We start from the raw sequence: 115343 nt of genomic DNA on the forward strand, positions 1-115343 counted from the left end.
CCGCCGTCATGCCGCAGTTCGCCGAGTACCAGAGCAAGACCAGCCGGGTCATCCCCGTGTTCGAGCTGGAGCGGGTGTAGTCAGGGGAGCGGTGCGGCGGACCGTGGTGGGGCTCGTGAGTGGTAAAGACGGTTAGAGCCGTCCTTACCACTCACGAGGCTCGCCACCAGGACCAGCGCGAGGCGGCGGTTTTGTCGGGCCCCGGTGGTAGAACCGATCCGTGACCCTCAAGATCGACATCCGGCAGCGCCGTGCCCGCCTCGCGACGCGTCATCGCCTCACCGAGTCCGCCGAGTCGGTGCACGCCGCCGCGGACGCGGTCGTCGCGCTGCACGCCACGGATCCGGCGTCGGTGCACCTGTCGGCGTGGGCGCGCGTCAAGGGGGACGGCGTCGCGGAAGTGGAGAACGCGCTCTACGAGGAGCGCACGCTGATCCGGATGCTCGGCATGCGCCGCACGGTCTTCGTCCTCGGGCACGAGAACGCGGCGCTCGTGCAGGCCGCGTGTTCCGCCGACATCGCCGAGAAACAGCGCCGCCTGCTCGAACAGCATCTCGGCACGCAGGGACATCCGGAGAACGTGCCGGAGCCGGGACGCTGGCTCGCCGAGGTCGAGGACGCGACAGAGCGTGCGCTGAAGGCCCGAGGTTCCGCCACGGCACAGCAGCTGTCCGAGGACGAGCCGCGTCTCAGGCAGCAGCTCGTGATGTCGAAGGGGAAGCCGTACGAGGCGATCGCCAACGTCACCAGCCGCGTCCTGTTCCAGCTCGCGGTCGACGGCCGCATCGTGCGCGGCCGCCCACGCGGCAGCTGGATCAGCAGCCAGTACTACTGGGCGCCGATGGCGGACTGGCTGCCACAGGGCCTCGCCGAATGGGACGCCGACGCCGCCAGGGCCGAGCTCGCCCGAAGGTGGCTCTACGCCTACGGACCCGCGCCGATCGCGGACCTCCGCTGGTGGACGGGCTGGACGGCCGGCCAGACGAAGAAGGCGCTCGGCGCGATTCAGCCGGTCGAGGTCGACCTCGACGGCGTTCCCGGCGTGGTGCTCGCCGACGATCTGGAGCCGGTCGCGGAACCCGGGCCCTGGGTCGCGCTACTCCCGTCCCTCGACCCGACATCGATGGGCTGGATCGAGCGCGACTGGTACCTCGGCCCGCACAAGGCGCCGCTGTTCGACGGCACCGGCAACATCGGGCCCACCGTCTGGGCCGACGGCCGGATCGTCGGCGGCTGGGCGCAGCGTCCGGACGGCGAGGTCGTCCATCACCTCCTGGAGGACGTCGGCTCGGATGTGGAACGGGCCGTCGAGACGGAGGCGAACCACCTGGCCGGGTGGTTCGGAGAGGTGCGAGTCACGCCACGGATGCGGACACCACTGGAGCGACGGCTAGCACAGCGAAGCTGAGAGTTTTCCCAAGACGTCCTGGTAGCGATGGTCTTAATCGATTCTTGACCTGACCCACCGAGTGGTGGAAGTCTCGTCAGGGCAAAGAGGGTCGCCCGAGCACGCACGCTAGGGTTGCGCCCGAGTAAAGGACGTCTTACCGGGGCGATCCCGGACGAGTCTCAAGGGAGTGGCAGCAGTGACGGTTCGCGTAGGTGTCAACGGCTTCGGCCGCATCGGCCGCAACTTCTTCCGGGCCGTGCAGGCCGCCGGTCACGACATCGAGGTGGTCGCGTTCAACGACCTCGGCGACGTCGCCACCATGGCCCACCTGCTGAAGTACGACTCCATCCTGGGCCGCTTCCCGGGCGAGGTCAGCGTCAGCGACGAAGGCATCGTCGTCGACGGCAAGACGATCAAGGCCCTCGCCGAGCGCGACCCGGCCAACCTGCCCTGGGGCGACCTGGGCGTGGACGTCGTCGTCGAGTCGACCGGTTTCTTCACCAACGGCGACGCCGCCAAGGCGCACATCGCCGGTGGCGCCAAGAAGGTCATCATCTCCGCGCCCGCCAAGGGCGAGGACCTGACCGTGGTGCTGGGCGTCAACGACGACAAGTACGACGGTTCGCAGAACATCATCTCGAACGCGTCCTGCACCACCAACTGCCTCGGCCCGCTGGCCAAGGTCCTGAACGACGCGTTCGGCATCGAGCAGGGCTTGATGACCACCATCCACGCGTACACGCAGGACCAGAACCTGCAGGACGCGCCGCACAAGGACCTGCGCCGCGCCCGCGCCGCCGCGCTGAGCATGGTCCCGACCTCGACCGGTGCCGCCAAGGCCATCGGCCTGGTGCTGCCGGAGCTCAACGGCAAGCTCGACGGCTACGCGGTCCGCGTCCCGGTCCCGACCGGTTCGGCCACCGACCTCACCGTCACGCTGACCAAGAGCGCGACCATCGACGAGATCAACGCCGCGTACAAGGCCGCCGCCGAGGGCCCCCTGGCCGGCATCCTGCGCTACAGCGACGACCCGATCGTCTCGGCCGACATCGTCACCGACCCGGCGTCCTGCATCTACGACGCGCCGCTGACCAAGGTCATCGGCAACCAGGTCAAGGTCGTCGGCTGGTACGACAACGAGTGGGGCTACTCCAACCGCCTCGCCGACCTCGTCAAGCTCGTCGGCAACAAGCTCTCCTGAGTCATGGCGCTGAAGAATCTCGAAGACCTGCTGAGCGGGGACGTTTCGGGCCGGTACGTACTCGTGCGTTCCGACCTGAACGTCCCCCTCGACGGGGAGACCATCACCGACGACGGCCGCGTCCGCGCGGCCCTGCCGACCCTCAAGCGGCTCGCCGAGGCGGGCGCGAAGGTGGTCGTCACGGCGCACCTCGGCCGTCCCAAGGGCGAGCCGGACCCGAAGTTCTCGCTCGCGCCCGTCGCCGCGAAGCTCACCGAGCTGCTCGGCGTCGACGTCCCGCTGGCGGGTGACCTGGTCGGCGAGTCCGCCAAGGCCACCGTCGCGGGCTTGACCGACGGCCAGGTGGCCCTGCTGGAGAACGTGCGCTTCGACGCGCGCGAGACCAGCAAGGTCGAGGCCGAGCGGCAGGAACTGGCCGCCGAGCTGGCCGCGCTCGTCCCGGGCGGCGCGTTCGTCTCCGACGGTTTCGGCGTGGTGCACCGCAAGCAGGCGTCGGTCTACGAGATCGCGCGGGCGCTTCCGGCGTATGCGGGCGGTCTGGTGCTGGCGGAGGTCGATGTCCTCAAGAAGCTCACCGAGGACCTCGCGCGGCCGTACGTCGTCGTGCTCGGTGGCGCGAAGGTGTCGGACAAGCTGGGTGTCATCGCGAACCTGCTGACCAAGGTCGACAGGCTGCTCATCGGCGGCGGCATGGCGTACACCTTCCTCAAGGCCCAGGGCCACGAGGTCGGGAACTCGCTGCTCCAGGAGGACCAGCTGGAGCAGGTCCGCGGCTTCCTCGCCGAGGCGGAGAAGCGCGGCGTCGAGCTGATCCTGCCGGTGGACGTGCTCGCCGCGACGGGCTTCGCGGCCGACGCGGAGTTCGACGTCGTCGACGCGACGGCCATCCCGGCCGGCCGCATGGGGCTCGACATCGGCCCGAAGTCTCGTGAGCTGTTCGCGGGCAAGCTGGCCGACGCCGCGACCGTGTTCTGGAACGGCCCGATGGGCGTGTTCGAGTTCGAGTCCTTCGCCGGCGGCACCCGTGCCGTGGCCGAAGCGCTGGTCAAGAGCGACGCCTTCACCGTGGTCGGCGGCGGTGACTCCGCCGCGGCCGTACGGCGGCTCGGCCTGCCGGAGGACGGCTTCTCGCACATCTCGACCGGCGGCGGCGCGTCGCTGGAGTACCTGGAGGGCAAGGAACTGCCCGGAGTCGCTGTGCTGGGAGAGAACGACTAGTGGCGCGCAAACCGCTCATCGCCGGCAACTGGAAGATGAACCAGAACCACCTCGAAGCCATCGCGCTGGTTCAGAAGATCGCCTTCGCCCTGCCGGAGAAGTACTACGCGAAGGTCGACGTCGCGGTCCTGCCGCCGTTCACCGATATCCGCAGCGTCCAGACGCTGACCGACGGCGACAAGCTGTCGCTCACCTACGGCGCCCAGGACCTGTCGCCGCACGACTCCGGTGCCTACACCGGTGACGTGTCGGGCCCGATGCTGGCGAAGCTGGGCTGCAGCTTCGTCACCGTCGGGCACTCGGAGCGGCGTGAGTACCACGGCGAGTCCGACGAACTGGTGAACAAGAAGGTCAAGGCCGCGCTCAAGCACGGCATCAAGCCGATCCTGTGCGTGGGAGAGAAGCTCGAGGTCCGCGAGGCCGGCGAGCACATCGCCCACACCACGACCCAGCTGGTCGAGGGCCTCAAGGGGCTCAAGGCCGAGCAGGTCAAGGACGTCGTCGTCGCCTACGAGCCGGTCTGGGCCATCGGGACCGGCAAGGTCGCGACCCCGTCCGACGCCGAGGAGGTGTGCGGAGCCCTCCGCGCCACCCTCGCCGAGAAGTACGGTGCCGAGGTCGCGTCCTCGGTCCGCGTGCTCTACGGGGGCTCGGCCAAGGCCAATAACATCAGTGACCTCGTCGCCTGCGAGAACATCGATGGTGCGCTCGTGGGTGGTGCCAGCCTGGATGGTGACGAGTTCACCAAACTCTGCGCACTCGCCGCGGGCGGGCCCCTGCCCTGATCGGGGCACCTACCGGGTAACCTGGGTATCCGGTCCGTCACACAGCAGTGGACGAGTCCAGGAGTACGGTGTGTTCTGGCGGTCAACAGCCGTCAGCGGCACACCGTTTTCCTGCATTCTCCAAGAGCGCAGAGGATGACATGAAGCTGTTCCTGCAAATCCTGTTGATCGCCTCCAGCGTGCTGCTGGTGGTCGCCGTGTTGCTGCACCGCGGCCGTGGTGGCGGTCTGTCTTCGCTGTTCGGTGGCGGTATGCAGTCGAGCCTGTCCGGCTCGAGCGTGGCCGAGAAGAACCTCGACCGGATCACGCTGGGTCTGGGCGCGGTGTGGCTGATCAGCATCATCGGCCTCGGGCTCCTGCTCAAGGTCTGATCGATCCAGGTGTTTCGGCGTGCCTATGGGGGGCGCGCCGCCGATCCCTATAGGTGTGAGGATTCATGGTTGGCGGTAACGCGATTCGGGGCACCCGTGTGGGTGCCGGGCCTTCGGGCGAATCGGAGCGGGGTGAGTCGGCGCCGCGGCGTCGTATTTCCTACTGGTGCGCCAACGGGCACGAGGCACAGCCTTCGTTCTCGATGGACGCCGAGATTCCCGACGAGTGGGACTGCCCGCGCTGCGGGCTTCCCGGTGGGCAGGACGAGAAGAACCCGCCTGCCGCGCCGCGGACCGAGCCTTACAAGACCCACCTCGCTTACGTGAAGGAACGGCGTTCCGACGCCGACGGCGAGGCCATTCTCGCCGAGGCGCTGGAGCGGTTGCGCCAGCGCCGGGAGATCTAACCTTCGCTCACCGGTCGAGCGGGTACCGGGCACGCACCCGGAACCCGCCGTCCTCGGTGTCGGCGGTCTCGAAGCTCCCACCCAGCAGTCGAGCGCGTTCGGCCAGCCCGGTCAGCCCATGTCCTCCCGAGGGCAGGGCCGCACCGGGGGTCCGAGCGCGCTCGTTGCGTATTTCGACCTTGAGCGAGCCGTGCTCGCCCTGGATCCGGATGGTCGCGGTGGCGCCCGGTGCGTGCTTGTGCACGTTGGTCAGGCATTCCTGCACGGTCCGATAGGCCGCCGCCGAAACCTGGCTGGGCAGGAGGTCGGGGATCCGCTCGACGGTGAGGTGCACCGGGACGTCCGAGCCGCGGATCAGCCGGTCGAGTTCGTTGATCCCCGGCAGAGGTCCGTCGTCTTCGGAGCCGGAACGGAGCACGCTCACCAGTGAGCGCAGTTCTTCGAGCGTCTTGGTGCTCAGCTTCCGGATGACCTGCGCGGTTTCGAGCGACCGGGCGTCGGTGGTCTGCGCCTGGAGCGCGCCGGCCTGCATCGCGATCAGCGTGATCTGGTGCGAGACGACGTCGTGCATCTCCCGCGCGAGGCGGGCGCGTTCCTCCGCGCGGACGGCGTCGGCGTGGAAGCGGCGTTCGCGGTCGCGGCTGGCGGCGAGTTCGGAAAGCTTCTGTGAGATCTCGGTCCGCGCCCCGATGAGCAGGCCGATCGCCACCGGCATCCCGGCGACGATGACGCCGTAGATCCCGTCCAGGACGTGTTCGCGCCAGCTGAGCTCGACGAAGTCGGCCAGCGGCCACTGGACGAACCGGCAGGTGAAGACGAGCGCGAACCCGGTCCAGGTCTGCCAGTGCATCTGCTTGCGGGTGGCGAGGAAGCCGAGCGCGATCATCGCGGCCAGCTGGGACCATCCCGCCAAGAACCCGGGGACGGTGACGATCACCGCGAGGAACGGCAGCTTGCGGCGGAAGGCGAGGCCGAGGCACGCGGCGCCGGACAGATAGATGGAGTACGGCTGGGCCTTCTCGGGGATCACCAGCCAGACGTCGAGCGCGGCCAGGAAGATCGCGAGCGTGTCGATGCCCAGCGCGACCAGCGCCGGACGTTTGATCTTGGCGAACGACATGACCCCGGCGGCACGGCGCATCCGGTCGGCGGCGTCCGCTCCGGAGCCGCCCACCGAGATACCTGGCATCGAGAGACCCTCTGTGCTCATCGCTGGCGACCTCACTCGTCTTGTGGACTTGGATGGTGAGACGTGTTCTTCGCCCGATCGGGACGCGCAGGAACGAACAAATGTGCGGATGCTAACGGGTGGATGTACAAAGGCGGTAAGTTTCCCCCAGTCGGGCTAGCGACTGTCCGGTCACTGTCCGCCCTCCGGACAAGTGCATGAACGTTCGGTCGGTCGAATCCACACCGGACCACCCGGGCTCGGTGGTCCGCTGATCATTTCGACGGGTGAATAAGCCGGTTCTGACGACGGAACCAGCGAGAGTTGTCTAGATCACTTTTCGCGTTCGGACGGTCATGTTCGGTGAAGGCCCCCATCGCTACCTTCAGGGTAGGGAAGGAGGCCTTCACGGACTTCCGCCATGGGGGTGTCAGGAATAGGCCGGATGCGCGCAAGGCAGTCGGCGGCGTGCTCGGCCGGAAAGTACATGAAGGCCCCCTTCCTTGCGCCAGGCGCAAGGAAGGGGGCCTTCATGTACTAGAGACGTCAGGCTGTCGGAGTCTGGTAGACCTTCGTCAGCTTCGAGGCGGAACCCCGGTCCAGCAGCCAGAGCGTGCGACGGGTGCCGCGTGCTCCCGCCACCGGGATCTGGACCTCGCCCGCACCGGCCAGCGCCTGCGCGACGGCGTCGGCCTTGGCGTCGCCGCCGGTGACCAGCCAGATGTCCTGCGCGCGACGGATCGCGGGCAGGGTCAGCGAGATCCGGGTCGGCGGCGGCTTCGGGCAGTCGCGCACCGCGACGACCGAGCGTTCCTTCTCGTACACCGCCGGGCTCTCGGGGAAGATCGAGGCGGTGTGCCCCTCCCCGCCGAGGCCCAGCAGCATGATGTCGAACGCCGGGACGTCGCCGTGGTCCCCGCTGAGGACCTCGGCGTAGGCCGCGGCCGCCGCGTCGACGTCGTCGCCGAACTCGCCGTCGGAAGGTGCCATGGCGTGCACCCGCCGCGGGTCGAGCGGGACGTGGTCGAGCAGCGCCTCGCGGGCCTGCTTCTCGTTGCGCTCGTCCGAGTCCGCCGGGACGAAGCGCTCGTCACCCCAGTAGACGTCCAGCCGCGACCAGTCGATCGCGTCGCGGGCACTGGAGTCGCGCAGTTCCTGCAGGATCGCGATCCCCGTGCCGCCGCCGGTGAGTACCACCGAAGCGGAGCCCTTGGCGGCCTGGACGTCGACGATCCGGGTGACCAGCCTGGCCGCCGCGGCGGCGGCCAGGAGGTCCGGGTTCTCGTAGACGACGACCTCGGTTTTGCTCATGAAGCGCCCTTCGCAGCCGGGGCCTTCTTGGCAGCCGGGGCCTTCTTCGCCGCCGGAGCCGACTTCTTCGCCGGAGCGGCCTTCGCGGTGCCGGACGAGATCTTGCCGAGCCCGTTCAGAGAAGCCTCGTAGACCTCGTCCGGGTCGAGCCGCCGCAGCTCCTCGATCAGGCAGTCCTTGTTGTCCCGCCGCTGCAGGGAGATCCGGCGCGTCGGCTGGCCCGGCTGGGTCAGCATGCCGACCCGCCCGTCCGGCCGGTGTAGTTCCACCGGTCCGGAACGCCTGTCCAGCGTCACCGAGATGATGCCCGCGGCACCGCTGCTCTTGACCCGCTTCACCGGCACCTTGAGGTACTCGGCCAGCCAGCCGGCGAGCAGTTCGGTCGACGGTGAGTCGGCCTCGCCGGTCACGGTCGCACCGGTGACCTTCTCGTACGGCGGGAGGTCCAAAGCGGACACCAGCTGCGCGCGCCACCGGGTCAGCCGGGTCCACGCCAGGTCGGTGTCACCCTCCACATAGGACTTCGCCCGCGTGGTGAGTGCTCTTATGGGCGCCTTTTCCGCCGCCGAGTCGGTGATCCGGCGTTGCGCCAGTTCGCCGAGCGGGTCCTTGGCCGGGGCCTTCGGGCCGGTGCCGGGCCACCAGGTGACGATCGGCGCGTCCGGCAGCAGCAGCGGCACGACCGCGCTCTGCCCCTGCGAGGCCAGCGGACCGTAGAGCCGCAGGACGATGACCTCGCTCGCGCCGGCGTCGCCGCCGACCCGGATCTGGCCGTCGATCCGCGGTGCCGCGGTCCGCGCGCCCTTGGCCACCACGATCACCCGCGAGGGGTGCTCCCGGCTGGCTTCGTTGGCCGCCTCGATCGCCTCTTCGAGCCGGTCGTCGTCGTCGGCCACTATGACCAGCGTCAGCACCCTGCCGAGCGCCACCTGCCCGCCCTGTTCGCGGATCTCGACGAGTTTCTTGTTCAGCTGCGACGTCGTGGTCGACGGCAGGTCGATGATCACGGACGCCTCCAGTTCCGGCCGGTACGCTCCAGCATTTCGTCCGCGGACGGCGGTCCCCACGAACCGGGCGGGTACGCCTCGGGCGCCCCCTTCTTGGCCCAGTGGTCGAGGATCGGGTCCAGGATCTCCCAGGACAGTTCGACCTCCTCGTTCACCGGGAACAGCGACGGTTCGCCGAGCAGCACGTCCAGGATGAGCCGCTCGTAGGCCTCCGGGGACGATTCGGTGAAGGCGTGCCCGTAGCCGAAGTCCATGGTGACGTCGCGGACCTCCATCGTGGTCCCCGGCACCTTCGACCCGAACCGCAGCGTGATGCCCTCGTCCGGCTGCACCCGGATCACCAGCGCGTTCTGGCCCAGCTCCTCGGTCGAGGTGGAGTCGAACGGCAGATGCGGCGCCCGTTTGAACACCACGGCGATCTCGGTGACCCGGCGGCCCAGCCGCTTGCCGGTGCGCAGGTAGAACGGCACCCCCGCCCAGCGGCGGTTCTGCACCTCCAGCGTCACCGCGGCGTAGGTCTCGGTCGTCGAGTCCTTCGCGAAACCGCCTTCCTGCAGCAGGCCCGGCACCTTCATGCCGCCCTGCCAGCCGCCCGCGTACTGCCCGCGCGCGGTGGTCTCGTCGAACGGCGCCAGCGGCTTGGTCGCCGAAAGCACCTTGACCTTCTCCGCGCGGAGAGCGCGCGGAGCGAACGAGACCGGCTCCTCCATCGCGGTCAGCGCCAGGAGCTGCAGCAGGTGGTTCTGGATGACATCGCGTGCGGCGCCGATGCCGTCGTAGTACCCCGCGCGACCGCCGAGGCCGATGTCCTCGGCCATGGTGATCTGCACGTGGTCGACGTAGTTGGCGTTCCAGATCGGCTCGAACAGCTGGTTCGCGAACCGCAGCGCCAGCAGGTTCTGCACCGTCTCCTTGCCGAGGTAGTGGTCGATGCGGAACACCGACTCCTCGGGGAAGACGTCGTTCACGATCTCATTGAGCTCCTTGGCGCTCTTGAGGTCGCGGCCGAAGGGTTTCTCGATGACGACGCGGCGCCAGGTGTCTTCGCTCGCGTCGGCGAGGCCGGAGCGGGCGAGCTGCTTGGTCACCACCGGGAACGCGCTCGGCGGGATCGACAGGTAGAACGCGGTGTTGCCACCGGTGCCACGCTCGGCGTCGAGGTCCTTGACCGTCTGCGCGAGCCTGTCGAAGGCGTCATCGTCGTCGAAGGTTCCCTGGACGAACCGGATGCCTTCGGCGAGGCGGTTCCACACCGACTCCTTGAACGGCGTCCGCGCGTGCTCCTTGACCGAGTCGTGCACGAGCTCGCCGAAGTCCTGGTGCTCCCAGTCCCGGCGGGCGAAACCGACGAGCGAGAACCCGGCGGGCAGCAGCCCGCGGTGGGCGAGGTCGTAGATCGCCGGCATCAGCTTCTTGCGGGCGAGGTCTCCGGTCACCCCGAAGATCACCAGGCTGGATGGCCCGGCGATCCGCGGCAGCCGCTTGTCGCGCGGATCGCGCAGCGGGTTGTTCCAGGCTCGTGTCACTCGCCGGCCTCCTGTACCGCGCGGACCAGTCCGGCCAGGCCGGCGGCCCGGTCGGTGAGGTGCAGGCGCAGCACCGGACGACCGTGCTCGGCGAGCACCTGGCCGTCGCCGAGTGCCTGCGCGTGCTGGAGCACGCCGAGGGTGTACGGCCGGTCCGGAACGTCAATGTCGCCCGAGTCGTCCTCGACGGCGCCGGTGATCTGCAGGAAGACACCGTTCTGGTGCCCGCCCTTGTGGTACTGCCCGGTCGAGTGCAGGAACCGCGGTCCCCAGCCGAACGTGGTCTGGCGGCCGGTCCGCTTGGCGATCTCGCCGCGCAGGATCGCCGTCGACGCGTCGTCGAGACGGTCGAGGTACGCCTGCACCGCGATGTAGCCGGTTTCCGGGGCGGAATCGAAGAAAGCCCGCAGGATGTCCGCGAGCTTCCCTTCCGTCACCACGCCTTCCGAGCCGAACACCTCGACCGCGCCGTCCACAGTGGACGGCTCTTCGCCGCCCTTCAGCTTGTCCGGATTGTCGAGCAGCGACCGCGCGGCCTTCTTGGCGGCCTCGACGTCGGGCTGGTCGAACGGGTTGATCCCGAGCAGCCGTCCGGCGAGCGCGGTGGCGAACTCCCACAGCAGGAACTGCGCGCCGAGCGAGCCGGTCACGGAGATCTTCGCGGCACCTTCCGCCTGGCCGACGGCCACCGGGGTGGCGTCGTCCTTGGCGTCGGCGAAACCGGGGGAGTCCGGGCCCTCGACGGCGACCGGCAGGAGACCGGTGCCCTGCTTGCCGGTGGACTCGGCGATCAGCTGCTCCGCCCAGTCGGCGAAACCCTTGATGCCGGATCCGGTATCGGCGATGACGACTTTCTCAGCGCCCTTTTCGTGCGCCGCGCCCCACGCCGCCGCGAGTTTGACCGCGGGGTTGTCCACGGAGTCGGCGGCCAGCTCGTCCGCCACCGAAGCGGCCTGGTCGAGCAGGCGGGCGACGTCCGCGCCGGCGAGCCCGGCCGGGACGAGCCCGAACGCGGTCAGCGCCGAGTAGCGGCCGCCGACGTTCGGGTCGGCGAGGAAGACCTTGCGGTAACCCTCCTTTTCGGACAGTTCCGCGAACGGCGAGCCGGGGTCGGTGACGACCACGATCCGCCGCGCCGCGTCGATGCCCGCGTCGGCGAAGGCCTTCGCGAAGATCCGCCGGTGGCTGTCGGTCTCGACGGTGCCGCCGGACTTCGACGACACGACGATGACCGTGCGCTCCAGGTCACCCGCGAGCGCGTCGGCGACCTGGCCGGGGTCGGTGGTGTCGAGGACCGTCAGCGGGACGCCGTCGGTCGCGGTGATGACCTCGGGGGCCAGCGACGAACCGCCCATGCCCGCGAGGACGACGCGGTCGACGCCCTCGGAACGCAGGTCGGTCCGCAGTGCCTCGATCTCGCCGATCAACGGCCGCGAGGACTTGTGCAGCGTCGTCCACGAGAGACGGATCGACGCTTCGGACTCGGCTTCGGGACCCCACAGTGTGGCGTCCTGGGACGCCAGTTTCGATGCGACCTGGTCGGCGACGAGCCGCTCCGCGAACGGAGCGGCTTCGCCGGCCAGGGCGGCGTCGACGATTTCGACGCCGGTCGTTTCCCCTGCCATGGTCCAGATCAGTCCTTCGCCTTTTCCAGCTGCCCGGTGACGGTCTCGAGAAGCTCGGTCCACGACTTCTCGAACTTTTCGACGCCCTCGTCTTCGAGGACCTTGAACACGTCGTCGATGTCGATGCCGACCACACGCAGCTTATCGAAGACGACCTGCGCGTCCGGGCCCTTGCCGGTCACCGTGTCACCGGTGATCTCGGCGTGGTCGCCCGCGGCGTCGAGGGTCTTCTCCGGCATCGTGTTGACCGTGTCCTTGACGACGAGCTGGTCCACGTAGCGGGTGTCGGAGTACTGCGGGTCCTTCACGCCGGTGGAGGCCCACAGCGGACGCTGCGCGTTCGCGCCCGCCTCGGCGAGTGCCTTCCAGCGGTCCGAAGCGAACAGCTCCTCGAACGCCGCGTACGCGAGACGCGCGTTGGCGATGGCGGCCTCACCGCGCAGGGCGGTGGCCGCGTCGGTGCCGATCGCGTCGAGGCGCTTGTCGATCTCTGTGTCCACACGGGACACGAAGAACGACGCGACCGAGTGGATGCCCTTGAGGTCGTGGCCGTTGGCCTTCGCCTGCTCCAGGCCGGCGAAGTAGGCCTCGATGACCGCCCGGTATCGCTCGACCGAGAAGATCAGCGTGACGTTGACGCTGATGCCTTCGGCCAGGGTCTTGGTGATCGCCGGGAGACCCTCTTCGGTGGCCGGGATCTTGATCAGCACGTTCGGCCGGTCCACGGTCTTCCACAGGTCCTGCGCCTCGGCCACCGTCTTGTCGGAGTCCTTGGCCAGCCGCGGGTCCACCTCGATGGACACCCGGCCGTCGACCCCGTTCGTGGCGGTGTAGACGTCGCGGAACAGGTCCGCGGCGTTGCGCACGTCGGTGGTGGTCAGCTCACGGATGGTGGCCTCGACGTCGGCGCCGCGGGCGGCGAGCTCCTTGGTCTGCTCGTCGTACGCCTCGCCCTTCGACATCGCGTTGGCGAAGATCGTCGGGTTGGTCGTCACGCCCACGACGTGCTTGTCGCGGATCAGGTCGGCGAGGTTGCCCGTGTTCAGGCGCTCACGGGACAGGTCGTCGAGCCAGATCGAAACCCCGGCCTCGGACAGCTGCGCGAGCTTGTCGTTGCTCATGCTTCCCCTTCAGTTCTTGGTGTTGGCGATCGAGCGACGGGCGGCTTCGACGACGGCCTCCGCGGTGAAACCGAACTCACGGAACAGCGTGGCGGCGTCGGCCGACGCACCGAAGTGCTCGATCGAGACGTTCTCCCCTGCGTCACCGGTGAAGCGGTGCCACGACTGGGCGATACCGGCTTCGACGGAGACGCGTGCCTTGACCGACGGCGGGAGGACGGAGTCCTTGTAGGACTGCTCCTGCGCGTCGAACCACTCGACACACGGCATCGAGACGACGCTCGCCGGGATGCCGTCGGCCTCGAGGGTCTTGCGGGCCTCGACGGCCAGCTGGACCTCGGAGCCGGTCGCGATCAGCACGACCTCGGGGCTGCCGTTGGACGCCTCGGCGAGGACGTAACCGCCCCGCTTGACGCCCTCGGCGCTGGTGCCCTCCAGCACCGGCACGTTCTGCCGGGTCAGCGCGAGGCCCGACGGGTGGTGGACGTCCTCCAGGACGGCCTTCCACGCGTACGCGGTCTCGTTGGCGTCCGCCGGGCGGACGACGTTGAGGCCTGGGATCGCGCGCAGCGAGGAGAGCTGCTCGATCGGCTGGTGGGTGGGGCCGTCCTCGCCAAGGCCGATCGAGTCGTGCGTCCACACGTAGGTGACCGGCGCCTTCATCAGCGCGGCGAGCCGCACCGGCGGGCGCATGTAGTCGGAGAAGATCAGGAACGTCGCGCCGTAGGGGCGGGTGCCGCCGTGCAGCGCGATACCGTTGAGGATCGAGCCCATCGCGTGTTCGCGGATGCCGAAGTGCAGCGTCCGGCCGTACGGGCTGGTCTTCCACATGTCGGTGGAAGCCTTCTCCGGGCCGAACGAGTCGGCCCCCTTCATGGTGGTGTTGTTGCTCTCCGCGAGGTCCGCGGAACCGCCCCACAGCTCGGGGAGCGGGTCGGCGAGGGCGTTGAGCACCTCACCGGAGGCCTTGCGGGTCGCGATGCCCTTGGCGTCCGGCTCCCACTTCGGCAGGTTGTCCGCGAAGCCCTCGGGCAGCGAGCGGGTGGCCATCCGGTCCGCGATCTTCTTGCGCTCCGGGTTGGCGGCACCCCACGCCTCGAACTTCTCCTGCCATTCGGCGCGGGCGGTCTTGCCACGTTCGACAGCCCGGCGCGTGTGCGCGATGACCTCGTCGTCGACCTGGAAGTCCCGCTCCGGGTCGAAACCGAGGATCTCCTTCACCGCGGCGACCTCTTCGGCGCCGAGCGCGGCGCCGTGCGCCTTGCCGGTGCCCATCTTCTTCGGCGCCGGGTACCCGATGACGGTCTTGAGCGCGATGAACGACGGCCGCTCGGTCTCGGCCTTGGCGGCCTTGATGGCCTCTTCGATCGCGACGACGTCCTCGCCACCCTCGACGACCTGGGTGTGCCACCCGTAGGCCTCGTAGCGCTTCACGACGTCCTCGGACAGCGCGATCTTGGTGTCGTCCTCGATCGAGATCTCGTTGTCGTCCCAGAAGACGATGAGGTTGCCCAGCTCCTGGCGGCCGGCGATCGAGGAGGCCTCGGCGGTGACGCCCTCTTCGATGTCACCGTCGGAGGCGACGACGTAGACGTAGTGATCGAAGATGCTCTCGCCCTGCGGGGCGTCCGGGTCCAGCAGGCCGCGCTCGCGGCGGGCCGCCATCGCCATGCCGACCGCGTTGGCCAGGCCCTGGCCGAGCGGGCCGGTGGTGGTCTCGACGCCCTTGGTGTGGCGGTACTCCGGGTGGCCCGGGGTCTTCGAGTCCCACTTGCGCAGCTGCTTCAGGTCTTCCAGCTCCAGGCCGAACCCGGCGAGGTACAGCTGGATGTAGAGGGTGAGGCTCGAGTGACCGGCGGAGAGGATGAAGCGGTCACGGGCGGGCCACTCGGGGTCCGCCGGGTCATGACGCAGCGTCCGCTGGAAGAGCGTGTAGGCGAGCGGCGCCAGGCTCATCGCGGTGCCGGGGTGCCCGCTGCCGCAGTTCTCGACCGCGTCCGCGGCGAGCACCCGCACGGTGTCGACGGCCCGCGTGTCGAGGTCGGTCCAGTCGGCGGGCACGTTGCGCTCCAGGAGTGGGTTCTTCTCGCTGGTAGAGGCGGTTTCGGACACTGAACTCGAACTCCCCGTCATCAGGTAGTGGCTTCTCTTCCCTCGTGGGTAACCCACGTGTACCGCTACTAATCTCAATCGATCCGGAAGGGACGATATTCCTGGTCCGGGCCGTTCGCAGTGGCACGCCGTGAGCTACCGCGGCCAGCCTAATGGTTCGGCCGGTCGAGGACCCGCGATCACCCTCTGGAAACAGCACGTCTAACATCGGGGAAGGGTTCAGAACACTCCGGATCCGGGGCCGCCACATCACCCGGAAGCCTGGTGGACCCCGCCCCGAAAACTGACGCAGGGAGTGAAATGTCGTTGGTGAACGCTGCGCACGGACGCAGTGACAGCACCAGCGCCGTACATCCGACCGGTAAACGACCGCACGGTGGCCGGCGAACAATCCGCCAGGTCGTCGGCGCGTACGCCGCCCTCGCGAAGCCCAGGGTGATCGAGCTCCTCCTCGTCACCACGATTCCCGCGATGTTCCTGGCGGGCCGGGAAATCCCGTCGCCGTGGCTGGTACTCGCGACGCTCGTGGGCGGAACCATGGCCGCGGGCAGCGCCAACGCCTTGAACTGCGTCATCGACGCGGACATCGACAAGGTGATGAACCGCACCAAGCGCCGCCCGCTGGTGAAGGATTCGGTACCCCGGCGCGGCGCGCTGATCTTCGGTCTCGTGCTCGGTGTCCTGTCGTTCGCCGTGCTCTATTTCACGGTGAACCTGCTCTCGGCGATCCTCGCGGTCGCGACGATCCTCTTCTACATCTTCGTCTACACGCTGCTGCTGAAGCGGCGTACGTCACAGAACGTGGTCTGGGGCGGTGCGGCGGGCTGTATGCCGGTCGTCATCGGCTGGGCCGCCGTCACCGGCACCGTCGAGTGGCCCGCGTTCGTGATGTTCGGCGTCATCTTCTTCTGGACGCCGCCGCACACCTGGGCGCTGGGCATGAAGTACCGCGACGACTACGAGCGCGCCGGCGTGCCGATGCTGCCGGTGGTCGCCACCCCGCAGCACGTGGCGCGGCAGATCGTCATCTACTCGTGGGTGATGGTCGCGTGGACCCTGCTGCTGGTCCCGGTGACGAGCTGGATCTACACGACGTTCGCGATCCTGGCGGGTGGCTGGTTCCTCTTCTACGCGCACAGCCTGAACGCGGCGGTGCGGCGCGGCGAGGAGACCAAGCCGATGTCGCTGTTCCACCGGTCGAACACGTACCTGATGATCGTGTTCGTCGCGCTGGCCGTCGACTCGGCGATCGGTCTGCCCGCCATCGGGCTGCCCTTCTAGTTCACGCGTGTCAGGGAGGGGCGCTGCGGGTGTCCCCAGCGCCACGCTCGGGACGTCGAATGTCTCGTACGTGACGCTCGGGACGCCGGAAACCTGGGCGGTCCACGGGGGAATGAGATGATGACGGGCGCCGTTGTAGTTCATTCGGCCCCTGTCCCACCTCTCGAAAGCAGGCTGCTTTGTCCGTGTCCCCGGACCGGGAACTCGACGCGCTCGAGCAGGACGTCGCGCTCGAGCAGCAGTACGTCACCACCCTCTACCGCAAGCTCGACACCGAACGCGTCGACGCGCAGCGCAGGCTCGACGAGACGCTGCGCCAGACCGGCGGCACCCCGCAGGCGCGCACCGAACGCGACGTCGCCACGACGCTGTACACCGACAGGCTGTCCCAGCTGAGCTCCGTCGAGCAGGGCCTGTGCTTCGGCCGTCTCGACTTCCTGCCGGACCACGCCGAGGAGACCACCTACATCGGGCGGCTCGGGCTGTTCGACGAGGACGACGACTACCGTCCGCTGCTCGTCGACTGGCGCGCGCCGGTCGCGCGGCCCTTCTACCTCGCCACCGCCGCTTCACCCGAAGGTGTCCGGCGGCGTCGCCACATCCGGTCGCTGAGCCGGAAGGTCGTCGGCGTCGACGACGAGATCCTCGACCTCTCCGCCGCCGACCAGGGCCAGGACCTCGGTCTCGCGGGGGAGGCGGCGCTGCTGGCCGCGCTGGAACGCCGCCGCACCGGCGAGATGAGCGACATCGTCGCCACCATCCAGGCCGAGCAGGACCGCATCATCCGCGCGTCGCCGAACGGTGTCCTGGTGGTCCAGGGCGGGCCGGGCACCGGCAAGACCGCCGTCGCGCTGCACCGCGCGGCGTACCTGCTCTATACCCACCGCCAGCAGCTCACCACGCGTGGCGTGCTGGTGGTCGGGCCGAACAGCACGTTCCTCCGCTACATCGGGCAGGTCCTGCCGTCGCTGGGCGAGACCGGGGTGCTGCTGGCCACGATCGGGCAGCTGTACCCGGGTCTGGACGCGGACGGGCCGGTCACCCGCGAGGCCGCCGAGATCAAGGGCCGTCCGGTGATGACCGACGTGCTCGCCAACGCGGTCCGCGATCGCCAGCGGGTACCGGAGCCGGTGCTGGAGATCGAGTTCGAACGCGAGATCCTCATGCTCGACCGCAAGACCTGCACCGAGGCGCGGACGCGCGCCCGCCGGTCACGCCGTCCGCACAACCTCGCCCGGCGGATCTTCGTCTCCGACCTTCTCGACGCGCTGACCCGGCAAGCCGCCCGCAAACTGGGGGAGGACCTGCTCGACGCGCGGGACGTCCAGGACATCCGGGCCGAGGTCGCCGCGGACAAGAACGTGGCCGCCGCGATCAACGGGCTCTGGCCCAAACTCACTCCGGAGATCGTCCTCGACGAGCTGTTCGCCGACCGCGAACGGTTGCGCAGCGCGGCCGGGAAAGCCTTGTCGGACACCGATCGTGAGCATCTCCACAGCCCGACGGACGCGAAGTGGAGCCCGTCGGACGTCCCGTTGCTCGACGAACTCGCCGAGCTGCTCGGCGAGGACGACACCGAAGCCCGAGCCGAGGCCGCTCGCCGCGAGCGGGAAGACCGCGCCTACGCGGAAGGCGTGCTCGACATCCTCGAACAGGACGAGGAGATCGTCGACGAGGAACTGCTGCGGGTGGGCGACGTCCTCGACGCCGAACTGTTCGCCGAACGTCAGCAGCGCCGCAGCGAGATGACCGCGGCGCAGCGGGCCGCCCAGGACCGGACCTGGACCTTCGGGCACGTGATCGTCGACGAGGCGCAGGAACTGACCGCGATGGACTGGCGGCTGCTGATGCGCCGGTCGCCGAACCGGTCGATGACGCTGGTCGGCGACGTCGCCCAGACCGGGGCGGCAGGCGGGGCGCGGTCGTGGGGAGAGGCGCTCTCGCCGTACGTCGCAGACCGCTGGCGGCTCGAAGAACTGACCGTGAACTACCGGACCCCGGCGGAGATCATGGCCGTCGCGTCCCGGGTGCTCGCCGACGTCAATCCGGAGCTGGAGGCGCCGGTTTCGGTGCGGGAGACGGGTTTCGAGCCTTGGCTGCGCGCGGTGGACCCGGCTGATCTCACCGCGGAGCTGCCGGGTCTCGTCGATGCTGAACTGTCCGCCGTGGACGGTGGGACGGTCGCGGTGCTGTGCCCGTCGTCTCTGGTCGCGTCCCTCTCGGAGGCACTCGGCGAGGCGGGGGACCGGGTATCGGTGATGCCGGTCGAGCGGGCGAAGGGCCTGGAGTTCGATTCGGTGCTGCTGGTCGCCCCCGACGAGGTCGTCGCCGAGTCGCCGCGCGGGCTCAACGATCTTTATGTGGCCCTGACCAGGGCGACCCGTCGGATGGGCGTAGTGCAGACCGGTGACCTTGTTCCGGCGCTGAGCCTAATGGACTAAAGCAATCGATAGTGATCTAGATCACCACCTTTTGGTGGATTCGTGCAGGCCTTTGCGTAGTGAATCATGTTCTACGTATCAGCGGTTGACCTGGGGACTTTCACATCTGAGCGCGACGGGATGTAACTCGCCTGAGTGCCGATGTTAAATTATGGGGAAGGTTGGCTATGCGAAATAAGGTTTTCGCTGCAGTTGGAGCAGTGCTGATCGCGGCTGGTTTCACTACTGTTTCGCCGACTGTTGCCACGGCGGACTCGCTGCTGGCGCCGTGTCAGGTGGGCAAGTATGACAACGATGCTGGTGGTTTCTCTGTTTGTCAGGGGTCTGGCTATCAGCGGGTGAAGTTGTCCTGCCATGGAGGATCAACGGTTTATGGCCCGACTGTTCGCGCCGACGGGACTCAATCCGGCGCATGGTGCCCGATTCCGTTCCTCGTTAATATTGTCGATGTTGTCTACTTTCCTTGATGGTTGAGGTCAATTTGTGCGGCTATTGTTCATAGTCGGAATTTTTGGTCGACGTTCAGTAATCATGCTTGCATGAGGTGAAATCCGGCTTGTGCTTTACCGTGGGAAGCGAAATCCGTTGCGGTAAAGCACAAGCCAGACCAATGTCACGGGATCAGCCTGGCGTTCGATTCGGTGGTGCTGGTCGCCCCCGATCGGGTCGTCGCCGGGTCCCGCGTGGTCTCAACGATCTTTATGTGGCCCTGACCAGGGCGACCCGTCGGATGGGCGTAGTGCAGACCGGTGACCTTGTTCCCGCGCTGGAGGGTCTTGGCTAAGGTCGGCCGCATGCGCACATTCGGCAAGATCGTGGTCATAGGCGCGGGCGTGCTCGCCCTGGCTGCCTGTGGCGAGAAGCAGAACACCGCGGGCTCCGTCCAGTCGTCCACCGGTGCGGCCCCCGCCTCGGCGTCGACGTCGGCTCCGGCCGCCCCGAAGGGCAAGGAGTGCACGGCGGAGGACGTGAAGACCACCGGGAAGTTCGGCGAAGCGCCGACCATCACCATCCCGGACGACTGCGACCCGCCGAAGAAGCTCATCACCAAGGACCTCGAGCCCGGCACCGGTGAGGGCGCCAAGGCGGGCGCGAAGCTGAAGATGAACTATTCGCTGGTCACCTGGTCCAACAAGCAGAAGCTGGACAGCTCGTTCGACCGCGGTGAGCCGTTCGAGCTGACACTCGGCGCCGGCAAGGTCATCCAGGGCTGGGACCAGGGGCTGGAAGGGATCAAGCAGGGCGCGCGGCGGCTGCTGATCATCCCGCCGGACCTCGGTTACGGCAAGGGTGACCGCGGCATCGAGCCGAACGAGACCCTCGTGTTCGTGACCGACGCAGTGAGTGTCCCGACCGACAAGGGCTGAGTTCTCGTGAGTGGTAAGGACGGTTCTAACCGTCCTTACCACTCACGAGTCAGCCGGTGTACTCCCAGGTGAGCAGGGTGATCTCCAGTCCCTTCTCGACCTTCGTCTCCGGCGGAGTGTCCGTCAGGGCGTAGCCGACGCGGCGGGCGACGGCCTCGCTGGCCGCGTTGTCGGCGTCGATCTGCAGCTGGAGCGGTTCGAGCCCGAGCTCCAGCGCGTGGGCGGTGAGGACCCGCAGCGATCGCGCCGCCAGATCCCGGCCGCGGTGGGCGGGACCGACGGCGTACCCGAGTTCGGCCGGGCCCGAGGGCCCGCCCTTCAGGAACAGCACCACTTCGCCGAGCGGCTCGCCGCCGTCATCCGTGATGGCGAGCCGCAACCCCGTGCCCTCCGCACGGCGTGTGACGTACTTCGCGTAGTGCGCCTTCGCCGCCACCTCGTCGAACGGCGAGGGCAGGGGTGTGAACCGCGCGACGGCGGGATTGTCGAACAGGCCGGGCATGAACGCGATGTCGTCTTCGGCCCACTCCCGCAGGACGAGCCCTTCACCGGTGAGCCGGACCCGCTCCGGCCAGAGCGTCGTCACGGGATCAGCAGGAGTTTGCCGGTGGTGCGGCGGCCCTGGAGGTCTTCGTGCGCCTGACGGGCGTCGGCCAGCGGGTAGCGGCCGCCGATCCGGATGTTCAGCGAGCCGTCTCCGACGGCGGCGAAGAGTTCGTTCACCCGCCACTCCAGTTCCTCGCGGGTGAGCACGTAGTGCGCGGAGGTCGGGCGGGTGAGGTACACCGAGCCGCTGCGGTTGAGCAGCTGCGGGTCGATCGGCGGCACCGGGCCGCTGGCCGCGCCGTAGAGGGCGAGCAGGCCGCGGATCTTCAGGCTCGCCAGGCTGCCGTCCACAGTGGACTTGCCGACGCCGTCGTAGACCACCTCGACCCCCTTGCCGCCCGTGAGGTCGCGGGTGGCCTTGGCGAAATCGACCTGGTCGTAGCGGATGACGTCGTCCGCGCCCGCCTGCTTGGCGAGTTCGGCCTTCTCGTCGGTGGAGACGGTGCCGATCACCCTGGCGCCGCGGGCCTTGGCCAGCTGGACCAGCAGCAGGCCCATCCCGCCCGCCGCGGCGTGGATCAGCACGTCGTCACCGGCCTTGACCTCGTAGGTCGAGGCGATCAGCGCGTGCGCGGTGACACCCTGGAGCATCGTGGCGGCGGCGGTCTCCTCGGTCACGCCGTCCGGGATCTTCACCGCGATCGCGGCGGGGAGCAGACGGCGCTGGGCGTAGCTGCCCAGCGAACCTTGCCAGGCGACCCGGTCGCCGACGGCGAAACCGGTCACGTCCGCGCCGACCGCGGCCACCGTGCCCGCGCCTTCCATACCCAGGATGAACGGCGTGCCGACCGGGTAGATGCCCTCGCGGTGGTAGGTGTCGATGTAGTTGACGCCCGCCGCCGCGACGTCCACGAGCAGTTCCCCGGAACCGGGTTCGCCGACCTCGACTTCGGACAGCTCAAGGACTTCGGGTCCACCGGTTCGCCGGATCTGCACTGCCGTGGGCATACATCCTCCTCGTTCAAGGTCGTTCCGACCGGGACAACTATGGCCGACGCCACGGTTATTCCGCGTCCCGGGCGTTTCGCGGTTAAGCTCGGCCCGTGGCTGAGACCGAAGAGAAGACCGAGACCGCCGCTCCCACGTCGCGCCAGGTCGCGGCCGCCCGCGATTTCGTGAAGCGGCACGGGAAGCCGTCGCGCGCGGTGGTGGAGAACATCGGCCGGATCGGCGCCAGGGTCGTGCTCGTGGGCGCCGACGGCGCGCTCGGCGACGTCGTCGTCGCCTCCACGGAGGCGGGCGAGGCGCTGGTCGAGGCCGTCGAAGACCTCGAGCCCGCCGAATGGGACAACGAGACCGTGAAGGCCACGAAGATCGGCGCCGAGCACCGCCGCCGGATGGCCGGGAAGTGAGCGGATCCGCGATCTTCGTCGCCTGCTCCGCGCTTCCGGAAGGCGACGGTGACGAGCACGCCGTTCCCGAGGCGCTGGCCGACCTCGGTTTCAAGACCCGCTGGGCCGCCTGGGACGACACGACCGTCGACTTCGGCACCGCGGACATCGTCGTGCTGCGCGCCACCTGGGACTACGCCGAGCGCCGCGACGAGTTCCTGTCCTGGGCCGAGTCCGTGCCGGCGCTGTCCAATTCGGCCGAAGTCGCGCGGTGGAACACCGACAAGTCCTATCTGGCCGAACTCGGCGACGCCGGGGTCGCGGTCGTGCCGACGACCCTGATCGCGCCGGGTGACGAGACCCCGCGCTGGCCCAAGGGCGAGTTCGTGCTGAAGCCCGCGATCGGTGCGGGCTCCCGCGGTGTCGGCAAGTTCGCACCCGCCGGCGCCGACTACGCCGCGTCGCATCTGAAAAGCCTCCACGACGCCGGCCACACCGTGGTGATGCAGCCGTATCAGTCCAGTGTGGACAGTGCGGGCGAGATCGCGCTGGTGTACTTCGGCGGCGTGTACTCGCACGCGTTCTCGAAGGCCGCGATGCTGGGCCGGGAACTCGACGAATCCGGTCTGTACGTGACGGAAAAGCTCGCGCCCGTGCAGCCGGCGGCGGGATTCCGCGCGCTGGCCGAAGACGCTTTGGACGCGACGGCGGCGCTGCTCGGAATCCTGCGCGCGGAACTGCTCTACGCCCGCGTCGACCTCGTCGCCGGGCCGGACGGCAGGCCGCTGCTGCTGGAACTGGAGCTCGTCGAACCTTCGCTCGGGTTCCGGCAGGCCGATGCCGCCGCCGCTTGGCGCTTCGCCTCCGCCGTGCGGCAGCAACTCGCTTGACCTCGTGAGTGGTAAGGACGGTTAGAACCGTCCTTACCACTCACGAGGACGTCAGGCGGGTTTGACGAGTTTGGCGGCCAGCCGCTCCGGCTTCGGCCACCGCACGTCCCGCGCCCACCCGAACTTCTCGAACAGCCAGATCACCCGCGCCGACACGTCGACCTGTCCGCGCAGGACACCGTGCCGCGCGCAGGTCGGGTCGGCGTGGTGGGAGTTGTGCCATGACTCGCCCATGGACAGGATCGCCAGCGGCCAGAAGTTCGCCGCCTTGTCACGGCTGGCGAACGGGCGCTCGCCGACCAGGTGGCAGATCGAGTTCACCGACCAGGTGACGTGGTGCAGGAACGCGATCCGGACCAGCCCCGCCCAGAAGAACCCGGTCACCACACCCCACCACGACCAGCTGATCAGGCCGCCGAGCACCGCGGGCAGCGCGAGGCTGAGCGTGATCCACAGCCAGAAGTAGCGGTTCACCACGCGAAGATCCTTGTCAGCCACCAGGTCCGGCGCGAAGCGCTCGTAGTTGGTCACCTCGCGGCTGAACATCCAGCCCATGTGCGCGTGCCAGAAGCCGCGCAGGAGCGCCGCGGGCGACGTCCCGAACAGCCAGGGGGAGTGCGGGTCGCCTTCGCGATCGGCGAAGGCGTGGTGACGGCGGTGGCTGGCCACCCAGAAGATGACCGAACCCTGCACCGCGAAGCTGCCGGCGATGGCGAGCGCGACCCGCAGCGGGCGCCCGGCCTTGAAGGCGCCGTGGGTGAAGTAGCGGTGGTAGCCGACCGTCACCCCGAGCGTCCCGAGGGTGTAGAACACGGCCGCCAGCACGAGATCGACCCAGGTCATGCCCCAGCCCCACACGATCGGCACGGCGGCGAGCAGTGCGACGAACGGGACCAGCAGGAAGGTCTTGAGTATCAGCATCTCGCCGGAGCCCCGGCGGTGCGAGATCAGCGGTTTCGACTGGGTTGCCCCAGGAGCGGGATCGGTGCTGGCGGTCATGCGACACCTCGTGTGCCTAGGACTCGGCGGTCACTCCCGGACGGGGGACCGAGGCGCAGCGTAAGGGCACCGTCTGGCGAGCACGCCGCCTGGGGGTTACGTCCGGTTTGCCGCGGGGTCAGTTCGAGGTGGCGAGTTCGCGTTCCGGAGCCGTGGCCGAGGGCACGGGACCGCGGTCGCGCGAACCGCACCACAGCGCCGCCGTGGAGATGATCACCAGCGCGGAGCCGAGGACGTGGAACGAGACCAGCGCCTCCGGCACGCCGAGGGCGTATTGCACCGAGCCCAGAACGCCCTGAGAAAGCGCGACGACCCAGACGACGGTGTACCGCCGCCACAACTGCTTCGGCGTCTCGCCACGCATCAACTGGAGCCCGAAGACGGCCAGCACGATCAGGTAGACCACCAACAGTCCACCGTGGACCTGGGTGAGCGTCTCGATCGGGGCCTGGAGGCGGTGGGTGCCGGGGTCGCCGCCGTGCGGACCCGCGCCGGTCACGGTGGTCCCCGCCACGAGGACGGCCCACATGGACACGGCGAGCGCGATCAGCGTCTTGCGGCCCGCGTCCGGGATCAGCCAGCGGGCGGGCTCGTCTCCTTCGGAGAACGCGCGCAGCAGCAGGACCGCGAGCCAGACCAGGGGAGTGGAGGCCAGGAAGTGGAGCGCGACGGTCCACCATTCGAGCTTCGCGAGCACGGTGATCCCGCCGACGACGGCCTGCAGAATCACGCCGGCGGGCATCGTCCAGGCCAGCTTCACCAGACGGCGGCGGCTCGGGTGCTCGATCTGCACGCGCCACGCGGTGATCACGCACAGCGCGGCGACGGCGATGACGACGCCGGTCAGCAGCCGGTTGCCGAACTCGATCCACTGGTTGAGCGCGTCGAATTCGGGGTGCGGCTCGGGCACGATGCTGCCTTCGACGCACTGCGGCCAGGTCGGGCAGCCGAGGCCCGAACCCGTGACCCGGACGACCGATCCGGTGACACCGATTCCGGCCTGCGCGACCACCGCCGCTATCGCGACCGCTCGCTGGACCGCGAACGAGGGATACGGCAGACGCGCTACAAGGCTCTGGAACGGCACGCCTCCGATGCTAGAACGCCCTTCCTGAGAGCGTTCCACCGGCCGCACCGGCTGTGTCGGGGGCCTCAGGTGAGCCGGGTGGTCTTGCTCGCCAGCGCGCCCGCGACGACGCCCCAGCCGATCAGGACGGCGAACGGGCCCCAGCCGAACGAACCGTCCAGCAGCACCGACCGCAGGCCTTCGGCGAGCGCGCCCGAGGGCAGCAGTTCGACGATCGTCGCGACGCCGGACGGCATCGTCGACGGCGCCAGCAGGATGCCGCCCGCGAGCAGCAGCACGAACCAGACGATGTTCGCCAGCGCCAGCACGGCCTCCGCGCGCAGCGCCCCGCCGAGCAGCAGGCCCAGCGCGCCGAACGCGAGCGTGCCGACGATCAAAAACGGGATCGCGCCGAGGATCCCGCCCGGTGACGGCGACCAGCCGAGCAGCGCGGCCACGACACCGAGGATCACCGCCTGCAGCGCGACCACCACCAGTGCGGCGGCCACCCGGCCCGCGACGAGCAGCCAGCGGGGCAGCGCGGTGGCGGAAAGCCGTTTGAGGACGCCGTAGCGGCGGTCGAAGCCCAGCGCGATGGCCTGCCCGGTGAACGCGGACGACATCACCGCGAGCGCCAGGATCCTCGGCGTCATCCAGTCCACTTTGGACGCCGAACCGAGCTGGGACGACGGCAGGATGTCCAGCAGCGAGAGGCCGATCAGCAGCGCGAGCGGGATGAGCAGGGTCAGCAGGATCTGCTCGCCGTGGCGCAGGGTCAGGCTCACCTCGACCTTCGCGTGCGTGCGGAGCATCTTGCCGAGCGAACCGCGGCCGGGAGCCGGGGTGAACGTGCCCGCGGCGAACCGCGGCGTGGGCGTCGTGGTCATGCGCGCAGTTCCCGTCCGGTCAGCTCCAGGAAGACCTCTTCCAGCGTTCGCCTGCCGACCTGCAGTTCTTCGGGCATGACGCCCTGCTGCGCGCACCAAGCCGTCACCGTGGACACCACCTGCGGGTCGATCGCGCCTTCGACGAGGTACGTCCCCGGCGACGACTCGTGGACGAGGTGCCCCTCGGGCAGCGCCGCGGTCAGCAGAGCGGTGTCGAGCCGGGTACGGGCCTTGAAGCGCAGCTGCGCCGCCTCACCGGCGTCGACCGTCAGCGACTGCGGAGAGCCTTCTACGACGACCTTGCCGTGATCCACGATCACCACGGTGTCGGCCAGCGTTTCGGCCTCTTCCATCAGATGCGTGGTGAGCAGCACGCTGACCCCGTCGCCGCGCAGTGCTTCGAGCAGATCCCAGACCAGGCGGCGGGCCTGCGGGTCCATCCCCGCCGTCGGCTCGTCGAGGAAGAGCAGTTCCGGCCGTCCGACCAGCGCGCAGGCGAGGGAGAGCCGTTGCTGCTGCCCGCCGGAAAGCCGTTTGAACGGCGTCTTGCGCGCACCCGCGAGACCGAGGACGTCCAGCAGCCAGGCCGGGTCGAGTGGGTTCGCCGCACACGCGGCGACCAGTCCGAGCATCTCGTCGGCGCGGACGCCGGGATACGCGCCGCCACCCTGGGGCATCACACCGATCCGCGGCCGCAGCGCCGCGCCGTCGCGCGCCGGGTCCAGGCCCAGCACACGGACTTCGCCGTCGTCAGGCCGCAGGAAGCCTTCGCAGATCTCGACGGTGGTGGTCTTGCCGGCCCCGTTCGGGCCGAGCAGAGCGAGCAGTGCGCCACGTTCCATCCGCAGGTCGAGTCCATCGACGGCGGTGGTGGATCCGTAGCGTTTCACCAGCCCGGTGATCTCGACGGCGGGGGCGTTCACGACAGGTCACGATACGGCCTCACGCCGGGACCGAATGCTCCGGGGACGGTCTGGACAGCAGCAGAGGTGAGAGGCGGTGGACGACGAACAGCCCCAGTAGCGTGACGACCCCGGCGGCGGCCCACGCGAACGGCAGGACGAAACCGCGGCCCTCGAAGGTGCTTCCCGTCGTCGGCAGCAGGAACGGCAGGACGGCGGTGACGATCGTCGCGGCGATGCGGAACCGCGAGGTCCCCGCCGCCGCGGCGAGCGGGATGATCGCCCACAGCAGGTACCAGGGCTGCAGCGCGACGTGCAGCACCATCACCGCGCCCAGCGAGACACCGAGGCCGATGATCGGCCGGTATCGCCATTTGAAGCTGTCCCAGAGGAACTTGATCGTCACCGCGCCCGCGACGAGATAGCCGAGCGTGCCGAGGATCGGCACCATCGCGTTGGTGTGGTTGCCGAGGCCGAGCGCGATGCCGAGGACGCCGCCGAGCGCGGCGAGTTCCGACGTCGGCGAGATCCACGAGCGGACCAGTCCCGGCGTCCCGAGCGCGCCGACCCAGCCGAAGCCGAGCCCGGTGCCGTAGCAGACCGCCACCAGCACCACGCCGAACAGCAGCGCCATCGGCACCGCCGCGGTGACCAGGTCCTTGATCCGGCCGTGCCAGCGTCTGGCCACCATCACCGTGAAGAACGGCAGCGCCAGGATCGCGTTCAGTTTCACCGCGACGCCGAGGGTGATGAGCACCACGCCGAGCCCGATGAACAGCAGTTCGCCCTTGGCCGGCGGTGGAGGCGCGTCGTTCTTGAAGCGCACCGGCATCCGCTGGAGTCCGATCTCCAGTCCGGCCACCATGAGCCCGATCGCGAGCGCGTCGTTGTGGGCACCCGCGACGAAGTGGAAGATCAGCAGCGGGTTGGCCGCGCCGAGCCACAGCGCGGTGGCGGGCTGCACGCCGAACCGCCGGGCCAGCCGGGGCAGGGCCCAGATGATCAGGATGACGCCGATCAGCGCGAGCCCGCGTTGCAGCAGCACCCCGGTGACGATGTTGCCGCTGCTGAGCGGGGCGAGCCAGCCGCCGAGGCGCAGCAGCAGCGGGCCGTAGGGTGCCGGGGTCTCACGCCACATGTTGGAGACGCCCGAGGTCAGCGGGTCGGAGACGCCGAGCGCCTCGGCGGGGCCGAGGGAGTACGGGTCCATCCCGCGCGCGACGATCTCGCTCTGCGCGAGATAGCTGTAGACGTCACGGGAGAACAGCGGCGGGATGAACAGCAGCGGCGCGCACCAGAGCGCGATGGTGCGGGCGAGCTGGCCCTGGGTGGCGAGGCGGCGGCGCGCGGGCTGTGCGAACCGGCCGAGCAGCAGCCAGCTGAGCACGATGATCGCCATCCCCGCCAAGCCCATCGCGAGGGAGACCATGGGGATGCGGGTGAACAGCCGCAGGACCGGGATCTCCTGCACCGGGTTGATCACCGGGGCGGCGCCCGCGCCGAGCGAGCCGAGGGCGAGGAACAGGGAACCGACCGCGCCGAACCGGCGGACCACGTTCAGCCCGCGCAGTTCCTTGTCGTCCAGCGGCTCCGGATCGTGCGGGCGTCCGGGGACGAGCGTCGCCACCGGCCCCGCCGCCCGGTCTTCCGGCTCCGCCCCGTCCGTGTCCCGCTGTGCCGGGTGATCGCCCACTGCCACGCACGAAGGGTAGCGATCCCGGGAACAACGCAACTCGGCACCTGGTTGCGGTAGTTGCGCGCGCAAGGATCGCAACCCGGCATCTACTTGCGTCAGAGAGGGCGTGAAGTGACCCATGCCACTCCGTGAGGCACCCCTCTTTGCCGTCTCTCCGGAAATACGTCACACTTGTGTTGTGAAAAAGGCGGGGACGCGGATCGAGGCCGGTGGCGACATGCCCCGCGCCGGGGTCCAGCCTGTCCCAGCGCAGGTCGGCCCCGAGGGCCGGACCAGGCACGAAGTAGCCCGCTTGCTGCTGGAACAGGGGCCGATGACCGCCGTCGTGGTGGCCGAGCAGCTGGGTATCAGCGCCGCCGCCGTCCGCCGTCATCTCGACGCACTGCTCGCCGACGGCGAGGCCGAAACGCGGGACGCGCCCCGCCGCGGCCCCCGCGGACGAGGCCGTCCCGCCAAGAACTTCCTGCTCACCGAAGCCGGCCGGGCCCGGTTCGGGCACGCCTACGACGACCTCGCGTCCTCGGCCATCCGCTTCCTCGCCGAACACGCCGGGGAAGACGCTGTGAAGGCCTTCGCGGAGGCTCGGGTCGCTTCGCTGGTCGGCCCGCATCAGGACGCGATCACCAAGCACACGGACCCGGCCGCCCGTGCCGAGGCTCTCGCTGCGGCGCTGACCAGGGAGGGCTACGCTGCGTCGACCCGTCAGGTCGGTGTCGGCGAACAGCTTTGCCAGCACCATTGCCCGGTCGCCCACGTCGCCGCCGAGTTCCCTCAGTTGTGTGAAGCCGAAACAGAGGCTTTCGCGGAACTTCTGGGTACTCACGTCCAGCGGCTGGCGACCATCGCACGCGGTGACAACGCGTGCACCACACACGTACCCGTCGTTTCGGCGGGTCACCCGGCCACACCCGTGCCGGGAAGCACGGCGCCCTCCCCTGGGCGCACAGCACGGATCCCGAATGGAGGGAAACCCGCATGACTGCCGCTGCCGAGCAGCGCACTCCCACCACCGCGCCCATGAGCCAGGAAGAGACCATCGAGTCCCTTGGCAAGTACGCGTTCGGCTGGGCGGACTCCGACGAGGCGGGCGCCAGCGCCCGTCGCGGACTGAACGAGGACGTCGTCACCGACATCTCCTCGAAGAAGTCCGAGCCGGAGTGGATGCGCGAAGCGCGACTGAAGGCGCTCAAGCTCTTCGACTTGAAGCCGATGCCCAACTGGGGTGCGGACCTCTCCGGGATCGACTTCGACAACATCAAGTACTTCGTGCGGTCCACGGAGAAGCAGGCCACTTCCTGGGAAGACCTGCCCGAGGACATCAAGAACACGTACGACAAGCTGGGCATCCCCGAGGCGGAGAAGCAGCGCCTCGTCGCCGGTGTCGCCGCGCAGTACGAGTCCGAGGTCGTCTACCACCAGATCCGCGAGGACCTGGAGGCGCAGGGTGTCCTGTTCCTGGACACCGACACCGCGCTCAAGGAGCACCCGGAGATCTTCAAGGAGTACTTCGGCTCCGTGATCCCGGCCGGGGACAACAAGTTCTCCGCGCTGAACACCGCGGTGTGGTCCGGCGGTTCGTTCATCTACGTGCCCAAGGGCGTCAAGGTGGACATCCCGCTGCAGGCGTACTTCCGGATCAACACCGAGAACATGGGCCAGTTCGAGCGGACCCTGATCATCGTCGACGAAGACGCCTACGTGCACTACGTCGAGGGTTGCACCGCGCCGATCTACCAGTCCGACTCGCTGCACTCGGCGGTCGTGGAGATCATCGTGAAGAAGGGCGCCCGCTGCCGCTACACGACCATCCAGAACTGGTCGAACAACGTCTACAACCTGGTCACCAAGCGCGCCAAGTGCGAAGAGGGCGCGACCATGGAGTGGATCGACGGCAACATCGGTTCCAAGGTCACGATGAAGTACCCGTCGGTCTTCCTCATGGGCGAGCACGCCAAGGGCGAGGTCCTCTCGGTCGCGTTCGCGGGCGAAGGCCAGCACCAGGACGCCGGCGCGAAGATGGAGCACCTGGCGCCGCACACCTCCTCGACCATCGTGTCGAAGTCGGTGGCGCGCGGCGGTGGCCGCACCTCGTACCGCGGCCTGGTCAAGGTCGCGAAGCGGGCGCATCACTCGCGGTCCAGCGTCGTCTGTGACGCGCTGCTGGTCGACACGATCTCGCGGTCGGACACGTACCCGTACGTCGACATCCGCAACGACGAGGTCTCCATGGGCCACGAGGCGACCGTCTCGAAGGTCAGCGAAGACCAGATGTTCTACCTCATGTCGCGCGGTCTCGACGAGGCCGAGGCCATGGCGATGATCGTGCGCGGGTTCGTCGAGCCCATCGCGCGTGAGCTACCGATGGAGTACGCGCTCGAGCTGAACCGCCTGATCGAGCTTCAGATGGAAGGGTCCGTCGGCTAGTCATGTCGGTTACCGAGAACAACGTTTCCGAAGCGATGCGCGAAGGGGTGGTCATTCCGGCCACCTCTCGCGCGGAGCGCTTCACCTCCTACGACGTCGAGGCCTTCGAGGTCCCCGGCGGCCGTGAGGAGAACTGGCGTTTCACGCCGATGAAGCGGCTGCGCGGCCTGCACGACGGGTCCGCCGCCGCCTCGGGTTCGGCCACCGTGGACGCCGACGCCGCCCCTGAGCTGAAGATCGAGCAGGTCGGCCGGGACGACGAGCGCCTCGGCGCCGCGGGTGTCCCGAGCGACCGGATCGCCGCGCAGGCCTACTCCTCGTTCACCGAGGCCACCGTCATCACGGTGCCCAAGGAGACGAAGACGTCGAAGCCGTCGACGGTGAAGATCACCGGCCCCGGCGAGGGCAAGGTCGCCTACGGGCACGTGCAGGTCCGCGCCGAGCAGTTCTCCGAGGCCGTCATCGTCCTCGACCACGTCGGTTCCGGCACCTACGCCGACAACGTCGAGTTCGTCATCGGCGATTCGGCGAACGTGACCGTGGTCAGCGTCCAGGACTGGGCCGACGACGCGGTGCACGTCTCCGAGCAGCACCTCAAGCTCGGCCGCGACGCCAGCCTCAAGCACATCGTCATCACCCTGGGCGGTGACCTGGTCCGCGTCTCGCCGACGGCGACCTTCGCCGACAAGGGCGGCGACGTCGAGATGCTCGGCCTGTACTTCGCGGACGCGGGCCAGCACCAGGAGCACCGGCTCTTCGTCGACCACGCGGTCCCGAACTGCAAGTCGAACGTGATGTACAAGGGCGCGCTGCAGGGCGACGACGCGCACACCGTGTGGGTCGGCGACGTGCTGATCCGGGCGGCCGCCGAGGCCACCGACACCTACGAGCTCAACCGCAACCTGGTGCTGACGCCGGGCGCGCGGGCGGACTCGATCCCGAACCTGGAGATCGAGACCGGCGAGATCGAAGGCGCCGGCCACGCGAGCGCGACGGGAAGGTTCGACGACGAGCAGTTGTTCTACCTCCAGTCGCGTGGAATCGGCGAAGAAGCCGCGCGTCGCCTGGTCGTACGCGGGTTCTTCCACGAGATCCTGGTCAAGATCGGCGTTCCCGAGGTGCGCGAGCGTCTCGAGGCCGCGATCGAAGCCGAACTCGAAGCAGTGGGCGCCTGAGCCCTCGTCCGTCCACATCAGACTTTTAGGAAAGAAATGCCTACGCTGGAAATCAAGGATCTGCACGCCTCGGTCACGACCGAGGAGGGCCCCAAGGAGATCCTCAAGGGCGTCAACCTGACCATCAAGTCGGGCGAGACCCACGCGATCATGGGCCCCAACGGTTCGGGCAAGTCCACGCTGTCCTACGCCATCGCCGGTCACCCCAAGTACGAAGTCACCTCCGGGCAGGTCCTGCTCGACGGTGAGGACGTGCTGGAGATGAGTGTCGACGAGCGCGCCCGCGCGGGCCTGTTCCTCGCCATGCAGTACCCGGTCGAGGTTCCGGGTGTGTCCATGTCCAACTTCCTCCGCACCGCGGCCACCGCTGTCCGTGGCGAGGCCCCCAAGCTGCGCCACTGGGTCAAGGAGGTCAAGGAGGAGATGGGCAAGCTGGAGATCTCGTCCGAGTTCGCCGAGCGTTCGGTGAACGAGGGCTTCTCCGGCGGCGAGAAGAAGCGCCACGAGATCCTGCAGCTGGCGCTGCTCAAGCCGAAGATCGCCATCCTCGACGAGACCGACTCCGGTCTCGACGTCGACGCGCTGCGCGTCGTGTCCGAGGGCGTCAACGAGTTCAAGGCCAACAACGACGCCGGCGTCATGCTGATCACGCACTACACGCGGATCCTGCGGCACATCACGCCCGACTTCGTGCACGTCTTCGCCGGCGGCAAGATCGTCGAGTCCGGAGGCCGTGAACTCGCGGACGAGCTGGAGGAGAACGGGTACGTCAAGTACACCGGCTCCGCCGAGACCGCCGCCGTCTGATCACTGAACTTCACGACTACACCGAGAGGAGTTGGCCCGATGACCACCACCACGGCTAACTCTGTACCGCTGGACGTAGCGGCCATCAGGGCCGACTTCCCGATCCTGACCCGCACCGTGCGGGATGGGAAACCCTTGGTGTATCTGGATTCCGGTGCGACGTCCCAGAAACCGGTGCAGGTGCTCGAAGCCGAGCGCCGGTTCCTGGAGACCTCGAACGCCGCGGTGCACCGCGGCGCGCACCAGCTCGCCGAGGAGGCGACCGACGCCTACGAATCCGCCCGCGTGCGGATCGCGGAGTTCGTCGGCGCCTCCCCGCACGAGCTGGTGTTCACCAAGAACGCCACCGAGGGCATCAACCTCGTCGCCTATGCGATGAGCAACGCCGCCACGGCCGGTCCCGGGGCCGAGCGGTTCAAGGTCGGCCCCGGCGACGAGATCGTCATCACCGAGATGGAGCACCACGCGAACCTGGTGCCGTGGCAGCAGCTCTGCCAGCGCACCGGCGCGACGCTGAAGTGGTTCTCCGTCACCGCGGACGGACGGCTCGACCTGTCCAATGTGGACGAGCTGATCACCGAGCGGACCAAGGTGCTCGCGTTCACGCACCAGTCCAACGTGCTCGGCACGATCAACCCGGTCGAGTTCCTGGTGAAGAAGGCCCGCAAGGTCGGCGCGCTGGTCGTGCTGGACGCCTGCCAGTCGGTGCCGCACTTCCCGGTGGATCTCCACGCGCTGGACGTCGACTTCGCCGCTTTCGCCGGGCACAAGATGGTCGGCCCGTACGGCATCGGTGTCCTTTACGGCCGCCGCGAGCTGCTCGAAGCGATGCCGCCGTTCCTGACCGGCGGCTCGATGATCGAGCTGGTCCGCATGGAGCAGACCACGTTCGCCGCGCCGCCGCAGCGGTTCGAGGCGGGTACCCCGATGACGTCGCAGGCCGTCGGCCTCGGCGCGGCCGCCGACTACCTGTCGGCGATCGGCATGGACCGGGTCGCCGCGCACGAGCACGTCCTCACCGAGGCGGCGCTCGCCGGGCTCGGCGAGATCCCCGGCGTGCGGATCATCGGCCCCACCGACATGGCCGACCGTGGCGGACTGGTGTCGTTCGTCATCGACGGCGTCCACCCGCACGACTCGGGCCAGGTGCTGGACAGCCTCGGCATCGCCGTCCGGGTCGGGCACCACTGCGCGTGGCCGCTGCACCGGGCCTGCTCGGTGCCGGCGACCGTGCGCGCGTCGTTCTACGTCTACAACACACTGTCCGAAGTGGACGCACTGGTGAACGGTGTGCGCGAGGCGCAGAAGTTCTTCGGGGTGGCCCAGGGGGGTTCTGCGCTGTGAACCTGGAGAGCATGTACCAGGAGATCATCCTGGACCACTACAAGAACCCGCACGGCCGCGGCCTGCGCGAGCCGTTCGACGCCGAGTCGTTCCAGGTCAACCCGACCTGCGGCGACGAGGTGACGCTGCGGGTGAAGGTCGACGACGGGAAGGTCGCCGACGTCTCCTACGAGGGACAGGGCTGCTCGATCAGCCAGGCGTCCACGTCGGTATTGACGGATCTCGTCGTCGGGCACACAGTGGAGGAGGCGTTCACCACCATGGACGCCTTCGTCGAGCTGATGCAGGGCAAGGGTCAGATCGAGCCGGACGAGGACGTGCTGGAGGACGGCATCGCCTTCGCCGGCGTGGCCAAGTACCCGGCCCGCGTGAAATGCGCCCTGCTCGGATGGATGGCGTTCAAGGACGCCGTCGCCCGCACGACCAACGGAGTTGAGACGGCATGACCGAACAGCAGACCGAAACCCGCGAGGGGCGCACGGCCGCCGACCTCGACGCCGAAACCGCCGCCGCCCCGGACACCGCCGACGTGGCGAAGGTCGAGGACGTCGAAGAGGCGATGCGCGACGTCGTCGACCCGGAACTAGGCATCAACGTCGTCGACCTCGGGCTGGTCTACGGCATCCACGTCGAGCCGGACAACACGGCCACCATCGACATGACCCTGACGTCCGCGGCCTGCCCGCTGACCGACGTCATCGAGGACCAGACCGGTGCCGCGCTCGTCGGCGGGGGAACGGGACTGGTCAAGGACTTCCGGATCAACTGGGTCTGGATGCCGCCGTGGGGCCCGGAGAAGATCACCGAGGACGGCCGCGAACAATTGCGGGCGCTCGGCTTCACCGTCTGAGGCTCACTTCGCTCTTGTGGTCCGTGAAGGCCTCCTTGAGGGACTCTGGGTCCCTCAAGGAGGCCTTCACGGACCGACCCTGAGACACCGGAACCCGAATAAGCTGCTCGGATGATCTTCCGGTCCATCGCGCTCTTCGCGCTCGCCGCCCTGCTGGAGATCGGCGGCGCCTGGCTGATCTGGCAAGGCGTCCGGGAACACCGCGGTTACCTCTGGATCGGCGCGGGCGTCGTCGCGCTGGGCCTTTACGGCTTCGTCGCGACACTGCAGTCCGACGCGAACTTCGGCCGCATTCTCGCCGCGTACGGCGGCGTGTTCGTCGCGGGTTCGCTGGCGTGGGGGATGGTCGCCGACGGCTACCGGCCGGACCGTTACGACGTGATCGGCGCCTTGATCTGTCTCGCCGGGGTCGGGGTCATCATGTACGCGCCCCGGGGTTGATGGTTCACCGGAGATCGTCGGCCACTGGCGCTACTGTGCGCTGTGACCGAAACGGACTTTCCCGCTCCGCCCGCTGACAGACCCGGGCCGAAGCGAAGATTCTCCCCGCTCCTGCTCGTGATGATCCTGGTGGCGATCGTCGGCGTGGGCACCGGGGGATACGGGTTCTGGACCCTGATGAGCTATCGGATGGTGAGCGTCCCCGGCGGTGGAATGGCGCCCACTATCCAGCCGGGGACGGTCGTGCTGTACCGCTGGGCGGCCTTGCCCGACATCCCCCGCGGCGCGGTCGTCCTCATGGATCTTTCCGCGTTCCCGGACTCGGGTCCCGGTGAGGGCCGGGCCGTCAAGCGGGTGATCGGTGTCGGTGGTGATCAGGTCGTCTGCTGCACGAACGACAACCTGATCACCGTCAACGGAAAGCCGGTCAAAGAGCCGTACACCGAGGACGACAACGGGTACGGCCGCAAGGAGTACCGGCCGTTCAGCGTCCAGGTGCCGCCGGACGCGGTGTTCGTCGCGGGCGATCAGCGGAACAATTCGCGGGACTCACGGATTTACGTCGGCATGCCGGGCGACGGCGCCGTGCCCCTGGCGAAGGTGAGCGGCGTCGTCGTCGGACTGGGGAGCGTCCTCGGCGCCGAGCCCTTCCCGCAGACCACCGCGTTCGTCGAGGCAGGTCTTCCCGGCGATCCCGTGTCCGACACCGGGTTCCGAACCTCGCGGAACCTCATGTTCGTTGGCGTCGGCCTCATCGTCCTCGGTGTCATCGGGGCGATCGTGAGCGTTGTCCGCTCCGCCGGAAAACGACGAAGAGCAGTCGCAATCCCACCAGCGCGCTGACCACCAGCAGGTTGTAGCCGAACATCTGGTGCAGCGTGACCCCGGTCAGCACCTCCGGGCCGGTCGCGCTGCCCAGCAGCAGCACGGCCATCAGGCCGGTGGCCACGCCGACGAACGCCAGCAGGATCTCGTGTACCAGTCCGGTGACCACGTCGCGGTCGCGTTCGTCGGAGAACAGCCGGACGTTGACCGATAGCCTGCCCTGCTCCAGCGCGTCGCCGATCCGGTCGACGCGGCGGGGCAGCCGTCGCAGCACCGGCAGGAGCGCCATCAGTTCGTTGGTGGCCGTGGAGCGCAGCGATTCCGGTCGCAATCCGGCACCTACTTGCTCGGCGGCGTAGGCGCGGGATTCGACGACGATGTTGAATCCCGGCGCCAGCGTGGCCAGCGTCCCCTCCAAAGTGGCCAGCGCGCGGAACACCGCGGCGATCGGCGGGGGCACGCTGAGCCGGAAGTCGGCGATCACCCGGAACAGGTCGGTGAACATGTCCAGATCCGGGGCCTGTCCGTGGTTGAAATGCTTGGCCACCAGGGAACCCAGTGCCCGCTCCAGCCGCCGTTCCTCGATCTCGTCCGGCCGGTCGACGATCTCCAGCAGGCCGTCGCGCAACGCGGCCGGGTCGCCGCGGTCGAGGGCGAGGATGAGGTTCTGCAGTCCGCCGCGCAAACCCGAGTCGAGCCGGCCGACGGAGCCGAAGTCGAGCAGGCCCAGCCTGCCGTCGGTGAGCAGCAGGACGTTGCCGGGATGCGGGTCGGCGTGGAAGACACCGCTGCCCATCACCTGGCCGAGCACGCAGCGCAGCATCGATCGTGCGAGCTTCGCCCGTTCCGCGACCGGGACCTGTTCCTTGGCGGCGGCGAGCGATTTGCCGTCGAGTCGCCGCATCACCAGGACACGTTCGGTGGACAGTTCCTTGTAGACGGTCGGGAGCGCGACCTCGGTGCTGGGATAGGCCGCGGCCACCGCTTCGATGTTCTTGGCCTCGGTGCGGAAATCGAGCTCCTCGACCAGCGCGTCGGCGAATCCTTCGGCGAGGTCGACGACGCCGAGCGAGCGTGCCCAGCCCGCGCGCTGGTCCAGCGCGGCCGCCACCCGGCGGACGATGTCGAGGTCCCGCTCGACCAAGGCCTGCACGCCGGGCCGCTGCACTTTGACGACCACGTCCTGCCCGCCGCGCAGCTTCGCCCGGTAGACCTGCGCGATCGACGCGGCCGCGATCGGTTCCGGGTCGAATTCGGCGAAGATGTCTTCCGGGTCGCCGCCCAGTTCCTCCCGCAGCACCGTCGCGACCTCGTCGGCGTCTGCGAAGGCGACCTGGTCCTGGAGCTTGCCGAGTTCGTCGACGAACACCGGCGGGAGCAGATCGGACCGCGTCGAGAGCAGCTGGCCGAGCTTCACGAACGTCACGCCGCCCTCCTCCAGCGCACGCCGCAATGAGCGGGCCAGTTTGGCGTGCCGGACCTCGGCGAGTCCGGGTTCGCGGCGGCCGGTGAGGTACCGGCCGAGACCGTGCTTGATCGCGATCCGGGTGATCTGCGAGTAGCGCCGGGTCCGGGCCGCGCGGCGGCGCATCGACCGGATCCTGCCGATCAGCCCGAGCCCGGAACCGGAAGGCAGCGCGAGTTCCGCGACGAACAGGAAGATCAGCGTCGCCAGGAAGGCACCGCCCGCCACCGGGATGACCAGCCCGGCGAAGGCGCTGCCCGCGTACATCGCCCGTGGGAACGCGCTGAGGATGCCGCCCGCGACCAGCCAGCCGAAACCGGCGGCGCACAACGCGCGGACCAGGCCGATCCGCACACCCAGTACGCGGCGGGCGGCGACCACGAGCGGCCACAGCATGAGCGCGTAGACGGGCAGGGTGAGCAGGCCGAGCAGCAGGTTCATGGCGAAGAGGACATCACGCGCAGCCCGCGCGGGATTCCCGCTCCGGCGGGACGGTGCTCACCCTTGAGAGGGAGCGGACCCCGAAGTTGTAGGTAGTGGTCGCCTCCCGGGGCGCGAACAGGACGCCGAGGACGGCGATCGCCGCCGCCGCGAGGAAGCCGGCGCGAAGATCGAAGAGATCGCCGAGGAGACCGATGAGCGGTGCCCCCGCGGCCTGTCCGAGTGCCAGCATCAGGAAGGCGACGCCGACACCGAACGCGGGCGCCGTCGGGTAAGCCCTGGTACCCCAGAGGATCAGTACGCCGGTCAGTCCGATGTAGACGGCTCCGAAGAGCGCCGCGGCGATGACGAGTGCCGGGAGCGAACGGGTGGCGAGGGCGAAGAGCGCCGTGGCGACGCCGAACAGGGCCATCCCCGCCGACCAGGCCCGGCGCAGTCCCGCCCGCGAGGTCAGCTCGGCGGCGAACGCGCCGGCCAGACCGACCGCGCCGAGGACGATCCACACCACCGTCGAGGCGGTCTCGTCGAGTCCGCCGACGCTCACGGCGATGTCGCGGCCGAAGGTCCAGATCGCCGCGCTGGCCAGGCCGAGCGTCGCGGCGGCGGGCAGCAGTCGTCCGGTGGTGGGCGGGAACAGCGGCACCGGCAGCCCCCGCGCGCGGCCCTCCTTGACCGGGGGCACGACACGGGCGATCCACAGGGTCACCAGCGCCGAGGCCGCGGCGAAGGCCCACCAAGCCATTCGCCAGTCGCCGATGGCGAGCAGGGAGACCGGACCCGAGATCACCACACCGAGCCCGGTCCCGGCGTTCGCCACGGACTGGGCGCGGTCGCGGCGGGTCACGCGGACGACGCGTGAGACCGCGTCGGCGAGGGAAGGGGAGGCCAGGCCCGTGCTCGCCCCGGCGAGGACGATCCCGAGGGCGAGAACGCCGGCGTTCGGCGCGGCCGCGATCAGGGCGGTTCCCGCGGTGGCGGTCGTCCCGGCGGCGAGCGCGCCCGCCCGCGCGCCCCAGCGGGTCGTGACGGCGGTCGAGGCGACGACCGCGAGGCAGTACGCGACGTAACTTCCCGCCGCGATGCCGCCGAGCGTGCTGCCGTCGAGGTCGAACTCGGCGCGGAGCGTCGGCGCGAAGAGGCCGTACGCGTACCTCGCGAGTCCGTAGGAGACCGCGATCAGCGACAACCCGGCCGCGGTGAGGGTCAGCTCGCGTTTGTACGAAGAAACCATCAGCACTCCTCCAGATGTATACCGAGCGGTATACATCTGGAGTGTTCCTGCATTTCGCGCTCGGGTCAACCGATCGGTATAGTCGAGCCATGCTGACACCGGCCGGCGAGCGCGTCCTGAGCGCCGCGAGCGAGCTCTTCTACCGGGAGGGCCTGAACGCCGTGGGCGTCGCGGCCATCGCCGAGGCCGCGGGCGTCACGAAGAAGACGCTGTACGCGTGCTTCGGGTCGAAGACGGAGCTCACGGTCGCGTACCTGCGAAGCCGTCACGACGTCTGGTGGGCGTACCTCGAAGAGCGACTGGCGGAAGCCGAAGCGCCCCGGGCGCTGATGGTCTTCGACGCCTACGTCGATCACCCCAAGCTTGGGAGCGACCGGGGTTGCGCGTTTCTCAACGCGGCGGCAGAACTGCCCGCCGGGCATCCCGGGCTCGACGTGATCCGGCGGCACAAGGCGGCCGTGCGGGCGAAGTTCGCCGAACTCATCCGTGAGGATGCCCCGGGCGCGGACGATCCGGAGAGGCTCGCGGAGCAGCTCTTCCTCCTCGTCGAGGGCGCTGTCGCGCATACCGGCATCGACGGGGACGCGCATCGGGTCACGCTCGCGAGGGAGATCGCCGGGATACTCATGAGGGATACGCGCGAAGCCGGCGCACGCTAGAAAGAGCGCATGCGACTTTTCGGCCCGCTCCTGGACCGGGCGACCTACCGCCGCTGGGTGTACTTCATCCTCGGCGGTGCCCTGAGCGTGCCGTACGTGCTCTTCGCCGCCATCGTGGTGCCGTCGTTGCTGCCCCTCGTCGTGACGATGGGACACGGCGTCGTCATCGGGATGATCACCGTCGTCCTGGTGCTGATCGCCTCGTCGTTCATCCCCGCCGTCCGGGTGCTGGAGGGCGCGGCCGTGCGGGAACTGCTGGACGATCCCGTGCCCGGGGTGACGTTCGGGCCCGCGGGGAGCTGGCCCGTCCGGCTGCGGTCGACCGCGATGTTCCTGTTGCACGTGAGCACCGGCTGTGTGGTCAGCCTGGCGAGCCTGTTCGTCCCGGTCGCGTTCGGCTTCACGATCGCGGCTCCGTTCACCGGCCGGATCGCACTGTCCATCGAGGACCCGATCGAGGTACCGAAGGGCTGGGCGAGCGCGTGGATCCCGGCGGCGTTCCTGCTCGGCGTCGTCGCGCTGGCCTACGTCGTGTGGGGAGCGGGCGCGGTGCTGACCCGCTGCGCCAAGAGCCTGCTGGGGATCTCGGCCGCGGAACGGATCGCCCAGCTGGAGAAGCGCACCGAACAACTCGCCGAACGCAACCGGCTCGCGCGGGAACTGCACGACTCGGTCGGGCACGCGCTGAGCGTCGTGACCATCCAGGCGGGGGCCGCGCGCCGGACACTGAGGTCCGATCCCGGCTTCACCGAGCAGGCACTCACCGCGATCGAGGATTCGGCCCGTGCCGCGTTGGACGATCTCGACCACGTACTCGGGCTGCTGCGGGACGAGGCGTCGTCGCGGGCGCCGCAATCGGGACTCGCGGAGCTGCCCGCGCTGGTCGAGGCGACGCGGTTGGCGGGCGCCGAGGTGACGGCGGAGGTACGGGGAGAACCGTCCGCGGTGCCGCCGGTCGTCTCCCGCGAGGCGTACCGGATCCTGCAGGAATGCTTGACGAACGCCTTGCGGCACGCCGGTAAGGTGCCGGTGACGGTCCTCGTCGACGCCGGAACGGAGCTGTTGCGGTTGCGGGTGTCCAACCCGCTCGGCACCGCGGCGCCGTCGCGGGACGGGGGCGGCCGGGGGCTGCGGGGAATGACGGAACGGGTGGAAGTGCTGGGAGGCACGATCACCGCTGGCCGCGCGGACGGATGCTGGAAGGTCGAGGTGGCGGTGCCATGGGGGAAACGGCGATGAGCATCGGAGTGCTGCTGGTCGACGACGAACAGCTCATCCGGGCCGGACTGCGGGCGATCGTCGCCTCCGAGCCGGACCTGGAGGTCGTGGGCGAAGCGGCAGACGGTGCGGAGGTACCGGGCCTGGTCTCGCGGTTCCGGCCCGACGTCGTGCTGATGGACGTCCGGATGCCCTCGGTCGACGGGATCCGCGCGACCACCCACCTGATGGCCACTCTTGCCGATCCGCCGAAGGTGATCGTGGTGACCACCTTCGAGAACGACGACTACGTCTACGATGCTCTGCTTGCCGGCGCCAGCGGCTTCCTGCTGAAGCGGGCCCGGCCCGAGGAGATCGTCGCGGCGATCCGGACGGTGGCGGCGGGGGAGTCGCTGCTGTTCCCGGCCGCGATTCGGCGGCTGGCCGCGCAGCAGGCGAACCGGGGCACGCAGGACGGGCTCGCCGGAGCCGGGCTCACCGAACGCGAACGCGAGGTGCTGCGGCTGATGGCGGGCGGACTGTCCAACGTGGAGATCGCGGGCGAGCTGTACCTCGGCGTGCAGACGGTCAAGACGCATGTCGGGAACGTGCTCGCGAAACTCGGCGCGAGGGACCGGACGCAAGCGGTGATCAAGGCCTACGACACCGGATTCGTCACACCGGCTGGCTGAACGCGGTAGGCGGCTGAAGGAGGCTTTCCCCGCATGTGATGCAGGGAAAGCGTCCTTCAGCTACTCCAGGGTGGCGAGGATCAGCGCGGCCATCGCGGCGGGATCCCCGTTTTCCGGGCGCAGCACCAGATCCGGGTTCTCCGGCTGCTCGTAAGGCGCGTCCACCCCGGTGAACCCGCTGATCTCGCCCGCCCTCGCCTTCGCGTACATCCCCTTGGGGTCGCGGTCTTCGCAGACCTCGAGCGGGGTGTCGACGAAGATCTCGAGGAACGGCAGCCCGGCCGCCTCGTGCGCGGCGCGGGCGAGTTCGCGGTCGGTCCGATACGGACTGATCAAGGAGACCACCGACACCAGACCGGCGTCGGCGAACAGCTTCGCGACCTCGGCGACGCGACGGACGTTCTCGGCGCGATCGTCGGGGCTGAAGCCGAGGTTCCCGTTCAGCCCGTGCCGGAGATTGTCGCCGTCCAGCAGGTACGCGGGCCGGCCGGACGCCACCAGCCGCCGCTCCAGCTCCACCGCCACACTCGACTTCCCGGACGCGGAAAGCCCGGTCAGCCAGACGGTGAGCCCGCGCGTCGCGCGTTCCGCCCTCGTGACCGCGGCGGTGTGCCAGACGACGTTCGACGCGGTCACGCTCGGTCCGGTGATCATGCCCGCCGCGACCGTCGCCCCGGAATGCTCGTCGACGAGGAGGAAACCGCCGGTGGAGCGATTGCGGCGGTAGGAATCGAACAGCAGCGGCTGCCGGGCGCGCAGCCGGATCCGGCCGATTTCGTTGAGCGACAACGACTTCGCCGTCTCGTCGCGGTGCAGGGTGGTGACGTCGAGCCGGTAGTCCAGGTCGCGGATCTCGGCTTTGGTCTCTCTGGTGGTGTGCCGCACGATGTAGGTCGAGCCGGGCGTCAGGGTGCCTTGTTCGGAGAACCAGCACACCATCGCGTCGACGTCCCGGCCGGTGTGCGGACGGTTGCCGGGACGGCAGATCAGATCGCCGCGGCCGAGATCGAGGTCGTCGGCGAGTTCGATCGTGACGGCCCGCGAGGCGAAGGCCTCGGTGACAGTGGTGCCGCCCGGCCCCCAGATCGCGCGCACCGTCGTGGTGAAGCCGGACGGCAGCACGGCGACCTCGTCACCGGGTTTGAACACTCCGCCCGCGACGGTGCCCGCGTAGCCGCGGAAGTCGCGGCTGTGCTCGCGGATCACGTACTGCACGGGGAATCGCGCGTCGATGAGATTGCGATCCGAGGCGACATGCACCTGTTCGAGGTGATGCAGCAGGGAAGTTCCTTCGTACCAAGGCATACTGGTGCCCCGGTGTACGACGTTGTCGCCGTGCAGCGCCGACATCGGCACGAAGGTGAGGTCGTGCACCTGGAGTTTCATGGCGAAGCGGCGGAAGTCTTCGCGGATCTCCTCGAAACGGTCCTGCGACCAGCCGGCCAGGTCCATCTTGTTGACACACAGCACGAGATGCGGGATTCCCAGCAGGCTTGCCAAGAACGCGTGCCGGCGTGACTGTTCGAGCACGCCTTTGCGGGCGTCGATCAGGATCAGCGCGAGGTCCGCCGTGGACGCGCCGGTGACCATGTTCCGGGTGTACTGCACGTGCCCCGGCGTGTCGGCGATGATGAACTTCCGCCGGGGCGTGGCGAAATACCGATGGGCGACGTCGATAGTGATGCCTTGTTCGCGTTCGGCGCGCAGACCGTCGGTCAGCAGCGCGAGATTCGGATACGCCTCGCCTCGGTCGCGGCTGGTGCGTTCGATGGCTTCGAGCTGGTCGGTGAACACCGTCTTCGAATCGAACAGCAGACGGCCGATCAGGGTCGACTTCCCGTCGTCGACGCTGCCCGCGGTCGCGAGGCGGACCAATGAAGCGCCCATCAGAAGTAGCCTTCCTTCTTCCGGTCTTCCATGCCCGCCTCGGAGATCCGGTCGTCGGCGCGGGTGGCGCCGCGTTCGGTGAGCCGGCTGACCGCGACTTCGGCGACCACTTCACCCGGTGACGTCGCCGTCGACTCGACGCAGCCGGTGCAGGTCGCGTCGCCGACGGTACGGAAGCGAACCGTCGCCTCGTAAGGAGTTTCGCCTTCGTTCAAGGTGAGGAACCGTGTGTGCGCGAGCAGCATCCCGTCCCGCTGGACGACCGGACGCCGGTGCGAGTAGTAGATCGACGGCAGGTCGACGTTCTCGGCCTCGATGTATTGCCAGATGTCGAGTTCGGTCCAGTTCGACAGCGGGAAGACGCGGATGTGCTCGCCCTTGCGGTGCCTGCCGTTGTAGAGATCCCAGAGTTCCGGGCGCTGATCGCGCGGATCCCACTGGCCGAACTCGTCGCGGAAGCTGAACACCCGCTCCTTCGCGCGGGCTTTCTCCTCGTCACGCCGGGCGCCGCCGAAGACCGCGTCGAAGGAATGCTCGCGGATTCCCCGGAGCAGGGCGGCGGTCTGGAGACGGTTGCGGCCCGCCTTCGGGTCTTCGACGACCCGGCCGGCGTCGATGTCGTCCTGGACGTTGGTGACGACGAGCCGGAGCCCGTACGTGTCGACCGTACGGTCCCGGAACTCGATGACCTCGTCGAAGTTGTGCCCGGTGTCGACGTGCATCACCGGGAACGGCGGTGGTGACGGCCAGAACGCCTTGGCCGCCACGTGGAGCATCACCATCGAGTCCTTGCCGCCGGAGAACAGCAGCACGGGTCGTTCGAAGGTCGCCGCGACCTCGCGGAAGATGTGCACGGCTTCGGCTTCGAGTGCTTCGAGATGGGTGAGCTCGTATGCCGGGGACGCCATCGTGACCTCCGTGGTTCGAGATCAGGAAAGTAGAACAAGTTCTTGTGCTTGGTCAAGGGGAGGAGGACGCTGTCGGCATGGACCTGGTCGCGCTCGAAGAGATCCGACGCCTCAAAGCCCGCTACCTCCGCTGTCTCGACCTCAAGTTGTGGGACGAGATGGCCGGGACCCTGACCGTCGACGCGCACGCGCGGTACGGCACGCCGTCCTACGGCGAACCCCTGAACTTCGAAGGACGTGACGCGATCGTCGGGTTCTTCCGGAACGCGGTCGGGCCCGGCGTCACCACGGTGCACTTCGCCGGGCAGCCGGAGATCGACGTCGACGGCGACACCGCGACGGGCACGTGGCTAATGCGGGACAAGGTGATCGTGCCCGAGCACCGGGTCGTGATCGAGGGCGCGGCGTACTACGAGGACACCTATCGGCGGGTGGACGGCGTGTGGCTGACCGCCTCGACCCAGTACGACCGGCTGTACGAGACGATGATGTCGATGGACGACGTGCCGAGCCTGAAGCTCACCGCGAACCGGTGGTCCTCCTGACTGCAACGACCGTATCCAGGTGACTAATTGCGCGGGTGGCGGCCGCCGGACTCGGCGGTGACGGCGTCGGCGGTGGCGACCAGTGCCGCGCCCCGCCGCGCGATCTCGGCACCGGTGATCGGCGCGCCGACCGACAGCGTGAGCACCAGCTCCTGTCGCCCCGAAGCGTCGAACGTCGGCGCGGCGAGCAGGCTCACCGCGTGCTTGCGGCGCGGCTCCAGATCGGCGCCGAGGTAGACCCGCTCGCCGAGGCTCGAGACGAGTTCCCCCACCAGGCCTCGCACTTCCGGCGGCAGGTCCTCCACGCCGACGCCCGCCATCAGCGCGTAGAGCCGTCTCCCCGCGGAAGTCAGGCTCTCCACCAGGTAACCGTGCTCCCGGCATTCGGCGACGACGCGCCGCAGGTGCGCCTCGTCCAGCCGCACCGGTACCGCCGGGGGTTTGGCGAGCCACGCGTCGAACGCCGCGTCGGAATCCCAAAGCACGTACATCAGGCCGACCGGCGGCGCGAACGGGTAGGTCTCGCCGAGTTTGACCCGGCCGGGCCCGGCGCTCTGCAGCATCAGGATCCGGTCGCCGACCACGGCCGACGCCGTGCACGTGGCGCCATATCGCCCGCTGAGGTCCTCCAGATGCCGTCGTGCGACCTCGCTCGCGCCGAATCCCTCGCTCGCGACGCGGCCGGCGGCGACCATCGCCGGCCCCAGCCGATAGGTGACCGGTCGAGGGTCTCGGACCAGGTAGCCGCCTGCCGCCAGTTCGGTGACGATGCCGAGACACGTCGGTTTCGCCAGGTCCAATTCACGGGCGAGTTCCGAAAGGCCGAAGCGACGGCCTGGGTGCGCGGCGAAGAAGTCGAGCAGCCGCACGACTCGCTCGGTGGGCGGGGAGCGTCGGGCCATTGACCCATCCTTAGAACACGTTCTAGTCTGATGTCGCGAAGAACGTACCAGGTCGGTACGTATTTGTACCAGTATGAGGAGTCGCCGGTGCTCACTCAACCGTTCGCGGACGCGATCGTCGAAGCCGAGAAGGTCATCGCGGAGGCGCCGCACATCCGGACCGAACAGGATCTGGTCGAGGGGTACGACTACCTCGCCGGAAGCATCCGCGCGTCCCTGCAGATGGCGTGGGCCTACGAACGGGACCATCCGTTCTTCACCCAGTCCACCGGGCCGTACACGAAGATGGGCCTGGACAACCCGGACACGCTGTACTTCAACGCGAACATCCGCGAGGACCGCGAGTACGTCGTCACCGGGACGCGGGGGAGCACGGCCGACGTCAGTTTCCAGGTCCTCAACGGCGACTACTCGCCCGTCGAGGTGCCGGACAGCCTCGCCGCGTTCGACGACCGCGAGATCGAGATCGCCGAGGACGGCTCGTTCGAACTCCGCTTCGGACCGGCGAGGCCAGACCCGGGCCCCGACAGCGCCGATGAGTTCTCGGCGGGAAAACGTGCCTCGAACTACTTCGTCCTCGGCCCGGGCTCGTCGATGCTCGTGGTGCGCGAGGTCTACAGCGACTGGGCCACCGAACGCCGCGGCACGATCCAGATCCAGTGCGCCGACACCGCCGGCGGCGCACCCGCGCCGCTCACCCGCGACGGGCTGGCCAAACGCTACGGCGTCACCGGCAAGATCCTGCTGAGCAGGCTGCGTACCTTCCTCGCCTTCCCGAAGTGGTTCTACCTGAACCTGCCGGTGAACACGATGACCGAACCGCGCCCGACGCCAGGCGGCCTGACCACGCAGTACTCCTCGGCCGGGCACTACGAACTCGGCGACGAAGAGGTCATGATCGTGACGGTGCCCCGGTCCGACGCGCCTTATCAGGGCATCCAGCTCGGCAGCGTCTGGTACCTCTCGCTGGACTACATCAACCACCAGACGAGCCTCACCGCCGACCAGGCGCGAGTCGACCCGGACGGCAAGATCCGCTTCGTGATCAGCGAACGCGACCCGGGCCTGGCCAACTGGCTCGAACGCACGGGGCACGACCGCGGGTACGTCCAGATCCGCTGGCAGCGGCTCTCCCGCGCGCTGGACGCCGCCGACGGTCCCGAGGTCGAGGTGGTGAAGTTCGGCGAACTCGCCGACCGGTTGCCGTTCCACGACGAGGCACGGGTGACGCCGCAGGAGTGGGCGGAGCGGATCTCGGCCCGCCAGACCGCTGTCGCGGCGAGGATGCTGGGATGACGGATCTCCTGCGGGACAAAGTGGTCGTGGTCTCCGGTGTCGGACCGGGACTCGGCCGGTCCATCGCCACGCGTTGTGCCGCGGCGGGCGCCGACGTGGTCCTCGCCGCCCGCACCGAATCCCGGCTAGCCGAGGTCGCCGAGGAGGTCGACGCGCTCGGCCGCCGCGCGGTCACCGTGCTCACCGACATCACCGACGACGCTTCGGCCGTGAATCTCACCGAGGCTGCCTTGACGGCGTTCGGCCGGGTGGACGCCCTGGTGAACAACGCCTTCGCCATCCCGCCGATCATGGACCTCGCCGACGTCGACCTGGCCGACGTGCGGGCGGGCTTCGAGACCAACGTGCTCGCCGCGCTCCGGCTCACGCGACTGTTCGCGCCTTCCCTCGCGGAGAGCGGCGGCGCGGTGTTGATGATCAACTCGGCCGTGCTGCGGCATTCCCGGCGGACGTTCGGCGCGTACAAGATGGCGAAGGCGAGCCTGCTCGCACTCGCGCAGAGCCTGGCCTCGGAACTCGGGCCGCGCGGGATCCGGGTCAATTCCGTCGCGCCCGGCTACATCTGGGCGGACTCGCTGAAGTGGTATTTCGCTCATCTGGCCAAGGAACGCGGAGTTCCGCCGGAGCAGGTGTACGCCGAGACGGCGGAGACGATCGACCTGCGCCGCCTGCCGGAACCGGACGAGATCGCCGACACCGTCGTGTTCCTGACCTCGTCGCTCGCCCGGTGCGTCACCGGTCAGTGTCTCGACGTCAACGCCGGCGAATACCACCACTGAAGGGGAGAACATGCTTCCAGGGCGGGAAAACGTCGGCACCGTGGAGGATCTGCACGCGTCGGCGGCGAAGCTCACCGGGTTGGACGACTTCGGCGGCGAGGACCATCTCGAAGGTCTCCGCGTGCTGTTGGATTCGTATGCCGGCGAGGCGGGTTTGACCCCGTACGGCAACAAGATCCATCGCGCGTTCCTACGCGGCGCCCTGGTGGCGAGGTCGTTGAGCGAGGCCTCGTGGAAACAGAATCCGGAGTACGCCGAGGTTCCCGTCGAGCGGCCCATCTTCGTCACCGGCCTGCCGCGCACCGGGACCACGGCACTGCACCGGCTGCTCACCGAGGATCCGGCACACCAGGGGCTGGAAGTCTGGCTGACCGAGGTGCCGCAACCGCGGCCGCCGCGCGAGACCTGGGCGGAGAACCCGGTCTTCCAGGGGATCCAGGCGGGCTACGAGAAGCACCACGTCGAACACCCCGAGTTCATGGGGCTGCACCACATGTCCGCCGACCAGGTCGAGGAATGCTGGCAGCTCCTGCGGCAGTCCCTGAAATCGGTGTCCTACGAATGCCTCGCGCACGTGCCGTCGTACTCGCGCTGGCTGGACGGGCAGAGCTGGACCGACGCCTATCGCAGGCACCGGCGCAACCTGCAGCTCATCGGGCTGCCCGACGCGGGACGTCGCTGGGTGCTCAAGAACCCGAGCCATATCTTCGCGCTCGACGCGCTGCTGGAGGTGTACCCGGACGCGCTGATCGTCCAGACCCATCGCGCGCCGAGCACGATCGTCGCGTCGGTGTGCAGCCTGAACGAACAGGCTTCGGCGGGCTGGTCCGACGTCTTCCGCGGCGACGTGATCGGCCGCGGCCAGCTGGACCTTTGGGCGCGGGGTGCGGAAAGGTCGCTGGAGGCGAGGAAGCGGCATGATCCGGCGCGGTTCTGCGATGTCCGGTACGAGGATTTCGTCGCCGACCCGATCGGCACGGTCGAGGGCGTCTACCGGCGTTTCGGGCTCCCGCTGAGTGACGCCGCGCGGGACGCGATGACCGTGGTGCACGCCGAAAGTCGTTCCGGGGAAAGGAAACCCGTGCACCGATACGACCTCGCGGACTTCGGGCTCACCGTCGGCGAGGTCGACGAACGTTTCTCGGCCTATCGCGCCGCCCACGACCTCTGAAAACCCCCGCAATTAGTCACCTACTTGCGCCGGATCGAGGTCCGGCGCCGGAAAGCACCCTGGCAAGTAGGTGACGAATTGCGGTGGATCAGAAGCCGGCGGCGCGTTGGGAGGGCAGGTTGCGGGTGGTGATCCCGCGCAGCACCTCGACGCGCTCCGAACCCGGCCGCCCGAGCACCCAGCTCGACCCCGGGACCTCCTTGGCCCGCTTCTTCAGCGGTGCCAAGAGCCGGGAAGCGTCCTTGTAGGACCGGATCGCGCCGTGCCCGCACACCAGCGTCGCCAGGGAAACCGTCACCGGGAGCCCGTCGGCCGACCACGGCGTGTCCAGCAGCGCGGCGGCGACCGTGCCGATCTCGTCGACGTCGCAGGCGATCAGGAAGTCGTCCCCACCGACATGGCTGACGCGCATCCGGCGCAGCCTGGCCTCCAGATCGGTGAGCGTCCGGCCGAGCGCGCGGATCAGATCGTCGCCCGCGGCGAACCCGGCGGTGTCGTTGACCGTCTTGAACGAGTCGACGTCCAGCCACGCCGCGACGAACGGCTCCCGCGCGTTGATCCGGCGGTCGACGTCCCTGGCGACGGCGTCGCTGCCGGGCAGGCGGGTCAGCGGGCTCAGCGAGACCGCCTCCTCGACCTTCGCCTCCGCGACCCCGCGGACGACCTCGTTCACCAGCACCACGCCGACACACCGGCCGCGGTCGTCGACCACCACGACGTCGTCGCCGGTCCGGCCCCAATCCGCGTCGGTGACCAGTTCGAGGAACTCGAGCGCGCTCGCGTCGGCGTGGATCGTGTGCGGCCGGTCGGCGAGCCGCGACGCCGGTCGTTTGGCGTGCAGGGCGTGGCCGTACAACCCGGTGACCGCGACCAGGAACCGCGTCCGGTCGATCGACCACTGTGGACGGTGCCGGTCGTCGATGCCGACGATGCCGCTCGGCCCGTCGGCGGCGGCCAGCACCTCGCGCACGTCGTCACAGGTCGCCGCCTCCGGCAGCGTGGTCGCGGGCCGGAGGAAGTCGCCGACGCGGCGGGCGCGGGCGGTGCCGGGGATGAACGGCCCGGGAGCGTCCGGAGCGGGCAGCGGCGCGTGGTCGCCGTCCGGCGGGGCGAGCAGGTTGCCCTGCGCGATCCGCACGCCGAGCCGTCGCGCGGACTCCAGCTGCTCGGTGGTCTCGAGTCCGGTCGCGACCAGGCGGTTGTCGGTGCGCGCCGCGAAGTGCAGCACCGCCTCGACCACGGCGACGGCGGCCGGGTCGTGCGGCAGGCCGCGCAGCACGCTGCGGTCCAGTTTCACCAGGTCGACAGGCGCCGAAGCGAGCAGCGTGAGCGGGAGGTCGCCGCGTCCGAGGCCGTCGAGCGCGAGCCGGAACCCGAGTTCGGTGAGCCGTCGCATACCGGTGAGCAGCAGGTCGGCGGGGATCTGCGTGAACGGCGGCCCGATCTCCAGCACGACGTCCCTGGTCCGGCGGCCCGCCAGGCTGAGCGCCTCGGTCAGCGGGTCGAACCGCGACGGCGGCGCCGCCACCGTCCGCGCGGACAGGTTCAGGTGCAGGGGGAGGGCGGCCTGCGGTTCGCGCAGCTGCCGGACGGCCTCGGCGGCCAGGCCGACGTCGACCTCGGCCAGCCTGCCGTTGCGCCGGGCGTCGGCGAGCAGTTCGTGGGCGGTGCCGCGGCCCGGCCGTGCCAGTGCTTCGAACGCGACGACGCCACCGGTGTGCAGGCTGTACAACGGCTGGTAAGCGAAGCGGACAGCGATCTGCAACGTCACAAACGCATATTCGCCGGTGGCGGCACGAAACAAAACACGTGTCAACTGATGTTCATCGTGAAGGCACCTGGGTTACCTAGAACGGCGTAACGCACGCCACCCGATCAGGTGTTTTCTTACTTGCCGTGGCGACATTCGGAAAAGCGCCGACATTGCTTCAGCGGTCTCCGGAACATCTTCGCGACCGCTGGTGAAAGCGCGCTGGAGCCGGGTGGGCAAGGTGAAGAACAGATCGAAGAACACCGGGACCAGTTCGGGCGGCATTCCGCACAGCGCCCGCAGCCCGTGCCGCCGCAACGCGTGCACTGTGCGCGCCGAGGACGGCCACAGCGCCCCCTGAGCGGCTGACGAGGCGGCGGCGGGACCTCGATCCCAAGCCTGGGCGACCGCGTCGGCGACCGGTTCCGCGAGCCGCACCGACGTCGCGACGCTGTACCCGGTCGCCGGATGCACCAGAGCGGCGGCGGCCCCGAACGGCACCGTCCGGCCGCGCCGGGGCACCGGCAGGTCGAGCACGATCCGCACGCGCTCCTCGGGCCCGTGTGACGTCAGCCCGGCGGCCCGCAGCCGAGCGCGCAGCCGTGCCGCCAGGACGTCCAGCGGCAGGCCGGGTTTGCGGGCCAGCGAGGTCTCCTCGACCAGGACGGTGCCGTCGCCGAGCGGCAGTACATACAGGAATCCGGACTCGGTCTTCCGCCAGTCCATGAACACGGCGGTGTCCGGACTGTCGACCAGGCGCAGCGCGTCCTCGGCGGGAAGGACGACGCCGAACGCCGTCTGTTCGTACCGGTCGCCACGCGGCCGGGCGCCGGTGGCGTCGACGTACAGACCTGTCGCGAGGACCCGTCCGTCTTCGAGACGCACCGACGAGCCCCGCCGGCCGTGGTCCACGCCGGACACCGTCCCGGCGACGACGTCGTAGCCGCCGTCGAGCCACTCGCGCAGGCCGGCGTTGTCCATCACCAGGTACTGCCGATCGAGGACGTGCGGCCCGGTCCCGAAGGCGAGCGTGGTCGAAGGCGCGCACGCGACGGCGCTTTCGGGCAGCGCGGGCAGTTCGTCGGCCCACAGTCCGTAGGTCGCCCGCCAGCGTCTGCCCGGCGCCGGGTCGATCAGGACCGTCGCCAGGCCGCGCCGGGCGCAGGCACGCGCCAGCGCCCGTCCGGCCGGGCCTCCGCCCGCGATCACCACGTCCGCCACCTGGGCAGTGTCTCAAAGCGCGCCGGCCAACCGACCTCGGCTTGAGACACACCCTGGACAACTCATCGTGCCGCCGCGACGGATACGGTGTGACGCATGGAACAGAGGGACCCGAGGACGTGGCGGCGAGATCCGGAGAGCGAGAGCGCCGGGTTCACCGACCTCGCCACGAGCCCGTTCCGGATCGACCGGGACCGGATCGCCGCGTCGCCGTTCTTCGCCAGGCTCGGTGGCGTGACGCAGGTGGTCAGCGCCGGCGGTTCCGGGCTGCTGCACAACCGGCTCACGCACAGCCTCAAGGTCGCGCAGGTCGCGCGCGCCATCGCCGAGCGGATCAACGCGACCAGCGATTCCGCCGAACTCGCCGCGAAACTGGGCGGCTGCGACCCGGACGTCGCCGAAGCCGCTTCGCTCGCGCACGATCTGGGGCATCCGCCGTTCGGGCATCTGGGGGAGCAGACCCTGGACCGGATCGCCCGGCACCGGTTCGGCCTCGCCGACGGCTTCGAGGGCAACGCGCAGTCGTTCCGGATCATCACCACCACCGACGTGCGCGGCCCGTCCGCGTCCGGGCTCGACCTCACCACGGCGGTGCGCGCCGCGGTGCTGAAGTACCCGTGGGCGCGGTTGCACGTGCCCGATCCGCATCCGACGTCGATGGACGTCCAGCCGCGCGGCGCGGCCGAACCCGCCGACGCCCCTGGAACCGGCGCGAGCAAGTTCTCCGCCTACAGCACCGAACTCGACGACTTCACCCAGGCGCGGGCCCCGTTCGCAGGCCGGATCGAACCCTGGCAGCAGACCGTCGAAGCGTCCGTGATGGACACCGCCGACGACATCGCCTACGCCATCCACGATCTCCAGGACTTCCACCGGATCGGCGTCCTGCAGCACGCGCCGGTCGCCGCCGAGTTCACCGGCTGGGTCGACCACGCGGTGGAACTGGCCGGGCTGGACGACGCGACCTTGACCGCCGAACGGCGGCTGCCCGGCCGTTCACTGGAACGGCTGCGCCGCCGGATGCACGCCAAGGATGGCTGGATCGTCGACGACGACGCTTTCACCAGCGCCGTCGCCCGTGTGCGCGCCGAACTCGTCGACGGCCTGCTCGCCACCGGTTTCGACGGTTCCATCGAGGCCGAACAGGCCACCGCGGCCTTTTCCGCGAAGTGGACCGCGCGGCTCGTCGACGGCGTCCAGGTGGTGGCTTCGCCCTCGACCCGGACAGGGCATCTCACGCTGCGGCCCGCGCAGTGGCACGAGGTGCAGGTGCTGAAATTCGTGCACCGGCGGTTCGTACTGCTCCGCCCGGAACTCGCGCTGCACCAACGCGGGCAGGCGAGCCTGGTGACCACGCTGGTCGACGCGCTCGACGCGTGGCTGCTCGACCGCGACGAGTTCTACCGGCTCCCGCGGCGGCTGCACGATCTGGTCGAGCTGGCGCGGGCGGAGTTCAGCGAACTCGCGCGGACTTCGCCGGAACTGCTCATCGGAGCGACCGGGGAACCGGTGACCGGTGCCGACGCCGTGCGCGGTCTGGCGCGAGGGCGGGCGGTCGTCGACTTCGTGGCGTCGCTGACGGACAAGCAGGCGGTCACCCTTTTGGACGGCTTGTCCGGTCGTGCTTCGCAACCTTGGTCGGACTCGTTCGTCCTGTAGGCCTCGTGAGTGGCCGCGCGATTACCCTGAACGGCCCACGACCTGCCGCCGAATTCGGAAAATCCCATTCCGACGTCACTCGAACGGCGCCTGCCGCCGGTGCGCGCCCGGTACTTAGCTGGATTCAACCGGTGATTGCCGGCGTCGATCGGCGTGAGTCGGGGCACGCGCCTAGGAATCGGAGGCGCACGTGCGTCCAACCCGTTCGGGTAGGGGAAAAAGGACGATACTGACCGCAGGCATGGCGGCACTCGTCACCGCGCTCGGCCTGGTCACTCCGTCCCTCGCGGCGGCGGAAACCGACCAGTCGCCGGACGTGTTCTCCGAGAACACCATCCGGCAGATCGAGGCCCTGCAGGACATCAAGAAGGGCCTGAGCGCCGACGAGTCCAAAGTGGACAGCCGGCTGCTCGTCGAACAGAAACTGCGCGCACAGCGCATGCCGGCCTCGGCGGTCCCCGCACTGGCCTCCGGCGCGAACGTCTCCGCGGCCGGTACCGTGCTCGTGGACATCCGGGGCCAGGTCTCGGACGAACTCCTGAAGACCCTGCGTGAATCCGGTGCGGGGATTCGCGCGGTCTCGGCCCGCTACGGCAGCGTCCGCGCCGAGGTCCCGCTGAACGCGGTCCCGGCGATCGCCGGGCGCGAGGATGTCAAGAGGGTCGAAACCGCCAACGAGGCGTTCACCGCCCGCCAGTTGGCCGAACCCGCCACCGCGGGCAAGCGGGAAAGCAAGGAAGAGAAAGCCGCGCGGATCGAGGACGAGCTGAAGAAGGCCGTCGAGGCGAAGGGACATACGGGCATCGCCGCCGGGCCGATCACCAGCGAAGGCGACCGCGTGCACAACGCCGACATCGCGCGCCGGCAGTTCGGCGTCACCGGCGTCGGCACCAAGATCTGCGCGCTGTCCGACGGCGTCGACTCGCTCGCGGCCTCGCAGGCACGCGGCGAACTCCCGACGGGCGTCGACGTCATCCCCGGTCAGGAGGGTAGCGGGGACGAGGGCACCGCGATGCTCGAGATCATCCACGATCTCGCGCCGAACGCCTCGCTCGGATTCGCCAGCGCGTTCAACTCCGATGCCGGCTTCGCCGACAACATCCGCAAACTGCGGTTCGACGCACACTGCGACGTCATTGTCGACGACGTCCTGTACTTCAAGGAATCACCGTTCCAGGACTGGATCATCGCCCAGGCCGTGAACGACGTGACCGCCAATGGCGCGCTGTACTTCTCCTCGGCGGGCAACGAGGGCAACGTCGCCAACGGTACTTCAGGCCACTGGGAAGGCGACTTCGTCGACTCCGGCAAGAGCGTCGGCAAGTACGCCGGTACCGCGCACAACTTCGCCGGTGCCGCGGGCAACCAGATCTTCGAACCGATCTCGAACGCGTCCTCGGCGGGTGTACCGGTCACGCTGTTCTGGTCGGATCCCCTGGGCGCCTCGAACAACGACTACGACCTGTACCTGCTTGACGTGGCGGGCAACATCGTGGCCGTCAGCCAGGACAACCAGACCGGCACCCAGGACCCCTACGAGCGGGTGAACACGCCCGCGTTCGGCGGCACCGGACTCCGGCTGGCGATCGTCAAGTTCTCCGGCGAGGGCCGCTACCTGTCGCTGTCCGCGCTGCGCGGCCGTTTCTCCGACTCGGCCGACGGCCTCAAGGCCTACACCACCCCAGGCGTGACCGTCGGCCACTCGGCCGCGCGGGACGCGTTCAGCGTCGCGGCGGCTCCGGCGGCCAAGGCGTTCCCCAGGGACCTCGAACCGGGTGACCCGGCCAACCCGGCGGGCCCGTTCCCGGGCGAATTCGGTGCGGCCACCAAGGTCGAACGGTTCACTTCGGACGGTCCGCGGCGAGTGTTCTACCAGGCCGACGGCACGCCGATCACCCCTGGCAACGTGTCCGGGACCGGAGGTGAGGTCCGCGCCAAACCGGACATCACCGCGGCCGACGGCGTCTCCACCAGCGTCACCGGCTTCACCACGTTCTACGGCACGTCGGCCGCCGCGCCGCACGCCGCCGCGATCGCGGGTCTGGTGCTCTCGGGCAATCCGGGGCTGCCCCCGGACGAGGTGCGCCAGGCGCTGATCAACACCGCCGTCGACATCCTGACCCCTGGCCGCGACAACACCAGCGGCGCCGGCGTCATCCTCGCCGACAAGGTGCTCGCCCACACCGGTGCCAGTCCCCAGCCGCTGGCGATAGCGGGCCAGCCGACGGTCACCCCGGCCGACGGCGGTTCCGTGCTCGACCCGGGTGACACCGCCAAGGTGACGCTGCCGGTGACCAACCGGGGCGACGGCACGGCGACGTCGACCAGCGTCGTGCTCACCAGCCCGACCCCCGGTGTCACGGTGGCGCCGCGGTCGAAGTCGTACGGCGCGATCAGCCCCGGGCAGACCGGCGTGAACGACTTCACCATCACCGTCCCCGCCACGCAGGAACTCGGTGTTCCGGTGGTGCTGAACGCCCGCGTGACCTTCGCGGGTTCGTACTCGCCGACCACGGCCACGTTCTCGCTGCCGGTCGGCACCCCGTCGCCGGTGACGCGGAACTTCGCCTACACCGGTGACGCCGTGGCGATCCCGGACAGCAACCCGATCGGCGCGACCGTGCCGATCACGGTGAGCGGGGTCGGGCGCGCGTCGAAGCTGACGTTCTCGGTGGACGGGGCGACCTGCAACACCGACGAGACCTCGACGACCGTCGGCATCAACCACTCGTACGTAGGTGACCTGGTCGGCACGCTGACGTCGCCCTCGGGCGCGAAGGCGACCATGTTCCAGCGCAGCGGCGGCTCGGGCAACAACCTGTGCCAGGTCGTTTTCACCGACGACGCGGCGACCGCGTTCAGATCGGTGACCTCGGCGAACGCCCCGTTCACCGGCACCTACAAGCCGGCGCAGCCGCTCGGAGGCCTGACCACCGGCACGATGGCCGACGGCACCTGGAAGTTCACCGTGGTCGACGTCGCCGGTGGCGACACCGGGTCGATCCGCTCGGTCTCCTTGCACATCAACGGTTACGTTCAGCCCGGGATGGCTGAGCGGCCGGCGGGTGTCGGGAAGTCGGTCGGTCGGGGGCCGGTGAAGCCGGTCTAGTCCTCTAGCTGTTTGAAGGCGGAACTCGCGTGCTTGGAGGCCGCACTCGTGAGTTCCGCCTTCAAACACGCGAGTTCCGGGCCTGAGCACGCGAGTGCGGGGTTGCTGATCCGGCCGAGCCCCGTACTTTGGACCCATGGCGAGGGAGCGGCAGGTGGCGGGCGGAGGACGGGCGGTCGAAATCGCCCCGGACCGCCTCGAAGGCTGGTACGCCCGTTTCGCCGTCCGAAACGAGGGCGTCCGCTCGACAGAACTCACGGCGGAGACCGTGACGGTCATCGCGGACAACGGCGTCGTCGCCGTCGCGACCGTACCTTTCGGACCGCTGAAGGCAGAAGGGACAACGGCGGGCCTGGCCGTCGCCCCGCTCATCGAACACGCGCTGATCTCGCGGAGGATCGCGCTCCTGCTGGTGCGCCGCGGCGGGCACAGCGTCGGGATCGCGCGCGGGGGAGTGATCGTCCAGTCCAGAACGGACCGCCATCTCGTCCAAGGCCGGTCCGCGGCGGGTGGCTGGTCACAGCAGCGGTTCGCGCGGCGCAGGGAAGGACAGGCGCGCGTCGCGCTTCGTTCCGCCGCGGAAGACGCCTTCGAGGTGCTCGTCCCACAACTGTCCGAAGTGGACGCTGTGGTACTCGGCGGCGATCGCCGGGCGTTGGAATCACTGCGCGAGGACAGGCGGCTGGCGCCGTTGTTCCAGCGTGCCGAACCGCGTGTCCTCGACATCGCCGAACCACGCCGGACGGTGCTCGAAGACGCGGCGGAACGGGCGGTCGCGGTCGCAATCACCCTGTCCGGGCCGTGACGTCGGGCACGGTCGGATAAAACCGCTCGACACCGGCCCGTACACTGACTTTCGTGGACATCCTCTTGGAGTAGCTCCTCGCCGGCCCGTCGGCCGGCGAGTCGAAGCTGTCCACTCATCCACCCCTTGTACCGGGAGTTCCCGTGATCACGGCCTCTGGCCTGCAGCTGCGCGCCGGCTCGCGCATTCTGCTCGACGACACCAACGTCCGCATCCAGCAGGGCGACCGCATCGGCCTGGTCGGCCGCAACGGCGCCGGCAAGACCACCTCGCTCAAGGTGCTGGCGGGGGAGGGCGAGCCGTACGCCGGTGAGGTCCGCCGCAGCGGCGAGCTCGGCTACCTCCCGCAGGACCCGCGCGAGGGTGACCTGTCCGTCACCGCGAAGGACCGCGTGCTCTCCGCGCGTGGCCTCGACTCGTTGCTGCGCAACATGGAAAAAGCGCAGAACGCGATGTCGGAGCTGGTGGACGACAAGGAACGCGACAAGGCGGTCAATCGCTACAGTCGCCTCGAGGAGCGCTTCGCCTCCCTCGGTGGTTACGCCGCCGAGAGCGAGGCCGCGCGGATCTGTTCCAACCTCGGCCTCGCCGACAGGGTGCTCGCGCAGACGCTGCAGACGCTCTCGGGTGGTCAGCGCCGCCGCGTGGAGCTCGCCCGGATCCTGTTCGCCGCGGCCGAAGCCGGTGCGGGCGGTAAATCCGAGACGATCCTGCTGCTCGACGAGCCCACCAACCACCTCGACGCGGACTCCATCAACTGGCTTCGCGGCTTCCTGAAGCAGCACGACGGCGGTCTCGTGGTCATCAGCCACGACGTCGAACTGCTCGCGGACGTGGTCAACAAGGTGTGGTTCCTCGACGCGACCCGCGGCGAGTTCGACCTCTACAACATGGGCTGGCAGCGCTACCTCGACGCGCGCGCCACCGACGAGAAGCGCCGCCGCCGCGAGCGTGCGAACGCCGAGAAGAAGGCGTCCGCGCTGCAGCAGCAGGCCGCCAAACTGGGGGCCAAGGCTACGAAGGCCGTGGCCGCCAAGAACATGGCCCGCCGTGCCGAGCAGATGCTCTCCGCGCTCGACGAGACCCGTCAGGCCGACAAGGTCGCCCGGATCAAGTTCCCCGAGCCCGCCCCGTGCGGCCGGACCCCGCTCACCGCGGAGGGGCTCTCGAAGTCCTACGGTTCGCTCGAGATCTTCACCGGAGTCGACCTCGCCATCGACCGTGGTTCGAAGGTCGTCGTGCTCGGATTGAACGGTGCCGGAAAGACGACTTTGCTCCGGCTGCTCGGCGGAATGGAAACTCCGGATACCGGTGAGACCATTCCAGGTCACGGATTGCGTTTGGGCTATTACGCACAGGAACACGAAACGCTCGACCACGATGCGTCCGTGTGGGAAAATATCCGTCACCTCGCGCCGGACACCGGAGCGCAAGAGCTGCGGAACCTTCTCGGGTCCTTCCTGTTCACCGGAGAGCAGCTCGATCAGCCCGCCGGCACGCTCTCCGGCGGTGAGAAGACGCGGCTCGCGCTCGCCGGTCTGGTGTCCAGCGCTGCCAACGTTTTGCTGCTCGACGAGCCGACAAACAACCTGGACCCGGCCAGCCGTGCCCAGGTCCTGGACGCCTTGCGCAGCTTCGCCGGAGCCGTCGTCCTGGTGACGCACGACCCGGGCGCGGTCGAGGCTCTGGAGCCGGAACGCGTGATCCTGCTGCCGGACGGAACCGAGGACCATTGGTCGGCGGATTATCTGGAACTTGTCCAGCTTGCGTGAGAACTGCGTCCGTTCGGGTGCTTGATCGATGCCATCCGGCCACTGAAATGGCCCAATGTGATCGCGGTTTCAGCAGTTTTGCGCTCGTCGTCTGGCATTCCGGCGCTCAGTGTTCGATCATTGCGGCGACAGGGGCCGTTATGTGGCCCAGAACACTCTCGGCGGGAAGGCGATCGACGTGGCTGATCTCAAGAAAGGCGCGCGGATCACCGGCAACACGCGTGACAAGCTGGCCGCTGACCTGAAGAAGAAATACGAGAAGGGCTCGAGCATCCGCGCCCTCGCGGAGTCCACGGGTCGCTCGTACGGGTTCGTGCACCGGGTCCTCTCGGAGTCCGGTGTCCAGTTGCGAGGCCGTGGCGGTGCCACCAGGGTCAAGAAGAAGTAGTCACGAGGAAGTAGCGGACTGCTGCGCGGGGGGCGCAGTTCCCTTTCGAGGGACCGCTGTTTCACGGGTCTCGGCGGCCTGGAAGGCCAGCCTGGCCCCCAGCAGAACCAGCGGATACACCAGGTACCCGTACCTCGTCGCCGGAGTGAGCAGGATCAACGCGCAGAGCCCGACAGCCATGCGCATGAGCGCGTCCGAACCGGTCTCGGGAGGTCGGCGCACCAGCCAGATCAGGATCGCGACGGCAGCGATCCCGAGCAGGGCGAAGGAAATCGCCGTGCCGACTGGGCCGAGCGAGGCGATGAGGTGGCCGGGCAACGGGCTCGCCGCCGGTGACTTGATCACGCCCATTCCCAGGGGGAACCGGAAGACGTGCTCGACGAACGCCTTGGGGTCCACCAGGTAGACGGGGATGTGCAGGACGAGGGTCGTCACCACGAGCGCCGCGGCGAATCCGCTCAGGGCGCGAGGACCACGCCGCGTGATCAACAGGACACCCAGCACCACCACCGCGGGCGCGACGATGAGTTTCGCGCTGACCACCAGCGCCAGCACCAGACCCGACAGGACCGCGCGGCCGGTCGTGGCCAGCGCGAAGGACAGCACCAGCAGACCGGCGATGGCCAGATCCGGGCCGGCGACCGCCCAGGTCAGCGCGGTCAGCGGGCAGGCCACGGCGAGTTGTGCCGCGCTGACCGGGATTTTCGGCCACTTCAGCAACCGCAGCGTGAGCAGTACGCACGCGACGGCCGCCAGCGCGAACATCCAGCGCGCGTCGGTGAGGGCGTGGGCGATCGGCCCGCCGCCGGGCTGCGCCGATGTGGCCCCGGCGGGGAAAAGTGTGTCGGCCAGAGCGCGCGGCAGGCCGAAGACCGTCATCACCGGGCCGTATGGCGTGTAATCGTTTACTTCCGCCGCGCGACCGAGCGCGGTGACGTCGACGTACGGCGTTCCGTTCTCCAGAAGGAGTTTCGCCGACCGTTCGATCACCCAGACCTCGGGCTGCGCGGCCCACGAGTTCGGCGTGACGAGCCAGTCCACTCCGGTCAGACGGCGAATGACGAGCATTCCCAACGGAAGGATCATCGCGAACAGGCCGATGGCGCCGATACCGATCCACCGCGAACCGAGCGCGCCGGGCAGGCGTTTGCCGCGCCGGGCGGCGACCGTCAGCCAGCCGGTGTGGACCACGGCGAGGCCGTAACCCGCTACGGCGAAGTTCGCCCACACGCGATAGCCGTAGAATTCCGCGATGGCGGTGTTCGCGATGGCGAAGATCAGGCAGCCCGTGTAGAAGACCAGGTCGATGGTCAGTCGCCGCCGGTCTGGGTCCTTGGTCACCGGTTCAGGCTACCGACGTGGCGACATCCGCCGGAAAGAGGACGCGGAAACCGGGAAGCATCCGGTGTGCTCCGGTGTTGGTCATGCTTATATCCGGGAAAACTCTCGACTAATATCGAGGTTTTGGGGGCGAAGAGAGGGTTCTCATGGACAACTCGTGGACGCTGATGAACTCGGCGATGAAGTCGGCCGACGTTCCGAAGGGGCTGCACAAGGGCACGCTCCGCCGCGTCGCACGGTTCGCCAGGCCGCACTGGCGAAGGTTGCTGATATTCCTGGTGCTCACCGTCGTCTCGGCGGTGCTGGCGGTGAGCACGCCGGTGCTGGCCGGGAAAGTGGTCGACGCGATCGTCGGCGGGCACGACGTCTCGCTGGTGGTGTGGCTCGCCGTGGTGATCGCGGCGCTGGCGTTGATCGACGCCGGACTCGGGCTGGCCGAACGGGCGCAGTCGTCGAGGATCGGTGAGGGGATCATCCTCGACCTGCGGCTCGCGGTGTACCGCCACGTGCAGCGGATGCCGGTCGCGTTCTTCACGCGCACCCGCACCGGCGCGCTGGTGAGCAGGCTCAACAACGACGTCATCGGCGCGCAGCGCACGTTCACCGCGACACTGTCCGGTCTGGTCACCAACGTGATCCAGCTCGTGCTGTCGCTGGTGGTGATGGTGACACTGTCCTGGCAGGTCACCCTGCTGGCGCTGGTCCTGCTGCCGGTGTTCGTCCTGCCGACGCGGCGGCTCGGACGGCGGATGGCCGGGTTGCAGCGGGAGGCGGGCCAGCTCAACGCGTCGATGACCACGCAGATGACCGAACGGTTCTCCGCGCCGGGCGCGACGCTGGTGAAGCTGTTCGGCGACCCGGAGCGCGAGGCGGGCGAGTTCGGCGCGCGGGCTGGGAGGGTGCGCGACATCGGGGTGCGGACGGCGATGCTGACGCGCTGGTTCCTCACCAGCCTGACCACCGTCTCCGCGCTCGCGCAGGCTCTGGTCTACGGGCTGGGCGGATACCTCGCGCTGACCGGGGCGCTCGCGCCGGGCACCGTCGTGGCGCTGGCGTTGCTGCTGACCAGGCTGTACTCGCCGCTGACCGCGCTGGCGAACGTCCGGGTGGACGTGATGACCGCGCTCGTGTCGTTCGAGCGGGTCTTCGAGGTGCTCGACCTCAAGCCGATGATCGAAGAGAAGCCGGACCCGCGCCGCGTACCCGAAGGCCCGGTTTCGGTGGAGTTCTCCGATGTCCGGTTCGGTTACCCCGCGGCGGAACGGTATTCGCTGGCGTCACTGGAGGATGTGTCCACTTTGGATCACCGGGGTGGTGAGGAGGTGTTGCACGGCATCAGCTTCCGCGCCGAACCCGGACAGATGGTGGCGCTGGTCGGATCGTCGGGCGCGGGCAAGTCGACGATCGCCTCACTGCTTCCGCGTCTCTACGACGTCGACGCCGGGTCGGTCCGGTTGTCCGATGTGGACGTTCGTGAGCTGGAATTCGCCTCGCTGCGGGAAACCGTCGGCGTGGTGACCCAGGACGGACACCTCTTCCACGACACGATCCGGGCGAACCTCGAGTACGCGCGGCCCGGGGTCACCGACGCCGAGATCTGGTCGGCGCTGGACCGCGCCCGGCTGGCCGAGCTGATCCGGGAGCTGCCGGACGGGCTGGAGACCGTGGTGGGGGAGCGGGGCTACCGGCTCTCCGGCGGGGAACGGCAGCGGCTGACCATCGCCCGGCTCCTGCTGGCGCAGCCGAGGGTCGTCGTCCTCGACGAGGCGACCGCGCATCTGGACTCGCAGTCCGAGGCGGCCGTGGGTGAGGCGCTGACCGACGCGCTGGACGGGCGTACCGCGCTGGTCATCGCGCACCGGTTGTCGACGGTCCGGGCGGCGGACCAGATCCTGGTGATCGAGCACGGGGAGATCGTCGAGCGAGGGACGCACGAGGAGCTCCTCGCGCGGGAAGGGCGCTACGCGGCGCTGTACCTGACGCAGTTCTCGGAGGAGCCCGCGGCCGCGTGACCTGCGGCCTCGTGAGCGGTAAGGACGGTTCTAACCGTCCTCACCACTCACGAGGCCAGGTGGCTAGCGGAGGGCGGGGACCCGTGCGCCGTACTTGGCCAGCAGCGCGGCGTTGGCCTCGTCGCCACCGTCCACGTTGGAACTGCGCCACAGCGGGATGTCGACGCCCTGTGCCGCGCCGAGGTCCAGTACCTCCGCGAGCACGAGGTTCCACAGGAACGCGTTGATCACTGTGGACAGTGGCGCGGTCCGCGGCGCGTCCGGCGGGTAGCTCGAGTCTCCGGGACGGACGTGGGAGTCGAGCACGATGCTCGCCTCGTCGATCAGCGTCGTCGCCGCGCGCTTGGGCGCGGCGGCCACGGAAGCGGCCGAACTCACCGCGATGACCGACGCCCCGCGCTTCCGCGCCCCGGCGGCCAGTTCGACCGGGTACGGGTTGACCCCCGAGGTCGAGAACACCACCAGCAGGTCGTCGGGCCCCGGCGCGCGCTCGGCCAGCACCTCTTCGGCCAGCCCGGAGCGGCGCTCGGTCTTGGTGCTGTGCTGCGCGCCGTGCAGCGGCAGCAGTTCGGGGTGGTAGACCGGGTACACGCAGGCGAGCCCGCCCGCGCGGTAGAAGGTCTCGGCGACCGCGGCCAGCGAATGACCGGCGCCGGCGGTGAACACCAGGGCGTCGGCCCGGATGACCTCCAGGATCAGCTCGGCCGACTTCCGGATCTGCTCCGCGTTACCCCGTTCGGCCTCCGCGAGCCGTTCGGCGACGTCTGCATAACGTTCGGTGGTGCTCACCACATCCGCCCTTCCGTCTGGGGATCAGCGACGAATGTATCGCGTGGACCAATGGCCGGAGTGGAATACATGGGGTCATGATCGAGGTTGACCCGATCGCTGCGGCCGGGGTTTCGGAGACTGGAGGGTCCAGGGTGAGCGAGGCTGATCCCGCGGTGCGGACTTGGCGAGTACGTGGCCAGGTGAAAGCCGTGGTGCTGGTACTGCACGGCGGAGCGGAGCACAGTCATGCCCGCGTGGCGCCGTGGCGGCTGGCGTACCAGCGGATGGTGCCGCTGGCGAAGGACGTCCACCGCGCGGGCCGGGAGCACGGGGCCGAGGTGCGGCTCCTGCGCAACCGGGTCTACGGCTGGAACGACCACGGCACCGACGCGCTCGCCGACGCGCGCTGGGCACTGGAACGCATCCGCGAAGACCATCCGGGAGCGCCGGTGGTACTCGTCGGCCATTCGATGGGAGGACGGGTCGCCCTGCGCGTCGCCGACGATCCGGCTGTCATCGGCGTCTGCGCGCTGGCACCGTGGACACCACCGGGTGAACCCATCGGCGCCGTCGGCGGTCGCGCCGTGCTCATCGCTCACGGGACCAAGGACCGGATGACCGATCCGGTGGCGTCACACGCTTTCGCCGAACGTGCCGAAAAGGTGACATCGCGGTCGGCGCGGTTTGAAATAGGCGGCGAAGGGCACGCGATGCTACGAAGGTCTCGCGTCTGGAACCGTCTCGTACGGGCTTTCACACTCGAGCTGATCGAAGCCGGGGGAACAGACGAAACGCTGAGCGGGGCCTGGGGCAGGCCGAGCTCTGAGCGGCTGCGGATCCCGGTCTGACCGGGCAGGAGGGAGTACTCATGTCCACATCGAGCGTCGACCGGGCGGCAGGTTCGTCCGGCCTGCCCAGCCCTGACGAAACCCTGTGGCCGGGGCTGGCCACCCCGCCGCATTCCCCGTTCCGGGCGCGGATCGCCGAGCAGTTGTTCCGGCAGGCGGTGCGCCCGCTGAACGTCCGCGTGCGCATGCCCGACGGCTCACACCTGGGCGCGGGCGGCCCGGACGCGCCCGAGATGCGGCTCAACCGCCCCGCCGCCTTCTTCCACCGCCTCGGCGTGGACGCGAAGATCGGCTTCGGCGAGGCCTACATGGTCGGCGACTGGACGAGCGACGCGCTCGCCGAAGTGCTGACCCCGTTCGCGGAGCGGATGGCGACGCTCATCCCGCCACTGCTGCAACGGTTCCGCCGCTTCGTCGACCGCGGCCACCCCGCGGACGAGGAGAACACCATCGAGGGTGCGCGGGCGAACATCCACCGCCATTACGACCTGTCCAACGATCTGTTCGGCGCGTTCCTGGACCCCTCGATGATGTACTCGTCGGCGTTGTTCGGCCCGGACGACGACCTCACCGCCGCCCAGCACCGCAAGATCGACAGCGTCCTCGACTACGCCGGAGTCCGCGAAGGCAGCACGGTGCTCGAGATCGGCACCGGCTGGGGTGAACTCTCCATCCGGGCGGCCGCGCGGGGTGCCGAGGTCACGTCGCTGACCATTTCCGAGGAGCAGGCGAAGCTGGCGACCGAGCGCATCGCGGCGGCGGGCTTCGCCGATCGCGTCGACGTCCGGCTGTGCGATTACCGCGACTCCACCGGCGAGTACGACGCCGTGGTCAGCGTCGAGATGATCGAGGCTGTCGGCGAGTCGTACTGGCCCACGTTCTTCGAGACCATCGGGAAGCGGCTGAAGCCGGGCGGACGGTTCGGGCTCCAGGCCATCACCATGGACCACGAACGGATGCTCGCCGCTGCCCGGTCGTACACCTGGGTGCACAAGTACATCTTCCCCGGTGGGCTCATCCCGTCCACGACGTCGGTCGAGCAGGGCATGCTGGCGCACACGAGGCTGAAACTGGAGGGGGTCCGCGAGTTCGGCCAGGACTACGCGCGCACGCTGCGGCTGTGGCGGGAGAGGTTCACCCAGCAGTGGGACGAAATCACCGAACTGGGCTTCGACGATGTCTTCAAACGGATGTGGGAGTTCTACCTGGCGTACTCGGAAGCGGGGTTCCGTTCGGGGTATCTCAAGGTCCACCAGTTCGGATTCGCCGAAAACGGACGGTAAGCACCACCCAACCGATGCGGGGTGCCGTACGTCCTTCACCTAGGGTCTGCGGTTGACTGGGCCCCACACGCGAGATCGGGACGGGTGATTCGGCATGACGTATGGAGGCGACGACCGAGGGCGACGGATGCCGCCGTCCGGCCGCCCCCGGCGGCATCAGCCCGCGCAGATGATGCCGCTGCCGGGCCGGGGGAGCAGCCCGTACGACGAGCGGACGAGGCCCATGGGGCACGGAGGACAGGAGCGTCCCGCGGGTCCGCCACCGCGCCGTCCAGGCCCGCCGCAGCCCCCTCCTGGCCGCCCGGCCGACGACGCCGCGAGGCCGCCGCGGCGGCGTAAGCGCTGGGGCTTCGGCAAGGTGCTGCTCACCCTGCTGACCGTGTTCGTGGTGTTCCTCGCCGGCGTGTGGGTGTACCTGGAGTTCTCCATCAACCGCGTCGACGCGCTGGCCGACTACTCCGGCCGCCCCGTCGCGGCCGAGGGCACCAACTGGCTGATCGTGGGCTCCGACAGCCGGGACGGGCTGACGCCGGAAGAGCAGGAGAAGCTGGTCACCGGTGACTCCAAGGCCGCCGGCGGCGGCAAGCGGACCGACACCATCATGATCGCGCACGTCCCGGACAACAGCACCAAGCCGACGCTGTTGAGCCTCCCGCGCGACTCGCAGGTGAGCATCCCGGGGCACGGCAAGAACAAGATCAACGCCGCGTTTTCGATCGGCGGCCCGACGCTGCTCGCGCAGACCGTCGAAGGGGCCACCGGTCTGCGCATCGACCACTACGCCGAGATCGGCTTCGGCGGGTTCGCGAAGATCGTCGACGCGATCGGCGGGGTCCACATGTGCGTCGAGAAGCCGATGGAGGACACGCTCACCGGGATCAAGATCCCCGCGGGCTGCCAGGACCTCCAGGGCCCGCAGGCGCTCGGGTTCGTCCGGATGCGGCACAGCGAGGCCACCCCGCGTTCGGACCTCGACCGCGTCGCCAACCAGCGGAAGTTCATCGGCGCGCTGGTCAGCGAGATCGGCAGCCCCGGCACCCTGCTGAACCCGTTCTCGCTGTTCCCGTTGCTGTCGACCGCGCCCGACGCGCTGACGATGGATTCCGGCGACCACGTGCACAACCTGGTCGGGCTGGCGCTGGCGATGCGCGGGATCTCGTCGGGCGGCGTCGTCACCACGACGGTTCCGGTGACCAACGGTTCGGCGGAGAACTGGGACAAGACGAAGTCGAAGCTGCTCTTCGACGCGCTGAAGAACGACACGGAGATCCCGGACAGCGCGATCCTGACCTAAGAGCTCGTGAGTGGTAAGGACGGTTCTAACCGTCCTTACCACTCACGAGGAGTCTGATGGAAGCGCCCGCCGAAACCCTCGCCGACGAAGTCGTCACGCTGCGCCGCTGGAGGCCGGAGCAGCTCGAAACCCTCGCCGCCGTAGCGGGGGACTCCGCCGGGCATCTCGGCGCCTGGATGATCTGGGCCACTGATGGTTACGGCCGCCGGGAAGCCGCCGAATTCCTCGAGTACACCGCGAAGAACTGGGCCGAGGGCAAGACTTACGACTTCGCGATCTTCGCCGGGGACGAAGTCGTCGGCGGTACGGGCATGATCACGCATCCGGACCGGATCGAGATCGGCTACTGGCTCAGCCGCCACCACACCGGTCGCGGCTTCGCGACCAGGGCCGCCGAACTCTTGACGGCCGAGGCCTTCCGTCTCGGCGCGCCGGAGGTCGAGATCCGGCACGACGAGAAGAACCTCGCGAGCGGTGCCGTGCCCGCACGACTGGGATTCACGATGATCGGCGACGAGGCCGCCGAACCGCCGCTCGCCCCCGCCTGCGCGGGCGTGAACAGGATTTGGCGGCTCAAGCGTCCTTAGTCTTGCGTTCGCGCAAGGCCGTGAGTGCCTTGTCGGCGTGCACGGTGAACTTCAGCTCGCTCTTGATCACTTCGAGCACCTTGCGGTCGGTGTCGATGACGAAGGTGTGCCGTTTGGCGTGCAACGGGCTGAATTTGCGCCACACACCGAACTGTTTCGCCACCACACCGTCCACATCGGACAGCAGGGGATAGTCGAAGCCGTGTTCGGCGGAGAACTCCCGCTGTTTGGCGACGGCGTCCGGGCTGATGCCGACGCGGTGCGCGCCCACTTCGGCGAATTCCGCGGCCAGATCGCGGAAGTGGCAGCTTTCCGCGGTGCAGCCACTGGTCATCGCGGCGGGGTAGAAGAACAGCACGACCGGGCCGGACGAGAGGAAGTCCGACAGCGTGCGCTCGTCGCCCTTGTCGTCGGGCAGGGTGAAGTCCGGGGCGATGTCACCTTGGTCCATGGACGGATCCTGTCAGAGCCTGTCGGCGGAGTGGGGATGTCCCCGGAAAAGTGACCATACGGGTTCACCGGCAAACCGATGTCAGTGAGCGTGCCGTTCGATGAGCTCGTCGACCTCGTCGCCCGTCGCGGAATCCGCGACGAACGAACCACGCGCCGCGAGTACGCCGTACCGCCGCAGTCGTTCGGCCTGTTCGTGGTTGGTGACACCTTCCGCGCCGATGCGCAGTTTCAGCTCCTTGGCCCTGGTGACCAGCTGGCACAGGTGGCGGACGTCGGCCTCGTTCTCGCCCTCGGCCAGCGCGTCGACGACCGCGCCGGACAGGATCACGTGGCGGACCGGCAGCCCGTGCCGGGGGATCAGCTCCAGATCGTCCGAACCGGAGATGGCCAGCACCAGCTGGGCGCCCAGATCGGCCAGTACGGCGAAGGAGTCGAGCACTTCGCCGCCTGCGTCGAGCACGGACTCGCGGTCCGTGCACAGCCGCAGCGCCTGGGCGGGCAGGTGGTGCCGGTCGAGCTGTTCCTTGACCAGCATGACCAGATCGGGCTCGATGGCCAGCCGGTTCGGCAGCCGCACGCAGACGTCGGGCGCGGCGTCGCCGAACCTGTTCCGCCACCTCGCGGTTGCGGCGAGCGATTCGGCCAGCAGCCACCGGCCGAGCGGAATGGTCATCCCGGTGATCTGTGCCAGCGGGTAGAACTCGTCCGAGTCCAGTTCGCCTTTCTCCGGATGGCTCCAGCGCAGTCCGGCGTTGACCGCGGCCAGCCGGTCGGGATTCGCGAGCTTCACCGTCGGCTGGTAGATCAGCGAGAACTCGCCGTTCTCCAGCGCGCCCGCGATGACCGCGCCGAGCTGGTAGCGGCCACGGTCACGCGCGTCGAGTTCCGGATCGAACAGCATCCACTGCGCCTTGCCCGCCTCCTTGGCGCGGTGCAGGGCGATCTCCGCGGCCCGGAGCAGGTCTTCTGGTCCGCCGTCGGCGACCGGGCGGATGACGATGCCCGCGCTCGCGCTGACCCCGATGCCGTGACCGCCGAGGTAGATCGGCTCGGCGAGTTCCTCCAGCGCCTGCTCGACCAGTGCGATCACCTGGGGCGGCTTGAAATCGCCACGGAGCAGGACGGCGAACCCGTCGCCGGACAGCCGGGCGACGGAACCGTCGTGCCTGCCGGCGAATACGGACTTGAGCTTGGTCGCGACCCCGCGCAGCACCTGATCACCGATGCCGGCGCCGAGACCGTCGTTGATCACCTTGAAGCCGTCGACGTCGAGATAGACGAGCGCGACCTGCTCACTGCCGGATCCGGCCAGTGCGGTTTCGAGGGCGTTGTCGAACGCGGTGGCGTTGGGCAGGCCGGTCAGCGCGTCGTGCACGTTCTGGTGCAGCAGTCGTTCCTGCAGCAGGTGGATCTCGTTGGCGTCGGAGACCATCAGGACCGGATAGGCCGAACCGGGCCGGTCACCGGGCAGGTCGGTCAGGGTCACGTCGACCCAGAGCGGGCCTTCCTCGCTGTGGTCCAGCAGGAGTCGTTCCTGCTGGGTCGGCTGGCCGAGCGTCATGAGCTGCGAAAGCCCGTTCCGCAGCCGGGCGACGTCGTGCTCGGCGGAGCCGAGATCGGGAATCCCCCGCCCGCGCAACGCGGAGGGACGGCAGCCGAGGAGTTTGCCCAGTGCGGCGTTCGCCTCGACGATCGTGCCGTCGGGGTCGGCGAGCGCGATCCCGATGGGGGAGGCGGAATAGAGCTTGGAGAAGCGCAGCAGAGCGGGCTGGTGATCGGGCTCGGCGCGGACGGCGTCCTTGGCGACGCCGAGAAGCAACCGCTCGAGTTGCTCCTTGGGAAGCGATACTCCTTTAGTGTCAGCGAGCGTCTCAGCCCATCTCCGAGCGACGTCCACCAACCCTGGCGCGGAACCAGGCTCGGGCACACTTCACCTCTTCATGCGCGATCGATGGCCAGCTCAGACCGGGTGTCCGAGCCCATGGGCCCACGCTAGGTATGAGCCGACCGGGTGTAGTGCCACGCCATCACGCGCGATCCGGGGTGTCTACCGGCTGAAAGGGTGATCGCTACTACACGAGTGGTGACCAGAAGTTACCAAGAGTACTCGATCGTGGTTGTCCGTTTGATCCGGCTTCAGCGTGTCGTCAGGCGAATCGGCAGGCCGTCCGCGGGAACGGGCAGCGAGACGTAGTCCCAGCGCGCGGTGTAGCCCTCCGGAACCGACCATCGATACGCCCTCAGCATCTCGTGCAGCAGCGCCTTCACCTCGAATGTCCCGAAATGCAGGCCGATGCACTTGTGCGCGCCGCCGCCGAACGGCATCCACGCGTAGCGGTGCGACTTGTCCTCGCGGCGTTCCTCGCCGAAGCGGTCCGGGTCGAAACGCATCGGGTCGGTCCAGTGCTCCGGCGAGAAATGGTTGACGGTGGGCGAAACCCCGACGAGTGTCCCTTCGGGAATGAAGTGCCCGAGAACCTCGGTGTCCTTCACGGTCTTCCGTGCCAGGGAAGGAACCGGGGCCACCAGCCGCAGTGATTCCTTGATCACCAGGTCCAGCGTGGTCAGAGTCTCCAGCGCCTCGATGTCCGGCACGTCGTCGCCGAGCGCGAGGGACTCCTGACGCGCGCGTTCCTGCCACTCGGGGTTCTTGGCGAGGTGGTAGACGGCGGCGGCGCTGGTGATGGTCGACGTGTCGTGCGCGGCCATCATCAGGAAGATCATGTGGTTGACGACGTCGGAGTCGGTGAAGCGGTCACCGTCTTCGGTGGTGGCGTGGCACAACGCGGTGAAGAGGTCGTCGCCGTCGCTCGCCCGTTTCACGGGCAGATTCGCCGAAAAGTAGCGTTCGAGGACCTTGCGTCCGTGCAAACCCGCCGCCCAGCGGCCGCCGGGGACGGGGAACCGCACGATGGCAGTGCCCGCGCGCACGGAGTTCACGAAGGCGCGGTTGATCATGGCCGCGTCGTCGCCGGAACGCATCCCCATGAACACGCGCGTCGCGACGTCGAGCGTGAGTTGCTTGAGGGACCAGTAGATCCGCGGGTTCGGCCGGTCCGCCCACGCGGCGATGCCCTCGCGCAGGGCCGGTCCCATCTGGTCGACGTAACCGGTGAGCCGTTGCCGGGTGAACGCGGCCTGCATGATCCGGCGGTGCAGGTGATGCTCGCCGAAGTCGAGCAGCATCAGGCCGCGGTCAAAGAACTGCTCGATGAAGAACTTCCAGCCCTCCTGGGAGAAGGCCTTGTCCTTGTTCACCAACGCGATCTGCGTGGCCTCCGGGCCGGAAAGGGCGACGATGCGGCGGCCGAACGCGCCCATCCACGACACCGGTCCGTAGGTCTCGTAGCGTTTCAGGCCGAACTCGATGCCGAAGCGCATGAAGTCCAGCGCGTGCCCGATGACCGGCGGGCCTTCGTCGCCGAGGACGGGTTTGAGGCCCGGCGGGGCGGGGGCGAGTTCGCGGACCGGCCAGGTCGCGCCGAGCCAGCGCTGGTCGACCGAACGCGGCAGGGGGATCGAGGTGAGCGGCGGAACCCGCTCGCGCAGCGCCCCGGTGACCTTTTCGACGGCGTTCGCCATGGTGACCATCTCCCCGCTGAGACCGGTTGCCGCTCCACCATCGCACCCTTATTGACGTCATGACAATACCCTGGCGGATGTACATGAAGGCCCCCTTCCTGTACCTAGGCGCAAGGAAGGGGGCCTTCATGTACTCAGATCAGGCGAGTTCGGAGCGGACCGCCTGGGCGGCGGCGACCAGGTTCCGCAGTGCCGGTTCGACCTCGGCGTAGCCGCGGGTCTTCAGGCCGCAGTCCGGGTTGACCCAGATCCGCTCGGCGGGCACGGCGCCGACGGCGGTCCGCAGCAGCCCGCTGACCTCGTCGACGCCGGGGACGCGCGGTGAGTGGATGTCGTAGACACCGGGTCCGACGCCGCGGCCGAAGCCCGCCGCGCCGAGGTCGGTGACGACCTCCATCTTCGACCGCGCGGCCTCGATGCTGGTGACGTCGGCGTCGAGCGCGTCGATCGCCTTGACCACCTCACCGAATTCCGAGTAGCACATGTGCGTGTGGATCTGTGTCGCGTCGTCGATCCCGGACGTCGCCAGCCGGAACGACGAAACCGCCCACGCGAAGTACGCCTCGTGCGCAGCGGCGCGCAGAGGGAGCAGCTCCCGCAGCGCCGGCTCATCCACCTGGATGACGCGGATGCCCGCCTCCTGCAGGTCGTGTACCTCGTCGCGGATGGCCAGCGCGACCTGGCGGGCGGTCTCGCCCAGCGGTTGGTCGTCGCGGACGAACGACCACGCCAGGATCGTCACCGGCCCGGTCAGCATGCCCTTGACCGGCTTGCCGGTCAGGCTCTGCGCGTAGCGCGCCCACTCGACGGTCATCGGCTCAGGACGTGAGACGTCGCCGTACAGGATCGGCGGCCGGACGCATCGCGAACCGTAGGACTGCACCCAGCCGAAGTCGGTGGCCGCGAACCCGGCCAGCCGCTCGGCGAAGTACTGCACCATGTCGTTGCGCTCGGGCTCACCGTGCACCAGCACGTCCAGGCCGAGGTCCTCCTGCAGCCGGATGACGCGCTCGATCTCCGCCTTCATCGCGGCTTCGTAGCCCGCGTCGTCCAGCGAACCCGCCTTGTGCGCGGCCCGCGCCTTGCGGACGTCGATGGTCTGCGGGAACGAGCCGATCGTCGTGCTCGGCAACGGAGGCAGCGCCAGTGCGGCCTGCTGAGCCGCCGCGCGCCGGGCGTAGGGCGAGCGGACGGTGTCCTCCGGCCGTAGCCCCTCCAGCCGGGCGCGTACCCCGCTGTCGGCGAGATCGGCCGCCGTCGCGCGATCCGCGGCCGCGGCGCGAGCGGCGGAGAGGTCGACGCCCTCCTCCTTCAACGCGCGCCCGAGCAGGACGACCTCGTCGACCTTCTGCTTGGCGAAGGCCAGCCAGCCCTTGAGTCGCGAGTGGAGCCCGTCCTCCCGCTCGACGTCGTAGGGCACGTGCAGCAGCGAGCACGACGTCGACACGCTGACCGACTTCGCGGTGCCGAGCAGGGTCGCCGCCCGGCTGAGCGCACGGGTCGGATCCGTGCGCCAGACGTTGCGCCCGTCCACGACACCGGCCAGGACCTCCTTGTCCCGCAAGGCGGGCTCGGACGCGACGGCGTCCACAAAGGACTCATCGGTGACGAGGTCGACGGCGATGGCGTCGATCGGGGAGCGGGCGAGCACGCCCAGACCGCGGCCGAGACCGCCGAAGTACCCGGCGACCAGGATCTTCGGCCGCGCGGTCTCCTTCGCGAGCCGGTGGTAGGCGCGGATGAGCGCGTTGAGTTCCCGCTCGCTGCGATCCGCGGCGAAGGCGGGCTCGTCGAACTGGACCCACTCGACGCCTTCGTCGTGCAGACGACGCAGTAGTTCGACGTAGCCATCGAGAAGGTTGTCGAGCAGGTCCAGCGGACGGAAGCCCTCCGGAGCCGTCTCGGCCGGCTTCGCGAGCAGCAGGAACGTCACCGGGCCTACCAGCACCGGCCGGGTCTCGACGCCGATCGCGCGGGCTTCGCGGTACTCGTCGAGCGGCTTGGTGCCGGTGAGCGAGAACGTCGTGTCCGGGCCGAGTTCGGGGACGATGTAGTGGTAGTTCGTGTCGAACCACTTCGTCATCTCCATCGCCGGCGCGTCCTGCACCCCGCGCGCGGCGGCGAAGTAGGTGTCGAGCGGCGAGAGGCCGAGCGTCGTGAAGCGCTCCGGCAGCGCTCCGAACAGCTCGGCGGTGTCGAGCACCTGGTCGTAGTGGGAGAACGTGTTGGAGGGGACGGAATCCAGCCCCGCGTCCTTGAGGTCCCGCCAGGTCCGGGTGCGCAGCGCGCGGCCGGTTTCCATCAGTCCGGCCTCGTCGATCTCGCCCGCCCAATAGCGTTCGAGTGAACGCTTGAGTTCCCTGTCGGGTCCGATCCGGGGGTAGCCCAGCACTGTCGTGCCGATTTCGGTCACAGCTCTCTCCTCGCGAGCTTGTCGTCAGAGCCCGGAGCGCGCGCAGGAGTGAGGCGCCGTTCGGTCGTGCCCATCCCGCGAGGCCCGGACTCACGCACGCCGTCGGCGCGCGTACCACGGGCAGGTCTTCGGACTCGTGGGCGACTCGCTCGCTCCTACCGGCCGTCGCTTCCCGGGGCGCCATGTCCCAGTGCTTTACCGTGTCTCGCACGGTGACGGCTTTCGTTCCCACATACCGCTGCGGGGCAGTCCCGGATTCGCACCGGGTTCCCTGTTACCTCGACCGGCCTGGGAGGCCGGGCGAACCAGTAGCACCCTGGAGCGTACCCAGGCGCGCCGTGGCCTCGCTGGACATGTGATGAACCGGACGGCACGCGTGATCAGACGGCGAACTCGCGTGATCAGACGGCGAACTCGCGTGAGCGGACGCGGGACATGCGTGTCTGGAAACGGAACACGCCGGGCGGAAGCCCGCCCGGCGTGTTCCGTGCCTGAACACGTGAGTTCCGTGTTCAGACACGCGAGTCACGTGTCTGAACACGTGAGTTCGGGTATCAGTCCCAGTCGAGGGCGCCACCGGACTGGTACTCGATGACGCGGGTCTCGAAGAAGTTCTTCTCCTTCTTGAGGTCCATCGCCTCCGACATCCACGGGAACGGGTTCTCCGTCTCGCCGAAGATCGGCGCGAGGCCGATCTGCTGCGCCCGCCGGTCGGTGATGAAGTGCATGTACTGCTCGATGAGCTCGGCCGAGAGCCCGAGCATGCCGCGAGGCATGGTGTCGCGGGCGTAGGCGACCTCGAGCTCGCACGCCTCGGTCAGCATCGTCCGGATCTCCGCCTGGAACTCCTCGGTCCACAGGTGCGGGTTCTCGATCTTGATCTGGTTGATGCAGTCGATGCCGAAGTTCAGGTGGATCGACTCGTCGCGCAGGATGTACTGGTACTGCTCGGCGATGCCGATCATCTTGTTCCGGCGGCCGAGCGAGAGGATCTGCGCGAAGCCGGTGTAGAACCACATGCCCTCGAAGATCACGTAGAACGCGACGAGGTCACGCAGGAAGTTCTGGTCGGCTTCCGGGGTGCCGGTCTCGAAGTCCGGGTTCTCCAGGTTCTGCGTGTACTTCAGCGCCCACGCGTCCTTGTCCGAGATGGACGGGACCTCGCGGTACATGTTGAACAGCTCGCCCTCGACCAGGCCGAGGCTTTCGCAGATGTACTGGAAGGTGTGCGTGTGCACGGCCTCCTCGAACGCCTGGCGCAGCAGGTACTGGCGGCATTCGGGGTTGGTGATCTGGCGGTACACCGCGAGCACGATGTTGTTGGCCACCAGGGATTCCGCGGTGGCGAAGAAGCCGAGGTTGCGCTTGAGCATGGTGCGCTCGTCCTCGGTGAGGCCGTCCGGCGACTTCCACAGGGCGATGTCGGCCTGCATGGCGACCTCGGTCGGCATCCAGTGGTTGTTGCAGCCGGCGAGGTACTTCTCCCACGCCCAGGTGTACTTCATCGGCAGCAGCTGGTTGACGTCGGCGCGGGCGTTGATCATCCGCTTGTCGTCGACGTTGATGCGGGCGGCGCCGACTTCGATCTCGCCGAGGCCGGTGGCGTCTGTGGAGGTGTCAAAGGTGGTCATAGAGGCTCACTTCGAGAGTCGGGGCTCGTGAGTGGTAAGGACGGTTCTAACCGTCCTTACCACTCACGAGGATGGTTACTGGCAGGCTTCGCAGTCGGGGTCGTCGATCCGGCAGGCGGCGCCTTCGGTGGCGACGAAGTCGACGTCCGAGACCTTCGGCATCTCCTTCGGCTCCGGCTTGGCGGCCGGCACGGCCGGGACCGCGGCGGGCGACGGCGAGACCGCGGCGGAAGCCGACGGAGCGGGCGAAGCGGCGGGAGCCGGGGCCGGAGCGGCGGGCTTGGGCGCGGCGGGGGCCGGGGTGGCCGAGACCGCGTTCAGCTTGCCGTCGGTACCGCGCAGGGTGCTCTTCTCCACGTGCGTCGCGGACCGCGCCCGCAGGTAGTACGTGGTCTTGAGGCCCTTGTGCCAGGCGTAGCGATACAGCTCGTCGAGCTTGCGGCCGCTGGGCGCCGCGATGTACAGGTTCAGCGACTGCGCCTGGTCGATCCACTTCTGGCGCCGCGAACCGGCGTCCACCAGCCACTTCGACTCGATCTCGAACGCGGTCGCGTACAGCGCCTTCAGGTCGTCCGGCACGCGGTCGATCTGGCCGAGGCTGCCGTCGAAGTACTTCAGGTCCGACACCATGACCTCGTCCCACAGCCCGCGCTCCTTGAGCGAGCGGACCAGGTGCGGGTTCACCACGGTGAAGTCACCGGACATGTTCGACTTGACGAACAGGTTCTGGAACAGCGGCTCGATCGACTGCCCGACCCCGCAGATGTTGGAGATCGTCGCGGTCGGCGCGATCGCCATCACGTTGGAGTTGCGCATGCCGACGGTCTTGACCCGCTCGCGCAGCGGCGCCCAGTCCAAAGTGGACGAGGTGTCGACGTCGAGCGCGTCGCCCTGTCGCGCGTCGATCAAGAGCTGCATCGAGTCGATCGGCAGGATTCCCTTGCTCCACAAGGAACCCTCGAACGTCTGGTACTGGCCGCGTTCCTCGGCGAGGTCGGTCGAGGCCGAGATCGCGTAGTAGCTGATGTGCTCCATGCTGGTGTCCGCGAACTGGACGGCCTCGTCCGAGGACAGCGGCACGCCGATCTCGAACAGCGCGTCCTGGAAGCCCATCAGGCCCAGGCCGATCGGACGGTGGCGCAGGTTGGAGCGGCGCGCCTCCGGGATCGTGTAGAAGTTGATGTCGATCACGTTGTCGAGCATGCGGACCGCGGTGCGCACGGTCTTCTCGAGGCGCTTCGTGTCCAAACCCTCGGGTGTGACGTGCTTGAGCAGGTTCACCGAGCCGAGGTTGCAGACCGCGACCTCGTCGGTGGTGGTGTTCAGGGTGATCTCGGTGCACAGGTTGGACGAGTGCACGACACCCACGTGCTGCTGCGGCGAACGCAGGTTGCACGGGTCCTTGAAGGTGATCCACGGGTGGCCGGTCTCGAACAGCATGGTGAGCATGCGGCGCCACAGGTCGACGGCGCGGACCTTGCGGAACACCTTCAGCTCGCCACGCTCGGCGGCGGCCTCGTACTCGCGGTAGCGCTCGGCGAACGCGTTGCCGTAGAGGTCGTGCAGGTCCGGGGTCTCGTTCGGCGAGAACAGCGTCCACTGCGCGTCGGCCTCGACGCGGCGCAGGAACTCGTCCGGCACCCAGTTCGCGGTGTTCATGTCGTGCGTACGACGACGGTCGTCACCGGTGTTCTTGCGCAGGTCGAGGAATTCCTCGATGTCCACGTGCCAGGTCTCGAGGTACGCGCACGCCGCGCCCTTGCGCTTGCCGCCCTGGTTCACCGCGACCGCGGTGTCGTTGGCGATCTTGAGGAACGGCACGACACCCTGCGACTGGCCGTTGGTGCCCTTGATGTGCGCGCCGAGGCCGCGGACCGGGGTCCAGTCGTTGCCGAGACCGCCCGAGTACTTCGCCAGCAGCGCGTTGTTCTTGTACGCCTGGAAGATCGAGTCCAGGTCGTCGTCCACGGTGGTCAGGAAGCAGGACGACAGCTGCGGGCGCGTGGTGCCCGAGTTGAACAGCGTCGGGGTGGACGCCATGAAGTGGAACGTCGAGAGCAGCTCGTAGAACTCGATCGCGCGGGCTTCGCGGTCGTCCTCGCGGATGGCCAGACCCATGGCGACGCGCATGAAGAACGCCTGCGGCAGCTCGAAGCGGACGCCGTTGTGGTGCTGGAAGTACCGGTCGTACAGGGTCTGCAGGCCGAGGAAGCCGAAGTCGAGGTCACGCTCGGCGTGGATGGCCGCGGTGATCTTGTCCAGGTCGAAGGTCTGCAGCTCGGGGTTGACCAGCTCCAGCTCGATGGCGCGCTTGAGGTAGTCCCGGAAGTACTGCGGGTACCGGGTGGTCATCTCGTCCTGGCTGGCCTGCTGCGGCACGCCCGCGAGGTAGCTGAGCGCTTCGCCGCGGAGCTTGTCCGCGAGCAGCCGGGCGCTGACGTAGGAGTAGTTCGGCTCCTGCTCGACGAGCACGCGCGCGGCCATGATCTGGGCGAGGGCGAGTTCGTCGGCGCTGATGCCGTCGTACAGGTTGCGCTTGGCCTCGGCCAGCACCGGCTCGGCCGAGACGTCTTCGAGGCCGGCGACGGCTTCGCCCACCACATGCGAGACGCGGGCCCAGTCGAGCGGGCGGAGCGAGCCGTCGGCCGCCTTGACACTGATGGCGATGTCGGACGACGCGGGCTTTTCGGCCTCACGGGCCTTCGCGCGCTCCTCGCGGTACAGGACATACGCGCGGGCGACCTTGTGGTGTTCGCCGCGCATCAGCGCTAGCTCGACGATGTCCTGGATCTGCTCGATGTGCAGCGCGGTCTCGGGACCGGCGTGGCGGAGCAGGGTGGTCTCGATCTGCTCGGTCAGTTCCTTGACCAGGTGGTGGATCCGCGACGAGGCGGCCGCGTCACCGCCCTCGACGGCGAGGAAGGCCTTGGTCACGGCGACCGAGATCTTGTTCGCGTCGAAGGGGGACACGCTGCCGTCCCGCCGGATGACTCGCACGGTCGCGGGCGTGGTGTCCGAGGACGAAGGTGGCCGCTGACCGGTTTCCACTGACATGCGTGTCTCCACTGTGTCTCTCAAAAAGGGCGCGTTGAAGCACCACAAGGCCTCACAAGGCCGTGCGCTGCAGGTTCATCAAGCTGTCCGACAACCGCTCCCGAGCGGTCTCCCCGTCGCTGGGCGATGTCGGTTCCCAGAGACTACATGTAGGGGTCGGAGGCTGCACGTGCCCCAATGGGTGGCGTGTCGTGGTCTCACCCTGGCGGGTTAGACGATCACGCTGAGCGGCTGGTCAGCCGCCGAAAACGATCTTGAAATCGCGTAGGCAGGCGCTCAGCACGGGCCGCTGACCGGCCAGGAAGCCGAACGGCCCGGACTCGTTGATCCGCCAGTCCGCGGCCGCCGGACGCGGGTGTGCCGTCGCTCGGACGGGGCTTCTCTTGAGACGGCCGTCCAGCATTTGGACGACGTCGAAGGCCGCGGGCATCCGCACCGGGAGGCTCGGGCGCGGGGTGAAGGCCGCCGTCGCGATCCAGTCCTCTTGGGTGGCCGCCGAGGCGGTGAAGGTCCGCCCGTGGGTGAAGTCGAGCGCCGCGAGGTCCTTGGGGATGCCCCACAGGGCTCGTCCGCCGGCGAGCGAGACCTCGCTGTCGACCCAGATGTCGGTGATGGAGCCGGAGAGGCGCTTGCCGCGGACCGCGACCGTCGCCAGGAGTTCGTGGTACTGAAGCCGACCGGGTTCCTGGTAGTCGATCCAGGCGGTGAACACCTGGGCGCGGCCGCCCACCGTGACCGGCTCGACGCCACCGGGCAGTCCGGGCAGTTCGCTCACCGGGACACGCCAGATCGACAGGTACGCCTGACCCGCCAGGTTCCAGGGCTCCGGGGGATAGGCGGCGGTCACGCGTTCAGCCACGGCAGGTAGGCGGGCTGGTCGGTGTCGACGCGCATGGAGAACTCCGGTGGTCGTTTCTGCAGGAAGGACACGACCCCTTCGACCGCGTCCGGGCTGGAGCCCAGACCGCCGATCAGCCGGGAATCCAGTTGGTGCACGGGGAACGGCGATTCGGCGCTCGCCATCCGGTACAGCAGCTGCCGGGTCACGGCGACCGAAACCGGCGATGTGGTCGTGGCGATTTCGAGAGCCAGTTCGCGGGCCTTGCCGAGCACTTCTTCGGGCTCGTGGACACTGTGCACCAGTCCGGCGCTCTTCGCTTCCTCGGCGCCGAAGACGCGCCCGCTGACCATCCAGTCGAGGGCCGTGCCCATCCCGACGAGCCGCGGGAGGAACCACGCGGACGCGCCTTCGGGGTAGATCCCGCGCCGGACGAACACGAAGCCGAACCGGGAGTCCGTGGACGCGAGGCGGTAGTCGCACGACAGCGTGATCGTGATACCGCCGCCGACGGCCGCGCCCCGCAGGGCCGCGATCACCGGCTTGTTCATCGTGAAGATCCGTTTCGAGCAGCGTCCCGCCGGCTCCTGCCACGCCGCGTCCGGTCCGGACTCCGGATCGAAGTCGAAGCCGCCCTGCGTGAGGTCGGCGCCCACCGAGAAGTCCTTGCCGTTGCCGGTCAGGATCACCACCCGGACGTCCTCGTCGCGATCGGCCCGGTCCATCGCGTCGCCGAGTTCGTCGGCCATGCGGATGGTGTAGCCGTTGCGAGCCTCGGGCCGGTTGAGCGTGACCGTCGCGATGCGGTCTTCGACCTCGTAGGTGATTTCGGCGTACGCGCTCATGACGTGAAAGTAAGCCAGTGTTGACAAGGTGTCAACAAGGCTCAGGCGAAGAGCTGGTAGGTCTTCTTGCCGGTCTGTTCGGCCGCCTCGATGTAGCCGGCGAGCGCGGTGCGGGACCGTGTGATCTTGGCCAGTTGCTCGTCCAGCCGCGTGAGCCGTTCGCGCATCGCGGCGATCAATTCGGGGCAGCCGATCAGCTCGGGCTCCTCGCCGATCGCGCAAGGCAGCAGATAAGCGATGTCCTCGGACGACAGGCCCGCGGCGAGTAGGTGACGGATCTGCTTCACCCTCAACAAAGCCGTCTCGTCGTACTCGCGATAGCCGTTCGTGCCGCGGCTCGCCTCCAGTAGTCCTTGCGCCTCGTAGTAGCGCAGCTGATGCGTGTTGACACCCGTACGGTGACTCAGTTCCCCGATTTTCATCGCTTTCCCCACTTGACCTTCATACCGGTATCAACGTTGACGATGCTGCCATGAACAACGAAACCACCGCACCTGTGACAGTTCTCGGCCTCGGCCTGATGGGCACCGCGCTCGCCCGCGCGTTCCTGAAGGCCGGGCATCCCACGACCGTATGGAACCGGACCGCCGCCAAGGCGGACTCCCTGGTCGCCGAAGGCGCGCGGCTCGCGCCCACGATCGGCGACGCGCTCGCGGGCGGCGTGACGATCGTGTGCCTCACCGACTATTCCGCCGTGCGCGAACTGCTCGGCGACGCCGGGCTCGAGGGCACGACATTGGTCAATCTCACCTCGGGCGACTCCGCGCAAGCGCGGGAAACCGCCGCCTGGGCCGAAAAACAGGGCGCCCGCTACCTGGACGGCGCGATCATGGCCATCCCGTCGTCGATCGGGACCGCCGAGGCGGTGATCCTGCTGAGCGGACCGCGACCGGACTTCGACCTCGGCGCGCTCGGCACGGTCAGCCATCTCGGCGAGGACCCCGGCCTCGCGTCCCTGTACGACGTCGCCGGTCTGACGATGATGTGGAGCGTCCTGAACGCGTGGCTCCAGGGCACCGCGATGCTCAAGACGGCCGGTGTCGACGCCGCGACGTACGCGCCGTTCGCACAGCAGATCGCCGCCGGGGTGGCGGGATGGCTGCCCGGATACGCGGAACAGATCGACAAGGGCGCCTTCCCCGCCGAGGTCTCGGCCCTGGAGACCGACGCGCGGGCGATGGCGCACATGGTCGAGGAGAGCGAGGCCCTGGGCGTGAACGCCGAACTGCCGAAGCTGATCAAGGCGATGGCCGACCGCGCGATCGCCGCGGGGCACGGCGGTGAGCAGTACCCGGTGCTGATCCGGGAATTCGAGCGGCCGGGGGAATAAAGATCCGGCGGGTCCCGTTGGGCGCGGGCATGCGTGCGATCGTGCTCGACGGGCCCGGCCCACCGGAGGCGTTGCGGATCAAGGACGTCCCGATGCCCGAGGTCGGCGATGGATGGGTGCGGGTCAAGGTCCAGGCCTTCGGGCTGAACCGGTCGGAGTACCACCTGCGCACGGGGGTCGCCACGAACGCGAAGTTCCCGATCGTGCCGGGGATCGAGGCCGTCGGGACCGTCGACGCAGCGCCGGGCGGTGAGTTCCCGGAGGGGCGGACGGTCGTCGCCATGATGGGCGGGATGGGCCGCACCTTCGACGGCGGTTACGCGGAATACACCGTCGTGCCTGCTTCTTCGGTGATCCCCGTGCGTACGAAGCTGGACTGGGCGACGCTCGGGGCGCTGCCGGAGATGCTGCAGACCGCTCACGGCTCGCTGTACACCGGGCTCGACATCCGGCAGGGGCAGACGATCCTGATCCGCGGCGGGACGTCGTCGATCGGCGTCGCCGCCGCGGTGCTGGCGAAGGAACAGGGGCTCACGGTCCTGTCGACGACGCGGAACCCCGCGCGGCTCGGCGCGCTGCGGGAACTCGGTGTCGATCATCCGCTGGTGGACGACGGTTCCCTCGCCGACGCGGTGCGCGAGATCGTGCCGGACGGGGTCGACGTGGCGCTGGAACTGGTCGGTACCAACGTTTTGCCGGACACGCTGCGTGCGACGGCGGTGCACGGGACCGTGTGCTTCACCGGGATGCTCAGCGACGTGTGGTCGATCCCGGATTTCTACCCGATGGCGGTGATCCCGAACGGCGTCCGGCTCACCGCGTACGGCGGCGAGAGCAGCGACCTGCCCGCTGAGGCGCTTCAGCGTTATGTCGACTTGGTCGAGGCGGGACGGCTGCCGCTGAAGATCCATCGGGTGTACGCGTTCGACGAGATCGCCGAGGCACATCGGGTGATGGAGGCCGGGGGAGCGGTGGGGAAGCTGGTCGTGCGGGTGCGCTGATCCGCCCGCGGCTGCCCGAAGCCGCCGCAAGTAGGTGACTGATTGCGGAGGGGTGGGGTGGCAAAACAATCAGGCGTGCTTGATTTTTCCGGCGAGGGGTGCCAGCCTGGGGGAGACGCGAGGAGGCGGGCATGGCTGACCTGGGCGTGATCCTTGGGGATCTCGCGGCGGAATCGCAGGCCATCGACGACGTGGTGGCGGATCTGCCCGCGTCGGACTGGGCGCGGCAGACCCCGGCCGAAGGCTGGACGATCGCCCATCAGATCGCTCATCTGGCCTGGACGGACAAGAAGGCCCTGATCGCGGCGCGCGGATCCGAGGCCGATTGGCAGGCCGAGATCGAAGGGCTGCTCGCGACGGGGGAGACCTACGTCGACGAAGGCGCGGCCGAGGGCGCGAAGACGCCACCCCGTGCGCTGCTGGCCGAGTGGCGCGCCGGCCGCGCGGAACTCGCCGAAGCGCTCGCCGCGGTGCCCGACGGGCAGAAGATCCCCTGGTACGGACCGCCGATGAGCGCGGCGTCCATGGTGACGGCGCGTTTGATGGAGACCTGGGCGCACGGCCAGGACATCTTCGACGCGCTCGGCGTCGCGCGGGAGAACTCCGCCCGGATCTGGCACATCGCCCGGTTCGGCACCCGCACCCGCGACTTCGCCTACAAGCTCAACTCGCTCGCCCCGCCCACCGAGGAGTTCCGCGTCGAACTGACCGCCCCCGACGGCACCACCTGGGCGTTCGGGCCCGAGGACGCCGGGCAGCGGCTCACCGGAAGCGCCGTCGACTTCTGTCTCGTCATCACCCAGCGCCGTCATCCCGACGACACGGACCTGGTCGCCACCGGCGCCGACGTCGAGGAATGGCTCGGGATCGCGCAGGCCTTCGCCGGGCCTCCCGGCGCGGGACGGCGGCCGGGGCAGTTCGCATGACCGCGCCCATCAGGATCGGCAACGCGTCCGGGTTCTACGGCGACCGGTTCTCCGCGGTCCACGAGATGCTCACCGGCGGCCCGCTCGACGTGCTGACCGGCGACTACCTGGCCGAGTTGACCATGCTCATCCTCGGCCGCGACCGGATGAAGGATCCGAACCGCGGTTACGCCAAGACCTTCCTGCGTCAGATGGAACAGAATCTCGCGCTGGCCAAGGAAAAGAGTGTCAGGATCGTCGCTAACGCCGGTGGGCTCAACCCCGCCGGGCTCGCCGGCGCGCTCCGTGAACTGGCCGCGAAACTCGGCGTCGACGTCGCGATCGCGCACGTCGAGGGTGACGACCTCGTCCAGCGCGCGGAAGAACTCGGCTTCGGCAAGACCCTGACCGCCAACGCGTACCTCGGCGCTTGGGGGATCGCGGAATGCCTGAACGCGGGCGCCGATATCGTGGTGACCGGCCGCGTCACCGACGCGTCGGTGATCGTCGGCCCGGCCGCCGCGCACTTCGGCTGGGCGCGCGACGACTACGACGCGCTGGCCGGCGCGGTCGCTGCCGGGCACGTGATCGAATGCGGCACGCAGGCCACCGGCGGCAACTACGCCTTCTTCACCGAACACGAGATCGGCGTCCCGGGTTTCCCGATCGCCGAGATCTCCGCCGACGGCTCCAGCGTGATCACCAAACACCCCGGCACCGGCGGCGTGGTGAACACCGGAACCGTGACCGCGCAACTGCTCTACGAGATCACCGGCGCCCGCTACGCCGGGCCGGACGTCACGGCGCGGTTCGACACACTGACCCTCACCGAGGACGGCCCGGACCGCGTCCGGATCAGCGGTGTCACCGGTGAGCCGCCGCCCCCGACACTCAAGGTCTGCCTGAACGGGCTCGGCGGCTTCCGCAACGAGACGACGTTCGTCCTCACCGGACTCGACATCGAAGCGAAAGCCGCGCTGGTCAAGGAACAACTCGAAGGCGCGCTCAAGGCAAGGCCGCCGGCGGACGTCCGGTGGACCTTGGCCCGCACCGACCACCCCGACGCCGATACCGAGCAGCAGGCGAGCGCGCTGCTGCACGTCGCGGTGAAGGACGCCGATCCGGAGGTCGCCGGACGCGCGTTCAGCAGTGCGGCGATCGAGCTCGCGCTGGCGAGCTACCCCGGTTTCCACGTCACCGCGCCGCCCGCGGCGGCCTCGCCCTACGGCGTGTACCGGCCCGCTTTCGTCGACGCGCACGAGGTCCCGCACGTCGCCGTCCTGCCGGACGGGACACGCCGCGACATCGCGCCGGCCGCCGAAACACTGCCCCTGTCCGATGTGGACGAACACCGGCTGCCCGCTCCGTTCACGGAGGCGCGGGTCCGCCGCGCGCCGCTGGGCAGGGTGGTCGGTGCTCGCAGCGGCGACAAGGGTGGCAACGCGAACGTCGGCGTCTGGGCACGTTCGGACGAGGCGTGGCGCTGGCTCGCGCACCGGCTCACCGTCACCGAGTTCAAACTGCTGCTCCCGGAGACCGCCGACCTCGAAGTCCGGCGGCATCTCCTGCCGAACCTGTGGGCGGTCAACTTCGTCGTCGAGGGCATCCTCGGCGAGGGCGTCGCGTCGCAGGCGCGGTTCGACCCGCAGGCGAAGGCACTCGGGGAATGGCTGTGCTCCCGCGAGATCGACATCCCGGAGGCCCTCCTGTGACCGACCCCTTCGCCACGCCGGAACGCGTCGAGCTGCGCAAGACCGTACGGCGGTTCGCCGAAGCCGAGATCCTGCCGTACCTCGACGACTGGGAGCGCGAAGGAGAGCTGCCGCGCGACCTGCACCGCAAGGCTGGTGAACTCGGGCTGCTCGGCGTCGGCTTCCCCGAAGAGGTCGGCGGCGGGGGCGGCGATTACCTCGATGCCGTCGTCGTCGCCGAGGAACTGCACTACGCGGGCGGTTCCGGTGGGCTCTTCGCCTCGCTGTTCACCTGTGGCATCGCCGTCCCGCACATCGCGGCGGCCGGGGATCCGGTGCAGATCGAACGCTGGGTCCGGCCGACGCTGGAAGGCGCCAAGATCGGCTCGCTGGCGGTCACCGAACCCGACGGCGGCTCCGACGTCGCCGGGATCCGCACCACGGCGGTGCGCGAGGGCGACGAGTACGTCATCAACGGCGCCAAGACCTTCATCACCTCGGGATGCCGCGCCGACTTCGTGACCACCGTGGTCCGCACCGGTGAAGCCGGCGCCCACGGGATCTCGCTCATCGTGGTCGAACGCGGCACCCCGGGTTTCACCGTCTCCCGCAAGCTGGAGAAGATGGGCTGGCTCTGCTCGGACACCGCCGAGTTGTCCTATGTGGACGTCCGGGTGCCCGCGGAGAATCTGATCGGCGCCGAGAACAGCGGATTCGCCCAGGTCGCGACACAGTTCGTCACCGAGCGGGTCTCGCTGGCAGTGCAGGGCTACGCGCACGCTCAGCGGGCACTCGACCTGACCTTGGACTGGTGCCGCCTGCGCGAGACCTTCGGCCGTCCGCTGATCTCCCGTCAGCTGGTGCAGCACAAGCTCACCGAGATGGCCCGCAAGATCGACGTCGCCCGCGCCTACACCCGGCAGGTCGCCCAGCGGCACGTCGCGGGCGAAGAGGTCATCGCCGAAGCCTGTTTCGCGAAGAACACCGCCGTCGAGACCGCCGAATGGGTGGTCAACGAGGCCGTGCAGCTGCACGGCGGACTCGGCTACATGCGGGAGTCCGAAGTGGAGCGTCACTACCGTGACGTGCGCATCCTCGGCATCGGCGGCGGGACCAACGAGATCCTCACCGGCTTGGCCGCGAAGCGATTGGGATACACCGCATGAGCACGATCAGGTCAGGAGTGGACGCGCGGAGCGAGGAGTTCGCCGCCAACCGCGAGTCCATGCTCGGCAAACTCGCCGAGATCGACGGCGAGCACGCCAAGGCGATCGCGGGCGGCGGCGACAAATACGTCACCCGCCACCGCAAGCGCGGAAAGCTGCTCGCCCGCGAGCGGATCGAACTCCTCCTCGACGAGGATTCCCCGTTCCTGGAACTGTCTCCGCTGGCGGCCTGGGGTTCGGACTACCAGGTCGGCGCCAGCGTGATCACCGGCATCGGCGTCGTCGAAGGCGTCGAGTGCATGATCTCGGCGAGCGACCCGACGGTCAAAGGCGGGGCGAGCAACCCGTGGACGGCCAAGAAGAGCTACCGCGCCGCGGACATCGCCGCGCAGAACCGCCTGCCGGTGATCAACCTCGTCGAGTCCGGCGGCGCGGATCTGCCGACGCAGAAGGAGATCTTCATCCCCGGCGGCCGGATCTTCCGCGACATCACGCGGTCTTCGGCGGCGAAGGTGCCCACGATCGCGCTGGTGTTCGGCAACTCGACCGCGGGCGGCGCGTACCTGCCGGGTATGTCGGACTACGTCGTGATGGTCAAGGAACGCGCGAAGGTGTTCCTCGGCGGTCCGCCGTTGGTCAAGATGGCCACCGGCGAGGAGTCCGACGACGAATCGCTCGGCGGCGCCGAGATGCACGCCCGGACCTCCGGCCTGGCCGACTACCTCGCGGCGGACGAAGAGGACGCGATCCGGCTCGGCCGCAGTATCGTCAAACGGCTCAACTGGACCAAGCAGGGCCCGGCGCCCAAGCCGGACTACGCCGAGCCGCTGTACTCCGCCGAAGACCTGCTCGGCATCGTGCCCACCGACCTCAAGGTGCCGTTCGACCCGCGCGAGGTGATCGCCAGGGTCGCCGACGGTTCGGACTTCGACGAGTTCAAACCGCTGTACGGCAGCAGCCTCGCCACCGGATGGGCGAGCATCCACGGCTACCCGGTCGGCATCCTCGCCAACGCCCAGGGTGTGCTGTTCGGCGAAGAGTCGCAGAAGGCCGCGCAGTTCATCCAGCTGGCCAACCAGATCGACACGCCGCTGGTCTTCCTGCACAACACCACCGGCTACATGGTCGGCAAGGAGTACGAGCAGAGCGGCATCATCAAGCACGGCGCGATGATGATCAACGCCGTGTCGAACTCGAAGGTGCCGCATCTTTCGGTGCTCATGGGCGCCTCCTACGGTGCCGGGCACTACGGGATGTGCGGCCGTGCCTACGATCCCCGGTTCCTTTTCGCCTGGCCGAGTGCGAAATCGGCGGTCATGGGGCCGCAGCAGCTGGCGGGCGTGCTGTCCATCGTGGCCCGTGCCGCCGCCGCGTCGCGGGGACAGGAGTACAACGAGGAGCACGACGCCGCCATGCGCGCCATGGTCGAGGGGCAGATCGAAGCCGAGTCGATGCCGATGTTCCTTTCCGGGATGCTCTACGACGACGGGATCATCGATCCCCGCGACACCCGCACGGTGCTCGGGCTCAGCCTGTCGGTGATCCACAATGGACCAGTGAAGGGCGCCGAGGGCTTCGGCGTCTTCAGGATGTAGGGGCCGAAAGTGATCCAGAAACTCTTGGTCGCCAACCGCGGGGAGATCGCCCGCCGCGTGTTCCGCACCTGCCGCGACGCCGGGATCGGCACGGTCGCGGTGTTCTCCGACGCGGACGCCGACGCGCCGCACACCGCCGAGGCGGATGTCGCCGTCCGCTTGCCGGGCAACGCGCCCGCCGACACGTACCTGCGACCGGAACTGCTGATCAAGGCGGCCGTCGAGACCGGCGCCGACGCGATCCACCCCGGCTACGGGTTCCTGTCCGAGAACGCCGCGTTCGCCCGTGCCGTGATCGACGCCGGACTCACTTGGGTCGGGCCGCCGCCGGAAGCCATCGAGAGCATGGGTTCCAAGGTCGAGTCCAAGCGGATGATGGCCGAGGCCGGTGTGCCGATCCTGTCCGAACTGGACCCGGCCGAGGTCACCGAAGCCGACCTTCCCTTGCTGGTCAAGGCTTCCGCCGGTGGTGGCGGACGCGGTATGCGTGTCGTGCGCTCGCTCGGCGAACTCGCCGAGGCCGTCGAAGTCGCGAGCGCGGAGGCCGCGTCGGCGTTCGGCGACCCGACCGTGTTCTGCGAGCGGTACCTGGAGACCGGCCGTCACATCGAGGTCCAGGTACTCGCCGACACCCACGGAACGGTGTGGACGGTGGGCGAGCGGGAGTGCTCGATCCAGCGTCGTCACCAGAAGGTCGTCGAAGAGGCGCCGTCGCCGTTCGTCGGTGAAGCCATGCGGGAGGCGCTGTTCGACGCCGCGCGCAAGGCCGCGCAGGCGATCGACTACGTCGGTGCCGGCACGGTCGAATTCCTCGCCGGAACGGACGGGCGGTTCTACTTCCTGGAGATGAACACCCGGCTCCAGGTCGAGCATCCGGTCACCGAGGCCACGACCGGACTCGACCTCGTCTCGCTGCAGTTGCGGATCGCGGAGGGCGAGCACCTCCCGATCGACGAGCCGGAGACGCGGGGACATGCGATCGAGGTCCGGCTTTACGCCGAGGACCCGGCCGAGGGCTGGCAGCCGCAGAGCGGCACCCTGCACCGCTTCGAACTGCCTGCCGCGCGACGGGAATTCGAAGTGGGCCCCGGTGTCCGGCTCGACTCCGGCTTCGTCAGCGGCCAGACCGTCGGCGTGCACTACGACCCGATGCTCGCCAAGGTCATCGCCTACGCCGCTGATCGCCGGAGCGCGGCGCGCGCCCTGGCCGGGGCCTTGGCCGGTGCGGAGATCCACGGCGTGGTGACTAACCGCGACCTGCTGGTGAACGTCCTGCGCCACGAGGCTTTCCTGGCCGGCGAGACCGACACGGCGTTCTTCGACCGGCACGGGCTCGAAACCCTGGCCCGGCCACTGGCCACTGTGGACACTGTACGGATTTCCGCGCTGGCCGCGGCCTTGGCCGGTGCGGCCGCGAATCGCTCGGACGCCCGGGTGCAGGGACGATTGCCGAGTGGCTGGCGCAACGTCCGTTCCCAAGGGCAGCGCAAACGTTTTCGCCGGGGCGAAGACGAGATCGAGGTCGTCTACAGCCTCGGCCGTGACGGTCTGCGCGCCGACGGTTTCGAAGGTGTCGAACTGGTTTCCGCCGAGAGCGGCAGCGTGGTGCTGGAAGTCTCCGGGGTGCGGCGGAAGTTCGCCGTCTCCCGGTACGCGGACACGGTGTACGTCGATTCGCCGGAAGGCAGCGTCGAACTGAACGTGGTGCCGAGGTACACCGATCCCGACGCGGCGCTCGCAGCCGGCTCGCTCGTGGCGCCGATGCCGGGCACCGTCGTCCGGCTCGCGGTCGAGGCCGGAGACACCGTCAAGACCGGCGATCCGTTGCTGTGGCTCGAAGCGATGAAGATGGAACACCGGATCGCGGCGCCCGCCGACGGCGTCGTGACCGCACTCCCGGTGGTGGTCGGACAGCAGGTCGAAGTGGGCACGATCCTCGCGGTGGTAGGAGACGACGAATGAACGCGATGAACTTCACCGAGCCCGAGGAGCGCGTCGCGCTGCGGGCCGCGGTCGCCGAACTCGGCAAGAAGTACGGGCACGAGTACTACGCCAAGCAGGCCCGCGCCGGGCTCAAGACCGAGGAACTGTGGGCCGAGGCCGGACGGCTGGGCTACCTCGGTGTGAACCTGCCCGAGGAGTACGGCGGCGGGGGAGCGGGCATCGCGGATCTCGCCGCGGTGCTCGAAGAACTCGCCGCGGCGGGCTGTCCGCTGCTGCTCATGGTCGTCTCGCCGGCGATCTGCGGCACGGTCATCTCGCGCTTCGGCACCGACGAGCAGAAGAAGCGCTGGCTGCCCGGCATCGCCGACGGCAGCAGGCGGATGGTCTTCGCCATCACGGAGCCGGACGCCGGATCGAACTCGCACAAGATCACGACGACCGCGAAACGCGACGGCGGTGATTGGGTCCTCAGTGGACGGAAGGTCTACATCTCCGGCGTCGACGAAGCGGACGCCGTCCTGGTCGTCGGCCGCACGGAGGACGCGAAGACCGGCAAGCTCAAGCCCGCGCTGTTCATCGTCCCGACCGACGCGCCCGGCTTCGAGTACAAGCAGATCGAGATGGACCTGATCGCGCCGGAGAAGCAGTTCGGCCTGTTCCTCGACGACGTCCATCTGCCCGCCGACGCGCTGGTCGGCGAGGAGGACGCGGCGATCGCGCAGTTGTTCGCCGGGCTCAACCCCGAACGCATCATGGGCGCGTCGTTCTCGCTCGGCATCGCGCGCTACGCGCTGGGCAAGGCCGTCGCCTACGCCAACGAGCGCAAGGTGTGGGGCGCGCCGATCGGCACCCACCAGGGCCTCGCGCATCCGCTGGCCGAGATCAAGATCGAGCTGGAACTGGCCAAGCTCATGACGCAGAAGGCGGCGTCGCTCTACGACTCCGGCGACGACTTCGGCGCGGGCGAGTCGGCGAACATGGCGAAGTACGCCGCCGCCGAGGTCGCCATCCGGGCCGTCGACCAGGCCGTGCAGACCCACGGCGGCAACGGTCTCGCCAGCGAATACGGGCTGGGCACGCTGGTCGCGGCCGTGCGGCTGGGCCGGATCGCGCCGGTGAGCCGCGAGATGGTGCTCAACTTCGTCGGCCAGCACAGCCTCGGCCTGCCCCGGTCCTACTGACTCGTGAGTGGCAAGGACGGTTAGAACCGTCCTTGCCACTCACGAGCCCACTACGGAAGGCGAGTTCCATGAGCACGATCCCCAACGTCGTCGGCGAGCGGGAGGAAGACCTGCGGCTCGATTTCCGGGTCGAAGCACGTTTTCCCGCTGAGACCCCATCAGACGCAGTCGAAGCTCGTACTCCAGAGTCAGGGCCATGATCCGCGAACCGCAGCAGGAGCGCAGCCGCACGACCCGCCGGCGGCTGGTCGAGGCCGCCGTCGAGACGATCGGGGAGCTGGGCTGGAACGGGACCACCGTCGCGGTGATCGCCGAACGCGCCGGGGTCTCGCGCGGCGCCGCCCAGCATCACTTCCCGACCAGGGAGGACCTGGTCGCGGCCGCGGTCGAGCACGTCGGCGAGATCCAGATCGTGGAACTGCGCGCCCGCGCGGCGGACCTGCCGTCGGGGCGGTCGCGGATCGAACGGGCCGTCGACATGGTGCTCAACCTCTACAGCGGGCCGCTGTTCCGCGCCGCGCTCCACCTGTGGGTCGCGGCGTCGACCGACGAGTCGCTGCGCGCGACCTTGGTGCCGCTGGAGGCGCGGGTCGGCCGGGAAGCACACCGCGTGACCGTCGAGCTGCTCGGCGTCGACGAGTCCCACCAGGGCGTTCGTGAGCTGGTCCAGGCCACTCTCGATCTTGCCCGCGGCCTGGGCCTGGCGAACCTGCTGACCGACGACACGAAGCGGCGCAAGCAGATCGTCTCCCAGTGGGCGCGGGTCCTGGAGCCCACCTTGGCACTGGCGAAAAGCCAGAAGATCGAACGGAACCTGGATAATCCCGGGAACGTCTGAGATCTTGTTAACACTGATGGAGCAGCGGCCGATAACACGGTGTAAGTGCTGCTGATTCAGGTGGCCGATCGAGAGAGGTCCAGTCCGGTGCCCGGTTCAGAAGTCGAACTGTCCCATCGCGCGATGGCGATGCTGCGAGCGGTCGCGGCGCGCCGTGCCCAGATGTCGTGCAGCTGCGAGCCGGATCTCTTCATCGACGGGTTCGCCTGTTGCGATCAGATGACCGCTCACGCGCTGGCCCACGGCGGGTACATCCGCCCCGCCGAGTCCACCGGTCCCTCCGCGGTCACCGGCCGGGTGCCCGCCGAGCTGACCGAGGCGGGCGAGGCCGCCATCGCGGTCACCGCCGCCGCCTGACCTTTCACCGCATCGTCTGTCCGCAGTGGACGACGACCGTTTACAACCACCTCCCGCGTTCCTAGGATCCACCCCGGGATGAGGCCGTCGCCGTCGAGCGGCGACCGGGTTGGGAGGTGCCGATGGCACGCACGGCTCGCCGCGATGCCGGTGGGGACGCCCTGAGTGAGCTGATGCGGAAAGCCGGCGCGGCACCCCGCCGCCGGGGACCGCGCGGGCCGAAGCACCGGGCTCCGGACGCCGCTGGCGGCAACGGGAGGATCCGGCGGATTTCGGCGCTTTCGGCGGGCGCCGTGGTCGTCGGCGGGCTGCTGGCCGTGCTGTTCATTCCGGCCGACCCGGCCGAGGTCATCCCGGGGATGCCGCTCCCGCCACCGTCGCCGACCATCGCCCCGCAGGCCGTCGAGGTCCCGGACGACGCGGTGTCGTCGCCCGCTCCCTCGGGACCTTCGGGCGGCAGTGTCGCACCCCCGCCGCCGATGACCGCGTCGATGCACGGCTCGGAGACGCCGTCCCCGGCACCCACCCCGGCGCCCGAGGAACGGCCGGATCCGCGCGCCGGTCACCACGACCTCGATCAGTACTACGACTGGTACCACGGCGGCGGTTTTCCCGGCGGCTATCAAGGCGGCGGCCGCCTGCCGCAATGGGGCGGATAGCGCCGATCGGGTGATCGGCGTCGTCGCTCGCCGTCGAACAAGAATTACAATTCAGCCCGGATTTCGTCCTTTCGTGTCTGGCGTCATTTTTCCTGTGTCCCGGCTTCGGCCGGGTACCTACGATGGTTCGCACTCTCCATTCCGCACGGAGTATGGCTGGGGGCTGAACAGGAAAAATGAGTGTGGACGGACATTCTCCCGCGGTGCAGCTCGCCCGGAGAATGCTGATCAACCGCGAGACGGGGAATCCGTCCCGCCCGCAGCCGGTGACGCTGCTGCTCGGACCGGTCGGTTCGGGGAAGACCACGGCGCTGGAAGCGATCCGCCGTGACCTGGGCTGGGGTGTCGTGCACGCCGGATTCGATTTCGGGCAAGGCGGCAGGGCGGGCACGATCGACGTGCTCACAAAACTGGCTTACTCGTTGTCGAGTAAATGGCGAAATCGACCGAAACCGCAGTTCGTTCGTTTCACGATTGCGCTGATCGCAGTTCAGGCGGAGCTTTCCGGACGAAATCGCGATGAAGACCTGGGGCAACTGAAGTCGCTGATCAACAGTTTCCACGGAATCATCTGGACACCGGCGCTGGACAAAGCGCTCGGCACGCTGACCGAGACGGCGAAGGCGATCGGTCTCGTCGAACCCCCGTATGCGGATCTGTTCCGCCAGACGTTCCCGCATCTGGTCCGGAACATCCGGCCGAGGCTCGGCAAGGCGCTGCGGTCGCTGGCGGACTTCCCCAACGCCGAGGGGAGATCCCCGTTCGACGCGCTGCTCGAACTCAACCGGCTCGCGCACGGCAGCGCCCGTGACGCCAAGGCGGTCAACGAGTGGCTGATGGCGGCGTTCCTCGGCGACGTCCGCGAGAACCATCCGCGGCTGGCCAAGCCGGAGGAGAAGAGCCCCTGCACCTGCGACATCTCGCAGCAGCGCAGGCACTGGCACAACTGGGTGGTGGTGCTCGACGACGTCGACCACGCCGGCGGGACCGAATTCCTCGCCGACCTGATCGCCGCGCGGGAACGGTACGCCGTCCAGCATCCGAACGACCGGGAGGCTCACGACGCGCTGCTGGTCATCGCCACCAGCGGGCGGTGGCACGACGACTGGGGCACCGCCTGGCTGGCGCCGTGGAAGCCCGCGTCCGGCGCCCCGCCCGCCGTCCGGCCGATGGCGGACTGTGAGGAGGCCTCATACGACGACTGGGCGAACCCGGCCAACGGCGCGCTCGAATCGCCCTACTATCCCGTCCGGATCGCGCCCCAGTCGATCGGGCGGATCGCGCGCATCCTCGATTCCGGTGCGCGGACCCCGAAGGTCACGCTCGCGCACCGGGCGACCGGTGGGCTGCCGTCGGCGGTCGAGCAGCTCACGGGGCGGTTGCGGGCGAGCGACGCGCGCGAAGGCGACCGCGATCTGCTCACCACCGACCCCCGTGGCGAGCAGGACCCCTGCTACCGCAGGCTGACCGAGCTCGCCTTGACCGAGCACCTCGACGACGTCCATGTCGACGACTTCGTGACCGCGGCCCCGTTCGCGACCGCGCCCTGGCTGATCCCGGACGCCGCGCAGAGCCGGATCGACCAGCCGCACGTCGGGCGGATCCTGACCGAGCTGCGCACCTCGTTGTGGGTGACGGCGAGGAACTCGCCCGGTTCGACGGACGACCAAGCGGCCCTGCATCCGTGGATCGCCGCGAACCTGGTGTCCGCGCTGGCCCGGCGCGGTGACGGGGACGGGCCGACCTACACCGACCAGTTCAAGGCCCTGCGCGACGACCCGGACACCGCACAGGATCCCGTGCGCCTGGCCTACTGCAACCTCGCGCTGGGCGACATCGGCGAAGTCGTCACCTTCTTCGAGCGCGAGTTCAACCGGATCCCGCACGCGGAGTGGATCGCGAAGCTCGAGCTGGTGCTGAACGCGCCGGACGATCTGCCACCCGAGCGGGATCACGCGGAGCTGTACGAAGAACTCGTCAACCTGGACAACGCGCGGTGCCCGGCCGACCGGTCCGAGATCCGGAACAACGTCGCCCGGCTCATCGCCGCGGGCTGGCTGACCGCCAACCCCTTCGCGGTCCGCGGGCAGGCCCAGCATCAGGTGATCGCGAACGCCTTCGCCGCGCTGGCCACCACCTCGCATCAGCCCGACGTCGGCGCGCTCGTGTCGGCCAAGGAAGCCGCCCGTCGCGGCGAATTCCCCTGACCCTGAACGGAACCCTGTGATGTCCTGGCTCGATTCGTTGAGAACCCGCATGTCCGAGGCCCGTGAACGCGCGGCGACGGGACCGCCGGTGCGGCCGCGCGGCTGGGCGCGTCGTCATCGGGGGCTGCTGATCGCGGTCGTGGTCCTGCTGCTGGGTGCCGTGCTGGTTTCGTTCAGACCGTGGGAGTCCTGCGGTCCCGGGCTGCGCGCGGTGGACGCGGACGAGGAGTCGGTCGGCTCGTCGTACGTCTGCGTCGGGTTGAACCTCGACTCCGGTCCGATGCGGGACGACGATCCGCTCGACCCGTTGGAAAAGCTCATCAAGAGCCGCAACGAGACGGCGGGCGACAACTTCAAGACCATCGTGGTACTGGAGAACCTCGCACCCGATCCGAAGGTCGACAGTCAGCCGTTCCCGTTCGTCCGGCGGGAGATCCAGGGCGCGATCACCGCCGCGTGGCCGAAGAACGGGCCCCCGGGAATCAAGCTCCTGCTGGCCAACTACGGGAGCAACGCCGATCACTGGCGCGTCGTCGCCGAGGAGATCGTCGCCGCGGCCGGTGCCCAGCGCATCGTCGCTGTCACCGACGTCGGCACCAGTTCGGAGAACAGCCGGGCGCTGGTGGCCGAACTGTCCCGGCACGGCATTGCCACGATCGGCGCGACCGTCACCGCGGACAACATGAACACCGACCCGAAGGGCGCGCGGATCGACAACTTCTTCCGTGTGGGCCCGACCAACACCGACGAGGCCCGCGCCGCGGCCGGGTACATCGCCGCGCACGGCTTCCGCCGCGTGATGATGATCCAGGGAGTCAGCAAGGAGGACACCTACGCGACGACACTCGCCGATGCGTTCCAGAACTCGTCGAAGGTCCCTGTCATCTTCACGAAGACCTACGACGTCAAGCCGCTCACCGACACTTCGCGTGAGACGTATCTGCGAGGGCTGTTCAGCAGATGGCACAACGACATCTGCGGTGCGAAACCCGATCTGATCTACTTCGCCGGCCGCGGGCTCGACCTCGGCGCCCTTGTGGCGGCCCTGGCGGGTGACGGTGCCTGCGAAGGGCTCGACACGGTGACCGTGATGACCGGGGACGACGCGAGCACACTTGCCGGGAAACCCTTGCAGCTGAACAAGGACATCAGCGTCAAGCTCCGCTACACGGCACTCGCGTATCCCGACCAGTGGGATATGTTCGCCGCCGATCCGGCGCATCCGACGTACAAGAAGAACCACGACAACTTCGTCGCCGAATTCACCGGTACCCATGGTTTCCCAAGGGGGAATTGTGGGACGGTGCCGCGATGATCGAACACGACGCGGTCGCCGCGGCGGTCGAGGCGGCGGTGCAGAACGTGTCGGCGGATCCGGTTTCGGTGGCGAACGTGTTGCGCAGCATCGACTGCAACTCCCCGGTGCCCGGCGCGACCGGGTTCATCGCGTTCGACCAGGCGACGGGGAATCAGCTCGACAAGGCGTTGCCGATCCTGTCCATCGATCCGGACGGTTCGGTGCATCCGGTCGACCTCGTGTGGTCGCGCGGACGGCCGCTGAACACGGCGCCGGACTGCGGAGGGTGAGGCTTCGCCGCCCTCGCCCACTGAAGTACATGAAGGCCCCCTTCCTTGCGCCAGGTGCAAGGAAGGGGGCCTTCATGTACTCCGCGAGTCAGCCGGTGTAACCCGCCACGATCTTGGTGTAGTCGTACTTGCCCTGCGAGATTCCCGCGCAGTTGTCGCAGTCGCGGTTCACCGCCCAGAACGAGAGCCGGGCGAGATGTTTGCTCGCCGCATAGTCACGGATCGCGCGGAAGTCGGCGACGCTGACGGTTTCGCCGGCGACGTCGGTCTTCCCGTTCATCGACGAGAGACCGCTGCGCCGGTAGGCCGCGTCGTCGCTCAGGCCGAAGGTGGACTTCACGACGTTCTTCAGCCCGTCCACGGCACTGCGGGTCTTACCCGCCATGTCGCCGCCGCTGGAGAAGTCGAACGGCATGACCGACCACGCGTCGACGCCCGCGCCGAGTGCCTTCGACTGGTTGATCAGCCGTTTGCCGTGCGCGTTGGGGCCGCCGACCTCGGTCGGGATGGTGATCACCACGCGCAGCCCGGGGTTGTTCTGCTTGGTGATCTTGACGGCGTTCAGGATCCGGTCCTGGACGGTGTAGTTCTCGAACTCGTCGGTGTTTTCGATGTCGAGGTCGATGGCCTTGAGCTTGTAGGCGTCGATGACCTTCTGGTACGCGCCGGCGAGCGCGGCCGGGGTGCCGCACTTCGGGCCGAGTTTGGTGCCGGACCACCCGCCGAACGACGGGATGACGTCGCCGCCGTTGGCCCGGATGTTGTTGATCATCGTGGCGTCGGAGCCGGTGAGCGAACGGCTGCCGTCCCACTTCGGGTTGCAGCCACCGTCGGAGAGGATGAACGCGAGGGTGAAGGCCTTGACCCCGGTGGCGTTCATCGCCGCGATCGGGTCCCTCTGTCCCGACCACTGGTACAGATAAGGCGAGGCGAGCACCGGATCCGCGGCCGCCGAAGCGACGGGGGCGAGGCCGACGGCCGTGGCGAGAGCGGCGCCGACGGTGGTGGCCAGGGTTGCCCAGCGTCGTAGGGATTTCATAGGTCCTCCAACTGGTACGCGCGCGACGAACGCGCAGGTGTGGAGCACCTCCGTCTTGACGCGGCGTATCAACCAGGAGGTAACCGTGTGCTCACTCACGGTGGACTAGACCAATGAGGACTGTCAAGGATCAATCGGAAGTCGCCGGGAAAACGACCGACCTTCGTAGGGTGCCGATGACCCGGAAAGCGGAGTGACAGCCCTGCTCGAACCGGCTAGTTTGCCGAAATGGTGGGGGACTCCCTGATGGCGACCGGAAGCGGCGCCCGAAGTGGCCGGTTCGCCGCGCCGTGCCGGATGCTGGGGGCCTGGAGCCTGTGGGAACTGCCCAGGCGCGGGCTGATCGGATATCTGCTCCTCGTCGAAGCTGCCGCGTTCGCCGCCACGGTGTACCTCTTCGCCCTCCGCCCGCCCGCGTGGTCGTCACTGCTCCCGTTTTCCGCGCTGCTGGCGGGAATGATCCTCAGCTCGGAACTTTCGCGTCCCGTTGAGCGGTCCCGTGCCGACACCCGGCTCGGCGCCGGACTGGACGCCGCCTGGATCTTCGCGGGCGCGCTGCTGCTGCCACCCGGCCTCGCCGCGGTGCTCGTCGTGGCCTCGGCGGTGTACCGCTGGTTCCGGATCCGGCGAGGGATTCCGCATCGCCAGGTGTTCGCGGCGGCCGCCACCATGCTGTCGGCGCTGGGCGCCTCGCTCGTCCCGGTGCTGCTGGGTGCACCGTTCGCCGACGCGACAAGGGATTTCCAGAGTTTCGCCCTCGCCTTCGCGACCGGCCTGGTGTTCCTTTCCGTCGACGCCGCGCTGGCCGCGCCGGCGGCGGAATTCGGGGCGGAGCCGTCGGGATTCGCCTTCGACGCGGCGATGGTCGCGTTCGGACTGCTGCTCGCGTGGTCGGCCGCGGACTGGCCGTTCGTCACGGTGGTGCTCGCCGGCGCGGTCGTGGTGCTGCACCGTGCGGGGACGATGCGCGCCCTGCGCGGCCATGCCGGCACGGATTCCGGCACCGGGCTGCTCACCGCGTCGTCCTGGTTGGACGGTGCCCGTACCCAGTTCGATCTCCTTCGCGGCCGTGGCATGGATCTTTCCCTGCTGATGCTCGATCTCGACCACTTCGCCCGGCTCAACGACCAGTGTGGCAGGCATGTCGGTGACGACGTCCTTCGCGCCGTCGCGGACAGCTTGCGCGCCGAGGTCCGGGCGGCGGATCTGGTCGGCCGGTACGGCGGCGAGGAGTTCGTCGTCCTGCTGCCCGGCACGAGCCGGTTCGACGCGCACGCGATCGCCGAACGCATCCGGCTGCGGATCGCGTCGACTTCGGTCTCACTGGGTGGGACGAAGCCGGACGATCCGTTGTTCGCCGGGACGACCGTTTCGATCGGGGTATCGTCGCATCCCGCCGACGGTGAGACCCTCGACCGGCTCATCGGCGCGGCGGACCAGGCGTTGCGCGCGGCGAAGGCGGCCGGGCGCAACCGGACCGTCGTCTTCGAACCCGAGGAGCCGCTCGCTTAGAGCCCGGTCCGAGCAGGGCAAGGCCGGCTCGAAGGTCCACGTCCTGCGCCGTGCGGCCGCACGCCGATAGGCAATCCGAAGTCCGAGTCGTCTCCAGCCAGATACATGGCCCCTTTTCGTGGTGGCGAATTGTCGCCAATATCAGGACGGGCCGAAGCCTCTGATTCGCCGGTTTTGCAGTGGTCGCATTTCGGCCGCCGTGCAAGGTGCACCGGAGGAGTTGTTGCCGCGTTGCTTTGGCATTCTGCCTGTGAAGCCGCCGGTGGACTCGGAGTGGAGTGGTGCGGCCTGCGGGAGAGGGTGGCCCATGCGACACGGTCTCGAAGGCGGACGCTGACGGAGGATTGAACCGATAGATGAGAACGCGATGCGAATCGACAGCATAACGCGGTTGCGCGCCCCTAACCTGTACCTCTCTCGTCCGGTCATCATCGCGCGCCTGGATCTAGGGGAACTCGCTGGGCGCGAAAGCGCCGACGATGTCGGCTTCGCAGCACGGCTCCTCGATCTGCTGCCTGGTTTGGCCGAGCATCACTGTGGGACGGCCCGGCCGGGTGGTTTCGTCGGAAAACTGAATCAAGGCACCTATTTCGGGCACGTCATCGAGCACGTGACGCTTGAGTTGTCCCATCTGATCGGCCGCGAAGTGAACTTCGGCCGCACACTCCAGACCGATGTGCCGGGCTCGTTCGACGTCGTTCTGGAGTGCCCGAGGGATGAATGGGCCGAAGACTCCGTGGCCGGGGATCTCCTTCGGCTGGCACTGCACTTGACCGGTGAGATGCTCGCCGGCCGGGCACCACAGATCACCACTGAACTTTCCCGGCTCGCGTCCGTTTACGAGCGATCGCGACTGGGCGTGAGCGCTGAAGCACTGGCCCGTGCGGCCAGGCAGCGCGACATTCCGGTGCGCCGGCTCAGTGAAGGCACCCTGCTGCAGCTGGGATACGGATGTCACAGACGGATGGTGTGGTCCGCGATCACCGGGCAGACCTCCGCCATCGGAGTGGACATCGCTTCGGACAAGGAACTCACCACGCGGCTGCTCGCGACTGCCGGAATACCCGTCCCGGAGAGCGTCGTGGTGCGCAGCGCCGCGGCTGTCGGGACGGCCTTCCACGAACTCGGCGGGCCAGTGGTCATCAAGCCGCTGTTCAGCCGGCAGGGAATGAATGTGTTCACCGAGTTGGCGACTCCGGACGAGGCCATCGCGGCCTTCCGTCTCGCTGGTGGCGGTAGCGTCCTCATGGAGTCGTATGTACCCGGCCGGGACTACCGGGTCCTGGTTGTCGATGGACGTATCGTGGCCGCCGCCGAACTGAATGCGGCTCACGTCACCGGCGACGGAGTATCCGACATCGCCGCCCTGATCGAGCAGGTCAACGAGGACCCCAGGCGCGGAGAGGGACATAGCCGTCCGCTTACCAGGCTCGTGGTGGACGATACCGCGGTAGCCCACCTGGTGCGCCAAGGCCATGACCTCGAATCGGTGCCGGCCCTGGGAGAAGTCGTCTGGCTGCGGCGTAACGCGAACCTGTCGACCGGCGGCACCAGTCGCGACGTGACCGAACTCGTCCACTCCGATGTCGCGCGGATATGCACGCGTGCGGCGGTCGCGGTCGGACTCGACGTCTGCGGAATCGACCTGCGGTTGCCTGACATCAGCGCGCCACTCGTTCCTGGTACCCACGCCGGGGCCGTGATCGAGGTCAACGCTTCACCAGGGCTTCGCATGCACTTGTCGCCGAACGAGGGCGCGGCCCGTGACGTGGCCGGCGTCATCATCGATCATCTCTATCGAGAAGGGGCTCCGGCGCGGATCCCGATCGTCGCCGTCACTGGGACGAACGGGAAGACGACGACCGCACGCCTGATCGCGCACGTTCTCCACCGCACCGGCCTTGGCGTGGGCATGGCCACCACCGCGGGGGTCTCGGTGGGCGACCGCCTCATCTACGAGGGCGACGCGTCCGGGCCCAGATCCGCGGACATGGTGCTGGGGGATCCAGGCGTCGAAGTCGCCGTTCTGGAAACCGCGCGGGGTGGGATCGTTCGTCGTGGACTCGGATACGACAGCGCCGACGTCGCGGTCATCACCAACATCACGCGTGACCACATCGGCATGAACGGCATCCACACGGTGGACGACTTGATCGAGATCAAGTCGCTGGTCGCCGAAGAGATCCGCGATGGCGGCCATCTGGTGCTCAACGCCGACGATCCAGGCACGGCCGGCCTCGCGACGAGGCCGACCGTGCGAGCCCGCGACGCGGTGATCCGGTTCTTCAGCCTGTCGCCCGCCAATCCGGTCGTGGAAAGGCACCTTCGGCAGGGCGGGACCGCATACACGATCGACGACGGCTGGCTGGTGGAGGCCGACGGGACTCAGCGCACGGCGCTTCTGCACGTACGGGACATTCCAGGCGCCTTCAGCGGGCTCGCCTCCTTCATGGTGGCCAACGTGCTGGCCGCTGTGGCGGCTTGCCGCGCGCTCGGTGTCGGCAAAGACGACCTGCGGCGTTTTCTGGCCACGCTCGAACCCGGTAGGGACAACCCCGGCCGCCCCAGCATCTTACGGCTGGGGGATATGCCGATCGTTGTCGATTACGCCCATAATCCCGCTGCCATCAGTGTCATGGGACAGCTTGTCCAGCAGCTTTGGCACCGAGCAGCCGTGGCCGTGATCACGCTGCCGGGCGACCGGTGCGACGATCTCGTCGTCGAGTCAGCCCACGCGGTGGCTCAGGTATTCGATCGGGTGGTCGTCTACGAGGACGAAGACCTGCGAGGTCGCGAGCGCGGGGAAATGACGAAATTGATCATCGCGTCGCTTTGCGAAGTCCGGCCGGACATCTGGTGCGTGCCCGCAGTGGATCTCGAGGACGCCTTCACGACAGCCTGTGTCCTTGACGCCCCAGGCGATCCGATCCTTCTCCTCTACGAGAAGTTGCCTCCCGTCCTCGCCTTGCTCGACCGGCTCGGCGCGACCCCGTGGGTGGACGACCGACAGTGAGGACGCCGATCACCGCGGAGCAGGTGGCATGTCCTGGTGGCGAGCCTCGTGAGTGGTAAGGACGGTTATTGAGGGGTAAGGCAAACGTGTCGTGACCGACCCTTTTGCTGTGAAAGCCTTCTTCGCTGACTTCACGGTGGACAGAGAGTCCTTCGCCGCGCTGTTCTGGACTGGCGGACGAGACCGGTCGTGCATCGAGTGTCCACATGGGACACTTTCTGGTGGCAAGATATCCGATTGATATCCATATGCACGGTTCCGCACGGGGGTCGTGAGTGGTAAAGAGCGTTCTAATGCAATGCCACGTAGCTTAAGTTGAATATGAAAACCAGCTCCATGTCGCCGTTGTCCTGGCCGGGGCGGAACGGCAGGGGCCCGGGTTTGCCTGAGTATTGCTCGGCGGTGCTGGCGTGGCGTCGGCTGTCGTGAGTGATAAGGGTCGTTCTATTGAGGGGTAAGGCAAACGTGGCGTGGTGTGGGGGCGTGTCGCGAAAGCCACTTTCGCGACGTTGGATGTCCGGAAAGTGGCTTTCGCGCCACGCCCCCCCACCACGCCACCTTTGCCTTACCCCTCAATAACGACCCCTATCACTCACGACCCCCTCGGTCAGCGCCCCACGCATCCCTGTCGCCACACCAGTCACTGTCCACAATGGAGAAACCTGCCCGAGGTCGCACCGACTACCGTCGCCGACAAGAAACCGCAGGTCGAAAGGTTGATCAAGTTAAGCTACGTGGCATTGCGTTAGAACGCTCTTTGCCACTCACGACCCCGCACGAAGTGCACAAATCGGGCACTTTGATCGGAATCAGTGTCTCTTATGGACAGTCAAGAATGCGCCGGGTCGCTTTGGTGACCCCGCTCCCGCCGCCAACCCAACCACGCCACGATTGCCTTACCCCTCAATCGTTCGGTGTGGCGGGCACCCCGATGTCCTCGAACCACAGTTCCGGATGCTCCTGGATGAACTCGGTCATCAGCGTGGTGCAGGCCGGATCGTCGAGCAGGGTGATCTCGACGCCGTTGTCCTCGAGCCAGCCGTGCCCGCCCTCGAACGTGGTGGCCTCGCCGATGATGACCCGGCCGATGCCGAACTGGCGCACCAGCCCGCTGCAATACCAGCAGGGGGAGAGGGTGGTGACCATGATCGTGTCCCGGTAGTGCGGCCGCCTGCCCGCGTTCCGGAACGCCGAGGTCTCGGCGTGCATCGACGGGTCGCCGTCCTGGACCCGGCGGTTGTGGCCGCGGCCGAGGAGGGCACCGGTGGTGTCGAAGAGGGCGGCGCCGATCGGGACTCCGCCCTCGGCCTTGCCGAGTTCGGCCTCTTCACGGGCGACGGACAGCAACTGCGCGGGTTCGATCACCTGGGTCACCTTACGTCTCGTGAGGGGCTAGGACGGTTCTAACCGTCCTTACCACTCACGAGGGCAATGCGGACCGGACCTGTCCTGAATATCTGCGACACTCCTCCCATGAAGCGAGCGAACCGATGACCACGGGCACGTCGGCGCGGCTGCTGAGGCTGCTCTCCCTGCTGCAGGCGCGGCGCGACTGGCCGGGCGCCGACCTGGCCGACCGGCTGCAGGTCGACGTCCGCACGGTCCGGCGGGACGTAGAGCGGCTGCGGGAACTGGGCTACCCGGTGCACGCCACCCCCGGCGTCGCGGGCGGCTATCGGCTCGGTGCGGGGGCCGCGCTGCCGCCGTTGCTGCTGGACGACGACGAGGCCGTCGCGGTCGCCGTCGGGCTCCGCACGGCCGCGAACGGGACGGTTTCGGGGATCGAGGAGACCTCGGTGCGCGCGCTCGCGAAACTGGAGCAGGTGCTGCCCGCCCGGCTGCGGCACCGGGTGACCGCGCTGAACACCGCGATGATCCCGCTCGGCGGCGTCGTCCCGGTCATCGACGCGGCGGCGCTGACGGTCATCGCGTCGGCGTGCCGAGACCATCAGCGGCTCCGATTCGGCTACCGCAGCCACAACGGCGACGTCAGCGAGCGCTACATCGAGCCGCTGCGCCTGGTGCACACCGGGCGCCGGTGGTACCTGGTGGCGTTCGACCTCGACCGTGACGACTGGCGGACGTTCCGCGTCGACCGCATCGACGGTGTCCCGGCCGCCAGTTTCCGGTTCACGCCCAGGGAACCGCCCGCCGAGGACCTCGCGGCCTACGTCTCCCGCGGGATCACGTCGTCGCCGTATCCGCACCGAATGGTGCTGCGGGTGAACGCCCCGGCGGACGCGCTCGCCGAATACGTGTCACCGACCGCCGGGGCGATCGAGGCCATCGACGAGCACACCTGCCGGGTCAGGGTCGGCTCCAGCGACCTTTCCGTGATGCCCTACTACCTAGCCCATTGGGACGTCGACTTCGTCGTGGAGGAGGCGCCGGACGAGGTCAAGGAGCGGCTACGGCTGGTCGCCGACCGCTTCGCGCGCGCGGTCGATCGAGTCCGAAGTGGACCGCGCGCGTTTGGCCAGCAGGCCGATCGAACCGAGTGAGATCAGGGCCAGCACGATGATGTAGAGCGAAACCGACATCGAGGTCCCGGTGGACTCCAGCAGCAGCACCATGATGAACGGCGCGAGCCCGCCGCCGACGACCGCGCTGATCTGATAGCCGAGCGAGGCACCGGTGTAGCGCATCTCGGCGGAGAACAGTTCGGCGAACAACGCCGCCTGCGGGCCGTACATGATGCCGAGGAACAGCGACCCGACGAACGAGGCGACCACGAACAGCGGCAGCGAAGCCGTATCGATCAGCAAGAACATCGGGACCGCCCAGAGCGCGACCCCCGCCGCGCCGAAGGTGTAGATCTTGAGCCTGCCGATCCGGTCGGACAGTTTCGCCGACAGCGGGATGATCGCCAGTTGCAGCGTGCTGATCAGCAGGGTCGCGACGAGCACGGTGGTCCGCGACATCCCCAGGTGACGGGTGGCGTAGTCGAGGACGCCGTTCAGCAGGATGTAGAAGGTGGCGGTGTTGACCATGAACGAACCGCCGGCCAGCAGCACCGTGCCCTTGTGGTGGCGCAGGACATCGCGCAGCGGCGACTTGGCGCGGCCACGTTCCTCGGCGGCGAGTTTCGCCTCCGCACGGCGGTATTCCGGCGTCTCGTCGATCTTGACGTGCATGTACCAGGCCAGCCCGAGCACGAGGACGCCGACCAGGAACGGGATCCGCCACGCCCAGACCAAGAAGTCCGACGGCGGCGCCACCTGCGCGGCGATCAGGAACACCGTGTTCGCCAGCACCACCCCGATCGGGACGCCGAGCTGGACGAGGCTGCCGTAGAGACCGCGTTTGCCGGGCGGCGCGTACTCGGTGGCGAGCAGCATCGCGCCACCCCACTGGGCGCCGACGGCGACACCCTGCACGAGCCGCAGCAGCACCAGGAGGATCGGTGCGGCGATGCCGATCGTGTCGTAGGTCGGCAGCAGGCCGATCAGCGTGGTCGCCGCACCCATCAGCGCGATCGCCAGTACCAGCACGGGTTTCCGGCCGCGTTTGTCGCCGAGGCTGCCCGCGATGATCCCGCCGAGCGGCCGGGCGAGGAAGCCGACCGCGAAGGTCGCGAACGAGGCGAGGACGCCGGCCGCCGCGTTGGTGGTGGGGAAGAAGGTCTTCCCGAAGACCAGGGCGGCCGCGATCCCGAAGACGAAGTAGTCGTACCACTCGACCGATGAGGCGAGTGCGGCCGCGGTCGCGGCCCTCCTTCGCTGGGACACGGTGATCGTCGGTTCGGCGGCGGTTTCAGGGGCGTTCGGTGCGGTGTCGGCCATCTGGATGCCCTTCGCTCGGCGCTGCTGCGGCGGTGCGGTCCGGGCAAGTTAACAACCGCTTAGTATGTGGTCAACGTCTCAACGGGTAATTCTCGATACCGACCGGTTGGTATGTCACTCTGGTGGCGGTATCGCAGGGGAAGGCGATCGGTACTGGTCAGGAGAGTTTCGTGCCGAGCATGCGCAACACCAGCTCGCTGTACTCCTGGCCCAGCTTCTTGGGAGTCTGGCGGGCTCGTTCGCTGTACCAGCGGGAGACGTCGACGCCGAGCGAGAGCACGGCGCGGGCGGCGGTGTGCGGGTCGCCGACGGTGAACACGCCCGTCCGCGCGCCTTCGGTGATGACCTCGCGCACGACCTGCTCGATGCGGCGGCGCAGTTTCGCGACGATCTCGAACTCCTCGTCGGGCAGCGCGTGCAGTTCGTACTGCACCACGCGCGCCACGGTGTGCCGCCGCGCGTGCCAGGCCACGAAGTCCTCCACCAGCAGCCGGATCCGCTCGACCGGGTCGCTCTCGCGCGCCACGACGCTCTCGACCAGCGAGAGCGTCTGCTCATGGCCGTACTTCGAGATCGCGAACAGCAGCGCGGCCTTGGACGGGAAGTGCACGTACAGCGCCGCGGGGCTCATGCCCGCCGCCGAGGCGATGTCCCGGGTGGTGGTCGCGTGATAGCCACGCCGCGCGAAGGATTCGACCCCGGCCAGCATCAGCCGCCGTGCCGTCTCCGGCTGGACGTCGGGCCACAGTTCGGCCGACAGCGACATGGTCATCCGCAGATCCTCCCAGACGCTCGCACCGGATGGTGGGCTTGACACCGCCTCCGGACCTTTCCATTGTAAGTGAGCGCTCGCTTAGTGATTGCGCTCGCTAGTGAACACAGAGGAGATCGAAGAGTGAACTCGTTCAAGGATCGCGTCGCGATCGTCACCGGCGCCAGCCGGGGGATCGGCCTCGGGATCGCCAAGGACCTGATCGAGCGCGGCGCGAAGGTGTGCATCACCGCGCGCAAGCCGGAGCCGCTGGCCGAAGCGGTGGCCGAACTGGGCGGTGAGGCGGTCGCCATCGCCGTTCCTGGCAAGGCCGACGACGAGACGCACCAGGACGAGGCCGTCGCCAAGACCATCGAGACCTTCGGGCGGCTGGACATGCTGGTCAACAACACCGGCATCAACCCGGTGTTCGGGCCGACACTGGACATCGACCCCGGGGCCGCCGCGAAGATCTTCGCCGTCAACGTGCTCGCGCCGCTTTCGTGGACCCGCCGGGCGCGGGACGCGTGGATGGGGGAGCACGGCGGCGCGGTGGTGAACGTCGCGTCCATCGCCGGGCTCGGCGCGTCGCCCGGGATCGGCATGTACGGCGTCAGCAAGGCCGCGCTGATCCGGCTCACCAAGGAACTCGGCTTCGAACTGGGCCCGAAGATCCGCGTGAACGCCGTCGCGCCCGCCGTTGTCAAGACCAAGTTCGCGACCGCGCTGTACGAAGGTCGCGAAGAAGAGGTCTCGGAGTCGTACCCGATGAAGCGTCTCGGCGTCCCGGCGGACATCGCGAGCGCCGTGTCGTTCCTGCTTTCGGAAGAGGCGGGCTGGATCACCGGGCAGACGGTGGTCCTCGACGGCGGCGTGACACTGGCGGGTGGCCTGTGACCGCGTCGTTCACCGGATCCGGTGTCGTCGTCACCGGCGGGGGCGGTGGCATCGGTGCCGTCCTCGCCCGCCGGTTCGCCGCGGAGGGCGCCCGGGTCGTCGTCGGCGACCTGAACGGGGACGCCGCGGCCGAAGTGGCGAAGGAGATCGGCGGAACCGCCGTCGCCGGTGACGCCGCGAGTGAAGCGGGCGTCGCGGCGCTGATCGAGGCGGCGCGCGAAACCCTCGGCGAGATCGATGTCTTCTGCGCCAACGCCGGGATCGCTCCGATGGGTGGCGTGGACGCGCCGGAGGAGGACTGGGCGCGGATCTGGGACGTCAACGTCATGGCACACGTGCGCGCGGCGCGGCTGCTGCTGCCGCCGTGGCTCGAGCGCGGCCGTGGGCACTTCATCGCGACGGTCTCGGCGGCGGGATTGCTGACCAGCCTCGGTTCGGCGTCCTACTCGGTGACCAAACACGGCGCGCTCGCCTTCGCCGAATGGCTGTCGGCGACCTACCGGCATCGTGGGCTCACCGTGCAGGCCATCTGCCCGCAGGGCGTGCGGACGGCGATGCTGGAGAACACCGGCCCCGCGGGCGAACTGCTGATGGGCGCGTCGGCGATCCAGCCGGAGCAGGTCGCGGACGCCTTGTTCGAGGCCATCGCCGCCGACCGCTTCCTGGTGCTGCCGCACCCCGAGGTCGCGGACTACTACGCCGCGCGGGCCACGCAGACCGACCGCTGGCTCGGCGGGATGAACAAGTTGCAGCGCAAGGTGGAGCAGGTCATCGGCGAATGACCTCGTTCGGTTCCCGGCGGCCACGTCGGAGACCCACCACGCTCCGCCGGTCAGGTCGCCTGATGTACGTGAAGGCCCCCTTCATTGCGCCTAGCGCAATGAAGGGGGCCTTCACGTACATGGGGTACACCTCAAGAGAACCCGCATCGCCACTAACGGCCCCCGGCACAGTGGGATGAACCGGGCGCCGAGCAGCGTGATCGGGCCTTTCATGCCTGACTGTGTGGATTTTGGGGCGTTAGATGACCCGAAATCCACACAGTCAGGCGTGACAAGTCCGGTGACGTGCGGGAACCGCGGCCGTGAGGCGAAGGCCCCTTCGCGTCGTTCGGTGTTGAAGAGCGCAGTCCGCGCGGCAGGCGGTTGATCTTCGTCGGCGGATCGGCCAGAGTGATCGTGGGGTCTTGCTCGCGGTAAGGAAAACTCGATGAACAAGCGCTTCGTGCTCCGTGGTGCCGTTCTCGCCGCCACCCTCGCGGGGTCGGTGCTCACCGCGGGATCGGCGATGGCGAGCACAGCGGAACCGTGCGCGGCCGGCGCGTCGGGTGACGTCGCGGCGGCTTCCTGCACGCCGTACCGCAAGGTGAGTGAGGGCTGGAGCAGCAAAACCTCCTGTAACCGCGCCGGCAACGAGGGCGCGCAGGCGGGGCGCTGGACCGGCTGGAACTGCAACCAGGCGCTGGCGGGCTGGGAGTTGTGGGTGCGCACCTGCACCGCGCTGGCCGTGGAAAAGGACGCGGTCACCACGCGCGAAACCGTCTGATTCCATACGGAGCCGCCCCGGGTGTCACGACGCCCGGGGCGGCTCTATGTCTACAATGGACGGCGTTGGTCCCGGTCAATCGATCGTTTCGTCGGCTAATGAAAATTCGATCGATCGACAGGCCGAGATGGTCGTGTGCCGATCATCGGGCCACCCGCTTCGCGAATCCGGTCGATGTCCACCTTAAATCAATGTTAAGGATCGGCGGATTCGGTGCTATCGTGGCGGAGCGAAAACGCGAGAAGTTCTTCACGTGGAATTCGCTTCACGCCCCTCGCGGTGCGAGGACGCGGCGGAGGTTCGGTCGCCGAATCGGCCGCTGAGCTGAGGATTCTCCCGCTGGGACCCCGATACCGAACCTTCGGTACGGCCTGTCCGCATGGTGGGTTCGGTGGCCACGAACTGCTTCGGAATTCGTTGACCACGTGGATGGCCGCTTCGTAGTGTTTGCGCAAGTCTTGGGCAGGGACGGCTTTGGTGGACACATATGGCTCAGGCAGAAGGGGGCTTTCCATGGCCGGCATCCGAACGATTTCCCCGATCGGCAAGAGTGCTTTCGACGCGGGGCGTACCGCGCGACCCGGAATCATCAGTGAATTCGTGGAAGTCGCCGACATGCCACTGGCGGCGCTCAGTGCCGGTCTGCGGCTCGGCAGTGGCAACGCTGCCTTCTTCCGCCTGCTCGGCCGCCGTCCCGCCGATGTGCTCGGCGAATCGTTCCCCGAGCTCGTCACCACTGGTCCGGACCATTTACGCGATCGGCTGAACCGGGTCGCCGAAGGCTGGGAACAGCGGTTCCGCGGCAGCGTCACCGGGCTCGGTTCCGACGGTGCCGAAAGGCTGACCATCGTGGCGGGCCGGATGCGGGCGCCGGGTACGGCGATCCTGCTGACCATGCTCCCGGAGACGGGCCCCACCGTGGCCCGCGCCGAGCAGTTGAGCTCGGTCACCGACATCGAGGCGAAGATCCTTCAAGGGATCGCCAGCGGGCTGTCCAGCCTGGAGATGGCCGACAAGTACTACCTGAGCCGCCAGGGTATCGACTACCACGTCGCCCGCCTGCAGCGGAAGTTCAAGGCGCGCAACCGGGTCGAACTGGTTTCGCGTGCCTTCGCCACCGGCCTGCTGGATTCGACGGCCTGGCCGCCGCGAGTGCCGGAGTCCCGGCGCGCGAGCTGATCGCCCGGACTTGACGCGCGGGTGACCATCGCGTGACGTGCTCGTGCGGTGACGGTGCGGTCCCAGTGAGCGGCCACTTCGGGTGCACGTATTTCGGCGGAATTCGTAATGACCTTCGAGGCGCTTTCGCTCTTTTGAGCGGCCAGCGGGATGTCGGCCTGGCTGGATGGTCGCCGGGAGGCAACCCCGGGGACGCCGGTGCTTCACGCCCTGTTTTCTTCTGAGAAGACTTCTGTCATCCTTCGTTGGACCGGGCTCGCGCGCCGAGGTGCGCTGACTCACGCCGCTCCATGCTCGAAATCCTTTGTCGGCGATCACCTTGCTCATTTGAGCGCCTGTCGTCCCTGTAGTGAGGGATAACCCTTATCGAGGTTGCACGCTCTATTCGGTAAGACGATCACACGATGAGATGGAAGCACGTGAGCGATTGTTCGCTCTGTGTGACGGCAAGGACTCCGATGGGACGACAGGGAGGCGGGAGATGATGGACGCCCACAGACCCGGACGCGCGCTGGCCGGACGTGACGACGAGCTGCGCTGGCTCGCCGCTCGGCTGCGCCCCGCCGCGCCCGGTGAAGGCTCCGTCATCGTCGTGCGCGGACAAGCGGGCATCGGCAAGTCCAGCCTGTTGGACACCGCCCTGGAGGCTCTCGAGGACACCGTCGTCTTTCGGGGCACCGGCGTGCCGGGTGAAGGGGCCGCGGTCTCACGGGAGCTGCTCGCCGGCCTGCGCCGCGCGGGCGCCCGGGTTCCGGACCCGGAGGACTTCGCCGCCTGGTACGAGGCTTTCGCGGAGTGGGCGGGCGGGCGGCCCGCGATCGTGTTCGCCGTCGACGACGTGCACTGGTGTGATGAACCGACGGTGCGGTGGCTGAGCCTGATCGCCCGTCACTCGACCAGGTTGCCGGTGCGGATGATCCTGGTCCGGCCGGCAGCCGACGGACCGGATGGCGCGGCGGCACGCTTGGCCGACCTCGAATCCTGGTACGGCACCGAGGTGCTCGACCTCGGCCCGCTGTCCGCGGAGGCGGTCGCCTCGCTGGCGCGCGAGGCCGTCGGATCCGAGCCAGGGGAGCCGTTCGTGCGGCACTGCGTCGAGCAGTCCGGCGGGAATCCGTTGCTGCTGCGGGAGATGCTCGACGAACTGGGCAAGGTCGCGTCCGGGATCGCCCCGGTGGCCGGGTCCGCGGCGGGGGCGGCGCTGATCCGCTCCCTGTTCGCCGGCGTCCCGGACTACGCGAGGACGGTCGCCACCGCCATCGCGGTGCTCGGCGGGCAGGACCTGTCCCTGGTCGCCCGGCTGGCCAAGGTGCCGGCCCGCACCGCGGGAACCGCCGTCGACCTGCTCCGGAGCCAGCACATCCTCTCCGCGGAGGGGTTTTCCTTCCGGCACGACCCGGTGCGGGACGGGCTGCTCGACGCCCTCGACCCCGCCGAACTGGGCCGGTGGCGACGGACCGCGGCGATCCTGCTGAGCGACGCGGCCGGGTCGCCGGAGGAGGTGGCGGAACACCTGCTCGAACTCGGTGAGCTCGACACATGGATGGTCGACCTGCTGCGGGACGCCGCGAGCTGCGCCTGTGACCGGGGCGCGCCCTGGGACGCGCTGCGCTATCTCCGGCCCGCCGCGGCCGCCAGGCCCTCCGACGCCGAACTGGCCGTTCAACTCGCCGAAACGGTCGCGTTGCTGGAACCGGACAGCGGATTCGACCTCCTGCGCCGCGCGCTCGAACTGCAGCAGGATCCGGTGGACCAGGCCAGGGCCGCGGTGAAACTGGGCCGCGCTGCGCTCGTCGCCCGGCGCTGCGGGACCGCCGTCACCGTGCTGGACCGGGTGCTCACCGTGCTCGGCGGCGAGATGGACCAGCAACTGCGCGGTCAGCTCGAAGGGCTGTTGTGCCTGGTGGGCATCGAAGATCGCGACAGCCTGGCGAAACTCGACACCCGGATCCAGCCGAGGACCAAGGACGCCGTCGTCGACGCCAGGCATTCGGCCGTCTGCGCCGTCGTCGCCGCACTCGACGGCACCCGGCCGCGCGAAGCCGCCGAATGGGCGATGCGCGCGATCCGCGGGTACACCCCGACCACCGACGATTCGGCCGTCAGCTCCGCCGTGCTGGCGCTGCTGCTGGCCGACGAGGTCGACGTCGCCAGAGACGAACTGACCAGGGCCATCGAGCTCGTCCCGGCACAGCGCAGCGAGTATCTCGCCTTCCGCGGCCTGCTCGGGCATTGGTGCGGGGAGCTCGCCGCGGCGGCCGCCGACGCGGGACAGGCCTACGCGCTCAGCCGCCGCGCCGAGGGCCGCACCGGCGGGGTCGTCCCGCGGATCGCGTTCGCGACCGTCGCGGCGCAGCAGGGCGACACCGCGAAGGCGATGAAGTTGTTGCGGGAAGCGGATTCCCCGCAGTTGTGGGATCACACGGTGATGCGCCCGTGGTTCCAGCTCGTCGACGCGCGGGTGCACTGGGCGGCGGGAGATCGCGAGGCGGCGCTGAAGCTCTTCAACCGCTGTGGGGAGAGCCTCGCCGATGTCGGCATCGCCAACCCGCTGCTGGCACCGTGGTGGTTCGAGGGTGCCTGCCTGCTGGCGGACGAGGGGCGTTTCGAGGCCGCGGCGGACCTGGCGGCCGAGGGGACCGGCCCGGCACTGCGGTGGGGCACCCCGAGGGCGATCGGGATGGCCCGGCTCGCGACCGCGGTCGCCACCCGCGGCCCCGACCGGATCGCGCTGATCGAAGAGGCGGCGGGCATCCTGGCCGGATCGCCCGCCCGGCTGGAGGAGGCGCTGGCGGAGTTCCACCTCGGCCGCGCGCTCGTCGAAGCGGGGGACACCGCCGCCGCCCGAACCCGCCTGCGCCGCTGTGTCGAGCTGAGCTTGCGGACGGGGGACCGGTTCCTGCTCCGCCGCGCCCAGCGGACCGCGGCCGAGGCCGGCATCCCGAGCGAGGTGTCCCCGCTGGCTTCGCTGAGCCCCGCGGAACGGCATATCGCCCGGCTCGCCGGACGCGGGGCCAGCAACCGGGTCATCGCGGAACGCCTTTTCGTCACCGTCCGGACCATCGAGACGCATCTGACGAGCGTGTACCGGAAATTGCGGATCAGCGGACGCACCGAACTGGCCGTGGTGCTGGACCAGACCGAAGAGCGTCCGGCCGTCCTCGAAGGTGTCCGGTGAGCGCCGTCCGGCGGCTCGAAGCCGACGGCGCGGACGAACTCGTCGAGCGCGAGACCGAACTGCGCCTGCTCACGCGCTTGATCGGGGATCTCGAACACGGTCACGGGGGCTCCGCGGCCGTGCTCGGCCCGGCGGGTAGCGGGCGCACGGCACTGCTGGACCAAGTCGCGTCCCTGGCCGCCGAGCGGGGACTGCAGGTGTTCACCGCACGGGGATCGGCCACCGAGGCACAGTTGCCGTACGGGCTCCTTTCCCAGCTGCTCGCGCCGATCCCGGAGCTCGCGGACGTCCCGTGGCTGCACGCCGCGCTCTCGGACGGTACCGACGTGCAGGTCCTGCACGAACTGCTCTGCCAGCGGCTCCTGGAGTCGGCCCGGCGCTGCCCGGTACTGCTGGTCGTCGACGATCTGATCCTGGCCGACGAGCAGTCGGAGGCCTGGCTCGCCGCGCTGCAGCGACGACGGGGCAACGACCCCGTGCTGCTCATCGCCGCGCATTCCGGCCCGCAGGACGCCGACGAAGCGGATCCCTTGTGCCTCGGGGGTCTTCCCTGGGAGAACCGGCATGTCGTGCGGCTGCGGCC

At 68.7% G+C, this 115343-nt stretch carries 98 protein-coding genes and 1 riboswitch (2 of these 99 cut by a window edge); of the genes, 62 read left to right on the forward strand and 36 right to left on the reverse strand.

Annotated features, from left to right (window positions below):
- The 7 genes from H074_RS08795 to H074_RS08825 form a co-directional block, all read left to right on the forward strand.
- Window positions 1–80, forward strand: the end of a protein-coding gene (locus H074_RS08795; RefSeq protein ID WP_039921908.1) for a nitroreductase family deazaflavin-dependent oxidoreductase. 349 nt of this gene lie to the left of the window's left edge; 80 of the gene's 429 nt are visible here — the last part of the coding sequence; the start codon falls outside the window, past its left edge; its stop codon occupies window positions 78–80.
- A 140-nt stretch (window positions 81–220) separates the two neighbouring features.
- Window positions 221–1408 (forward strand): winged helix DNA-binding domain-containing protein, encoded by a 1188-nt coding sequence (locus tag H074_RS08800; protein ID WP_007029676.1) that lies wholly within the window; start codon window positions 221–223, stop codon window positions 1406–1408.
- Between the two features lie 178 nt (window positions 1409–1586).
- Window positions 1587–2591, forward strand: a complete 1005-nt coding sequence (gene gap, locus H074_RS08805) for a type I glyceraldehyde-3-phosphate dehydrogenase (protein ID WP_007029677.1) — start codon at window positions 1587–1589, stop codon at window positions 2589–2591.
- 9 nt (window positions 2592–2600) lie between these two features.
- The gene (locus H074_RS08810) at window positions 2601–3809 is read left to right on the forward strand and encodes a phosphoglycerate kinase (protein WP_275450437.1); all 1209 of its coding nucleotides are present in this window, start codon (window positions 2601–2603) and stop codon (window positions 3807–3809) included.
- The gene (gene tpiA, locus H074_RS08815) at window positions 3809–4594 is read left to right on the forward strand and encodes a triose-phosphate isomerase (protein WP_007029679.1); all 786 of its coding nucleotides are present in this window, start codon (window positions 3809–3811) and stop codon (window positions 4592–4594) included. Before H074_RS08810 ends, tpiA begins: the two co-directional genes overlap by 1 nt.
- Window positions 4595–4734: 140 nt before the next feature.
- Window positions 4735–4965, forward strand: coding sequence for a preprotein translocase subunit SecG (gene secG / locus H074_RS08820; protein WP_007029680.1), 231 nt, complete (start codon window positions 4735–4737; stop codon window positions 4963–4965).
- Window positions 4966–5030: 65 nt separating this feature from the next.
- A complete protein-coding gene (locus H074_RS08825; protein WP_034311760.1) occupies window positions 5031–5372 on the forward strand; it encodes an RNA polymerase-binding protein RbpA in 342 nt (113 codons plus the stop codon).
- A gap of 7 nt (window positions 5373–5379) precedes the next feature.
- Here H074_RS08825 and H074_RS08830 read toward each other — a convergent pair whose 3' ends face one another.
- From H074_RS08830 to tkt, 7 genes are all read right to left on the reverse strand, one after another.
- The gene (locus H074_RS08830; RefSeq protein ID WP_167333163.1) at window positions 5380–6582 is read right to left on the reverse strand and encodes a sensor histidine kinase; all 1203 of its coding nucleotides are present in this window, start codon (window positions 6580–6582) and stop codon (window positions 5380–5382) included.
- A 504-nt stretch (window positions 6583–7086) separates the two neighbouring features.
- Window positions 7087–7851, reverse strand: coding sequence for a 6-phosphogluconolactonase (gene pgl / locus H074_RS08835; protein WP_007029682.1), 765 nt, complete (start codon window positions 7849–7851; stop codon window positions 7087–7089).
- The gene (gene opcA, locus H074_RS08840) at window positions 7848–8858 is read right to left on the reverse strand and encodes a glucose-6-phosphate dehydrogenase assembly protein OpcA (RefSeq protein WP_007029683.1); all 1011 of its coding nucleotides are present in this window, start codon (window positions 8856–8858) and stop codon (window positions 7848–7850) included. Before opcA ends, pgl begins: the two co-directional genes overlap by 4 nt.
- Window positions 8855–10384 carry a glucose-6-phosphate dehydrogenase gene (gene zwf, locus H074_RS08845; protein ID WP_007029684.1) on the reverse strand — a complete coding sequence of 510 codons (1530 nt, stop codon included), beginning with the start codon at window positions 10382–10384 and terminating at the stop codon, window positions 8855–8857. Before zwf ends, opcA begins: the two co-directional genes overlap by 4 nt.
- Window positions 10381–12009: a glucose-6-phosphate isomerase gene (locus tag H074_RS08850; protein ID WP_007029685.1), complete on the reverse strand. Its 1629-nt coding sequence runs from the start codon at window positions 12007–12009 to the stop codon at window positions 10381–10383. The genes zwf and H074_RS08850 overlap by 4 nt, the downstream gene beginning before the upstream one ends.
- 8 nt (window positions 12010–12017) lie before the next feature.
- Window positions 12018–13130, reverse strand: a complete 1113-nt coding sequence (gene tal, locus H074_RS08855; RefSeq protein ID WP_007029686.1) for a transaldolase — start codon at window positions 13128–13130, stop codon at window positions 12018–12020.
- A 9-nt stretch (window positions 13131–13139) separates the two neighbouring features.
- Complete coding sequence (tkt, locus tag H074_RS08860; protein ID WP_007029687.1) at window positions 13140–15242, reverse strand: transketolase; 2103 nt, start codon at window positions 15240–15242, stop codon at window positions 13140–13142.
- Between the two features lie 300 nt (window positions 15243–15542).
- Between tkt and H074_RS08865 the strand changes: the two genes are divergently transcribed.
- The 4 genes from H074_RS08865 to H074_RS08875 all read left to right on the forward strand — a co-directional run bounded on the left by H074_RS08865 (window position 15543) and on the right by H074_RS08875 (window position 20331).
- Complete coding sequence (locus H074_RS08865; RefSeq protein ID WP_007029688.1) at window positions 15543–16523, forward strand: heme o synthase; 981 nt, start codon at window positions 15543–15545, stop codon at window positions 16521–16523.
- Window positions 16524–16708: 185 nt separating this feature from the next.
- Window positions 16709–18964, forward strand: a complete 2256-nt coding sequence (locus H074_RS08870; RefSeq protein ID WP_039921957.1) for a HelD family protein — start codon at window positions 16709–16711, stop codon at window positions 18962–18964.
- A gap of 200 nt (window positions 18965–19164) precedes the next feature.
- Window positions 19165–19431 carry a hypothetical protein gene (locus H074_RS40155; RefSeq protein ID WP_152521376.1) on the forward strand — a complete coding sequence of 89 codons (267 nt, stop codon included), beginning with the start codon at window positions 19165–19167 and terminating at the stop codon, window positions 19429–19431.
- 327 nt (window positions 19432–19758) lie between these two features.
- Window positions 19759–20331: an FKBP-type peptidyl-prolyl cis-trans isomerase gene (locus tag H074_RS08875; RefSeq protein WP_007029690.1), complete on the forward strand. Its 573-nt coding sequence runs from the start codon at window positions 19759–19761 to the stop codon at window positions 20329–20331.
- Window positions 20332–20380: 49 nt separating this feature from the next.
- On the opposite strand, the gene H074_RS08880 is transcribed toward H074_RS08875, so the two are convergent.
- Together H074_RS08880 and H074_RS08885 are read right to left on the reverse strand one after the other, a co-directional pair.
- The gene (locus tag H074_RS08880; protein ID WP_007029691.1) at window positions 20381–20917 is read right to left on the reverse strand and encodes a GNAT family N-acetyltransferase; all 537 of its coding nucleotides are present in this window, start codon (window positions 20915–20917) and stop codon (window positions 20381–20383) included.
- Entirely contained in the window at window positions 20914–21885 is a 972-nt protein-coding gene (locus H074_RS08885; protein WP_039921912.1) for a quinone oxidoreductase family protein, read from the reverse strand. The genes H074_RS08880 and H074_RS08885 overlap by 4 nt, the downstream gene beginning before the upstream one ends.
- A gap of 95 nt (window positions 21886–21980) precedes the next feature.
- Here H074_RS08885 and H074_RS08890 point away from each other — a divergent pair, with 95 nt between their 5' ends.
- Together H074_RS08890 and H074_RS08895 are read left to right on the forward strand one after the other, a co-directional pair.
- Entirely contained in the window at window positions 21981–22289 is a 309-nt protein-coding gene (locus H074_RS08890) for a hypothetical protein (RefSeq protein ID WP_007029693.1), read from the forward strand.
- Entirely contained in the window at window positions 22286–23158 is an 873-nt protein-coding gene (locus H074_RS08895; RefSeq protein WP_007029694.1) for an ATP-grasp domain-containing protein, read from the forward strand. The genes H074_RS08890 and H074_RS08895 overlap by 4 nt, the downstream gene beginning before the upstream one ends.
- Before the next feature lie 51 nt (window positions 23159–23209).
- Here H074_RS08895 and H074_RS08900 read toward each other — a convergent pair whose 3' ends face one another.
- The 5 genes from H074_RS08900 to mptB form a co-directional block, all read right to left on the reverse strand.
- Window positions 23210–24157, reverse strand: coding sequence for an acyl-CoA desaturase (locus H074_RS08900; protein WP_007029695.1), 948 nt, complete (start codon window positions 24155–24157; stop codon window positions 23210–23212).
- 118 nt (window positions 24158–24275) lie between these two features.
- Window positions 24276–25244: a COX15/CtaA family protein gene (locus tag H074_RS08905; protein ID WP_007029696.1), complete on the reverse strand. Its 969-nt coding sequence runs from the start codon at window positions 25242–25244 to the stop codon at window positions 24276–24278.
- Between the two features lie 65 nt (window positions 25245–25309).
- Window positions 25310–26110, reverse strand: a complete 801-nt coding sequence (locus H074_RS08910; protein WP_007029697.1) for an ABC transporter permease — start codon at window positions 26108–26110, stop codon at window positions 25310–25312.
- Entirely contained in the window at window positions 26107–27033 is a 927-nt protein-coding gene (locus H074_RS08915) for an ABC transporter ATP-binding protein (protein ID WP_007029698.1), read from the reverse strand. The genes H074_RS08910 and H074_RS08915 overlap by 4 nt, the downstream gene beginning before the upstream one ends.
- A gap of 19 nt (window positions 27034–27052) precedes the next feature.
- Window positions 27053–28639, reverse strand: coding sequence for a polyprenol phosphomannose-dependent alpha 1,6 mannosyltransferase MptB (mptB, locus tag H074_RS08920; RefSeq protein ID WP_039921958.1), 1587 nt, complete (start codon window positions 28637–28639; stop codon window positions 27053–27055).
- Window positions 28640–28886: 247 nt separating this feature from the next.
- Here mptB and H074_RS08925 point away from each other — a divergent pair, with 247 nt between their 5' ends.
- From H074_RS08925 to lepB, 9 genes are all read left to right on the forward strand, one after another.
- The gene (locus tag H074_RS08925; protein ID WP_476692299.1) at window positions 28887–29687 is read left to right on the forward strand and encodes a helix-turn-helix transcriptional regulator; all 801 of its coding nucleotides are present in this window, start codon (window positions 28887–28889) and stop codon (window positions 29685–29687) included.
- Window positions 29688–29725: 38 nt separating this feature from the next.
- Entirely contained in the window at window positions 29726–31132 is a 1407-nt protein-coding gene (gene sufB / locus H074_RS08930) for a Fe-S cluster assembly protein SufB (protein ID WP_420805372.1), read from the forward strand.
- A 2-nt stretch (window positions 31133–31134) separates the two neighbouring features.
- Window positions 31135–32307 carry a Fe-S cluster assembly protein SufD gene (sufD, locus tag H074_RS08935; RefSeq protein ID WP_007029702.1) on the forward strand — a complete coding sequence of 391 codons (1173 nt, stop codon included), beginning with the start codon at window positions 31135–31137 and terminating at the stop codon, window positions 32305–32307.
- A 36-nt stretch (window positions 32308–32343) separates the two neighbouring features.
- Entirely contained in the window at window positions 32344–33114 is a 771-nt protein-coding gene (sufC, locus tag H074_RS08940; protein WP_007029703.1) for a Fe-S cluster assembly ATPase SufC, read from the forward strand.
- A 39-nt stretch (window positions 33115–33153) separates the two neighbouring features.
- A complete protein-coding gene (locus H074_RS08945) occupies window positions 33154–34458 on the forward strand; it encodes a cysteine desulfurase (RefSeq protein ID WP_007029704.1) in 1305 nt (434 codons plus the stop codon).
- Complete coding sequence (sufU, locus tag H074_RS08950; protein ID WP_007029705.1) at window positions 34455–34904, forward strand: Fe-S cluster assembly sulfur transfer protein SufU; 450 nt, start codon at window positions 34455–34457, stop codon at window positions 34902–34904. Before H074_RS08945 ends, sufU begins: the two co-directional genes overlap by 4 nt.
- Entirely contained in the window at window positions 34901–35308 is a 408-nt protein-coding gene (locus H074_RS08955) for a metal-sulfur cluster assembly factor (RefSeq protein WP_007029706.1), read from the forward strand. Before sufU ends, H074_RS08955 begins: the two co-directional genes overlap by 4 nt.
- A gap of 111 nt (window positions 35309–35419) precedes the next feature.
- Window positions 35420–35749 (forward strand): YnfA family protein, encoded by a 330-nt coding sequence (locus tag H074_RS08960; RefSeq protein ID WP_007029707.1) that lies wholly within the window; start codon window positions 35420–35422, stop codon window positions 35747–35749.
- A gap of 42 nt (window positions 35750–35791) precedes the next feature.
- A complete protein-coding gene (gene lepB / locus H074_RS08965) occupies window positions 35792–36592 on the forward strand; it encodes a signal peptidase I (RefSeq protein ID WP_152521377.1) in 801 nt (266 codons plus the stop codon).
- Here lepB and H074_RS08970 read toward each other — a convergent pair.
- A complete protein-coding gene (locus H074_RS08970) occupies window positions 36516–38480 on the reverse strand; it encodes an ABC1 kinase family protein (protein WP_007029709.1) in 1965 nt (654 codons plus the stop codon). The two genes, lepB and H074_RS08970, sit on opposite strands and share 77 nt — an antisense overlap.
- A 13-nt stretch (window positions 38481–38493) precedes the next feature.
- Window positions 38494–39711, reverse strand: coding sequence for an MFS transporter (locus H074_RS08975; protein WP_007029710.1), 1218 nt, complete (start codon window positions 39709–39711; stop codon window positions 38494–38496).
- Window positions 39712–39800: 89 nt separating this feature from the next.
- Here H074_RS08975 and H074_RS08980 point away from each other — a divergent pair, with 89 nt between their 5' ends.
- Genes H074_RS08980 through H074_RS08990 form a run of 3 tightly spaced genes read left to right on the forward strand, consistent with a single transcriptional unit; the run spans window position 39801 to window position 42259 of the window.
- On the forward strand, window positions 39801–40370 hold the full coding sequence (locus H074_RS08980; protein ID WP_007029711.1) for a TetR/AcrR family transcriptional regulator: 570 nt from the start codon (window positions 39801–39803) through the stop codon (window positions 40368–40370).
- A gap of 9 nt (window positions 40371–40379) precedes the next feature.
- Entirely contained in the window at window positions 40380–41609 is a 1230-nt protein-coding gene (locus tag H074_RS08985; protein WP_007029712.1) for a sensor histidine kinase, read from the forward strand.
- Complete coding sequence (locus H074_RS08990) at window positions 41606–42259, forward strand: response regulator (RefSeq protein ID WP_007029713.1); 654 nt, start codon at window positions 41606–41608, stop codon at window positions 42257–42259. The genes H074_RS08985 and H074_RS08990 overlap by 4 nt, the downstream gene beginning before the upstream one ends.
- A gap of 60 nt (window positions 42260–42319) precedes the next feature.
- Here the strand turns inward: H074_RS08990 and cysC are convergent, their stop codons facing one another.
- Together cysC and cysD are read right to left on the reverse strand one after the other, a co-directional pair.
- Entirely contained in the window at window positions 42320–44146 is a 1827-nt protein-coding gene (gene cysC / locus H074_RS08995; RefSeq protein ID WP_007029714.1) for an adenylyl-sulfate kinase, read from the reverse strand.
- The gene (cysD, locus tag H074_RS09000) at window positions 44146–45054 is read right to left on the reverse strand and encodes a sulfate adenylyltransferase subunit CysD (protein ID WP_007029715.1); all 909 of its coding nucleotides are present in this window, start codon (window positions 45052–45054) and stop codon (window positions 44146–44148) included. The genes cysC and cysD overlap by 1 nt, the downstream gene beginning before the upstream one ends.
- Window positions 45055–45131: 77 nt before the next feature.
- Between cysD and H074_RS09005 the strand changes: the two genes are divergently transcribed.
- The gene (locus H074_RS09005; protein ID WP_007029716.1) at window positions 45132–45599 is read left to right on the forward strand and encodes a nuclear transport factor 2 family protein; all 468 of its coding nucleotides are present in this window, start codon (window positions 45132–45134) and stop codon (window positions 45597–45599) included.
- 23 nt (window positions 45600–45622) lie between these two features.
- On the opposite strand, the gene H074_RS09010 is transcribed toward H074_RS09005, so the two are convergent.
- Window positions 45623–46501, reverse strand: a complete 879-nt coding sequence (locus H074_RS09010) for an IclR family transcriptional regulator (RefSeq protein WP_007029717.1) — start codon at window positions 46499–46501, stop codon at window positions 45623–45625.
- Window positions 46502–46588: 87 nt separating this feature from the next.
- On the opposite strand from H074_RS09010, the gene H074_RS09015 reads away from it, so the two are divergent.
- Genes H074_RS09015 through H074_RS09025 form a run of 3 tightly spaced genes read left to right on the forward strand, consistent with a single transcriptional unit; the run spans window position 46589 to window position 49747 of the window.
- Window positions 46589–47797: a hypothetical protein gene (locus H074_RS09015; RefSeq protein ID WP_007029718.1), complete on the forward strand. Its 1209-nt coding sequence runs from the start codon at window positions 46589–46591 to the stop codon at window positions 47795–47797.
- On the forward strand, window positions 47794–48576 hold the full coding sequence (locus H074_RS09020) for an SDR family oxidoreductase (RefSeq protein ID WP_007029719.1): 783 nt from the start codon (window positions 47794–47796) through the stop codon (window positions 48574–48576). The genes H074_RS09015 and H074_RS09020 overlap by 4 nt, the downstream gene beginning before the upstream one ends.
- Window positions 48577–48586: 10 nt before the next feature.
- The gene (locus H074_RS09025) at window positions 48587–49747 is read left to right on the forward strand and encodes a sulfotransferase family protein (RefSeq protein ID WP_007029720.1); all 1161 of its coding nucleotides are present in this window, start codon (window positions 48587–48589) and stop codon (window positions 49745–49747) included.
- Between the two features lie 88 nt (window positions 49748–49835).
- Here the strand turns inward: H074_RS09025 and H074_RS09030 are convergent, their stop codons facing one another.
- A complete protein-coding gene (locus H074_RS09030; RefSeq protein WP_007029721.1) occupies window positions 49836–51518 on the reverse strand; it encodes a GGDEF domain-containing protein in 1683 nt (560 codons plus the stop codon).
- A gap of 72 nt (window positions 51519–51590) precedes the next feature.
- On the reverse strand, window positions 51591–52718 hold the full coding sequence (locus H074_RS09035) for a lycopene cyclase family protein (RefSeq protein WP_007029722.1): 1128 nt from the start codon (window positions 52716–52718) through the stop codon (window positions 51591–51593).
- A gap of 96 nt (window positions 52719–52814) precedes the next feature.
- On the opposite strand from H074_RS09035, the gene H074_RS09040 reads away from it, so the two are divergent.
- The 5 genes from H074_RS09040 to H074_RS09060 all read left to right on the forward strand — a co-directional run bounded on the left by H074_RS09040 (window position 52815) and on the right by H074_RS09060 (window position 60451).
- A complete protein-coding gene (locus H074_RS09040; RefSeq protein WP_007029723.1) occupies window positions 52815–54377 on the forward strand; it encodes a deoxyguanosinetriphosphate triphosphohydrolase family protein in 1563 nt (520 codons plus the stop codon).
- A gap of 241 nt (window positions 54378–54618) precedes the next feature.
- A complete protein-coding gene (locus H074_RS09045) occupies window positions 54619–57486 on the forward strand; it encodes a S8 family serine peptidase (RefSeq protein WP_007029724.1) in 2868 nt (955 codons plus the stop codon).
- Window positions 57487–57622: 136 nt separating this feature from the next.
- The gene (locus tag H074_RS09050; protein ID WP_039921918.1) at window positions 57623–58291 is read left to right on the forward strand and encodes an acVLRF1 family peptidyl-tRNA hydrolase; all 669 of its coding nucleotides are present in this window, start codon (window positions 57623–57625) and stop codon (window positions 58289–58291) included.
- Between the two features lie 143 nt (window positions 58292–58434).
- The gene (locus tag H074_RS09055; protein WP_007029726.1) at window positions 58435–60063 is read left to right on the forward strand and encodes an ABC-F family ATP-binding cassette domain-containing protein; all 1629 of its coding nucleotides are present in this window, start codon (window positions 58435–58437) and stop codon (window positions 60061–60063) included.
- Window positions 60064–60241: 178 nt separating this feature from the next.
- Window positions 60242–60451, forward strand: a complete 210-nt coding sequence (locus H074_RS09060) for a helix-turn-helix domain-containing protein (protein WP_003071237.1) — start codon at window positions 60242–60244, stop codon at window positions 60449–60451.
- Here the strand turns inward: H074_RS09060 and H074_RS09065 are convergent, their stop codons facing one another.
- Complete coding sequence (locus tag H074_RS09065) at window positions 60452–61792, reverse strand: glycosyltransferase 87 family protein (RefSeq protein ID WP_007029727.1); 1341 nt, start codon at window positions 61790–61792, stop codon at window positions 60452–60454. It lies immediately after the preceding gene.
- A 146-nt stretch (window positions 61793–61938) separates the two neighbouring features.
- Between H074_RS09065 and H074_RS09070 the strand changes: the two genes are divergently transcribed.
- Window positions 61939–63804 carry an ABC transporter ATP-binding protein gene (locus H074_RS09070; protein WP_007029728.1) on the forward strand — a complete coding sequence of 622 codons (1866 nt, stop codon included), beginning with the start codon at window positions 61939–61941 and terminating at the stop codon, window positions 63802–63804.
- 63 nt (window positions 63805–63867) lie between these two features.
- Here H074_RS09070 and H074_RS09075 read toward each other — a convergent pair whose 3' ends face one another.
- A complete protein-coding gene (locus H074_RS09075) occupies window positions 63868–64596 on the reverse strand; it encodes an SIS domain-containing protein (RefSeq protein ID WP_007029729.1) in 729 nt (242 codons plus the stop codon).
- Window positions 64597–64727: 131 nt separating this feature from the next.
- Here H074_RS09075 and H074_RS09080 point away from each other — a divergent pair, with 131 nt between their 5' ends.
- The 4 genes from H074_RS09080 to H074_RS09095 all read left to right on the forward strand — a co-directional run bounded on the left by H074_RS09080 (window position 64728) and on the right by H074_RS09095 (window position 68587).
- The gene (locus tag H074_RS09080) at window positions 64728–65423 is read left to right on the forward strand and encodes an alpha/beta hydrolase (protein WP_039921922.1); all 696 of its coding nucleotides are present in this window, start codon (window positions 64728–64730) and stop codon (window positions 65421–65423) included.
- 20 nt (window positions 65424–65443) lie between these two features.
- Window positions 65444–66706, forward strand: a complete 1263-nt coding sequence (locus tag H074_RS09085) for an SAM-dependent methyltransferase (protein ID WP_007029731.1) — start codon at window positions 65444–65446, stop codon at window positions 66704–66706.
- Between the two features lie 94 nt (window positions 66707–66800).
- On the forward strand, window positions 66801–68000 hold the full coding sequence (locus tag H074_RS09090) for an LCP family protein (protein WP_039921924.1): 1200 nt from the start codon (window positions 66801–66803) through the stop codon (window positions 67998–68000).
- 56 nt (window positions 68001–68056) lie between these two features.
- Window positions 68057–68587: a GNAT family N-acetyltransferase gene (locus H074_RS09095; RefSeq protein WP_007029733.1), complete on the forward strand. Its 531-nt coding sequence runs from the start codon at window positions 68057–68059 to the stop codon at window positions 68585–68587.
- Here the strand turns inward: H074_RS09095 and H074_RS09100 are convergent.
- The 9 genes from H074_RS09100 to H074_RS09140 all read right to left on the reverse strand — a co-directional run bounded on the left by H074_RS09100 (window position 68574) and on the right by H074_RS09140 (window position 81825).
- On the reverse strand, window positions 68574–69038 hold the full coding sequence (locus H074_RS09100) for a peroxiredoxin (RefSeq protein WP_007029734.1): 465 nt from the start codon (window positions 69036–69038) through the stop codon (window positions 68574–68576). The genes H074_RS09095 and H074_RS09100 overlap by 14 nt on opposite strands.
- An 81-nt stretch (window positions 69039–69119) precedes the next feature.
- Window positions 69120–70937, reverse strand: coding sequence for a diguanylate cyclase domain-containing protein (locus H074_RS09105; protein ID WP_039921926.1), 1818 nt, complete (start codon window positions 70935–70937; stop codon window positions 69120–69122).
- A 239-nt stretch (window positions 70938–71176) separates the two neighbouring features.
- Complete coding sequence (locus H074_RS09110; RefSeq protein ID WP_007029736.1) at window positions 71177–72622, reverse strand: cytochrome P450; 1446 nt, start codon at window positions 72620–72622, stop codon at window positions 71177–71179.
- Between the two features lie 139 nt (window positions 72623–72761).
- Window positions 72762–75035, reverse strand: coding sequence for a 5-methyltetrahydropteroyltriglutamate--homocysteine S-methyltransferase (gene metE, locus H074_RS09115; RefSeq protein ID WP_007029737.1), 2274 nt, complete (start codon window positions 75033–75035; stop codon window positions 72762–72764).
- Between the two features lie 102 nt (window positions 75036–75137).
- A riboswitch (cobalamin riboswitch) is annotated at window positions 75138–75360 on the reverse strand.
- 229 nt (window positions 75361–75589) lie between these two features.
- Window positions 75590–76666, reverse strand: coding sequence for a ribonucleotide-diphosphate reductase subunit beta (locus tag H074_RS09120; protein ID WP_007029738.1), 1077 nt, complete (start codon window positions 76664–76666; stop codon window positions 75590–75592).
- Between the two features lie 75 nt (window positions 76667–76741).
- Window positions 76742–79720: a ribonucleoside-diphosphate reductase subunit alpha gene (locus tag H074_RS09125; protein ID WP_039921931.1), complete on the reverse strand. Its 2979-nt coding sequence runs from the start codon at window positions 79718–79720 to the stop codon at window positions 76742–76744.
- Between the two features lie 235 nt (window positions 79721–79955).
- A complete protein-coding gene (locus H074_RS09130) occupies window positions 79956–80579 on the reverse strand; it encodes an acetoacetate decarboxylase family protein (protein WP_152521378.1) in 624 nt (207 codons plus the stop codon).
- Entirely contained in the window at window positions 80564–81403 is an 840-nt protein-coding gene (locus tag H074_RS09135) for an enoyl-CoA hydratase-related protein (RefSeq protein WP_007029741.1), read from the reverse strand. Before H074_RS09135 ends, H074_RS09130 begins: the two co-directional genes overlap by 16 nt.
- 41 nt (window positions 81404–81444) lie before the next feature.
- On the reverse strand, window positions 81445–81825 hold the full coding sequence (locus H074_RS09140) for a MerR family transcriptional regulator (protein WP_039921933.1): 381 nt from the start codon (window positions 81823–81825) through the stop codon (window positions 81445–81447).
- Between the two features lie 50 nt (window positions 81826–81875).
- On the opposite strand from H074_RS09140, the gene H074_RS09145 reads away from it, so the two are divergent.
- From H074_RS09145 to H074_RS41450, 14 genes are all read left to right on the forward strand, one after another.
- Complete coding sequence (locus H074_RS09145; RefSeq protein WP_007029743.1) at window positions 81876–82733, forward strand: NAD(P)-dependent oxidoreductase; 858 nt, start codon at window positions 81876–81878, stop codon at window positions 82731–82733.
- 29 nt (window positions 82734–82762) lie between these two features.
- Window positions 82763–83734 (forward strand): zinc-binding alcohol dehydrogenase family protein, encoded by a 972-nt coding sequence (locus tag H074_RS09150; RefSeq protein ID WP_039921935.1) that lies wholly within the window; start codon window positions 82763–82765, stop codon window positions 83732–83734.
- Between the two features lie 131 nt (window positions 83735–83865).
- The gene (locus H074_RS09155) at window positions 83866–84660 is read left to right on the forward strand and encodes a TIGR03084 family metal-binding protein (protein ID WP_007029745.1); all 795 of its coding nucleotides are present in this window, start codon (window positions 83866–83868) and stop codon (window positions 84658–84660) included.
- On the forward strand, window positions 84657–86351 hold the full coding sequence (locus tag H074_RS09160; protein WP_007029746.1) for an acyclic terpene utilization AtuA family protein: 1695 nt from the start codon (window positions 84657–84659) through the stop codon (window positions 86349–86351). Before H074_RS09155 ends, H074_RS09160 begins: the two co-directional genes overlap by 4 nt.
- Window positions 86348–87496 carry an acyl-CoA dehydrogenase family protein gene (locus tag H074_RS09165; RefSeq protein WP_007029747.1) on the forward strand — a complete coding sequence of 383 codons (1149 nt, stop codon included), beginning with the start codon at window positions 86348–86350 and terminating at the stop codon, window positions 87494–87496. The genes H074_RS09160 and H074_RS09165 overlap by 4 nt, the downstream gene beginning before the upstream one ends.
- The gene (locus H074_RS09170) at window positions 87493–89091 is read left to right on the forward strand and encodes an acyl-CoA carboxylase subunit beta (RefSeq protein WP_007029748.1); all 1599 of its coding nucleotides are present in this window, start codon (window positions 87493–87495) and stop codon (window positions 89089–89091) included. Before H074_RS09165 ends, H074_RS09170 begins: the two co-directional genes overlap by 4 nt.
- 9 nt (window positions 89092–89100) lie before the next feature.
- Window positions 89101–91053 carry an ATP-binding protein gene (locus H074_RS09175; RefSeq protein WP_007029749.1) on the forward strand — a complete coding sequence of 651 codons (1953 nt, stop codon included), beginning with the start codon at window positions 89101–89103 and terminating at the stop codon, window positions 91051–91053.
- Entirely contained in the window at window positions 91050–92216 is a 1167-nt protein-coding gene (locus tag H074_RS09180; RefSeq protein ID WP_083920394.1) for an acyl-CoA dehydrogenase family protein, read from the forward strand. The genes H074_RS09175 and H074_RS09180 overlap by 4 nt, the downstream gene beginning before the upstream one ends.
- A gap of 196 nt (window positions 92217–92412) precedes the next feature.
- Window positions 92413–93054: a TetR/AcrR family transcriptional regulator gene (locus tag H074_RS09185; RefSeq protein WP_007029751.1), complete on the forward strand. Its 642-nt coding sequence runs from the start codon at window positions 92413–92415 to the stop codon at window positions 93052–93054.
- 87 nt (window positions 93055–93141) lie between these two features.
- Window positions 93142–93411, forward strand: coding sequence for a hypothetical protein (locus H074_RS09190; RefSeq protein ID WP_007029752.1), 270 nt, complete (start codon window positions 93142–93144; stop codon window positions 93409–93411).
- 122 nt (window positions 93412–93533) lie between these two features.
- On the forward strand, window positions 93534–94070 hold the full coding sequence (locus H074_RS09195; protein WP_007029753.1) for a hypothetical protein: 537 nt from the start codon (window positions 93534–93536) through the stop codon (window positions 94068–94070).
- Between the two features lie 176 nt (window positions 94071–94246).
- Window positions 94247–96277, forward strand: a complete 2031-nt coding sequence (locus tag H074_RS09200; RefSeq protein ID WP_235096710.1) for a hypothetical protein — start codon at window positions 94247–94249, stop codon at window positions 96275–96277.
- 49 nt (window positions 96278–96326) lie between these two features.
- Window positions 96327–97592: an ABC transporter substrate-binding protein gene (locus H074_RS09205; protein WP_007029755.1), complete on the forward strand. Its 1266-nt coding sequence runs from the start codon at window positions 96327–96329 to the stop codon at window positions 97590–97592.
- Window positions 97589–97864, forward strand: coding sequence for a hypothetical protein (locus tag H074_RS41450; protein WP_235096711.1), 276 nt, complete (start codon window positions 97589–97591; stop codon window positions 97862–97864). Before H074_RS09205 ends, H074_RS41450 begins: the two co-directional genes overlap by 4 nt.
- An 88-nt stretch (window positions 97865–97952) precedes the next feature.
- On the opposite strand, the gene H074_RS09210 is transcribed toward H074_RS41450, so the two are convergent.
- Window positions 97953–98903: a chitinase gene (locus H074_RS09210; RefSeq protein ID WP_007029757.1), complete on the reverse strand. Its 951-nt coding sequence runs from the start codon at window positions 98901–98903 to the stop codon at window positions 97953–97955.
- Between the two features lie 228 nt (window positions 98904–99131).
- Between H074_RS09210 and H074_RS09215 the strand changes: the two genes are divergently transcribed.
- Together H074_RS09215 and cphA are read left to right on the forward strand one after the other, a co-directional pair.
- On the forward strand, window positions 99132–100415 hold the full coding sequence (locus H074_RS09215) for a GGDEF domain-containing protein (protein ID WP_007029758.1): 1284 nt from the start codon (window positions 99132–99134) through the stop codon (window positions 100413–100415).
- Between the two features lie 367 nt (window positions 100416–100782).
- Window positions 100783–103428: a cyanophycin synthetase gene (gene cphA / locus H074_RS09220; protein WP_007029759.1), complete on the forward strand. Its 2646-nt coding sequence runs from the start codon at window positions 100783–100785 to the stop codon at window positions 103426–103428.
- Window positions 103429–104331: 903 nt separating this feature from the next.
- Here cphA and H074_RS09225 read toward each other — a convergent pair.
- A complete protein-coding gene (locus tag H074_RS09225) occupies window positions 104332–104802 on the reverse strand; it encodes a nucleoside deaminase (protein ID WP_007029760.1) in 471 nt (156 codons plus the stop codon).
- Between the two features lie 116 nt (window positions 104803–104918).
- Here H074_RS09225 and H074_RS09230 point away from each other — a divergent pair, with 116 nt between their 5' ends.
- Complete coding sequence (locus H074_RS09230; RefSeq protein WP_007029761.1) at window positions 104919–105929, forward strand: helix-turn-helix transcriptional regulator; 1011 nt, start codon at window positions 104919–104921, stop codon at window positions 105927–105929.
- Here the strand turns inward: H074_RS09230 and H074_RS09235 are convergent.
- Both H074_RS09235 and H074_RS09240 read right to left on the reverse strand, forming a co-directional pair.
- On the reverse strand, window positions 105837–107210 hold the full coding sequence (locus H074_RS09235; RefSeq protein WP_007029762.1) for an MFS transporter: 1374 nt from the start codon (window positions 107208–107210) through the stop codon (window positions 105837–105839). The two genes, H074_RS09230 and H074_RS09235, sit on opposite strands and share 93 nt — an antisense overlap.
- Window positions 107211–107367: 157 nt before the next feature.
- Entirely contained in the window at window positions 107368–107982 is a 615-nt protein-coding gene (locus tag H074_RS09240; protein WP_007029763.1) for a TetR/AcrR family transcriptional regulator, read from the reverse strand.
- Between the two features lie 123 nt (window positions 107983–108105).
- Here H074_RS09240 and H074_RS09245 point away from each other — a divergent pair, with 123 nt between their 5' ends.
- The 6 genes from H074_RS09245 to H074_RS09270 all read left to right on the forward strand — a co-directional run.
- Window positions 108106–108858: an SDR family oxidoreductase gene (locus H074_RS09245; RefSeq protein WP_007029764.1), complete on the forward strand. Its 753-nt coding sequence runs from the start codon at window positions 108106–108108 to the stop codon at window positions 108856–108858.
- Window positions 108855–109640: an SDR family oxidoreductase gene (locus tag H074_RS09250; RefSeq protein ID WP_007029765.1), complete on the forward strand. Its 786-nt coding sequence runs from the start codon at window positions 108855–108857 to the stop codon at window positions 109638–109640. The genes H074_RS09245 and H074_RS09250 overlap by 4 nt, the downstream gene beginning before the upstream one ends.
- 427 nt (window positions 109641–110067) lie before the next feature.
- Window positions 110068–110403 (forward strand): hypothetical protein, encoded by a 336-nt coding sequence (locus tag H074_RS09255; protein ID WP_007029766.1) that lies wholly within the window; start codon window positions 110068–110070, stop codon window positions 110401–110403.
- Between the two features lie 513 nt (window positions 110404–110916).
- Entirely contained in the window at window positions 110917–111582 is a 666-nt protein-coding gene (locus H074_RS09260) for a LuxR C-terminal-related transcriptional regulator (RefSeq protein WP_007029767.1), read from the forward strand.
- 484 nt (window positions 111583–112066) lie between these two features.
- Window positions 112067–114760 (forward strand): helix-turn-helix transcriptional regulator, encoded by a 2694-nt coding sequence (locus H074_RS09265; protein WP_235096712.1) that lies wholly within the window; start codon window positions 112067–112069, stop codon window positions 114758–114760.
- Window positions 114757–115343, forward strand: the 5' end (the start) of a protein-coding gene (locus tag H074_RS09270) for an AAA family ATPase (RefSeq protein WP_007029769.1). Its footprint extends 2152 nt past the window's final position; only the first 587 of its 2739 coding nucleotides appear in the window; it begins with the start codon at window positions 114757–114759; its stop codon lies beyond the right edge, outside the window. The genes H074_RS09265 and H074_RS09270 overlap by 4 nt, the downstream gene beginning before the upstream one ends.

Source organism: Amycolatopsis decaplanina DSM 44594 (assembly GCF_000342005.1).
In the GTDB taxonomy this organism is placed as follows: domain Bacteria; phylum Actinomycetota; class Actinomycetes; order Mycobacteriales; family Pseudonocardiaceae; genus Amycolatopsis; species Amycolatopsis decaplanina.

Coding starts and splice junctions, on each gene's coding strand:
- H074_RS08975 (WP_007029710.1), bottom strand. CDS start 39,711: ATGGTTTCTTCGTACAAACGCGAGCTGACCCTCACCGCGGCCGGGTTG.
- H074_RS08910 (WP_007029697.1), bottom strand. CDS start 26,110: ATGACCACGACGCCCACGCCGCGGTTCGCCGCGGGCACGTTCACCCCG.
- tal (WP_007029686.1), bottom strand. CDS start 13,130: ATGAGCAACGACAAGCTCGCGCAGCTGTCCGAGGCCGGGGTTTCGATC.
- H074_RS09040 (WP_007029723.1), top strand. CDS start 52,815: ATGGAACAGAGGGACCCGAGGACGTGGCGGCGAGATCCGGAGAGCGAG.
- H074_RS08990 (WP_007029713.1), top strand. CDS start 41,606: ATGAGCATCGGAGTGCTGCTGGTCGACGACGAACAGCTCATCCGGGCC.
- cysD (WP_007029715.1), bottom strand. CDS start 45,054: ATGGCGTCCCCGGCATACGAGCTCACCCATCTCGAAGCACTCGAAGCC.
- H074_RS09100 (WP_007029734.1), bottom strand. CDS start 69,038: ATGGACCAAGGTGACATCGCCCCGGACTTCACCCTGCCCGACGACAAG.
- H074_RS09185 (WP_007029751.1), top strand. CDS start 92,413: ATGATCCGCGAACCGCAGCAGGAGCGCAGCCGCACGACCCGCCGGCGG.
- H074_RS09195 (WP_007029753.1), top strand. CDS start 93,534: ATGGCACGCACGGCTCGCCGCGATGCCGGTGGGGACGCCCTGAGTGAG.
- H074_RS08865 (WP_007029688.1), top strand. CDS start 15,543: ATGTCGTTGGTGAACGCTGCGCACGGACGCAGTGACAGCACCAGCGCC.
- H074_RS09020 (WP_007029719.1), top strand. CDS start 47,794: ATGACGGATCTCCTGCGGGACAAAGTGGTCGTGGTCTCCGGTGTCGGA.
- cysC (WP_007029714.1), bottom strand. CDS start 44,146: ATGGGCGCTTCATTGGTCCGCCTCGCGACCGCGGGCAGCGTCGACGAC.
- H074_RS08955 (WP_007029706.1), top strand. CDS start 34,901: ATGACCGAACAGCAGACCGAAACCCGCGAGGGGCGCACGGCCGCCGAC.
- secG (WP_007029680.1), top strand. CDS start 4,735: ATGAAGCTGTTCCTGCAAATCCTGTTGATCGCCTCCAGCGTGCTGCTG.
- H074_RS09135 (WP_007029741.1), bottom strand. CDS start 81,403: ATGAGCGCGTACGCCGAAATCACCTACGAGGTCGAAGACCGCATCGCG.
- H074_RS09005 (WP_007029716.1), top strand. CDS start 45,132: ATGGACCTGGTCGCGCTCGAAGAGATCCGACGCCTCAAAGCCCGCTAC.
- H074_RS09205 (WP_007029755.1), top strand. CDS start 96,327: ATGTCCGAGGCCCGTGAACGCGCGGCGACGGGACCGCCGGTGCGGCCG.
- H074_RS09025 (WP_007029720.1), top strand. CDS start 48,587: ATGCTTCCAGGGCGGGAAAACGTCGGCACCGTGGAGGATCTGCACGCG.
- H074_RS09085 (WP_007029731.1), top strand. CDS start 65,444: ATGTCCACATCGAGCGTCGACCGGGCGGCAGGTTCGTCCGGCCTGCCC.
- H074_RS08980 (WP_007029711.1), top strand. CDS start 39,801: ATGCTGACACCGGCCGGCGAGCGCGTCCTGAGCGCCGCGAGCGAGCTC.
- H074_RS09260 (WP_007029767.1), top strand. CDS start 110,917: ATGGCCGGCATCCGAACGATTTCCCCGATCGGCAAGAGTGCTTTCGAC.
- sufC (WP_007029703.1), top strand. CDS start 32,344: ATGCCTACGCTGGAAATCAAGGATCTGCACGCCTCGGTCACGACCGAG.
- H074_RS09160 (WP_007029746.1), top strand. CDS start 84,657: ATGACCGCGCCCATCAGGATCGGCAACGCGTCCGGGTTCTACGGCGAC.
- H074_RS09150 (WP_039921935.1), top strand. CDS start 82,763: ATGCGTGCGATCGTGCTCGACGGGCCCGGCCCACCGGAGGCGTTGCGG.
- H074_RS09235 (WP_007029762.1), bottom strand. CDS start 107,210: ATGGCCGACACCGCACCGAACGCCCCTGAAACCGCCGCCGAACCGACG.
- H074_RS08960 (WP_007029707.1), top strand. CDS start 35,420: ATGATCTTCCGGTCCATCGCGCTCTTCGCGCTCGCCGCCCTGCTGGAG.
- H074_RS09215 (WP_007029758.1), top strand. CDS start 99,132: ATGGTGGGGGACTCCCTGATGGCGACCGGAAGCGGCGCCCGAAGTGGC.
- cphA (WP_007029759.1), top strand. CDS start 100,783: ATGCGAATCGACAGCATAACGCGGTTGCGCGCCCCTAACCTGTACCTC.
- H074_RS09120 (WP_007029738.1), bottom strand. CDS start 76,666: ATGACCACCTTTGACACCTCCACAGACGCCACCGGCCTCGGCGAGATC.
- H074_RS09050 (WP_039921918.1), top strand. CDS start 57,623: ATGGCGAGGGAGCGGCAGGTGGCGGGCGGAGGACGGGCGGTCGAAATC.
- H074_RS41450 (WP_235096711.1), top strand. CDS start 97,589: ATGATCGAACACGACGCGGTCGCCGCGGCGGTCGAGGCGGCGGTGCAG.
- H074_RS08900 (WP_007029695.1), bottom strand. CDS start 24,157: ATGACCGCCAGCACCGATCCCGCTCCTGGGGCAACCCAGTCGAAACCG.
- H074_RS08830 (WP_167333163.1), bottom strand. CDS start 6,582: ATGAGCACAGAGGGTCTCTCGATGCCAGGTATCTCGGTGGGCGGCTCC.
- H074_RS09155 (WP_007029745.1), top strand. CDS start 83,866: ATGGCTGACCTGGGCGTGATCCTTGGGGATCTCGCGGCGGAATCGCAG.
- H074_RS09170 (WP_007029748.1), top strand. CDS start 87,493: ATGAGCACGATCAGGTCAGGAGTGGACGCGCGGAGCGAGGAGTTCGCC.
- H074_RS09095 (WP_007029733.1), top strand. CDS start 68,057: ATGGAAGCGCCCGCCGAAACCCTCGCCGACGAAGTCGTCACGCTGCGC.
- H074_RS09180 (WP_083920394.1), top strand. CDS start 91,050: ATGAACGCGATGAACTTCACCGAGCCCGAGGAGCGCGTCGCGCTGCGG.
- H074_RS09125 (WP_039921931.1), bottom strand. CDS start 79,720: ATGTCAGTGGAAACCGGTCAGCGGCCACCTTCGTCCTCGGACACCACG.
- H074_RS08985 (WP_007029712.1), top strand. CDS start 40,380: ATGCGACTTTTCGGCCCGCTCCTGGACCGGGCGACCTACCGCCGCTGG.
- H074_RS09070 (WP_007029728.1), top strand. CDS start 61,939: ATGGACAACTCGTGGACGCTGATGAACTCGGCGATGAAGTCGGCCGAC.
- H074_RS09200 (WP_235096710.1), top strand. CDS start 94,247: ATGAGTGTGGACGGACATTCTCCCGCGGTGCAGCTCGCCCGGAGAATG.
- H074_RS09045 (WP_007029724.1), top strand. CDS start 54,619: ATGGCGGCACTCGTCACCGCGCTCGGCCTGGTCACTCCGTCCCTCGCG.
- H074_RS08825 (WP_034311760.1), top strand. CDS start 5,031: ATGGTTGGCGGTAACGCGATTCGGGGCACCCGTGTGGGTGCCGGGCCT.
- H074_RS09265 (WP_235096712.1), top strand. CDS start 112,067: ATGGACGCCCACAGACCCGGACGCGCGCTGGCCGGACGTGACGACGAG.
- H074_RS08875 (WP_007029690.1), top strand. CDS start 19,759: ATGCGCACATTCGGCAAGATCGTGGTCATAGGCGCGGGCGTGCTCGCC.
- H074_RS09110 (WP_007029736.1), bottom strand. CDS start 72,622: ATGGCGAACGCCGTCGAAAAGGTCACCGGGGCGCTGCGCGAGCGGGTT.
- H074_RS09140 (WP_039921933.1), bottom strand. CDS start 81,825: ATGAAAATCGGGGAACTGAGTCACCGTACGGGTGTCAACACGCATCAG.
- H074_RS08945 (WP_007029704.1), top strand. CDS start 33,154: ATGACCACCACCACGGCTAACTCTGTACCGCTGGACGTAGCGGCCATC.
- H074_RS09255 (WP_007029766.1), top strand. CDS start 110,068: ATGAACAAGCGCTTCGTGCTCCGTGGTGCCGTTCTCGCCGCCACCCTC.
- H074_RS09145 (WP_007029743.1), top strand. CDS start 81,876: ATGAACAACGAAACCACCGCACCTGTGACAGTTCTCGGCCTCGGCCTG.
- sufD (WP_007029702.1), top strand. CDS start 31,135: ATGTCGGTTACCGAGAACAACGTTTCCGAAGCGATGCGCGAAGGGGTG.
- H074_RS09090 (WP_039921924.1), top strand. CDS start 66,801: ATGACGTATGGAGGCGACGACCGAGGGCGACGGATGCCGCCGTCCGGC.
- sufB (WP_420805372.1), top strand. CDS start 29,726: ATGAGCCAGGAAGAGACCATCGAGTCCCTTGGCAAGTACGCGTTCGGC.
- H074_RS08885 (WP_039921912.1), bottom strand. CDS start 21,885: ATGCCCACGGCAGTGCAGATCCGGCGAACCGGTGGACCCGAAGTCCTT.
- pgl (WP_007029682.1), bottom strand. CDS start 7,851: ATGAGCAAAACCGAGGTCGTCGTCTACGAGAACCCGGACCTCCTGGCC.
- H074_RS09240 (WP_007029763.1), bottom strand. CDS start 107,982: ATGACCATGTCGCTGTCGGCCGAACTGTGGCCCGACGTCCAGCCGGAG.
- H074_RS09230 (WP_007029761.1), top strand. CDS start 104,919: ATGACCACGGGCACGTCGGCGCGGCTGCTGAGGCTGCTCTCCCTGCTG.
- H074_RS09010 (WP_007029717.1), bottom strand. CDS start 46,501: ATGGCCCGACGCTCCCCGCCCACCGAGCGAGTCGTGCGGCTGCTCGAC.
- H074_RS08850 (WP_007029685.1), bottom strand. CDS start 12,009: ATGGCAGGGGAAACGACCGGCGTCGAAATCGTCGACGCCGCCCTGGCC.
- H074_RS09210 (WP_007029757.1), bottom strand. CDS start 98,903: ATGAAATCCCTACGACGCTGGGCAACCCTGGCCACCACCGTCGGCGCC.
- H074_RS08970 (WP_007029709.1), bottom strand. CDS start 38,480: ATGAACCTGCTGCTCGGCCTGCTCACCCTGCCCGTCTACGCGCTCATG.